The organism is Nostoc sp. C057, from assembly GCF_013393925.1.
GTDB lineage: Bacteria > Cyanobacteriota > Cyanobacteriia > Cyanobacteriales > Nostocaceae > Nostoc > Nostoc muscorum_A.
On sequence record NZ_CP040281.1, the window covers coordinates 1,862,680 to 1,978,022 of the forward strand.

103 protein-coding genes, 1 tRNA gene and 2 pseudogenes (1 of these 106 running past the window's edge) are annotated in these 115,343 nt (G+C 41.8%); 67 read left to right on the forward strand and 39 right to left on the reverse strand.

Translation table 11 applies throughout. The annotated features are described in order from the left end of the window. Nucleotides 1-83: 83 nt before the first annotated feature. Complete coding sequence (locus tag FD724_RS08485; protein ID WP_179072296.1) at nt 84-1,283, forward strand: PLP-dependent aminotransferase family protein; 1,200 nt, start codon at nt 84-86, stop codon at nt 1,281-1,283. Between the two features lie 349 nt (nt 1,284-1,632). Here FD724_RS08485 and larC read toward each other — a convergent pair whose 3' ends face one another. Next, the gene (gene larC, locus FD724_RS08490) at nt 1,633-2,919 is read right to left on the reverse strand and encodes a nickel pincer cofactor biosynthesis protein LarC (protein ID WP_179072297.1); all 1,287 of its coding nucleotides are present in this window, start codon (nt 2,917-2,919) and stop codon (nt 1,633-1,635) included. Between the two features lie 73 nt (nt 2,920-2,992). Between larC and FD724_RS08495 the strand changes: the two genes are divergently transcribed. From FD724_RS08495 to FD724_RS08505, 3 genes are all read left to right on the forward strand, one after another. Further along, nucleotides 2,993-3,652: an L-threonylcarbamoyladenylate synthase gene (locus FD724_RS08495; protein ID WP_179072298.1), complete on the forward strand. Its 660-nt coding sequence runs from the start codon at nt 2,993-2,995 to the stop codon at nt 3,650-3,652. A 396-nt stretch (nt 3,653-4,048) separates the two neighbouring features. Beyond that, nucleotides 4,049-5,266, forward strand: coding sequence for a HetZ-related protein (locus FD724_RS08500; RefSeq protein WP_012407476.1), 1,218 nt, complete (start codon nt 4,049-4,051; stop codon nt 5,264-5,266). A 434-nt stretch (nt 5,267-5,700) separates the two neighbouring features. Beyond that, entirely contained in the window at nt 5,701-6,177 is a 477-nt protein-coding gene (locus FD724_RS08505) for a PD-(D/E)XK nuclease superfamily protein (RefSeq protein ID WP_114082053.1), read from the forward strand. On the opposite strand, the gene FD724_RS08510 is transcribed toward FD724_RS08505, so the two are convergent. Beyond that, nucleotides 6,149-7,006, reverse strand: coding sequence for a DNA adenine methylase (locus FD724_RS08510; RefSeq protein ID WP_179072299.1), 858 nt, complete (start codon nt 7,004-7,006; stop codon nt 6,149-6,151). The two genes, FD724_RS08505 and FD724_RS08510, sit on opposite strands and share 29 nt — an antisense overlap. A 165-nt stretch (nt 7,007-7,171) precedes the next feature. Here FD724_RS08510 and FD724_RS08515 point away from each other — a divergent pair, with 165 nt between their 5' ends. The 3 genes from FD724_RS08515 (at nt 7,172) to FD724_RS08525 (ending at nt 9,158) form a co-directional block, all read left to right on the forward strand. Beyond that, nucleotides 7,172-7,378, forward strand: a complete 207-nt coding sequence (locus tag FD724_RS08515) for a DUF751 family protein (RefSeq protein WP_012407479.1) — start codon at nt 7,172-7,174, stop codon at nt 7,376-7,378. Nucleotides 7,379-7,501: 123 nt separating this feature from the next. Continuing rightward, entirely contained in the window at nt 7,502-7,921 is a 420-nt protein-coding gene (rbfA, locus tag FD724_RS08520; protein ID WP_114082051.1) for a 30S ribosome-binding factor RbfA, read from the forward strand. 1,000 nt (nt 7,922-8,921) lie between these two features. Then, complete coding sequence (locus tag FD724_RS08525) at nt 8,922-9,158, forward strand: DUF4327 family protein (protein ID WP_012407481.1); 237 nt, start codon at nt 8,922-8,924, stop codon at nt 9,156-9,158. A gap of 520 nt (nt 9,159-9,678) precedes the next feature. On the opposite strand, the gene FD724_RS08530 is transcribed toward FD724_RS08525, so the two are convergent. Both FD724_RS08530 and FD724_RS08535 read right to left on the reverse strand, forming a co-directional pair. Further along, nucleotides 9,679-10,032 carry a hypothetical protein gene (locus tag FD724_RS08530; protein ID WP_179072300.1) on the reverse strand — a complete coding sequence of 118 codons (354 nt, stop codon included), beginning with the start codon at nt 10,030-10,032 and terminating at the stop codon, nt 9,679-9,681. A 165-nt stretch (nt 10,033-10,197) separates the two neighbouring features. After that, complete coding sequence (locus FD724_RS08535; protein ID WP_179072301.1) at nt 10,198-10,944, reverse strand: 3-oxoacyl-ACP reductase family protein; 747 nt, start codon at nt 10,942-10,944, stop codon at nt 10,198-10,200. Between the two features lie 614 nt (nt 10,945-11,558). On the opposite strand from FD724_RS08535, the gene FD724_RS08540 reads away from it, so the two are divergent. Continuing rightward, entirely contained in the window at nt 11,559-12,479 is a 921-nt protein-coding gene (locus tag FD724_RS08540; RefSeq protein ID WP_179072302.1) for a cation diffusion facilitator family transporter, read from the forward strand. Here FD724_RS08540 and FD724_RS08545 read toward each other — a convergent pair. The 11 genes from FD724_RS08545 to FD724_RS08595 all read right to left on the reverse strand — a co-directional run bounded on the left by FD724_RS08545 (nt 12,461) and on the right by FD724_RS08595 (nt 22,104). Continuing rightward, entirely contained in the window at nt 12,461-12,856 is a 396-nt protein-coding gene (locus tag FD724_RS08545; RefSeq protein WP_199346206.1) for a zinc ribbon domain-containing protein, read from the reverse strand. The genes FD724_RS08540 and FD724_RS08545 overlap by 19 nt on opposite strands. Nucleotides 12,857-13,042: 186 nt before the next feature. Then, nucleotides 13,043-13,876 carry a bifunctional 2-polyprenyl-6-hydroxyphenol methylase/3-demethylubiquinol 3-O-methyltransferase UbiG gene (locus tag FD724_RS08550; protein WP_179072303.1) on the reverse strand — a complete coding sequence of 278 codons (834 nt, stop codon included), beginning with the start codon at nt 13,874-13,876 and terminating at the stop codon, nt 13,043-13,045. 479 nt (nt 13,877-14,355) lie between these two features. Next, nucleotides 14,356-14,760 carry a response regulator gene (locus FD724_RS08555; RefSeq protein WP_114082046.1) on the reverse strand — a complete coding sequence of 135 codons (405 nt, stop codon included), beginning with the start codon at nt 14,758-14,760 and terminating at the stop codon, nt 14,356-14,358. An 871-nt stretch (nt 14,761-15,631) separates the two neighbouring features. Next, a complete protein-coding gene (gene guaA / locus FD724_RS08560; RefSeq protein WP_114082045.1) occupies nt 15,632-17,254 on the reverse strand; it encodes a glutamine-hydrolyzing GMP synthase in 1,623 nt (540 codons plus the stop codon). A gap of 224 nt (nt 17,255-17,478) precedes the next feature. Further along, entirely contained in the window at nt 17,479-18,591 is a 1,113-nt protein-coding gene (cbiD, locus tag FD724_RS08565) for a cobalt-precorrin-5B (C(1))-methyltransferase CbiD (RefSeq protein WP_179072304.1), read from the reverse strand. A 228-nt stretch (nt 18,592-18,819) separates the two neighbouring features. Beyond that, nucleotides 18,820-19,038 carry a hypothetical protein gene (locus FD724_RS08570; protein WP_179072305.1) on the reverse strand — a complete coding sequence of 73 codons (219 nt, stop codon included), beginning with the start codon at nt 19,036-19,038 and terminating at the stop codon, nt 18,820-18,822. 44 nt (nt 19,039-19,082) lie between these two features. Continuing rightward, nucleotides 19,083-19,940, reverse strand: a complete 858-nt coding sequence (locus tag FD724_RS08575; RefSeq protein ID WP_179072306.1) for a hypothetical protein — start codon at nt 19,938-19,940, stop codon at nt 19,083-19,085. Further along, nucleotides 19,925-20,176: a DUF433 domain-containing protein gene (locus FD724_RS08580; protein WP_179072307.1), complete on the reverse strand. Its 252-nt coding sequence runs from the start codon at nt 20,174-20,176 to the stop codon at nt 19,925-19,927. Before FD724_RS08580 ends, FD724_RS08575 begins: the two co-directional genes overlap by 16 nt. Before the next feature lie 77 nt (nt 20,177-20,253). Then, entirely contained in the window at nt 20,254-20,550 is a 297-nt protein-coding gene (locus FD724_RS08585) for a hypothetical protein (protein WP_179072308.1), read from the reverse strand. Between the two features lie 34 nt (nt 20,551-20,584). Beyond that, nucleotides 20,585-21,181 (reverse strand): DUF3177 family protein, encoded by a 597-nt coding sequence (locus FD724_RS08590; protein ID WP_163929476.1) that lies wholly within the window; start codon nt 21,179-21,181, stop codon nt 20,585-20,587. 677 nt (nt 21,182-21,858) lie between these two features. Continuing rightward, nucleotides 21,859-22,104, reverse strand: a complete 246-nt coding sequence (locus FD724_RS08595; RefSeq protein ID WP_012407493.1) for a Calvin cycle protein CP12 — start codon at nt 22,102-22,104, stop codon at nt 21,859-21,861. Nucleotides 22,105-22,476: 372 nt separating this feature from the next. Here FD724_RS08595 and FD724_RS08600 point away from each other — a divergent pair, with 372 nt between their 5' ends. The 16 genes and pseudogenes from FD724_RS08600 to aroF all read left to right on the forward strand — a co-directional run bounded on the left by FD724_RS08600 (nt 22,477) and on the right by aroF (nt 38,122). Then, a complete protein-coding gene (locus FD724_RS08600) occupies nt 22,477-23,712 on the forward strand; it encodes an FIST N-terminal domain-containing protein (RefSeq protein WP_114082060.1) in 1,236 nt (411 codons plus the stop codon). 503 nt (nt 23,713-24,215) lie between these two features. After that, nucleotides 24,216-25,961 (forward strand): potassium-transporting ATPase subunit KdpA, encoded by a 1,746-nt coding sequence (gene kdpA / locus FD724_RS08605; RefSeq protein ID WP_179072309.1) that lies wholly within the window; start codon nt 24,216-24,218, stop codon nt 25,959-25,961. A gap of 135 nt (nt 25,962-26,096) precedes the next feature. Further along, the gene (gene kdpB / locus FD724_RS08610; protein ID WP_179072310.1) at nt 26,097-28,238 is read left to right on the forward strand and encodes a potassium-transporting ATPase subunit KdpB; all 2,142 of its coding nucleotides are present in this window, start codon (nt 26,097-26,099) and stop codon (nt 28,236-28,238) included. 6 nt (nt 28,239-28,244) lie between these two features. Next, a complete protein-coding gene (locus tag FD724_RS08615) occupies nt 28,245-28,514 on the forward strand; it encodes a potassium-transporting ATPase subunit F (RefSeq protein ID WP_114082064.1) in 270 nt (89 codons plus the stop codon). Continuing rightward, entirely contained in the window at nt 28,514-29,152 is a 639-nt protein-coding gene (kdpC, locus tag FD724_RS08620; protein WP_179072311.1) for a K(+)-transporting ATPase subunit C, read from the forward strand. The genes FD724_RS08615 and kdpC overlap by 1 nt, the downstream gene beginning before the upstream one ends. Before the next feature lie 254 nt (nt 29,153-29,406). After that, nucleotides 29,407-29,772 (forward strand): TrkA C-terminal domain-containing protein, encoded by a 366-nt coding sequence (locus FD724_RS08625; protein ID WP_256874492.1) that lies wholly within the window; start codon nt 29,407-29,409, stop codon nt 29,770-29,772. Between the two features lie 46 nt (nt 29,773-29,818). After that, entirely contained in the window at nt 29,819-30,250 is a 432-nt protein-coding gene (locus FD724_RS08630; protein WP_256874493.1) for a hypothetical protein, read from the forward strand. 102 nt (nt 30,251-30,352) lie between these two features. Further along, nucleotides 30,353-30,751: a hypothetical protein gene (locus FD724_RS08635; protein WP_179072314.1), complete on the forward strand. Its 399-nt coding sequence runs from the start codon at nt 30,353-30,355 to the stop codon at nt 30,749-30,751. Nucleotides 30,752-30,812: 61 nt separating this feature from the next. Then, a pseudogene (locus FD724_RS08640) lies at nt 30,813-31,049 on the forward strand (potassium-transporting ATPase subunit KdpA); the annotation flags it as partial. A gap of 37 nt (nt 31,050-31,086) precedes the next feature. Then, complete coding sequence (locus FD724_RS08645; RefSeq protein WP_179072316.1) at nt 31,087-31,608, forward strand: pentapeptide repeat-containing protein; 522 nt, start codon at nt 31,087-31,089, stop codon at nt 31,606-31,608. 244 nt (nt 31,609-31,852) lie between these two features. Beyond that, on the forward strand, nt 31,853-32,107 hold the full coding sequence (locus tag FD724_RS08650) for a hypothetical protein (protein ID WP_179072317.1): 255 nt from the start codon (nt 31,853-31,855) through the stop codon (nt 32,105-32,107). A gap of 122 nt (nt 32,108-32,229) precedes the next feature. Next, the gene (locus tag FD724_RS08655) at nt 32,230-33,684 is read left to right on the forward strand and encodes a hypothetical protein (RefSeq protein ID WP_179072318.1); all 1,455 of its coding nucleotides are present in this window, start codon (nt 32,230-32,232) and stop codon (nt 33,682-33,684) included. 188 nt (nt 33,685-33,872) lie between these two features. After that, nucleotides 33,873-35,648, forward strand: a complete 1,776-nt coding sequence (locus FD724_RS08660; protein WP_179072319.1) for an iron uptake porin — start codon at nt 33,873-33,875, stop codon at nt 35,646-35,648. Between the two features lie 381 nt (nt 35,649-36,029). After that, the gene (gene rpsO, locus FD724_RS08665; protein ID WP_041565894.1) at nt 36,030-36,299 is read left to right on the forward strand and encodes a 30S ribosomal protein S15; all 270 of its coding nucleotides are present in this window, start codon (nt 36,030-36,032) and stop codon (nt 36,297-36,299) included. Between the two features lie 12 nt (nt 36,300-36,311). Next, nucleotides 36,312-36,782 (forward strand): PAM68 family protein, encoded by a 471-nt coding sequence (locus FD724_RS08670; RefSeq protein ID WP_114082067.1) that lies wholly within the window; start codon nt 36,312-36,314, stop codon nt 36,780-36,782. Nucleotides 36,783-37,063: 281 nt separating this feature from the next. Beyond that, on the forward strand, nt 37,064-38,122 hold the full coding sequence (gene aroF, locus FD724_RS08675; RefSeq protein WP_179072320.1) for a 3-deoxy-7-phosphoheptulonate synthase: 1,059 nt from the start codon (nt 37,064-37,066) through the stop codon (nt 38,120-38,122). A 434-nt stretch (nt 38,123-38,556) separates the two neighbouring features. Here aroF and FD724_RS08680 read toward each other — a convergent pair whose 3' ends face one another. Together FD724_RS08680 and FD724_RS08685 are read right to left on the reverse strand one after the other, a co-directional pair. Next, nucleotides 38,557-38,811 (reverse strand): hypothetical protein, encoded by a 255-nt coding sequence (locus FD724_RS08680; protein ID WP_179072321.1) that lies wholly within the window; start codon nt 38,809-38,811, stop codon nt 38,557-38,559. Nucleotides 38,812-39,090: 279 nt separating this feature from the next. Continuing rightward, the gene (locus FD724_RS08685) at nt 39,091-40,356 is read right to left on the reverse strand and encodes an HhoA/HhoB/HtrA family serine endopeptidase (protein ID WP_179072322.1); all 1,266 of its coding nucleotides are present in this window, start codon (nt 40,354-40,356) and stop codon (nt 39,091-39,093) included. Between the two features lie 249 nt (nt 40,357-40,605). Here FD724_RS08685 and FD724_RS08690 point away from each other — a divergent pair, with 249 nt between their 5' ends. Then, nucleotides 40,606-41,502, forward strand: a complete 897-nt coding sequence (locus FD724_RS08690) for a phosphorylase (protein WP_179075456.1) — start codon at nt 40,606-40,608, stop codon at nt 41,500-41,502. A 41-nt stretch (nt 41,503-41,543) separates the two neighbouring features. Here FD724_RS08690 and FD724_RS08695 read toward each other — a convergent pair whose 3' ends face one another. The 3 genes from FD724_RS08695 to FD724_RS08705 form a co-directional block, all read right to left on the reverse strand. Beyond that, nucleotides 41,544-42,290 (reverse strand): phycoerythrobilin:ferredoxin oxidoreductase, encoded by a 747-nt coding sequence (locus FD724_RS08695; RefSeq protein WP_179072323.1) that lies wholly within the window; start codon nt 42,288-42,290, stop codon nt 41,544-41,546. Between the two features lie 83 nt (nt 42,291-42,373). Continuing rightward, the gene (locus FD724_RS08700) at nt 42,374-43,108 is read right to left on the reverse strand and encodes a 15,16-dihydrobiliverdin:ferredoxin oxidoreductase (protein ID WP_179072324.1); all 735 of its coding nucleotides are present in this window, start codon (nt 43,106-43,108) and stop codon (nt 42,374-42,376) included. Between the two features lie 140 nt (nt 43,109-43,248). Further along, nucleotides 43,249-43,824, reverse strand: coding sequence for a phycobiliprotein lyase (locus FD724_RS08705; RefSeq protein ID WP_179072325.1), 576 nt, complete (start codon nt 43,822-43,824; stop codon nt 43,249-43,251). A 116-nt stretch (nt 43,825-43,940) separates the two neighbouring features. Between FD724_RS08705 and FD724_RS08710 the strand changes: the two genes are divergently transcribed. Then, nucleotides 43,941-44,765, forward strand: coding sequence for a pentapeptide repeat-containing protein (locus tag FD724_RS08710; protein WP_179072326.1), 825 nt, complete (start codon nt 43,941-43,943; stop codon nt 44,763-44,765). A gap of 188 nt (nt 44,766-44,953) precedes the next feature. On the opposite strand, the gene FD724_RS08715 is transcribed toward FD724_RS08710, so the two are convergent. Both FD724_RS08715 and FD724_RS08720 read right to left on the reverse strand, forming a co-directional pair. Beyond that, nucleotides 44,954-45,154: a hypothetical protein gene (locus FD724_RS08715; protein ID WP_179071154.1), complete on the reverse strand. Its 201-nt coding sequence runs from the start codon at nt 45,152-45,154 to the stop codon at nt 44,954-44,956. 146 nt (nt 45,155-45,300) lie between these two features. Continuing rightward, complete coding sequence (locus tag FD724_RS08720; RefSeq protein WP_179072327.1) at nt 45,301-45,963, reverse strand: HEAT repeat domain-containing protein; 663 nt, start codon at nt 45,961-45,963, stop codon at nt 45,301-45,303. Between the two features lie 100 nt (nt 45,964-46,063). On the opposite strand from FD724_RS08720, the gene FD724_RS08725 reads away from it, so the two are divergent. The 6 genes from FD724_RS08725 to FD724_RS08750 all read left to right on the forward strand — a co-directional run bounded on the left by FD724_RS08725 (nt 46,064) and on the right by FD724_RS08750 (nt 51,200). Continuing rightward, on the forward strand, nt 46,064-46,645 hold the full coding sequence (locus tag FD724_RS08725; protein ID WP_179072328.1) for a phycobilisome protein: 582 nt from the start codon (nt 46,064-46,066) through the stop codon (nt 46,643-46,645). A 655-nt stretch (nt 46,646-47,300) separates the two neighbouring features. Further along, the gene (locus tag FD724_RS08730) at nt 47,301-48,059 is read left to right on the forward strand and encodes a phycobilisome rod-core linker polypeptide (RefSeq protein WP_114082078.1); all 759 of its coding nucleotides are present in this window, start codon (nt 47,301-47,303) and stop codon (nt 48,057-48,059) included. Between the two features lie 214 nt (nt 48,060-48,273). Continuing rightward, the gene (locus tag FD724_RS08735) at nt 48,274-48,810 is read left to right on the forward strand and encodes a phycobiliprotein lyase (RefSeq protein WP_114082079.1); all 537 of its coding nucleotides are present in this window, start codon (nt 48,274-48,276) and stop codon (nt 48,808-48,810) included. 58 nt (nt 48,811-48,868) lie between these two features. After that, a complete protein-coding gene (locus FD724_RS08740) occupies nt 48,869-49,498 on the forward strand; it encodes a chromophore lyase CpcT/CpeT (RefSeq protein WP_114082080.1) in 630 nt (209 codons plus the stop codon). Continuing rightward, nucleotides 49,492-49,830 (forward strand): CpeR family transcriptional regulator, encoded by a 339-nt coding sequence (locus FD724_RS08745; RefSeq protein ID WP_114082081.1) that lies wholly within the window; start codon nt 49,492-49,494, stop codon nt 49,828-49,830. Before FD724_RS08740 ends, FD724_RS08745 begins: the two co-directional genes overlap by 7 nt. Nucleotides 49,831-51,038: 1,208 nt before the next feature. Next, nucleotides 51,039-51,200, forward strand: coding sequence for a hypothetical protein (locus tag FD724_RS08750; RefSeq protein ID WP_159402461.1), 162 nt, complete (start codon nt 51,039-51,041; stop codon nt 51,198-51,200). Nucleotides 51,201-51,228: 28 nt separating this feature from the next. Here FD724_RS08750 and FD724_RS08755 read toward each other — a convergent pair whose 3' ends face one another. Further along, entirely contained in the window at nt 51,229-52,884 is a 1,656-nt protein-coding gene (locus FD724_RS08755) for an iron uptake porin (protein ID WP_179072329.1), read from the reverse strand. Nucleotides 52,885-53,270: 386 nt separating this feature from the next. Between FD724_RS08755 and FD724_RS08760 the strand changes: the two genes are divergently transcribed. Continuing rightward, nucleotides 53,271-55,625 carry a hypothetical protein gene (locus FD724_RS08760; RefSeq protein ID WP_179072330.1) on the forward strand — a complete coding sequence of 785 codons (2,355 nt, stop codon included), beginning with the start codon at nt 53,271-53,273 and terminating at the stop codon, nt 55,623-55,625. A gap of 61 nt (nt 55,626-55,686) precedes the next feature. Here FD724_RS08760 and FD724_RS08765 read toward each other — a convergent pair whose 3' ends face one another. Continuing rightward, nucleotides 55,687-55,878 carry a hypothetical protein gene (locus FD724_RS08765; RefSeq protein WP_114082085.1) on the reverse strand — a complete coding sequence of 64 codons (192 nt, stop codon included), beginning with the start codon at nt 55,876-55,878 and terminating at the stop codon, nt 55,687-55,689. 649 nt (nt 55,879-56,527) lie between these two features. On the opposite strand from FD724_RS08765, the gene thrC (FD724_RS08770) reads away from it, so the two are divergent. The 8 genes from thrC (FD724_RS08770) (at nt 56,528) to FD724_RS08805 (ending at nt 61,740) form a co-directional block, all read left to right on the forward strand. Further along, nucleotides 56,528-57,619: a threonine synthase gene (gene thrC / locus FD724_RS08770; protein ID WP_179072331.1), complete on the forward strand. Its 1,092-nt coding sequence runs from the start codon at nt 56,528-56,530 to the stop codon at nt 57,617-57,619. A 338-nt stretch (nt 57,620-57,957) separates the two neighbouring features. Next, nucleotides 57,958-58,551 (forward strand): chromophore lyase CpcT/CpeT, encoded by a 594-nt coding sequence (locus FD724_RS08775; RefSeq protein WP_179072332.1) that lies wholly within the window; start codon nt 57,958-57,960, stop codon nt 58,549-58,551. Nucleotides 58,552-58,846: 295 nt separating this feature from the next. Continuing rightward, nucleotides 58,847-58,917, forward strand: a tRNA-Cys gene (locus tag FD724_RS08780). Between the two features lie 208 nt (nt 58,918-59,125). After that, nucleotides 59,126-59,317 carry a hypothetical protein gene (locus FD724_RS08785; RefSeq protein WP_179072333.1) on the forward strand — a complete coding sequence of 64 codons (192 nt, stop codon included), beginning with the start codon at nt 59,126-59,128 and terminating at the stop codon, nt 59,315-59,317. Nucleotides 59,318-59,418: 101 nt separating this feature from the next. After that, nucleotides 59,419-60,212, forward strand: a protein-coding gene (locus tag FD724_RS08790) for an IS5 family transposase (protein WP_179072334.1) whose coding sequence is annotated in 2 segments (ribosomal slippage) — nt 59,419-59,758 and nt 59,758-60,212 — 795 coding nt in all. Because the reading frame shifts where the segments join, the coding sequence is not laid out codon by codon here. Nucleotides 60,213-60,529: 317 nt separating this feature from the next. Beyond that, a complete protein-coding gene (locus FD724_RS08795; protein WP_179072335.1) occupies nt 60,530-60,808 on the forward strand; it encodes a hypothetical protein in 279 nt (92 codons plus the stop codon). After that, nucleotides 60,805-61,035 (forward strand): hypothetical protein, encoded by a 231-nt coding sequence (locus FD724_RS08800; protein ID WP_179072336.1) that lies wholly within the window; start codon nt 60,805-60,807, stop codon nt 61,033-61,035. The genes FD724_RS08795 and FD724_RS08800 overlap by 4 nt, the downstream gene beginning before the upstream one ends. Nucleotides 61,036-61,176: 141 nt before the next feature. Next, the gene (locus FD724_RS08805) at nt 61,177-61,740 is read left to right on the forward strand and encodes a hypothetical protein (RefSeq protein WP_179072337.1); all 564 of its coding nucleotides are present in this window, start codon (nt 61,177-61,179) and stop codon (nt 61,738-61,740) included. Nucleotides 61,741-61,796: 56 nt separating this feature from the next. Here the strand turns inward: FD724_RS08805 and xerC are convergent, their stop codons facing one another. Next, nucleotides 61,797-62,999 (reverse strand): tyrosine recombinase XerC, encoded by a 1,203-nt coding sequence (gene xerC / locus FD724_RS08810; protein WP_179072338.1) that lies wholly within the window; start codon nt 62,997-62,999, stop codon nt 61,797-61,799. A 423-nt stretch (nt 63,000-63,422) separates the two neighbouring features. Next, entirely contained in the window at nt 63,423-64,484 is a 1,062-nt protein-coding gene (gene hisC / locus FD724_RS08815; RefSeq protein WP_179072339.1) for a histidinol-phosphate transaminase, read from the reverse strand. Between the two features lie 330 nt (nt 64,485-64,814). Between hisC and FD724_RS08820 the strand changes: the two genes are divergently transcribed. The 8 genes from FD724_RS08820 to FD724_RS08855 all read left to right on the forward strand — a co-directional run bounded on the left by FD724_RS08820 (nt 64,815) and on the right by FD724_RS08855 (nt 78,559). Next, nucleotides 64,815-65,393 carry an rRNA large subunit pseudouridine synthase E gene (locus FD724_RS08820; protein ID WP_179072340.1) on the forward strand — a complete coding sequence of 193 codons (579 nt, stop codon included), beginning with the start codon at nt 64,815-64,817 and terminating at the stop codon, nt 65,391-65,393. A gap of 268 nt (nt 65,394-65,661) precedes the next feature. Continuing rightward, nucleotides 65,662-66,819 (forward strand): FMNH2-dependent alkanesulfonate monooxygenase, encoded by a 1,158-nt coding sequence (gene ssuD / locus FD724_RS08825; RefSeq protein WP_179072341.1) that lies wholly within the window; start codon nt 65,662-65,664, stop codon nt 66,817-66,819. Between the two features lie 86 nt (nt 66,820-66,905). Next, nucleotides 66,906-67,472: an NADPH-dependent FMN reductase gene (ssuE, locus tag FD724_RS08830; RefSeq protein WP_179072342.1), complete on the forward strand. Its 567-nt coding sequence runs from the start codon at nt 66,906-66,908 to the stop codon at nt 67,470-67,472. A gap of 1,001 nt (nt 67,473-68,473) precedes the next feature. Then, a complete protein-coding gene (locus FD724_RS08835) occupies nt 68,474-69,787 on the forward strand; it encodes an FAD-binding oxidoreductase (protein ID WP_179072343.1) in 1,314 nt (437 codons plus the stop codon). Nucleotides 69,788-69,849: 62 nt separating this feature from the next. Continuing rightward, on the forward strand, nt 69,850-71,205 hold the full coding sequence (locus tag FD724_RS08840; RefSeq protein ID WP_179072344.1) for a (Fe-S)-binding protein: 1,356 nt from the start codon (nt 69,850-69,852) through the stop codon (nt 71,203-71,205). Nucleotides 71,206-71,688: 483 nt separating this feature from the next. Then, nucleotides 71,689-72,993 carry a P-loop NTPase fold protein gene (locus FD724_RS08845; protein WP_179072345.1) on the forward strand — a complete coding sequence of 435 codons (1,305 nt, stop codon included), beginning with the start codon at nt 71,689-71,691 and terminating at the stop codon, nt 72,991-72,993. Nucleotides 72,994-73,172: 179 nt separating this feature from the next. Then, on the forward strand, nt 73,173-73,544 hold the full coding sequence (locus FD724_RS08850; RefSeq protein ID WP_179072346.1) for a hypothetical protein: 372 nt from the start codon (nt 73,173-73,175) through the stop codon (nt 73,542-73,544). A gap of 89 nt (nt 73,545-73,633) precedes the next feature. Beyond that, nucleotides 73,634-78,559, forward strand: a complete 4,926-nt coding sequence (locus FD724_RS08855; RefSeq protein WP_179072347.1) for a tetratricopeptide repeat protein — start codon at nt 73,634-73,636, stop codon at nt 78,557-78,559. Between the two features lie 139 nt (nt 78,560-78,698). Here FD724_RS08855 and FD724_RS08860 read toward each other — a convergent pair whose 3' ends face one another. Together FD724_RS08860 and thrC (FD724_RS08865) are read right to left on the reverse strand one after the other, a co-directional pair. Next, nucleotides 78,699-78,974 carry a ubiquitin-like small modifier protein 1 gene (locus FD724_RS08860; protein ID WP_114083352.1) on the reverse strand — a complete coding sequence of 92 codons (276 nt, stop codon included), beginning with the start codon at nt 78,972-78,974 and terminating at the stop codon, nt 78,699-78,701. Between the two features lie 80 nt (nt 78,975-79,054). Next, nucleotides 79,055-80,365, reverse strand: a complete 1,311-nt coding sequence (gene thrC / locus FD724_RS08865; RefSeq protein WP_179072348.1) for a threonine synthase — start codon at nt 80,363-80,365, stop codon at nt 79,055-79,057. Between the two features lie 836 nt (nt 80,366-81,201). Between thrC (FD724_RS08865) and FD724_RS08870 the strand changes: the two genes are divergently transcribed. From FD724_RS08870 to FD724_RS08890, 5 genes are all read left to right on the forward strand, one after another. After that, the gene (locus tag FD724_RS08870) at nt 81,202-83,685 is read left to right on the forward strand and encodes a hypothetical protein (protein WP_179072349.1); all 2,484 of its coding nucleotides are present in this window, start codon (nt 81,202-81,204) and stop codon (nt 83,683-83,685) included. Nucleotides 83,686-83,855: 170 nt separating this feature from the next. Continuing rightward, entirely contained in the window at nt 83,856-84,419 is a 564-nt protein-coding gene (locus tag FD724_RS08875) for a DUF11 domain-containing protein (RefSeq protein ID WP_179072350.1), read from the forward strand. Nucleotides 84,420-84,564: 145 nt separating this feature from the next. Continuing rightward, complete coding sequence (locus FD724_RS08880) at nt 84,565-86,115, forward strand: isopeptide-forming domain-containing fimbrial protein (RefSeq protein ID WP_179072351.1); 1,551 nt, start codon at nt 84,565-84,567, stop codon at nt 86,113-86,115. Further along, entirely contained in the window at nt 86,112-90,266 is a 4,155-nt protein-coding gene (locus tag FD724_RS08885) for a TonB-dependent receptor (RefSeq protein WP_179072352.1), read from the forward strand. Before FD724_RS08880 ends, FD724_RS08885 begins: the two co-directional genes overlap by 4 nt. Nucleotides 90,267-90,439: 173 nt before the next feature. Next, entirely contained in the window at nt 90,440-92,848 is a 2,409-nt protein-coding gene (locus FD724_RS08890; RefSeq protein ID WP_179072353.1) for a hypothetical protein, read from the forward strand. 68 nt (nt 92,849-92,916) lie between these two features. On the opposite strand, the gene miaB is transcribed toward FD724_RS08890, so the two are convergent. The 3 genes from miaB to FD724_RS08905 all read right to left on the reverse strand — a co-directional run bounded on the left by miaB (nt 92,917) and on the right by FD724_RS08905 (nt 96,519). Then, complete coding sequence (gene miaB, locus FD724_RS08895) at nt 92,917-94,281, reverse strand: tRNA (N6-isopentenyl adenosine(37)-C2)-methylthiotransferase MiaB (RefSeq protein WP_179072354.1); 1,365 nt, start codon at nt 94,279-94,281, stop codon at nt 92,917-92,919. A gap of 28 nt (nt 94,282-94,309) precedes the next feature. Next, nucleotides 94,310-94,891, reverse strand: a complete 582-nt coding sequence (locus FD724_RS08900; protein ID WP_179072355.1) for a Uma2 family endonuclease — start codon at nt 94,889-94,891, stop codon at nt 94,310-94,312. Nucleotides 94,892-95,022: 131 nt separating this feature from the next. After that, nucleotides 95,023-96,519, reverse strand: a complete 1,497-nt coding sequence (locus tag FD724_RS08905; RefSeq protein WP_179072356.1) for a carotenoid oxygenase family protein — start codon at nt 96,517-96,519, stop codon at nt 95,023-95,025. Between the two features lie 225 nt (nt 96,520-96,744). Between FD724_RS08905 and FD724_RS08910 the strand changes: the two genes are divergently transcribed. Then, a complete protein-coding gene (locus tag FD724_RS08910; RefSeq protein ID WP_179072357.1) occupies nt 96,745-97,200 on the forward strand; it encodes a globin domain-containing protein in 456 nt (151 codons plus the stop codon). A 254-nt stretch (nt 97,201-97,454) separates the two neighbouring features. Here FD724_RS08910 and FD724_RS08915 read toward each other — a convergent pair whose 3' ends face one another. Both FD724_RS08915 and FD724_RS08920 read right to left on the reverse strand, forming a co-directional pair. Continuing rightward, entirely contained in the window at nt 97,455-97,625 is a 171-nt protein-coding gene (locus FD724_RS08915; protein ID WP_256874494.1) for a type II toxin-antitoxin system HicB family antitoxin, read from the reverse strand. A 41-nt stretch (nt 97,626-97,666) separates the two neighbouring features. Next, complete coding sequence (locus FD724_RS08920) at nt 97,667-99,781, reverse strand: NACHT domain-containing NTPase (protein WP_179072358.1); 2,115 nt, start codon at nt 99,779-99,781, stop codon at nt 97,667-97,669. 65 nt (nt 99,782-99,846) lie between these two features. Between FD724_RS08920 and FD724_RS08925 the strand changes: the two genes are divergently transcribed. Beyond that, nucleotides 99,847-100,611: a thioesterase II family protein gene (locus FD724_RS08925; RefSeq protein WP_179072359.1), complete on the forward strand. Its 765-nt coding sequence runs from the start codon at nt 99,847-99,849 to the stop codon at nt 100,609-100,611. Nucleotides 100,612-100,840: 229 nt separating this feature from the next. Here the strand turns inward: FD724_RS08925 and FD724_RS08930 are convergent, their stop codons facing one another. Together FD724_RS08930 and FD724_RS08935 are read right to left on the reverse strand one after the other, a co-directional pair. Next, complete coding sequence (locus tag FD724_RS08930; protein WP_179072360.1) at nt 100,841-101,242, reverse strand: biopolymer transporter ExbD; 402 nt, start codon at nt 101,240-101,242, stop codon at nt 100,841-100,843. Beyond that, nucleotides 101,226-101,879, reverse strand: a complete 654-nt coding sequence (locus FD724_RS08935; protein ID WP_114083339.1) for a MotA/TolQ/ExbB proton channel family protein — start codon at nt 101,877-101,879, stop codon at nt 101,226-101,228. Before FD724_RS08935 ends, FD724_RS08930 begins: the two co-directional genes overlap by 17 nt. A gap of 342 nt (nt 101,880-102,221) precedes the next feature. Between FD724_RS08935 and FD724_RS08940 the strand changes: the two genes are divergently transcribed. The 4 genes from FD724_RS08940 (at nt 102,222) to FD724_RS08950 (ending at nt 106,809) form a co-directional block, all read left to right on the forward strand. Next, nucleotides 102,222-103,700 carry an energy transducer TonB gene (locus tag FD724_RS08940; protein WP_179072361.1) on the forward strand — a complete coding sequence of 493 codons (1,479 nt, stop codon included), beginning with the start codon at nt 102,222-102,224 and terminating at the stop codon, nt 103,698-103,700. Nucleotides 103,701-103,970: 270 nt separating this feature from the next. Further along, the gene (locus FD724_RS08945; RefSeq protein WP_179072362.1) at nt 103,971-104,468 is read left to right on the forward strand and encodes an Hsp20/alpha crystallin family protein; all 498 of its coding nucleotides are present in this window, start codon (nt 103,971-103,973) and stop codon (nt 104,466-104,468) included. A 1,059-nt stretch (nt 104,469-105,527) separates the two neighbouring features. Continuing rightward, nucleotides 105,528-105,773, forward strand: a complete 246-nt coding sequence (locus FD724_RS40720; RefSeq protein WP_114083336.1) for a hypothetical protein — start codon at nt 105,528-105,530, stop codon at nt 105,771-105,773. A 10-nt stretch (nt 105,774-105,783) separates the two neighbouring features. Then, nucleotides 105,784-106,809, forward strand: coding sequence for a hypothetical protein (locus FD724_RS08950; protein WP_179072363.1), 1,026 nt, complete (start codon nt 105,784-105,786; stop codon nt 106,807-106,809). Here the strand turns inward: FD724_RS08950 and FD724_RS08955 are convergent. Then, complete coding sequence (locus FD724_RS08955; protein WP_179072364.1) at nt 106,806-107,102, reverse strand: hypothetical protein; 297 nt, start codon at nt 107,100-107,102, stop codon at nt 106,806-106,808. The two genes, FD724_RS08950 and FD724_RS08955, sit on opposite strands and share 4 nt — an antisense overlap. Continuing rightward, the gene (gene ilvA, locus FD724_RS08960; protein ID WP_179072365.1) at nt 107,062-108,573 is read right to left on the reverse strand and encodes a threonine ammonia-lyase, biosynthetic; all 1,512 of its coding nucleotides are present in this window, start codon (nt 108,571-108,573) and stop codon (nt 107,062-107,064) included. The genes FD724_RS08955 and ilvA overlap by 41 nt, the downstream gene beginning before the upstream one ends. A 398-nt stretch (nt 108,574-108,971) precedes the next feature. Between ilvA and FD724_RS08965 the strand changes: the two genes are divergently transcribed. The 3 genes from FD724_RS08965 (at nt 108,972) to FD724_RS08975 (ending at nt 111,124) form a co-directional block, all read left to right on the forward strand. Next, complete coding sequence (locus tag FD724_RS08965) at nt 108,972-109,274, forward strand: RNA-binding protein (protein ID WP_012407557.1); 303 nt, start codon at nt 108,972-108,974, stop codon at nt 109,272-109,274. 130 nt (nt 109,275-109,404) lie between these two features. Beyond that, nucleotides 109,405-109,908 (forward strand): hypothetical protein, encoded by a 504-nt coding sequence (locus FD724_RS08970; protein ID WP_114083333.1) that lies wholly within the window; start codon nt 109,405-109,407, stop codon nt 109,906-109,908. Nucleotides 109,909-110,143: 235 nt separating this feature from the next. Further along, entirely contained in the window at nt 110,144-111,124 is a 981-nt protein-coding gene (locus FD724_RS08975) for an aldo/keto reductase (RefSeq protein WP_179072366.1), read from the forward strand. 600 nt (nt 111,125-111,724) lie between these two features. On the opposite strand, the gene FD724_RS08980 is transcribed toward FD724_RS08975, so the two are convergent. Continuing rightward, entirely contained in the window at nt 111,725-112,549 is an 825-nt protein-coding gene (locus FD724_RS08980; RefSeq protein ID WP_179072367.1) for an alpha/beta hydrolase, read from the reverse strand. A 149-nt stretch (nt 112,550-112,698) separates the two neighbouring features. Beyond that, nucleotides 112,699-112,965 (reverse strand): Precorrin-3B methylase, encoded by a 267-nt coding sequence (locus FD724_RS08985; protein ID WP_179072368.1) that lies wholly within the window; start codon nt 112,963-112,965, stop codon nt 112,699-112,701. Between the two features lie 214 nt (nt 112,966-113,179). Here FD724_RS08985 and FD724_RS08990 point away from each other — a divergent pair, with 214 nt between their 5' ends. The 4 genes and pseudogenes from FD724_RS08990 to FD724_RS09005 form a co-directional block, all read left to right on the forward strand. After that, a complete protein-coding gene (locus FD724_RS08990) occupies nt 113,180-113,431 on the forward strand; it encodes a hypothetical protein (RefSeq protein ID WP_256874495.1) in 252 nt (83 codons plus the stop codon). A gap of 65 nt (nt 113,432-113,496) precedes the next feature. Beyond that, entirely contained in the window at nt 113,497-114,027 is a 531-nt protein-coding gene (locus FD724_RS08995; RefSeq protein WP_179072369.1) for a hypothetical protein, read from the forward strand. Next, nucleotides 113,960-114,688: a transposase gene (locus tag FD724_RS09000; protein WP_179071338.1), complete on the forward strand. Its 729-nt coding sequence runs from the start codon at nt 113,960-113,962 to the stop codon at nt 114,686-114,688. The genes FD724_RS08995 and FD724_RS09000 overlap by 68 nt, the downstream gene beginning before the upstream one ends. A 27-nt stretch (nt 114,689-114,715) precedes the next feature. Further along, nucleotides 114,716-115,343 (forward strand): annotated as a pseudogene (locus tag FD724_RS09005) (restriction endonuclease subunit R); its annotated part runs 371 nt beyond the window's last position; the annotation flags it as partial.

Sequence of the window (115,343 nt, forward strand, 5' to 3'; positions counted from 1 at the left end):
GATCGGAGGAAGCTTCCAATCTCAGTTTTCGCCAATTACCTTCTTGTGTGTTCTGTACTCTGACTTCCAATTTTTAATTACTTATGGTTTCTACAACCCCTGCTTACCGAATTACTGATTTGTTCGCCGAACGCGCAAAGAACCTTGCACCACCAACTTACGGTACAGAGTTAAGCAAAATCGTCACCGTCAGCTTTGCCTACGGTCTAGCCGATCCAATTCTCTTTCCTCACACTGACTTGGCTGCTGCAAGTGCCGTTGTGCTGGCAGAAGAGGCTCCGATCGCTCTCAATTACGGCCCGCCTTCCGCTCAACTGTATGAGCAAATTATCCTCCGCTTGCAGGCGAAGGGAATTGCTGCCGATCGCGATCGCCTAATCATTGGCTACGGTTCTGGTCAAATTCTCGGCTTGCTACCAGATGTGTTTGTGGAACCTGGTGATGTAGTAATTGTCGAAGGGCCAACCTTCTTGGGAGTAGTTACCAGATTTGTCCACGCTGGCGCACGCATAATTACCATTCCTGTGGATGAGTTAGGGATGGATGTAGATGCGCTAGAAGTAACATTGAACGATTTAAAAAAACAGGGCATCCGACCCCGATTTATTTATACTATTCCCACCTTTCATAATCCCACAGGTGCTACTATGCCGTTATTTCGCCGCCAAAAACTGGTAGCATTAGCGGCTGAGTATGGCGTTCTAATCGTGGAAGACGATGCTTATAGCGATTTGCGCTTTCGAGGAGAAACTATGCCCTCTCTGGCAACTCTCGACCAAGAAGGGTGGGTATTATATGTAAGTACCTTCTCGAAAATTATTGCGCCTGGTATCCGGCTAGGCTGGGCTTGTGGCGATCCAGCGATTATTGAGCGGCTGGCGATGTTCAAAAGTGAGGGGCCTGTGGGGCCATTTGTCAGCCATGTAGTTGCCCGCTATTGTGCTACAGGGAAACTAGACAATCACATTCAAGAGTTAATTGCCTGCTATAAACATAAGTGCAATTTGTTATTAGAAGCGATCGCTCAAGAGTTTCCCAGTGATGTAGTTGCTCTGCGTCCCGATGGCGGCTTTTTCGTTTGGTGTAAATTACCACCAGATATCAGCGCTAAAGCACTTCTGATGGCTGCCAGTGAACACGGCATCAGTTTTCTGCCAGGGACTCGCTGCTACGCCAATGGACAAGGGGATGATGCCATCAGGTTAGCTTTTAGCTTTCAGCCAACACAGAAGATTGTTGAGGGAATCGCTACATTAGGATCGGTATTGCGCGGATTGAGGTAATTCGTAATGACGCTCTCTATGAGATGCTCTTGCTAGCTTGCTTCTCCCAAAAATCGAGATTTGGAATTTGTTAAATATCAACCCAAATCTCAACCGTAAGACACTTTGGATTAATCTCCACACCCACTTGACATTTTAGCGATCACTTTAAGTTGTCACCAATCTAGGCAGTATAAGAACGAGGAGATTAGCCCTTTCAAGGTGGGTAAAAATATTTTTAACCTCTTTTCTCTGTGTTCTCTGCGTCTCTGTGGTAGATAAATTACTTTTAAACCGCAGAGACACAGAGAGCGCAGAGAGAAGAAAAGAGATTTTACAAGTCACCTTGAAAGGGCTAGAACTAGGAGATTTAGTTATTGACCAAATACCAATTTTGTAGCGCCAACCGTTGAATTTCGCGCCAGGGGATATTATGTTTTCTGGCTAATTCTGCACAATCTTCATATTCTGGCTGCACATTGGTTATAACTTTTTCTGGTGATTGTCCATTCCATGCTACTTTGACACGCACTTTGCCATATTCAATTTCCACTTGTTGAATTTCCCGTTGTAAAATGGCGCGTTGCTGAGTTGTTCGCCGAATACCCAAAGTTGTAGTTTCACGGAATATAACCGCTTCACAACTGAGTAAATTTTCTGGATGACAAATCACAGTCAGCAAAATTCCTGGACGGGACTTTTTCATGCCGATCGCTTGGGTAAAAACATCCACTGCACCAGCAGCAAACAAAGCCTCAAAAACATAGCCGATTGCTTGGGGATTTAAATCATCAATTTGGGTTTCTAGTACCGAGATAGTTTCTAAATTTGAGCTAGTATCTTCACAATTGCTGAAATTTGACTGTAAACTTGCGCTTTCGCCCAGCCAGAGGCGTAAAATATTGGGAATTGGTAAATTTATGGTTCCTGCTCCCAATCCTACCTGCTTGATAGCGATCGCGGGTGGTGAACCAAAATCTCTTACCAAAGTAGTAGCGATCGCAGCTCCTGTTGGCGTTACCAGTTCTCTATCAATGCCATTGCTATAAACTGGACAACCCCGCATTTCCCAAAGTTTTAATACTGCTGGTACTGGTACTGCCATTTGACCATGTGCAGCCCGAATAGTACCGCCACCAGTGGGAAACGCCGAGCAGTAAAGTAGGGGCCATCCTTCGTCATTACTCTCAATCCCCAACCAATCTAACCCCAGGCAAGTACCTACAATATCTACGATCGCATCTATAGCACCCACTTCATGAAAATGAACTTTTTCAGGGGAAATTCCATGCACCGCTCCTTCTGCGACTGCTAGCTGTCGGAATACCGCCAAACTCCAAGCTTCTGCCCGTGATGGCAACCCCGCTTTGAGAATCATCTGCTCTATTTCTGGCAGGTGGCGTGTGTGATGGTGATTGTGTTCGTGGTCGTGGTGGTCATGGTGATGGCGATCGTGTACTAAATCCACATGAACTTTAGTCGCCTGCTGACCATTCCGTTGGACAAATTCTGCTCTTAACTGATATTCCTGTTCAATTCCCAATCCATTGAGCTTTTCAATTAAATACTCCACAGGAACACCCAAACTTACCAAAGCACCCAGGCACATATCACCAGAAATTCCTGTCGGACATTGAAGATAAGCAATTTTATTCATAATAAATTAGTCATTAGTCATTAATCATTAGTCATTTGTCATTCTTCCCCAGTCCCCAATCCCCAATCCCTCTATGGCAAAAATTTTCTCAGTTCATCCGGATAATCCTCAAGTTCGCCGAATAGAGGAAATAAAGTCGGCGCTTTCTAGTGGCGCAGTCATGCTTTACCCTACTGATACAGTTTATGCGATCGGTTGTGATTTGAATGCTAAGTCGGCGGTAGAACGAGTGCGGCAAATTAAACAGCTAGCAAATGATAAACCACTGACATTTTTATGTCCCTCGCTTTCAAATGTGGCAACTTATGCCTTCGTAAGTGACACAGCCTATCGGATTATGAAACGCCTGATTCCAGGGCCATACACGTTTTTGCTCCCAGCAACTAAATTAGTACCGCGATTGGTGCAAAGCCCCAAGCGGAAAAGTACTGGAATTAGAGTACCAAACCATACTGTGTGTTTGGAGTTGCTGGCAGCTTTGGGCAATCCGATTATTTCAACTTCAGCACATCTGCCACCAGATGAAGCAGATAACGGCATGATTCGGATACAGCCAGAAACTGTTCAGTCACGGGTAGAGCTATTTGACCGTTTGGACAAGTTGGTAGACATAATTGTAGACACTGGCGAAGAACCTACTTATGAAGTCTCTACCATCTTAGATATGACCGGAGACGAAGCAGCAATTATACGGAGGGGTTTAGGTTGGGAAGCAGCAGCAGCATGGGTATAAGAATGAGACTTCACAGGCACACCTCTCCGTTTCGGAAATTGTGATAAAAGCAACTCCAGTTTTTAAATTGTCATATTTAAACGTGATGTCTATGACGGGCACAGATGCAATAACAGGATGGTGGTAACAGTAGGTACAGCAAGGGATTTGACAACTTTGAGAAAATGGTGGGTACATGAGTACTCGCGTCAATGTGGTGGCTTGTGAAAGAACCGACACATTGGCATAACTGTAACTCTCTCGTATTTCCTACAGTTTTATATATGAGCTTTAGATGTGAGCATTATATGGGGCAAGTCTTAATTGATAAATGCCCAAAGATCCTCCAGCCAAGGCTAGCCTTGATTGCTGTGTCTGCGTTGTAATTACGGTGCAATACTACTCCCTGGAAAAGTCATGAAAGCTAACGTCATCAATCTACCAAACTCTACACCCATTTTTGAAAACCACCTTTCGACCGAAGAATTTTCAGACAGCAGCGAAACCTTGATTGAATTGCTGTGTCAAGAAATGCAAGCACAAGTGAAAGCAGCACCCAGGTGCGTAGAAGCTTTAGCAAACCGCATAGCCGTAGAAGTAGAACGCATTTGCGATAAAAGCTCGCGTATCCAAACATCTGGGCAAATCAAATCCTGGCAGATTACGCTGGGAAGGCATCGGATGCAAAAGTGCTTACGTTACTATCAACTAGGTTCCAAACAAGGGCGGGTGGAATTACATAGTAATTTGGGTGCTATGGTTTACCGCCATGTAACTTTATCTGGCTCGGAGTTGGGCTTTGATGCTCGTTACAGCCTAATTGAAGATTTTTTACAAGCATTTTATATTGAAGCTATCAAAGCTTTCCGCAGAGAAAACGAACTACCTCACGATCACACACCGCGTACTCAGCTGCAATTAGCTGAATATATGGCGTTTACAGAACAGTACGCCAAACGCCGCATCAATTTACCTGGTGGTGCAAATCAGCAATTAATTATCCTGCGGGCCCAAGGTTTTGCTCGTCGTCAGCCGCAAGAGACTACCGTGGATATTGAAATGGCGGTGGAGTCTGCTAAGGGTGAAGAAGCAGAATCTTATCAGCGTAACTCGGCGGTGCAACAGTTGCGATCGCAGATGATTGCCCAAACTAATTTCGATCCATCTGAAGAGTCAGAACGCGATCGCGTCATCACTGAATTGATGAAATATCTGGAGTCTCAAGGTCAATCTGACTGTATGAACTACCTCAGCTTGAAACTTCAAGACCTCTCAGCCCCAGAAATTGACCAAATTCTCGGTTTAACCAGCCGTCAACGCGATTATCTCCAACAACGCTTTAAATACCACGTAGAAAAGTTTGCCAAACAACATCACTGGCAATTAGTACATCAATGGTTAGGCGCGGGTTTAGAGCAAAAGTTGGGTTTATCTTCCCAGCAGTGGGAAATCTTTGTGAATCAACTCACAGAACAACAACAGCAAATATTACAGTTGAAAACTGCAAGACAAACTGACCAAGCGATCGCAAAAACCATCAAATGCACCCCCAAACAGTTACAAAAGCGCTGGACTCAACTGTTAGAACTAGCATGGTCTATCCGCAACGGTCATACTGAAGCACAAACAGGTTGAAGCTAAGGTGAAATAAGCAAAAAACATTATCTAAGCCTATGACTGGGACGAGAAGCGCGAATTTAGCTTATAAAGTAAGTACAAAATCTCATTAATTTGTAGCGAATTCTTTGCGTGCCTCTGCGCTTCCCTCTGCGCCCCTACCCTGCGGGAAGGCAAAGTGCCTATGCGTTTAAATTTCACCCTTCAATTCGCCACAATCTTCCACAAATAACTCTTATCTGAATTTATCTCAATTACTAACTCGTTCCTCATCAAAATTATTAATACATTTGTATTTATTTAGTACAAAAATACCAATAATTTCCGATTTTTTACCCATTAATCCAACCTTGTTTACGTCAGAATAAAAAATTCATATTAAGAAACTGACCCTTTTTTACTACTTCTGTGAAATCCTATAATTAGTAGGACTTTTGGCAGAGGGATTTAGGATGGCTCTGACTCAAGGCGGACGGGCAAATAAGTCTGGGAATATTTTAGAAGGAAATGTTGAAGCAATCTTAAATGGACATAATTATTTCCAAGTAGGGAACTATGTCCCAAAAGAATTTATACTAAATGCTGCTTTATTACCAAAGCGCTATGGAAAAGAAATTTATATTGGAACTGGGATTTATCATACCGATTTGAAGGTTGATTTTTATGTTGTTGGCTCACCTGCAATGCCATCTGGTTTAATTTTCGAGTGCAAATGGCAAGAAAGCCCTGGTTCTGTCGATGAAAAGTTTCCTTACTTGAATATGAACATCCAGCACTATTACCCTGCACCAACTATCGTCATTTTAGGCGGTGAAGGTATGCGAGAAGGTGCCAGCAAATGGCTAAAAACAAGAGTTAATGATAACCATAATTTATTAGCAGTTTATAGCTTAGACAGATTTATTGCTTGGGCAAATAAAAATCTTTAAAAGATGTAATTAACAGTTCGTCAATCATGCCTCTATTTTTTATATTGGAGTTAATTGATCGGGCTGCTTTGATTTTGTAAGCTTCAAAATTGATATCTGTATAAATATTTCTAATAAATTCGCTATCAGAATTACAGACCATAACTTTAACACCACGACTTGCCAACTCTGCACAAGTATCTCTTAAAAGTTCTTGGTCTTTTTTACTAAAACAATTTTGACTATAAGCGGTGAAATAGCTAGTATCACTTATAGGATGATAGGGTGGGTCAAAAAATACAAAGTCATCACTGCTAGTTGCATAATTTAGGACTTCTGTAAAATCTGCTTGTTTAATTTCTGCATGAGAAAGCGCTTCTGATGCCGTTTGCAGTAAAACCTCAGAACAAATATTAGGATTTTCATATCTGCCTAAAGGCACATTGAATTTTCCCTGAGAATTGACTCGATAAAGACCATTAAAACAAGTCTTATTAAGATAAATTAGACGAGCCGCTTTTTCTATATCGGTGCCACCAGAGTTGTTTCTGACACTATAATAATAATCTTTATTATGTCGAATTTTATGCTCTTTCAATAGAGAAATTAATTCTTCAACACGATCTCTAACACAACAATAAGTGTTAATTAATTCGGCGTTAATATCAGTTAAAGTTGCTGTCTTTGGTTGAAGATAGAAAAAAACAGCACCACCACCTAAGAATGGTTCATAGTAATTTTTATAACTTTTGGGAAAATAAGGAATATATTGCTGTATCAACCTACTTTTACCCCCTGCCCACTTCAAAAATGGACGCGGGCTAGTTTCCTTGGGGATTTGAATTACCATTTACTTGCGATTTAACTGAAAATAATCGTGACTAAATAAAGCCAATATAACCGACGAGGCATATTTTATATTAGCTGGCTAATTTTCCGGCTGCATAGATTACAATTGAGTTGATAAAGCATATCAAAACAAACGTAAGTATATAACAAGGCAGTTTAGATTCAGATGTTTGACGGATTTTGGGATAACGTCTTTCGCTACCCCCGCTACTTAATTACTATAGTCTTAGGGCTGTTTTTGAACACCTTTGCGCCATTAGTGCCACTGTTGAAGCGCCCTGTTACCTTAATCGCCCTCTTAGGTTTATTTGTGAGCAGCCTAGTCTTTCTTACTTTCACCCTACGGGCAATGCTGGGCTTGAGTGCAATCTAGACTAGCGCTATATCGGGGCTATGCCCTACAGACGGTTGCTCTTGGCGTTGCTTTCGCTAAGTACTGTCTACCCAAATTGCATCTATTTTTGTCGTACAACCTCTGTCAGGAGGCGAAATTTTTATGGCTACAAATCGCCGGGTTTCCCGCGTTGCAGAACTGATCAAACGGGAAGTTAGCCAAATGCTGCTCAACGGCATTAAGGATGACCGTGTGGGTACAGGAATGGTAAGTGTGACTGATGTTGATGTTTCTGGCGATCTCCAACACGCCAAAATCTACGTCAGTATCTATGGTACAGATGAAGCTAAGGTAGAAACAATGGCAGGCTTAAAGTCAGCCACGGGTTACGTCCGCAGTGAACTTGGGGCGCGGGTACGGCTACGTCGTACACCAGAGGTCATCTTTCTCGAAGATCGTTCCATAGAACGCGGTAACAAGGTACTGGCACTACTAAGCCAACTCAATCACGATCGTCCGCCAGAAAATCTGTTAGCAGTAGAAGACAGCACAGATGAAGATGATGAATCATTTAGTGAATAAGTAACTTAAATAACAATGTAACTTCAGAACAATTAATCTCAGCAAATCCGCCAAACAGTTTACAGACGTGACTAGATCGCGTCTGTTTTAATGTAACCATAACCAACTTCAGCGATCGGTAGTTGCATCTATACGCTTGATGTTTGCCTTGGCTTTCGTCTTGATTCTACTAGGACTTACGCACAACTACACGCGGTAGGGGCAATACTCTGCGGGTACTCCGTTGGAGAATTCGTAGAGTAGCCGCTTCTCTAGAGATGCTTTGCATAGCTTGCTTCGATCTAGGAGTATGCGTCTACATGAATTGCCGCTAAGTGAAAATTATGGTTTTGGCTGTACCCTGTGGGAAGCTAACGCAACGGTGGCTTCAAATCTTAGGGGTTGAATCCCCAACTGATTTGCTCCTCCTGCCTTTACTCCACCCTTCTACAGATGTTGATCAAAAGAAAACTGTGTAATATTAGTGCTGAAAATAACTAAGCAATTGCAATTTTACTTAAGAAATTGTTAACAGATGATAGGGTAAAAGCCTTCGTAGTGTACTTTAGCCGTTATGTTTTGCAACAGTTTATACCGTAGTATCTGACAAATATTCTTGTGTTGTTTACCCTTAGATAAATACCAGCAGTTCTAGATCCGGCTTTAAGGTGATTATTTGATATGTAAGCGATTGCAATATGAATTCTTACCACCCAGCGAATCTTGCCTAAATACAGTAATGGCAAGACTTTCAGACTTGTTGCATAAAAACCATACAACCGCCATAGCAGGTTAAGTTAACTACTCGGAATTTTTTTTGTAAAGCAGATTTTTGATAAATGTCAGGATTCGTTGACTTTCTTAACATTTCTTGAGATAATTTCAGGATATCTAGCGTCAAAATAAAAATAGTTCCGTATAGCAAACTACAAAATACTAGCCACAAGTCTAATTTCTGTAATGTTTGTTCCTAATTATTAACGGGAACACTATCGTAAGTGTTAATTTGTGAGTAAAAACCATGAGTGTGAATACGGTGCCTTCTATCAATTACTACTCTCTCGATTTGATCCAAGACGAAGCACGTCGACTGGTGCAAAAGGGAATGATTAGCCGACAACAGCCAATATATACCCTTTGCCAATACATTCCAGCGAGAGAGTGGGTTTGCGTTGAATGTGAATTAGAGAAATGTGACTTTTTGTTGCGCGATCGCATTGGCGACCTAATTGGTCGTGAACAGTGGGACAACGACTAAATCAATGTTTGATTTCGGGTTTGGGGTTGGGGTTAATTTTCGATGTGTGGATGTCACAGTCAACGAGCCTACGCCCAATTTGGGGGATAATCTCTGGTTTTTAATGAGCATTGCCCCATAAAGAATCTTGCGTTTTTCATTAACACAGAAGCATTGGAGTCTTAATTTATATAAGTTTTCAAGTTAAAGAAGGCATCAGAACCATTTTTTCTGTATATCTGGTGCTACAGCTTGAGTTTAGTATGTAAATTCGGTGAAGCTCCTACATTGATCCGATAGAAGTGTAGGAACTTCACTTTTGACTCGCAATTGACAGCATCGCTTACTTTAGGGAAGCGATCGCTTGCTGTTCAAATGTAGAATCCGTCTGAAAAAGTTTGCTCAGTCGGGCTAACCGACACCAGTTGCGACAATAGAGGAAGCCTCCGCAAGTAACTGGCTCAATTTTCGCAAAATCCCAAATTTGTATAGGATTATTTGTTAAAAAATCTCTAAAAGCAGAGAAAAATTATATAAACGATTATTCGACCTGCTCTAAATATTGATTAATGTCTTCAATAATACGGGTAAGTTCAGCTTCAGTAGTCAGGCGGATATTGACGTTGCGGACAGTGAGCAAAACTTTGGCTGCGAAAGGCGTTGGCCAGATATTAGGATTACAGAAAATTTCTAAAAATACTTCACCCGTATAACGATATTCCATTGGAGGCTGGGGAGTGACTTTACCACCGCCAGGAGTGGGTTTAGCGGCGACAGCTTTCAGGCGCTCCATCAGTTGATCTGTCGCTGTCTTTAATTCTCGTGCTGCTTGGGGTGAAAAACTGAAGGAGATAGAACCTTCAATTAGGTTCAATGTTAGAGGAATTGAAGACATAAGTTTTTATTAAAGCTTATTGATAAGTACTAATCTTACCGGAAGAAGAGACGAAGCCGCCGAGATCGACGGCGGCGAAGCCCAATTTTTTGAGGATGCACCCCCAAGCGCTGATATTGTCGCCACACAGATTTACACGATCGGATTTTCCTTGGTTCTGCTGTATCAGGCTGCAAAGCCACCATCAATCTTCAGGCTTGCACCGGTAATGAAACCAGCTTCTCCACTGGCGAGATAGGAAACCATCTCGGCGACTTCTTCTGTTCGACCATACCGTTGGAGGGCAATCATACTTTTCATAGTGTCGGCAAAGGGCCCTTCCGCCGGATTCATGTCAGTGTCTATCGGGCCGGGTTGAATATTGTTCACCGTGATACCACGAGGGCCGAGATCGCGGGCAAGACCGCGTGTAAAGCTTGCAATTGCACCCTTGGTTAAAGCGTAAACGGAGCCGCCAGCAAAAGGCATTATGTCACTGTTGACGCTGCCAATCATAACGATCCGTCCGCCCTCACCCATGTGGCGGACAGCCTCCTGAGTTGCCACAAAGACACCCTTGATGTTAACCGCGATCAGCCGATCAAAATCATCCATTGAGAATTGATCGATTGGGGCTAAAGTGGCGACCCCTGCATTGTTCACAAGGATGTCAAGACGACCAAAGGCTTTCACTGTCTCGGCAACAGCGTTTTTCACGGCTTCGACATTGGCACTGTCAGCGCGAAGAGCCAGGGCTTTTCCACCAGCCGTTTCGATGGCAAGCACCACCTCGTCGGCTTTTTGCGGCGAGCTAGTGTACGTGAGAGCGACTGCTGCACCATCGTTTGCGAGACGTTTGGCGATCGCTGCTCCCAGACCGCGTGAGCCGCCTGTTACCAATGCCACCTTACCTGTAAGTTTTTTGGTACTCATAATATTCGTGATTGAAACTTGCCGTCTGAGGAAAATTGACCTTTGGAATTATATGGCTTAAGTTCTTACTCAAACTCGTAAGAGGATTAAATTTTTACTTATTACTCTGGCTTGTTAATTTATTTTTAGCGAGGGGAACGCGAAAATTTACCTCTAGGTTTACTAATTCCAAAACCTGTAAATATTTTTCGATTTTGCTGCTCAAATTTTGACTATTTTTTGAATGAAGCACAGGCTTCTTTATCCTTGTAAGGTAGTAAATAAAACTCCTTCACTCGTCAGTTATCCTAAGTAAGTACACACCACTGATGGTCGTCATAATATCTCTGGATACAATTTTGTTTGGAGTAACTAGATGTAGAAATAACAAAATTAATTAAAATATTTCTGGAATTAATGCTAAAAATATGCTGTTATTTATAAAGGCATTACTAATAACTATAAAGCTTGTAGCTGTTGTTAGCTATAAATAATCTCAACAGAATGGTAAAAAAGATAGAGCCTATAGAGAGACTTAATTCTTACTGCGTAAGACTTTGATACATTTTATTTGTGTTTATTTATGTTTTGAGTTCTACATTAGAAGTCATAGAACTTGATGTGATAAATTATCTATGGTTTACGATAACCGCGCCGAAGTACGAAAAGTTTTAATTATTACCCTACTACTCAACCTGTTTGTAATGGGATTGAAAGCACTTGTGGGTTACTGGACAGGTTCGTTGAGTTTGCTAGCTGATGCCTTGCATAGTGTGACAGATAGCGCCAACAACGTTTTAGGATTAATTGCAAGTAAATTTTCTTCTCCACAGCCCGATCGCGAGCATCCCTACGGACACCACAAATTTGAAGCTGTGGGAGCTTTAGGAATTGCCTCATTTTTAGGAATAGCCTGTTTTGAAATTCTGCAAGGGGCAATCGAACGAATTATCAAAGGTGGTGGTGAACCTGTGAGAATATCACCACCGGAGTTGTGGTTATTGCTAATTGTGCTAGGCGTGAATATTTTTGTGGCGTTTTACGAACGCGCTGTTGGTAAGCGGGTAGGTAGCTCAATTCTCATAGCTGACGCTACACATACCATGAGCGATATTTGGGTGACAATCTCTGTAATTGGCGGCTTGATCGGAGTTTGGCTAGGTTATCAATGGATGGATTTGGTGTTAGCTTTTCCTGTCGCCTTGTTGGTATTTTGGAGTGGCTGGTCAGTTTTAAAAGAAAATTTGCCTTGGCTTGTGGATCAAATGGCGATCGCACCAGAAGCAATTCATGCGATCACTACTTCTGTTCCAGGTGTAATTAACTGTCATGATATTGCTTCTCGCGGTGTTCTTGGTCGTCAGGTATTTATTGAAATGCATTTAATCGTAGATGCATCAGACGTAGAAACAGCTCACCACATTACCGAAGAAGTAGAAAGCCGATTAGAAGAAAGGTTCCGTCCAGTGAGGATTTTAATTCACGTAGAGCCACCAGCATATAAGTCTGAGCAAATTAGCTTTGAAACTGGAGTAAACTACCCGCCACTGACCTGAGTACAGGTACAGTGGGGGCTTTTAGAAGCCCTAGAAATATCAAACAAGCTTAGTTGCACGTACTCAGTCTTTTTCCCGACACGCACATCTAGCTTACAAGATAATCCCGAACCACGAGGCTGGTTTACAATTACAGCCCCAATTGCAGAAATATTTTTCGCGCCATTCAAATCAGCGTCACCAATCCACCCACAATGACCACAAACAAACTTCTTCCCACTGCGATACGATTCACCCTTCACAGGATGAATGTGCAAACAGTTGTGGCAAGTTTGGCTTGTATATCTTGGGTCAACAAACAATTCCTCCCGCCACCAATCCGAGTACAGATTTGGTGGGGGACTCCTTGCTATGAAAGTTGAAATAGTTGTGTTCACACAAGTGGAGTTGGAAATCAAATAGAGGGAAAAGAACGAAAAATAATTTTTAAAAGAGTTGATTTTCCATTAAGTTTATTATCAATTAACTGATACTATTGATAATAAACTCAAAACCTTGGCTACTAAGACTTGTATCTTACCAAACAAGGATTTTAGGACTTGTGTGTACACCATAGAGATGAGTTAATAGGTCTTACGGGCTATAACGTACATATTGACTGTTGTATAGTCTTCGAGTCCAGGAATTTTACTCAGAAAGCGAAACAACGGCATCAATTTGGAAGCCCCTTCAAAAGCATTTGTAGTCTCGCTAACAATCACAAATCCGCTTTTATCAAAGGCTTTCAGGAAGTCGCGGCGCTTGAGTTTATTGAGTCCAAGGTCATAGATCGAATGGCACTCGATTCCGGGATGGTACTTATTATAAGCTGCAACAACACGCTCATCGCCAATAATGAGATGCGCCCACGGTAGTCTGATGCGCTTTCCGATTGCGTGATATCCATGATCGCCAAAAGGACTGTAATAAAGTGGGCTAAAACCAGTTATCAGTAAGCCCCCTTCCCGTAGAACTCGTTTTATTGAAAGAAGAACTCGCTCTATGCCCATGATGTGTTCAAAAGTATCTTTGGAAATTACGATATCAACCTGGCCGTCAAGCGTCGTTAGGTTGTCAATATCCAAGTGATGAAACTCTATTCTGTCTGCAATCTCTGGGTAGCGTTCTGCGACGATATTGCGCGCAAATTCGATCCGGCTACTTATGAGGTCAAGACCGATTACCCGCCGCGCTCCGGAAATGGCTGCATCAATGCACAGTGCGCCATATCCACAGCCGATCTCAAGTACAACTTTACCGGAGAAGTCTGGACGACCGCCAAAGCGCCTCCAGTACATATCGGATTTTGTGACTTGTGCCTCAAAGTATTTTAGGGAAAATTCTTCATCTGGTACAGCAAAATTATCTTCAGTAAATTTGTAGTTTGCAGAGGAATCTGTAAAAGTTTCTTGACTCATGAGTTAAACTGTCAAATGACAATACAGGCTACATTAGTTTATACATCACATCAGTAGCAATAGCAATTGATACTGTTATCCTGGTAAGGAACAGTGAGCTTTCGGACAGGAGATAATGCTGAAGCCTTTGACTTAGAGTGTTTATGGAATAAGGTAAGTATTATTGAGATTATTAAAGTGGTAATGTTTATTTGATTAGTGTCACGCAAATTTGCGCTCAAAAATATTCTAATTTTGACTAAAGGCGAAAATTTTACTGACAACAAAATTCGTGTTTCAGTCTTGTTCAAGGCAATAATCGCACCTTTTGGTTTTATTCAAGTAGTGATCGCTCATAAACAAAGGAAAAGAAAACTCATTTGTAGAGTTTAGAATCTTTGTCAAACATAATATCGCTTCAAATCGAGCAGATTCAAAAAATGAGAGAGCGGAAAGTTAACAAGTCAAAATTCAAAATCACGCTCTCTACAAGATTTGTATTAACTCTCATAAGAAGCAACCAATTCTGCGACGATCGCAACTAGTTCTCCGGGATCGACTGGTTTAGGTACATGAGTCTGAAAACCCGCTTCCAAAGCACGGCTACGATACTCGCTATCGCCATAAGCAGTTAAAGCGATCGCAGGGAGTTTTTCCCAAATATCAGGCTTCAGCGCCCGGATCTTGCGGATAAGGGTGTAACCATCTTCACCAGGCATAGCAATATCACAAATTAAGACATCTGGCTGCAACTCAGGTAGTACTTTCAATGCTACCGCCGCCGATGGAACTGCCATAACGGTGGCTCCATCAGCTTCTAACACGGTAGTAATGTAAAAGCGGCTATCGTCATCATCATCAACGACGAGGATGTTTAAGCCAGCAAGGGGGAGAGGAGGTTCCATAACATCTCCATAAATGTTTATCAAATGAAAGTTATTTCTAATGAGCTGCTGGTTTTTTGTCTTTTACCACACCCTTGATAATTTTACTGCGATCGCGCCTATTCTCCTAGACAATAATTCAATTCATCTAGCCACCATCTAATTGATGGTTAATTATTCGCTGGAATTTATAATTCTTGACTGGATAAAATTATATTTGTGTTTAAATTCATTTATATTTAGAAATTCACTTTCACAAATAATTTATTTTACAAATTTATTTTGATAATCGCTGCCTATTTTATTACGAAAAACTTGCGATTTTGCTGGGGCTTTTAAATTTAGCAACTATGACATTTTGCTAAAAATCTAAAAACATCTAGATTGCATAAATTAAATCAAGCTCTTGTAGGGTGGGCATCCTACCCGCCATAACTATTTAACGCGATGTGCAACTTATTCTTAGAACCCCTCTCCAAACCTCTCCCCGAAACGGAGAGAGGCTTTGATTATTGCTCCCCTTCCCTTGTAGGGAAGGGGTTGGGGGTTAGGTTTGAAAGAAAGTTGCACACGGCGCTATTTAAGTTAAATGTAGAGTCAATACTGCTCGATTAAGCATTTTTAACTCGGAATCGGGTTTGGGGAAAAGGTTAAAGGGTAAGGGTTAAAGGTTTTTTCTTTCCCTTTTCCCTTTCCCCTTTTCCCCTTAACCGAGAAGTATTGAAATGTAGAGTAGCTTACCAAAGCTATAGCCAAAAAAATAGACAATGCCAAAACTAAAAACGAGTCAGCTCGGCATTGCCATTTAAAATATGTGAATCTAAATTACTGCAAAGAACCTGAATAATCAGAAAGAGTGATGAGCTTTTAGTTAACTCAACTCAAAACTTAATTACTCCCATTCAATGGTTCCAGGTGGCTTAGAGGTGATGTCATAAACCACACGATTCACCCCTTTTACCTCATTCACAATCCGCGTGGAAATCACTTCCAGGACATCGTAAGGGACTCTGGCCCAATCAGCAGTCATGCCATCTTCACTGGTAACAATTCGCAAGACAATGGGGTAAGCGTAAGTACGTTGATCGCCCATAACGCCAACACTACGGATTGGCAGCAATACAGCAAATGCTTGCCAGAAATCATGATACATACCGCGTTGGTTAATTTCTTGCCGCACAATCAAATCAGCATCGCGCAAAATATTTAACCGCTCTGATGTAACTTCTCCCAAAATGCGAATTGCCAAACCAGGCCCAGGAAAAGGTTGTCGTTGGACAATTTCTTCTGGTAAACCAATGGAACGCCCAACTTTGCGGACTTCATCTTTAAATAATTTCCGCAGTGGTTCCACCAATTTAAATCTTAGGTCTTTCGGCAAACCGCCAACATTGTGATGACTCTTAATTTTTACCGCTACCCGTTCACCAGTTTGGGGATCAACATTGGTGTCAGCAGATTCGATGACATCTGGATAAAGAGTCCCTTGAGCTAAATAGTCAAAATGACCAAGGCGCTTGGAGGTTTCCTCAAATACGTTGATAAATTCGTGTCCGATGCGGCGGCGTTTTTCTTCAGGATCTGTAACACCAGCAACCTTAGCTAAAAAGCGATCGCGCGCATTCACATACTCTACAGGAATGTGAAACTGCTCTTGGAACAGCTTTACCAATCGCTCTGGCTCATACTTTCGCATAAAGCCTTGATCGATAAACACACAAGTTAGTTGCTCGCCAATCGCTTTATACAGCAAGAACGCCAGGGTAGAAGAATCAACTCCCCCAGATAGTGCCAAAAGCACTCGCTTCTCCCCAACTCTGGTGCGAATTTCCCGAATTGCCTCTTCAACAAAAGCCGCAGTTGTCCAAGTGGGTTCGCAATCGCAGATATGGTAGACAAAATTACGAATTAATGCTATGCCACCAAGAGAATGTACTACCTCTGGATGGAATTGAACCCCGTAAAGTTTCCTTTCGTGGTCGGCAATGGCAGCACAGGGGGTATTTTCTGTATGTGCCAGCAATTCAAACCCTGATGGCATTTGGGTAACTGAGTCTCCGTGACTCATCCACATAGTAGTGCCATCTTCGACGTTAGTAAGTAAATCTGTGGGATCATCAATATATAATGATGCTTTGCCGTACTCACCTCGGTCAGCCTTTGCCACTTCACCACCGAGTTGGTTCACCATTAGCTGCATCCCATAGCAAACACCCAAGACGGGTATTCCCAAATTCCAGATTTCTGGGTCACAATGGGGAGCGTTGTCACCATAAACCGAACTCGGCCCACCAGAGAGAATGATTCCCTTGGGATTGAGTTGGCGCAATTGTTCAGAAGTAGTGCGATAGGATAAAACTTCAGAGTATACTTGAGTCTCGCGGATGCGACGGGCAATCAATTCAGAATATTGAGAGCCAAAGTCCAGAATTATAATTAATTGGCGATCAAGTCGCCCAACATTTTCCAATGTTTGGGGCGCTTGTTCTGTCGGTAGAGTCACCACTGTATTCATGATGGAAGTGTTATGTCTGTTAAGGATAGATGCTTTATGGTCTATGGTGATGCTATTATTCAGCCTGCTTAGGCTGATAATGGTATAGAAGCCCTAGACAAACGCGAGGTTATGTGCGTTGGTCTAGTCCCGGAGCTAGAGATGGTATGAAAACGATAAACTTACCCTAGAGTGGTTACTTAAAAGATTATTTATTTGGATTGTTTACGATTATTCATAATAAATTAACATAATTTTCCCATCAACAGACCAGCAGTTTTACTCTTCACGATAATTTTGCGATCGCGATCAAAGAGAATTGAGCCACAGACTGTAACCTCTGTGCCCCTTTCGCTATGGCTTTGGATGTATTCTTGGGAACGAACATCGATAGTTTCTGCGATCGCACTGTAAACTTGATTTACCCAATTACTACCATTTGCAGCATCTAGCGATTTTAGGTATGTTAGGGCAGCTTCGGCGGTAGCACTATTAAATACAGCTTCGATATCTGGTGATTTTAAACCTGCGATCGCACAGTGCGCGGCCAAAATTTCCCGCCGTCCATCAGCCAAGTAGTGATGGGTGTGAAAAATTCCCCCCGCCAGTTTCATCAGCTTACCGTGATAGCCAAATAATAAAATTTCTTTCACGCCTAGCACATCAGCTTCTACTAACATTGGGCCGAGCCAGTTAGCAGTTTTGACCAATTGTTCGGGATTAATCCCTAGTTTACGCGCTAAATCTAGTCCATTCTCGCCGATACAGAATACTAAACTCTCAAAACGATTGGCTTTATTTTGTAATTCCGCTCGAAAAACTGCAAGCTGATCTGGTGTACTTAAGGGTTGAGAAATGCCGGTTGTGCCTAAAAGCGAAAGTCCTTCAACCACACCAAAAGCAGAATTTGAAGTCCGAACAGCTAGCGATCGCCCTTCAGGTAAAATAATCGTCACCGTGATTTTTTCCCCCGGTGCTAGCATTCGTTGCAAGTTTTCTTTTAAAAGCCTTTGAGCATAAGCATAAATAGCAGGTTTGTCATCAGCATTCGCCTGTCTGCCAATCCCTTCCCCACCTTTAATAATTACAGTCTCACCCTGTTCTCGCCACTCCACCAATGCCCAAATCGGTGTATCTTTAGTCAAATCGAGATTATCGCCGGGATCGCTGCGGGTAATTGCTAAAGCTGTATTTTCAGATAATCCTGCTACCTGTTCAATGGGGATTTCGGCGATTTGAGTCGGTTCAATCAAATCTACAGACGCTAGAGTTAGGGATTTGCGATCGTGTAACCAGTGTAAAGCTGCAACAGCAGCAGCACACGCAAAAACCGGGAGTGTGTATCCAGAACGGGACATTTTGTAAATTGAAAAGTCAAAATAATTCTTCAAAATCGAAGACAGTTTTAGACGGCAATTTAGACTTCAACTGTAGCTTACTTGCTTCAAGATAATGGCTCAGTTCATCTGCGGCAGATGACTTTCGCATCCCAACGACTATTAACGACTTGTGAGATGTAGAAGGTAAATGCACGTCGCGAGGCAACTCTTAACAATCTCTTGTCACCTCAATATTTTCGGCAAGAATCAAGTTCCTGCACTAGTATCAAATAATCCTGGGAACTCCTTGCCAAAATCATACTCTTCATTATGAGTTTCACTAATATGCTGTGACACTAAATCTTTGGACGATAATTCTTCTTTATATTTCAGAAACTCGATAAAGGTTTTGACTACATTAACTTGATCCAACGTTAGATTGTGGATATCTGTAATAACAGAATCACGTACTTCATTAATATCCATGCTAATTTCCTTATTCACAACAACTTGTCCTCTAAGTAAAAAGGTCATCCTGAAGTTTGATCTTGTCTACTGTCATCTTGCCTATTTTCACCAGTTTCTATAACCTGCTCAAGACTAAACTCTTTTATTAAATCTAGATACTGCTTTCCATCTTGAGTAATACGGATACATTCAGTTATAGCTTGCTCGTACTCTGGAGCAGTTATCAAAGCTTTAAGCAGTTTAGAGATAGATTTATCTGGATACCTCTCTGCAAATCCAATTGCACAGATGTGCCTTAACTCCCTTGCTAATGAATAAAGGCTAGACTTACCTTTAATTAAATAAGGCACTTTATGCTTATCGTATTCTTCTAATCTCTTTAGATGTTCTAGTTCAAATTTATCAACGACTGTTCTGGTAACAAATTTTAGGGCAAATTTCTGCCTTTCCTGTATTTTTCTAATTTCTTCTTGCTGAATTGATAATATTTCAAGTTGTTCTCTTTGAAGATCAATTTGCTTTTGTTGAAGCTTGTCAAGCTCGTCTTTTTGTTGTTCTTGCTTCGCTTCTATTTTTTGAAATTTCGCTTGGAGTTTAGTACCATCAATTGAGAAATCTTCTAACTTCTCAATTAAACCAGAGTTGAATATCAACAATACAGCAAATAGCAGTATGTGGGAATTTTCAACCTTGTTTATTTTTATTTTTGTAGGTATAAAAATAGAAATTATTAGATAGATTAAACCTATAATGGAAACGGCTTGTGATATCCACCATGTAAGTTTTTTCACATCTCTGTTATGACCATTTTTATGTGTATTCAGATGGTTGCTATTCTCTTCTAAAATAGCCTTTTCAGTTTTCAATTTCTTGATTTGCTCCTTTAAATCAGAACTTATTGAAGTTATTTCCTCTGCCATAAATCGCTCATTTCAGATTGTTGTATAATAAGCTGCTTCTCACGATCGCCAGCAAAAGCAGGACACGCTTTGATGTCTTCGGAAGTTAATTCAGAAAAATCCTCTAGTATTTCTGCTTCAGTCATTCCACCAGCAAGATACTCCAAAATATCATAAACAGTTATTCGCATTCCTCGGATACAGGGTTTACCACTGCGTTTTCCAGGCTCAATCGTAATAATTTCGTGGTAATTCATAAATTAGTCAAGATATTTGTTTAATCTATGAGGGTTGCTTGAGTCAGCCTACCAACTAACTTAAGACAAAATTTTAGTTAGACTCCCACTTCTGATAATAAAGCTTCCATAGCTTCCCAAGAAATTCCTTGTTGAATATAACGGGGTGCTTCAGGATTATAAGGACTGGCTACTCGATCAATATTGAGGATAATTGCCCCATCTGGCAAAACTGGTACATCTGCATCAAATGCTGTGGGGCGCATCAAAGAACTGGAAAAGCCTTTGAAAATAGCAATTGTATCTTCCCCATCGGCAATTTCCACTGTTACAATCAAGACTTCTTTGGGGCGTTTAGCGGTGTATTGTTCTAGCCGCTTACCAATGGAATTCATTTTTTTACAGTAGGGGTATATGACGTAGCGACAGTTACTGTGGTGTGGCTGAACGTCCCTGCTTGCCAAGCTTAATCAGAACAAAATAGCTTAAGTAAACCACATAAATTACTAAACTAGTTATGCCAAGAAAACCTAAAAACTCAGCTTTGCTATTAGCATGAAAATATTCTTTGAATAATAACGGGATCTCAAACCAGACGCGACAATAAGCAGTCTTCATTACACTGGCAGAAAAAGCACAACCCAAAAATGGGATCAACGCTAGTGTACCCAAAATACAATAAACAGTTGTAGCCCAGCGCCAAGAGGTAAAAATAAATTTCAAAACTCCACTGGTTTGATACTCAATTTCATCATTGATATCTACCCAGAACCACAGTGAAATTGGGATTAAAATCTGAGCCATCAATCCAGAGATAAAGCTAACTGGATACTGGGCAATCATTAAGTAAATCGTGATTGCCACCAAGCTTGATACTTTCCAGTATATAGTCAATAAGCGTTGTATAGCTTCTGCTTTTTGCACAAATGCCCAAATTAAAAGAATTAGCGGAATAATTACCAAGAATAATACTGCCAGTCGGTAATCAATCCAGACGAAAGGGCGAAACCAAACGTTATAGTCCATAGTTTTTCTCAAACGATAAATAAAACAATTTAAACTAAGAGCAAGTATCCATAACTGACAAACTTGTAAGCTATTAGCTAGCTAGTAGTCTATCTATATTACAAACAGTTTAATCAAAGCACAAAATCTAGCCTCAAGACTGCGCTCTAACTTCTTGGTGGAAGCAAGTGGCTACCCAACTTATACCATTTCACGCAGTTTCTACTATAAACACGTTTGTAGGGGCATACAGATGTACGCCCCTACAACCAATTTATGCCTTGCAAAGATTTTTGGAAAAATTTTTAAATGGTAAGTTGTTTAATTTACTTTCCTAAATCTATCAATTTGGCAAAAAAACAAGCAACTCAAAGATCCTCAACTTAGATTTTACACTTACCTGTAGTAGCGTCAGGGAGCCTGTTAAAAGACCACTTAGCAGCTATATACTTGATACTCGCGGACAAAATCCCCATTTTTTTGGGTGTAAATGTTTCCTTTTAAGATAAAAAATCTCAAAGCTTAACCTTGATACATCCGTAACTCCAGATATTTCACCATTTTTTTGTCCATTGGAGAAAATAATGAAAGAGGGAGAGTACGGTTTTAGCCGGAAGTAGCGTAAAAGTGCGAAATCTCAGTAAGTAAATCTTGGTTGCTTAGTAACAAACGAACAAAAAATTCACTTGTTTAAATTTCTAGTCGTCATAAACCCGGCATTCAATTGCATCTGGGTTGTCATCACAATACTGTTCTAGAGAATTTTTGGGCTTGCTTTGGCGCTTGTGAGAAGCTTCGGCTTGTAATTCTTCTACTGCATCCCAAGCAGCAGCACATTCTGGTGAACCGCTACCGTTAATGTCACAGACAGTACGCGCTTGTTCTACTTCTTCTTGGATTTTCTCTTGGATGTCGCTTGTTGCTGTTTCTTGGATGTTGGTCATTGCTTTAGTCTCGTTGTGTGTTGTTAATACTAGTATAGAAAAACTTCAGAAATGGCAGATTTTAGCTTGATTACTAACCATTCTAACTATTCAGTTCATAAGTTAGTACTTTAGCCTATTGATTTATAACCAATATAGTAAACTGCCGCATCTATAATGCATTCATCTTTATGTTTTAAGATTTTGTGGGATTAGTACCATAGATAAACAATCATACAATATATTTAGATGCATCTATTAGGGAATGACAACCACAGCTTCTTGGATGGAGGAGACAAAAGGCTGGCACTAATTCTTGTAGGATGCAATTCTTCCCAAAATAAAAATACATCAAAATCTACTAGCACAAAAAGAGAAAGAAGCTCAAAACTCATGGCAGACCAAATGCAGTGGGCAAATGCCCTATCAACCCGTCATTCTCTGGAAGCCGCCGTTACAGATGTGGTGGAACGAGCTGTCTCATCATTAACAGCACCTGCGGATCTAGGACTGGTATTCATTTCGTCTGCTTTTACGAGTGAGTATTCTCGATTGTTACCCTTGTTAGCTGAGAAACTTTCTGTACCAGTGCTAATTGGCTGTAGTGGTGGAGGTGTGATTGGGACGACAGTTAACGGAGAAACCCAAGAACTCGAAGCAGAACCAGCTATTAGCTTGACTTTAGCACATCTTCCAGGGGTGAAGGTTCAAGTTTTTCATGTTGTTGCTGAAGAATTACCTGACTTAGATAGTTCTCCTGATGCTTGGGTTGATTTGATTGGTGTGCCAGCATCACCAACACCCCAGTTTATTTTGCTGTCTAGTTCCTTCGCCTCTGGAATCAACGATTTGTTGCAGGGATTGGATTTTGCTTATCCAGGATCGGTGATCGTGGGGGGACAGGCTAGTGGTGGAGGTATGGGTGGTCGTGTTGCCCTATTTTGTAATGAGACTGACGGCGAGGAATGTCAAAGTCTGTATCGTGAGGGTACTGTTGGGATAGCTTTGACTGGCAATATTGTTTTGGAAACGATTGTAGCCCAAGGATGCCGACCAATTGGCAAACCATTGCAAGTTACAAAAGCCGATCGCAACATCATCTTAGAGTTAGATGAGCAAGTACCGCTAGTAGTATTGCGAGATTTGATTGCTAGTCTTAGCGAACACGAACGAACTTTAGCACAGCACTCTTTGTTTGTTGGTGTGGCGATGGACGAGTTTAAGCTGGCTTTGCAGCAGGGAGACTTTTTAATTCGTGGTATTCTTGGGGTCGATCCAACAGCTGGAGCGATCGCAATTGGCGATCGCGTTCGTCCTGGTCAAAGGCTGCAATTCCACCTCCGCGATGCCCAAGCCTCTGCTGAAGACCTAGAATTACTCCTTCAAAGTTATCAAACCCAACGAGAATCTGAACCCTCTGCCGTCGCTGCCTTAATGTTTGCCTGTCTGGGACGAGGCGAAGGACTCTATGGTAAACCTAATTTCGATTCTGAATTATTTCGCCGCTATCTCAGCGATATTCCTGTAGGTGGCTTTTTCTGTGGTGGTGAAATCGGCCCTGTTGGTGGCAGAACTTTCTTACACGCCTACACTTCCGCATTTGGAATTTGTCGTCAAAATCAGTTATGAGTTATGAATTAAACTCCTCACTCTCTAGTAATACTATCTGATTTGTGAAAATTCGCAGTATCCAAATCCCCAACTTGTTTAAGAAGTTGGGGATTTAACTTTTTACGAATGGTTTAAGCTAATCAGCATTCAAGTTGCATAATCAGGGCGGGCAAGATGCCCACCCCACAAGATATTGAGAAAATTTTCATCTGCAAATTAGAGGTGTTTTAGCTTATGAATGTTTAACATTTAACTGTCCTTCTATATTTGCAGATATATATCGAGATAAACGCTCTGAATACTTGTCTATATAGACAAATATATTTTTTGTATAGGCTAGTTTAAATATTAATTTATACCTTGTATTCTCTAACAAAAAGCTCGATGATTGATTGAGGAAAGACATAGCTATAGGTTGGCTAATAATAATGTCAATATAATTCATTATTTTTTCTGATTCATCGCCCGAAAATATCTGATATTTCTCTGAAATTTATTCATGTCGGAGTTGAAATAATCCAATGCTAGAAGGATTGATTCAAATTGCATTAACGCTACTAATTATAGTAGCAATTACTCCATTTTTTGGGCGCTATATGGCGCGTGTATACCTAGAGCAAAGTACTTTTCTCGACCCAATCTTGAATCCGGTTGAGCGAGTGCTTTATGCTTTAGTCGGTGTTAAATCCAAAGAAAATATGACGGGCTGGCAGTATGGGCGGGCAATCCTGTATAGCAACGTAGTTATGGGGTTGCTGATTTTCTTTATCATCATGAGTCAAGGATGGTTGCCCCTCAATCCCACGGGGATAAAAGCCCCAACTTGGGATACAGCACTGCATACTACCATTTCCTTTATTACTAATACCAACCAACAGCATTATTCTGGTGAAACCTACATGAGCTATGCCAGCCAAATGTGGGGGCTGGGTTATCACATGTTCACCTCTGCTGGCACTGGTTTGGCGGTAGGAATTGCTTTTATTCGGGGATTGACGGGTAGATCGTTAGGCAACTTTTATGTAGACCTAATTCGCTCGATTACCCGAATTTTACTGCCTATTTGTATTGTGGGTGGGATTGTGTTGATAGCTGCTGGCGTTCCAGAAACTCTGGCGGGTGCAGTTGTATTCCCTACCTTAGAAGACCCGAATATTAGTCAAGCGATCGCTCGTGGCCCTGTTGCCCACTTTGAAATTATCAAGCAATTAGGGGAAAACGGCGGCGGCTTTTTTGCTATTAACTCAGCACACCCCTTTGAAAATCCCAGTGGATTTACTAATTTAATTCAGATTGTGGCAATGCTTTCCATTCCCACGTCCCTGATCTATACATATGGTTTGTTTGCCAATAACACCAAACAAGCCTGGTTACTCTACGGTATGGTCGGTGTAATTTTTCTAGGATTCCTGATTGTCACTGCCATTGGGGAATATAACGGCAATCTGGCTGTAAATGCGCTTTTGGGCAGTCAGCAACCGAATTTAGAGGGGAAAGAAGTCCGGTTTGGTTGGGCAGAATCGGTATTATTTGCGGTAAGTACAACCGGAACCATGTGCGGCGCAGTCAACAGTCTCCACGACTCCTTTATGCCCGCCGGCGGTTTTATTTTTCTTTCTAATATGTTCCTGCAAATTATGTGGGGTGGACAGGGTACAGGAACAGCTTACTTATTTGCCTATAGCATCCTGGCGGTATTCGTCACAGGTTTGATGGTGGGACGCACACCAGAATTTTTGGGACGCAAAATTGAAAAGCGTGAAGTCGTACTTGCTAGCTTCTTGATTTTGCTAGTTCACCCGATCGCCATTTTGATGCCAGGGGGAATCGCCTTAGCTTTTCCTGACCAATTGGCAGGAATTAGCAATCCCGGTTTCCACGGCTTTTCTCAGGTGATTTACGAATATGCCTCAGCTGCTGCGAACAACGGTTCTGGTTTTGAAGGTTTAGGCGATTCACAACCTTCTCCTTTTGCGATCGCTACAGGTACAGCAACAACTACAACCGCTTTGTGGTGGAACTTGAGTACTTGCTTCAGTCTACTAGCTGGACGCTATATCCCAATTTTAGGTTTGCTGTTATTAGCAGATAGTATGTCTCGCAAGCAAGCTGTTCCTTACACCACTGGTACATTACGAACTGATACCGGACTATTTACAGGCGTTACCGCAGGCGTAATTTTAATCCTGGGCGCACTCACATTTTTCCCAGTGCTGGCATTAGGCCCCATCGCTGAAGCCTTTTTTATTACCAAAGGTATCGGCTAGAGAGTAGGAGATGAGGTACAACGCCCCATTCCCAATACTTCGACTCCTTTCGACTTCTCTGCGAGACGCTACACGAACGCTCAAGGCAAGTCGCTCAGTACAAGTGCCCAATGCCCCATTCTCAAAATTTAATGTATGCCAATTACTACTGATTCTCCTTCGCCCCGTATTCCATCTGGAACTCGTGACTCGCGTAAGCACACCCCCAAAACAGATATGCGGGGACTTTACCAAAGGGCAATTCGTGAGTCATTTGTCAAACTCGATCCGCGAATTACTGTCAGAAACCCAGTTATGTTTGTTGTTTGGGTAGGGACAATTGTCACCTTTCTTGTTACCCTTAACCCAAATCTGTTTGGCACAGTCCAGGCAGATATCAACCAACAACGTCTGTTAAATGGGTTGATTACCTTCATTCTCTTTTTCACCCTCGTTTTTGCCAACTTTGCCGAAGCCGTAGCTGAAGGACGTGGTAAAGCACAGGCTGATTCACTGCGATCGACGCGATCGGATACGATCGCTAACAAAATCCTCCCTGATGGTTCCATACAACAAGTCAATTCTACGGAACTGCGGCGGGGCGATTTGGTCAAGGTGGTTGCAAATAATATGATTCCCGCCGATGGGGATGTAATTAAAGGCATTGGCTCAGTAGATGAGTCTGCAATTACTGGGGAATCGGCCCCGGTATTGAAGCAACCAGGTACAGATATTGCCAGTTCGGTGACAGGAGGTACACGCCTACTCTCTGATGAGTTGACAATTCGTGTTAGTGCCGATCCTGGTCAAGGCTTTATCGATCGCATGATTGCCCTGGTAGAAGGGGCACAACGCACCAAGACTCCCAACGAGATTGCTTTGACAGTATTGTTGGCAGTGCTAACGCAAGTGTTCTTGATTGTGGTGGCAACTATGCCGCCCTTCGTTGGCTACATCGCTAGTTTTATCACCACGGCCTTTGGCGTTGACGCAGGAAACAGTTTGCGGGCGGGTGCTAGCGTTGCGATTCTTATCTCACTATTAGTAGCTTTGATTCCCACAACTATTGGTGGATTGCTCAGTGCGATCGGTATTGCAGGGATGGACAGGGTTGCCCAATTCAACGTCATTGCTACCTCTGGTCGAGCAGTAGAAGCCTGCGGCGACATCAACACCTTGGTGCTGGATAAGACGGGTACAATCACCTTGGGTAATCGGATGGCTGATGAGTTTATTCCTTTGGATAATCACTCACTAGAAGATGTGGCGCGAGTTTCTCTAGCTGCTAGCTTGTTTGACGATACGCCAGAGGGCAAGTCAATTGTGATCTTGGCAGAAAAGTCCCAGGCTGCGGTAGACTTCAACATCGACAAAGCCGAAGGTGTGGAATTTACCGCCAAAACCCGGATGAGTGGCACGAATTTACCCGATGGCAAACAAATTCGCAAAGGTGCAGTGGATGCCATTAAGGGATTTGTCCGTTCTCGTGGCGGTAACGTTCCTGATGATATAGACGCAGCTTATGAGCGAGTTTCCCGGTTAGGCGGTACACCTTTAGCTGTTTGCCAAGATGACAAAATTTATGGTGTGATCTACCTCAAAGATATTGTCAAACCTGGTCTGCGGGAACGGTTTGACCAACTTCGCCGCATGGGTGTTCGCACCGTTATGCTCACAGGTGACAATCGAATTACCGCTTCGGTAATTGCTGAAGAAGCTGGGGTGGATGATTTTATTGCCGAAGCGACTCCAGAAGACAAAATTGAGGTGATTCGCTCCGAACAATCTCAGGGTAAATTGGTAGCAATGACTGGTGATGGTACTAATGATGCCCCTGCTCTCGCTCAAGCAAATGTGGGTGTGGCAATGAACTCTGGGACGCAAGCTGCCAAAGAAGCTGCTAACATGGTGGACTTGGACTCTGACCCCACAAAGCTAATTGACCTAGTAACCATAGGTAAACAGTTGCTAATTACTCGTGGAGCCTTGACAACATTCTCCATCGCTAATGATATCGCCAAATATTTTGCGATTATTCCGACTATCTTTGCGGCTGCTGGAATCGGCGCACTGAATATTATGGGATTAAAGAGTGCCCAATCTGCGATCGTCTCGGCGCTGATTTACAATGCCTTGATTATTCCGGCACTAATTCCGCTAGCACTCAAAGGGGTAAAGTTTTTACCTTTAACAGCAGATCAACTGCTACGTCGCAACATCTTCATCTATGGCGTTGGTGGCATCATTGCTCCCTTTATTGCCATCAAACTAATAGATATTATCTTACCTTTGTCTTAATTTACTATGAAAACCGTTCATACCCGACGCACTATCTTTGCATCTCAAATAGTTGAAGAAATAACTGAAATCTGGTGTCAATGGCGTAGACAAAAGCTGCCACTGTATTTATTCCTGGCGATGTGTTTCAACCTAGTGGTTGCACCTATGGTCTATGCAGCTACTAGCGAACAACTTTCCCGCAGTCAATCTTGGGGATTGGGATTGTTAGGAATGGTGACGCTAGGACTTTCTATCTATCTATTTTTTGTAATGTTTGTACCGGAGAAATTCTAATGAGTTTTGCACGTGAAGCTAGCAGAGCTGTTCGTTCTACCTTGGTACTCTGGGTAATAGGTGCGATTATTTATCCTTTTGCGATGATTGCCATTGGGCAGATTGTGTTTCCCTTTCAAGCAAATGGTAGCTTACTGAAAAATAGCACAGGCCAAGTTGTGGGTTCTGCTTTGATTGGTCAACCCTTTACTAGCGATCGCTATTTTAACAGTCGTCCCAGTACCACCAGTTACAGCACAGCCGATCCTAAAAAGGATGATGGGGGAGTTTTGAAAACTGGGGTTTCTGGTGCTAGTAACTTGGCTCCCAGTAATCCCGCATTACTCGAACGCATCAAAGGTAAAGATGATCCAGACCCCAGCAAAAAAATTGAAGGTGATTTGACTCGTTTGAAAACAGCAGGTGTGCAGCCGACTGGCGATTTAATCTACACCTCTGGTTCTAGCCTTGACCCCCACATTACCCCCGAAGCTGCGATCGCGCAAATTGCGCGAGTAAGCAAGGCACGAGGATTTCAGCCAAACCAACTAGAAACTTTGATTGCCCAAAACACCGATGGACGCTTTCTCGGCATCTTTGGTGAGCCTGGAGTTAATGTATTGAAGCTGAATTTAGCTTTGGATCAGATTAAGAAATAAAGCTATGGGAAATAGTAGCGACAAGTAATTTTGCATCTCTACTATTCAGAATTATTATCTAACACTCCGATACCCGACAACTTTTAATAAGTCGGGTATCTCATTTTTTATGAGTAATTAAATAAGACTATATCTCTAAATATATGCCTATTTAAAATTATCTAATCCATTTTATATACCTGTAAAATATATCTCTTAAAAAATATTTTATGTGTAAAATATTGCACAATAATATTAGAGTTAAAAAATATTTTGTGTTGAAAAACAAAAAAACTTTAGAACCAAGCTTGTTTGGTATTTTAATCCAAGATAATAGCGTTTACTGCGGTATTCATTTAACTGAAATTCAGTTACCCGATCGATGCGCTTTTTTAGGAATTTTAAGACAGAATCAAGTTCTTTCAGCAACAGATAATCCTACTATTTTCGTAGGGGACTACATTTTAGCTATAGCAACCCATCCGATGATGATTCCTGCTCTCAAAGTCACTCTTAAGAAAATTCATTCTGTTTACTATTCCCTTAACAGTTGCTTACTGGAATCTCGACCAACAGCTAACCAATTTGATAATTTAGATGACTCAGATGTATCATACAATCTTAATTCCACATATTACTAGATAGATGAAAATTTACTTCTTCTCTTATCATGTACCTGACACAAATATGATTAAAGATTTAGGTACTACCATTACAACTCAATTTAAGGGTGAAATTAGCGATATTCACTCTAAAGGCAATCAAATATTTTTGATAGAAACTCTGTTTATGGGTGGGCAAAGAATTAGAGCTAGTCATACTATTCCTACTGAATCAATTGTGATTGTTGAAGCTCCACCCATATTACAAGGAGATTGGTTAACAGCAGGAGTTTCTACACTTTTGGTTACTCAGATGAAGCCAGAAACTACCGCTTGGGGTGCTGTTGTCCTCAACTATTGCAGATTAATCCAGATTCATAAAATTGAAGTTATTACTTCTCCTTGGAGTGGCAATACCAATACAGACACATTTAGCAATCCGGCAGCAAGTGAAAAAAAGTTACAAACAGTCAATACTTCTGATTCATTTTCAATAAAAAAAATTTCCAAAAGCTGAGATAGAGAACAAGCAAAGCATTATTTGATCCCTAGTCTCTTAAGATGTTTAATTTCGATGAACTTTACTGAATCTGAGTCTGACTAACTAAAGATTTTTAATATGCCTAATTCGGGGCTTTTTCAACTTTATATGTCTGCCCAAAAAAGTGTTCATCAGTCTACCCTGATTGAAGCAACCCTGGCAAATACAACACACAACGACACCAAACCACAGGGCGGAGATATTCCTTTTGTAGCAGTGTTTTTGGCTCACATTTCCTTCATGATTGTTTGGGGAATTGTCGTTTATCTCGTTTCATCTGTCTGCAAAGCACTAGAAGATCCCCCAGACAATAGGGTGCAAGAAAAAAACGAAATAGTAAGCATCAAACATGTACAGCAACATCCCTGTAAAAACTGCCAATTTTTTCATAAAAACTCTTATCTAAAGTGTGCAGTCAACCCTGCTATTGCTCTAACTAAAGAAGCGCTCAATTGCTCTGACTACAGTCCTAAATAAGTGAGTCCGTCTATGGCCAAGCTTCCCGATTATGCTCCAAGGTTGTATTCAAATCTTCCTCACCTTATTTACCCTCTGGATGGGGTGGTTTATTCCGATTATTGCTTTGTTGCTGCTAGCAGATAGCTTGTCGTGCAAGCAACCCGTACCGATCTCAATCGCAACCCTAAATACAGATACCCAACTATTTACTAGCGTGACTGCTGCCACCATTTTGATTCTGGGAGCATTAACATTTTTTCCTGTTTTGGTTTTAGGGCCTGTTGCTGAAGCCTTCCAAATCGCCATAAAAAGATAACCTTTAATTCCTCACTTTTAGATTGGAGTTGGTATTTATGAATCTCTTGTTACGACCTTTGATTCCAATGGCATTTTTCCTTACTCCCTCTTTAGTTACCCAAGGCAATGATTTGCTTCGACATCATGTAATTCAACAGCTTCAAGAAACCAGAAAATGTTTTGGCTGTAATTTATCGGGAGTTAATTTTTCCGGGGCAAACTTACAAAAAATCGACTTGAGATCGGCAAATCTTCAGGGAGCAAACCTCAAAAATGCTAATCTTCGATATGCAAATTTAGAGTGGGCAGATATTCGGAATGCAAATCTGCAAGGAGCCGATCTAACTGGAGCGATTCTCAAAAATACATTGCTAGCTGATGCTGATTTACAAAAGGCAAACTTGGAAGCATCTAACCTAGAAGGAGCCGATTTTAGAAATGCCAATCTTAGCAATGCTAATTTAATCAAAGCTTCAGAAAACAACGATGTCCAGGATCGAAATTCTATTACTCTCTGTGAAACAGTATTGCAAAATGGAATGATATCAAATCGCTGTAATCAGCAACCTAATATCTAAATAGATCATGTTTTTTTAAATTATTTGTTCCACAGAAAAAATGAAGTTTAGTTCATTTTCCAGGGCGAACGCACGGGATTTCTGAAACCCTTGCTGGGCAAGGATCTTGATGAAAAAATAGGCTAAATTAAAAAACGCCAAAACCCTTGCTATTAAAGGATTCTTATACTTTAGATGCGTTTGCCCTGGTTCATTTTCTGGGGAGCAACATCACCGTTAATCGGTATTAGTGAGAAGTACATTAATGACAAAACTAAATTCTCAAGATAAAAATAGCTTTCTCTACCCTAGAAGTTACTACTACGGTCAACTTAAGCCGGAGAACCTAGTATTTAATGCTAATCTTCAAGAATTTGCTCAAAAAATTAGCTATATCACTAGTTTAGAAACTAGTGGGAAACTATCTCCAGAAAGAGCTTTTCGTCAAATAGAGACACTCTGGAAACAGTTGGAAGATAGTAAAAATAATCTGGAAATCGGTAGCGATTTATCAGTTTAATTTAGCTGACTGACCGTGATATCTAACAACGGCAATGGATTGATTAGTAGCCTGAAAATGTTTAAACCTCTAAACAGAGTTTGAACTTGTAAAAATTCATTTGAGAACCCTAAACATATTTTATGAAATCAAAAGAGACGATATTTGTTATTCCGACTCATCGCTTGAGAGATGTAGCACAGACCATCGAAAAGTATGATGAGAATTTCCGGGCAAATGGTCATGCCGTAAAAATTATCGTTTTTGATGATTCCAGCATTGCCAACCATGAGAAATATTACCAACTTTTGGAGCAGACTAAGACAGTCAATGATGTGTATTATGTCGGCCCTCAGCAGAAAGAAGAATTTATTACATTTTTAAATGAAAGACTGCGCGATCGCAAGCTAGAATCACTCGTAAAAAACTTATTCCGACCTAGCTACGGCGGGAATCGCAACTTCACCTTAATGTATACCCTTGGTCATTTAATGGTCAGCGCAGATGACGATATGCGACCAGATGCGTTAATTGAAACTAGCCCAGAATCTTTAACAGGCGATGAAATATGTCGAGGAAAATTAATCAAGTCCACCCAACAAGGCGGCTATGTCCATAAATCTTTTGACTTACTCACGGCTTTTAGTGATGTTCTAGGTAAAAGAGCCAGCCAAGTACCAGAAAACTTCGAGGCTGGAGAATTGGTTGTTGATACAGCAATGGATTTAGAAACCAACACAACCAAAGGCTACTTTCGAGAAAATAGCCTCGTATTACAACAGGGAAGAGTCTTGAATAATGCGATCGTCAAGATTGCCCAAACTTTTCGCACAGGAACTAATGATATCGATACACTTGATTTTATTCACATGTATCTTAATGATGAAAATCAAATCAGTCCAAATGACCTGAATGATTTTTATATTCTGACTAATTTTCGACCTGTCATTACCAATAAAAACTGGAGAATGGATTGTGGAGTCGCTGGATATGATAATCAGCTAGGTTTACCACCATTTTTTCCCACTCGGCTTAGATTTGAAGATTATATCTACAGGATTTGGATACAACAAGAGGGTATTGCATCTGCACACGTTGATGCTGTCCAGAACCATATTAGAAATAATTATATGCGTAACCCTCTTGCTAGCGAACTTTTTAATGAGGAAATATGTAGCCTGCTGAAAAAGAAGATTAAGAGCAGTGTTTATCATCTTGATGACCTGGGAATCAAGTTTGATTACTCTGGCGAGGTTACATTGCAAGACTCTGAGGAAATTCTGGAAAAAATTTCTGCTATCCACACTCAGGTAGTGAAAGCCTCAATGTCTGCCCAGAATGAAGAACGCAAGCAGTCACTCCAATTGTTTGCTGAGAACTTATCGAGAGTCTTTTATGGGTTTGAACCGGACTTTTTTCAGCAAAACGTTTCCAGAATTATTGATGATGTAATTAGCCAATTTCACGGTTCTCTAGAAATATGGCCAACCCTAGTTGAAATTTGCTACTTTTACAAAGATAAAAAGGATTTACCGCAAATCAGAGTCAAGAATAAGAAGCTAAAGTCCAGAAATGGCACAAAATTGAGCGATAATTAATCATAAACTCTTAATCTGACAAACGAGGCATAAGCAAGTCTTTACGATTCTTCATCCGTAAAAATTTTGTCAGATATGGCTTAAGTAACAGCAATCTGATAAGATTTCAAATTAAGTAGAATAACTGCTTGTTATCTTTTTCTTTAACCCATTGATTTCGGGTATTTTTTAGGAAAGGAAAATAAAGAATGTCTCATCTATTGTGGAAAACTCTGGTACTAAGTCCAGTAGTTTTGGGAGTGACGGTGTTGGTTTCCGCTAGGGCTATAGCTACTGAAGTAGCAGGCTCCTCTGAAGATATAAAGACAAAAACTGCTCAGACAGAAGCACCAATGTCTTCTGATGCTTCAAAATTTATTCAAACAGAGCAACTAAAAGTTAATCAGCTATTGGTCGCCCAAAAGACTGATGACAATAAGGTTTTAGAAGAGGTTAACCGCTACAGCACCGAGGGTAAGAACCAAAATTCCCTGTCTCAAGTCACATCAGTTTCTCAGTTTTCTGATGTACAGCCGACTGACTGGGCGTTCCAAGCTTTACAATCCCTGGTTGAACGCTACGGTTGTATTGCTGGATACCCAAATTCTACCTATCGTGGCAATCGGGCACTGACTCGTTATGAGTTTGCCGCAGGTTTGAATGCTTGTTTAGATCGGGTTAATGAACTGATTGCAACAGCGACTGCTGACTTGGTAACAAAACAAGATTTGGCTACCCTCCAGCGTTTGCAAGAAGAATTCTCGGCAGAACTAGCAACTTTGCGTGGTCGAGTTGATGCTGTAGAAGCACGGACTGCTGAACTAGAAGCAAATCAGTTTTCTACTACAACCAAGCTTGTAGGTGAAGCTATTTTTGCCGTTAGTGATATTTTTGGCGGCAACACTGGCGATGCTAATAATACTGTTTTCCAAGATAGGGTACGTTTAGACCTGCAAACCAGCTTCACAGGTAAAGACGTTTTACACACCCGTCTTGCAGCTGGTAATTCACTAGCCTTTAGTCAACTGGATAATGCTGGTGTTCCTATCAATACTGCTGAAGGCACACAAACTTTTCAAATCGGTAACACTGGTAGTAATTCTGTCAGTATCGATTGGTTAGCGTATTACGTACCCATAGGCCCAGCTCAAGCGTACTTTGCGGCTACCGGAGGTATTCATAGCGATTATGCTGCCACTAATAATCCTTACTTTGAGGACTTTGATGGTGGTAATGGTGCTTTGTCTACCTTTGCTTCTGAAAGTCCCATCTATCGCATTGGCGGTGGTGCCGGTGCAGCGCTGACTTTACCCTTTGGTAGCGGTGGCAGTTTTTTCAAACCAAGTTCACTGACTATAGGCTACTTGGCATCCAATGCTAATAATCCTGGAGCAAGTCAAGGTTTGTTAGAGGGTAACTATGCCGCTCTTGGACAGTTGAACTTTAGTGTTGGCGATCGCTTGGCGATCGCTGCTACCTACGTTCATGGCTATCATGGTGCTGGAGGCGGAAATTTATTTGATCTAGGCGGCGGTCTGGGTAGTACTAACCGCGTCGTAGGTACTAATCAAGCTAACACCCTAAGTACCCTAAGCGCATCTTCTAGTAATTCTTACGGTATAGAAGCAGCCTTCAGACCCAGCGACAAACTTTCAATTAGTGGCTTCGTTTCTTACCACGATATCTCAGGCTTTGGTGCTGGTGATGATTATGAAGCTTGGAGCTACGGTCTTGGGGTAGCGTTACCTGACTTCGGTAAAAAAGGTAACGTTTTAGGTATTTTTGCTGGAGCAGAACCATATTCGTTTAACCGACCAGGTTTTGTTGGTAATGATATCCCTTATCACTTTGAAGGCTTCTATAAATATCGCGTGTCAGATAACATCTCAATCACTCCTGGTGTCATCTGGTTGACCTCTCCTGGACAAAGCAGCGCTAACGACGATGCAATTATCGGTACTCTGAGAACAACTTTCACCTTTTAAAAGATTTGGTGAACGCAAGTCCAATCTAGGAAAAGGTTAAAGGGCTAGGGGGAAAGATGAATTTAAATCCTTTCCCTCTAACCGAAAAGTTTTGTACTTGGGTTGAAATAACGTTCCTGCTGTCTGGAGTAATAGACAAGTGGAAGAAATGCCAGGACAAATAGTTTACCAATCCACACAAACCTTCAAATATCGAGACGGAAGCTACCATTTAAAATCACCTTATTAGTCTCTATATGAAGATACTGGATGTCTCTTGACTTACTTAGTCTTTTAGAGTGCCAGACATAGCAGCAAAGATGATTCGACATCCAGCTTAAGGGCTGTGATATTATGGGAGACTGCTGCATACATTTAGAAAAACTAGCAATTGAATCAATCATGGCCCTGACGCAACTGCGGAAACAAGAAATCATTTCCAATTACCAAGTTCACGAAACCGACACTGGTTCGGCTGATGTCCAAGTTGCCATGCTAACTGAGCGCATTAACCGCCTCAGCGAACATCTCCAGGCAAATAAAAAAGACCATTCTTCTAGACGGGGACTGTTGAAGCTAATTGGTCAGCGTAAGCGTCTTCTAGCCTACATATCGCAGGAAAGCCGTGAAAAGTATCAAGCTTTGATCGCTCGCCTCGGTATTCGTGGATAGGGACTACCGCTTATGTCTGCTGAAGAATCTGAACGCAGTCGCTTGCCCTTTGAACCAAACAAAAAGCGCCAAAAACCCGCAAAAACTCAAAGTAAACCAGCAGCACAGCCACAAGAATCTGGCAAACAGGCTGATAAAAAACTGACTTACACCAAACAAGAGATGGCTATTCCTCAAGTAGTCAGCCAGAGGATGATCCGACGGGTAGCTGGTTTCTGTGGCGTACCAACAGCTTTGGGCATTAGTGTCCTGGTTGTTAGCTATCTGCTTGCTATCTACTCCGACATCCAACTAGCTCCCATCGCCGTGTTATTGGTGAACATGGGACTATTTGGTTTGGGGGTCTTAGGCATAACTTATGGCGTTCTCTCTGCCTCTTGGGATGAAGAAAGAGTCGGAAGTTTGCTAGGTGTGGGTGAGTTCAACACCAATTGGGGACGAATGGTGGCAGCTTGGCGCGAAACTCGGCAAAAAAACTCATAATTAACGGCGCTCAGGTATTAAGTAACTGCGGTATTGGGTAAAAAAAGAAGTGAATGTTGAAGTTGAAATTTTATAACTTCAACATTGCTAATTAAAATTATATAATCTTTTTATACCTACATCCAGCTACCCAGTAGTAAAACTACTGACTGAGCGCTATAATTTTGTCTATTTATTTTGTAAATAAATTTTGTTTTTAACTATTCGTAATTAGGGCAATAGGCAACAATAAAGTTAGCCCATTTACAGAAAATTTTACTCAATTAATTAGGAAATTTCACATGATTATAGTAATGAAAACTGGTTCCCCAGAAGCGGAAATAAACCGCATTGATGAGGAACTAACTAGCTGGGGGCTAACTCCAGAAAAAATTGTTGGTCAACATAAAGTAGTTATTGGTCTTGTAGGTGAAACTGCTAGCTTAGATCCATTACAAATTCAGGAACTTAGCCCCTGGATTGAGCAGGTGTTACGGGTAGAGCAGCCTTACAAACGAGCCAGTCGCCAATACCGTCACGGTGAAGCTTCGGAAGTAGTAGTTAATACTCCTAATGGAGCAGTGGTATTTGGTGAACATCAGCCTTTGGTAGTCGTTGCCGGCCCCTGCTCAGTAGAAAATGAAGAAATGATTGTAGAGACAGCACGGCGCGTCAAGACGGCTGGAGCAAAATTTTTGCGCGGAGGGGCATATAAACCCCGAACTTCACCTTACGCCTTCCAAGGACACGGCGAGAGTGCTTTAGATTTATTAGCAAAGGCGCGAGAAGTCAGTGGACTAGGTATTATTACAGAAGTGATGGATGCGGCTGACCTGGATAAAATTGTCGAAGTAGCTGACGTGATTCAGGTAGGAGCAAGAAATATGCAGAATTTCTCCTTGCTCAAAAAAGTGGGAGCGCAGCCGAAACCAGTTCTCTTGAAGCGGGGAATGGCGGCTACTATTGAAGATTGGTTGATGGCAGCCGAGTATGTTTTGGCATCTGGCAATCCCAATGTAATTTTGTGTGAAAGGGGAATACGCACCTTTGACCGCCAATATACGCGAAATACGCTGGATTTATCGGTAGTGCCAGTGTTGCGAAAACTGACTCACCTGCCAATTATGATTGACCCCAGCCACGGGGTAGGTTGGTCTGAGTTTGTGCCTTCAATGGCTATGGCTGCGATCGCAGCTGGCACAGATTCTCTGATGATAGAGGTTCATCCCAATCCTGCCAAAGCTTTATCAGACGGCCCCCAATCTGTGACACCAGACCGTTTTGATAAATTAATGCAAGAATTAGCAGTCATTGGTAAGGCGGTAGGACGCTGGCAGCAACCAGCAATAGCTCTAGCTTAAAATTCAGTTGCAACTTCTTGCTGGGCATAAATAAATTAAAAGTTTGTAGTCAGGACTAAAGTCCTGACTACTCTGAAGAGGCGATGAATCGCTCACTACAAACTAAGTTTTTATATGTTTAATTATGCCTATCTAAACCTCGTCTACCTTGAGAACCGTAGTTTTGTAGGTTGGGTGCAGCGATCGCGTAACCCAACATAAATAAGGTGGTAATGTTGGGTTGCGTTTCACTCCACCCAACCTACATAAATATATCTTTTAAAAAACTCTAGGTTTCAACATAAATGAGGTTTATCTACCTATTTATTTTAAATATGAAATAATGCCCCTTTAGAATATTTCTAAAGGGGATTTTTAAACACTAACCAAATCTAATGAAAAAAGAACTATGCAATCAATATTAATGGTCAATATTTTTTGCATTTGTAGGTCTTTTATCTTCTATATACATAGCGAGCCGGTATCCATCGACGGCCACGATTTGTCTGCACCCAACGTCCAGGAACCAGTATTCTTCTTCTCGCTTGAACAGGGGTATAAACCCTAACTGGTGGTGATCTTCTGATTACTCTAACTGGAACTGGTCGCCTAACTGGCCATCTAGCCTGAGCATCGGCTTGGGAAGGAATAAAGGTAACAGCAATTGGTAAAATCAGTGCTGCACTAGCAAGCATTCTTTTAATACTCATTCGCAAACTTTCCTTCTATAAGTTACACATCAAAGGGATTTATTTTTTGCAAAATATTAATCTCATTGACAAATAAATAATAGGGCTGAGAAGAGATATACACTAGTGCAAAAGGTAATTAGTTCAACCGTGACTAATGTCATAGTTGAAGAAGAATTTAGAAGTCAGATTTCCCTTTAGCCGAGCAGTATTGGTGCCCAGCTTATCTTTGCCATCTAAAAAAAAGGGACGGGTATTTTGCCCATCCCAAAAATTCACTTTGACTCAATAGCAAAACTTTTATTGTACTGGTGCGGTGGGGAAAGCACCAGGTTGCACAGCGACGTTAAGATTCTGTCCATTGCGACGTAATTCTAAGCGCAAATCCCCCCCGATTTGGCTATTTTCTACTACCTTTTGGACACTGTTGGCATCTGTGACTGCTTGCCCGCCAAGCTTTTGGATAACATCACCAGCACGTATTCCTGCTTTAGCAGCTGGTGAATTTGGCATAACTTTTACAACTAATACACCTTTATCTTCATCTACACTCAAACCACTATTGGGATCTGAGTTGATATTTTGTTTTAGCTGAGGTGTTAACCCCACCATTTGAATTCCCAGGTAAGGATGTTCTACTTTGCCTGTAGCTATTATTTGACTGGAAATGCGTTGTGCTGTGTTGATGGGAATAGCAAAGCCTAATCCTTGTGCCCCTTGGATTATAGCTGTATTCATGGCAATTACTTGACCACGGGAATTTAGTAGGGGGCCGCCGGAGTTACCGGGGTTAATGGCTGCATCAGTTTGAATATACTCTACTCGCTTATCGGCAGCACCGATTAGATTGCTGCTACGTCCGGTAGCACTGATGATTCCGGTAGTTACTGTATTATCTAGTCCAAGGGGGTTGCCGATCGCGATCGCCCATTCTCCCGGTTGCAGTTGATCTGAGTTCCCTAATGCTACTAACGGCAGATTGTCCGCCTGAATCTTAACAACAGCAACATCAGTTAACTCGTCTTTACCTAATACCTTACCTTTAAAACTACGTCCATCCTTGAGTATTACTGTCACCGTATCAGCACCATCGACTACGTGAGCGTTGGTGAGGATACGACCATCAGCACTAATAATAAAGCCTGAACCAGTACCTCGTTCTACCCGATTCTGTTGTGCTGGCATTTGAGAGCCAAAGAAACGTTGGAAAAATGGATCGTTAAATTCATCTGGTACTTGGGTTTTTACGGTTCGGGAAGAATCAATTCGTACTACAGCCGGCCCGACCTTTTGCACAACTTGGGTAACAAAGTTAGGATCTGTGGCAGCTGATAATGGAGGAGCGGCATTTACTCGACTCACTCCCAAATTAGATGCACTCTCAGACACCTGCTGAGAATGTCCAGCCATGTAGCCACCTGCCAATGTCATACCTGATCCCAGCAGCACCAGCGATAGAGAGGCGGCAGCCTTTTTCCAGGGTGCTTGATTATGGTATTTGGTGTCAGCAGTGTTGGATAAAATGCTATTTGATGGGTGTTCTCCATCACGAGATTGGTTTTGCATTGCTGTCTGGAAAGATATTTAAAGGATATTTAGATGTATTACTAATGTAGATATGATTTGTGACAGTTTTGTTGCAGGGGTATTGCGTTGTTGTGAAAGCTTTGGTATTTTACTAAACCTTATTGGAATATACTCATTCGTAAGGTTACACAGTTGTCATGCTTGTAAACTTAGAGCCAGAGCGGTTTCTAACCAACAGTTTTACGTTAAGTTGACTGCGTGTTTTATACCATGTGTGAAGGAATGAAAATGCCACAGGGGAAAATATTACTGAAACCTGGCACTTTATGGACAAGTGTTAAAGAACGAACTGAACATGCTTTGCAATGTGGGGCGTTACTGTCGATTCCGACAGAATTTGAATTTATCGAACAGGATGGCGTGCGCTTTTTAGTGCGGATTTTGTCGAATCTGAATCGTAAAAAAGCAGCTAAGGAGAAACAGGAAAAACAATCTGCTATCTCTGGTCAAGAGTTTAATCCTTTTTTGCCTTATGAAGAGGATTTATTTGTGGCGGATATCTCTGATACTCATGTATGTATTTTAAATAAATATAATGTTGTCGATCTTCATCTGCTAATTATCACCCGTGCCTTCGAGGAACAGGAAAGTTTGCTGACTCTGGAAGATTTTGCAGCTATGTGGGCGTGTTTAGCTGATTTCGATGGTTTAGCATTTTACAACAGTGGCAAAAGTGCAGGTGCTAGCCAGCGACACAAACACTTACAATTAGTGCCACTACCACTTGTACCTTCAGGGCCGCAGATACCTATTGAACCTCTACTGAGGGCAGTACAATTTCAGAACTCGAACGTAACTTTAGCAAAACTCCCTTTTGTAAACGCTTTTGCGCCGCTAAATCCTGATTGGGTGCGATCGCCATTTACAGCAGCCCAAGCAACATTAGAAGTTTATCGCACTTTGCTAGGGGCTGTGGGTTTAGATGCAAAGGAATTGGGTGCTTACAATCTGCTAGCGACACGAGAATGGATGTTGATCGTACCGCGATCGCAGGAGCATTTTGAGTCTATCTCTGTGAATTCATTAGGATTCGCTGGTACTTTGCTTGTGCGAAACGCAGCAGAAATGGAAATTCTCAAAGCCCAAGGGCCGATGACTATCCTCAAGAATGTTGCTATATCCTAATATTGATTAGTCATTTGCCCAATATTAAATTGGTGAAGCCTCTAGTTGACGACTGTTAATTTTCTCTCTAAATCAAATAAAAAGCCGTGGATATATTCTTCAGTCCATTCGGCACCATAGAAGCGTTTAAACATCCCTCGTGCTGGGTCTTTTTCAGCCCGATATCGTAGGTATCGCAGTTGGGCTTGCTCGATGGCTTCTAAATTTTGGGAATCTGTTACAGCTTCTGCCTGCTCTACAAAATCTAGATAAGCTTTTAAATAGTCTTTAAAAGCGGCAAACACCTGAGTTTCTACTACAGCCGTTTCTTGGGGACGAGTCCACAGAAAAGCGGGAGAGAAAAAAGGCTGTGCTTCTTCTGGGAAATCTCCTCCCCAAGATAGATGCTGTTGATGGGCGTGGAAAATGGGCAGAATTGGTTCAGTATATTTTGTCTGATATGCTAAATCATCCCGAAATAGCGGCTGTATATCCAAAGCAATTAAGTGTCCTCCTGGCAATGTCACCAGATCCGCCCCAAAAAAGGGTAAATCGTAGTTGAGGCGGGGGAAAATCACAAAATTCAGCACTTGCAGCGAATTACCACCCTGGACGTGGGCTGCACGAATTTGGCGCAATTTTGCAGTTTGAAAGGCGTAACTAGTGGTGACAACCTCTTCCTGATTTTTGCCCTTGCCCACAACAGCACTTTTGGACTCAAACCCAGTGGGGATGGGATAGGGTTCTAAATCCAAGCGCGATCGCATGTAGGCGATCGCATAATCGAGAAATGGCTGATAAAGTGTCACGTCGCTTCGCTCCGAATTCAAAATTCAAAATTAAAGAACTTTTGCCTTCTGCCTTCTGCCTCCTGCCTCCTGCCTCCTGCCAATTATCTTTTACTTGCACTAACTGCTAGAGGAACGGCATCTTCAAATAAGAACTCATGAAGAAAACGCTCCGCCCATTCATGACCAAAGTAACTGCTAAACAAACCAGATGCTGGATCTCGGTCTGCACTATATTGGTCATAGTCTTTTTGGGCTTTGACAATCCGTTGGATATCTTCTGGATCTTGAAGCGCTTGGGCATCTGTTAGCATTTGCCAATACAAGTTTAAATAATCTTGAAAAGCTTCAAAGACTCGCGTTGAAACTGTTTCAGCGTCTGTTTTGGCAAACAAGAGGTACTTAGAAAAATACTGGTTGGCATCGTAAAACTTCATTTCTAAGTTTTGCGCCAAATCCGGGTATTTATTATGGAGATATTTTAGCGGAGCTATATATTTGTTTTGATAATCTTCATCCTGGAACAAAGGCTGAAAGTCAAGCACAATTAGATTCTTGACTTTACCAAAGGATAAAAAATCAATCCCTAACAGAGGTAAATCGTAGTTATGGCTAGGATAAATCACGCTGTTAAAAATTTGGGCGCTTTCCCCGGCATCAATATAGGTATAGCGAATTTTCCGCAACTCTTGAGATTGGTAACACCAACTGCGAATAGTTGCAGGGTTTCTGCCGCGATCGCTAACTTTGAATTCTAAACCAGGGGGAATGACCCTACTTTGTAAATCAAAGCGCTGAAATAGCTCTTTTTCTAAAAATTCCAGGAAAGGTTTATACATGGAACATGATTTGTTAACCCTTGCATGAAAATAAGTGATGGCAATCATACACGTCTCATTTATGAGAAACAAAGCAACATTCCTTAATAGGGAATTGGGAATTGGTTATTCTCCTCTACTTCCCCATTCCCCATTCCCCACTAACGCCTAGCATGATTCTGAGCGATCATTTGCTCTAGCAGTTCTTGGGAAACACAGCGACGTTCAGAACAATAAGCCATTAAGTTGACACCGTTCATCATCCGCACGGTACTAACCCTGACACGAAAATCATCAGTAATAAACCAACAACGTTCTTGACCTTGGTTATTGTCATAGTCAGTATCAATCGTCAGCACTCCATCATCGGCAAATCGATACTGGCTGACAACGGGAATGCTCTCAACATAGCCTTGGTTACGGATCAGTTTTCCAGAACGCCTCGTTTCGTCGGGAATATCAACCAAAATGGCAGCATTATCATTAGGTAGCCTGGTGTCTAAGTTAGCCTGCCATGCAAAACTCGCACCGCCTGTTGCTTTAGTAGGGTCTATGCCTTGGTCTTTACAGACTTCTTGGACTTTAGGATCGTCCTTTTCCATGACTTTAATGATCAAATTCGACTGCCCAGACTCATCCGCTGCCGAGTCAAAATGGTGAACGGAGCGTTCCGTAAACCATGTACCCTCACTTTTATGGAAGAAGTCGATCATTGACAAGGGCGGTATTAGATGCATCTGTTTTAAAACCTCTTTTTATCAAATTTTGCCGTTATTGAATACTGAGCAATGAGATGAAGTCCCAATTTCGCTAAAGTGTAGAATAACTCCAAAAGTTATATTTTTATCAACTGATGACAAATAGTGAAATTCAACTTATTACTAGCGAACGCCCTAGTCCAACTCCAGAAATATTAAAAGCCCTCAAAGCCGGGATCCCTCTGGATTGGGTCGATTTGTACCAATTCAATCTCAAGGAAGTTGATTTACAACAAGCTAACTTGAGCAAAGCCAAGCTACTAGGAGCAGACCTCAGTGAGCTAGTCTTGAGTAATGCTGATTTGAGTGGCGCAGATTTGCGAGGCGCTAATCTGCAAGGAGCCGATTTGAGTGGGGCTAATTTGCAGGGAGCCTATTTAAACCGTGCGAACCTCCAACGAGCCAATCTCAGTGGCGCAAATTTGGAAGGAGCTAAACTGCAAGTAGCGCGTTATGATGCACATACGAAATGGCCCCAAGAATATAACTACAAAGCATCGGGAGCAGTAGGGCCGGGTGCTAATCTCAATGGTGCTTTTCTTAACACCGCTTCTTTACGAAACGCAGATTTACAAGGTGTTAATCTGCGTGGAGCCTACCTGAGTGGCGCTGACTTGACAGGAGCAAATTTGCAAGGTGCGGCTTTAAGTGGCGCTGATTTGACCAAAGCTTATTTGACTGGGGCTTGTTTGCGGAATGCTCGATTGACTGGAGCCGATTTGCGGGATGCAGACCTGCGAGCAACTGACCTCTGTGATGCAGAGATGGAGCATCTTCAAAGTATCGCTGGTGCAGATTTTACTTTAGCCCAAGGACTTACAGAAGCAACTAAAGCTATGCTTAAAAGCCGTCCATATTCAGAACTTGACGTTTGGAACGCCTACACTCGCATAACAACTCGTGAGAGTTTGAGTGCTTGATCGTGGCAATTTTAGATTTTAGATTTGGGATATCAATATCAAGTTCGCTTAATTACTTGATAATTCAAAACTCTCCGCGCCAGCCGTCATTACAAGTACTTATCCGAACATAGTATGAGTGCAAGAAGCGCTCTTTGTGCGCTAAACAAATCTAAAATCCAAAATTTTTTTGTTGTTCTGTAGTGACTTTACAACAGTTGCCAGTTCTTTTTTAAGAGCGCTAAAAACGTAGCGTATCCTTCAGAAAAACCCGGTGGATCGGGTAAAGCATATTGGGGAAATTCTTTATACGATCGCCAGGCTTCCGAAGCTTTATGCCGCAAATGTAAAGCAGATTCTGAGGAACCTGGTGGTCGCCAAGTCATTTGACCAGTTTGTATATCAGTCACAAATGCCTCCTCATCTCGAAAAAGTTGATCTTTTCTTCCAGATTTTGGCAGATTACCCGGATATTTTGGTCAAATTTAAGGTAAAAAAACATCTTGCCTATTGTTGAAATAAATCTTATCACAAGATTCGGCACAAACCCACATCGCTATTGTGGCAACAAGTCTTCTAAAGCAGCTCCGACAACTCGGTGATCCTCATCCTGTCTAAGTTGGTTCAGGGCTACTTTTGCTTCCGGCTCGTCAAAGCGTTTGAGGGCATAGCTAACTCGCACGCGCATCCGCCAAGATTCATCATTCACTAACGTTAGTATTTGAGATAGTGCCGCAGTATGTTGGCTAGAATCAGCTAGTAAACCGAGTCCATCAACAGAGGATTCCTGAACTGTGAAATCTTCATCTTTTAAACCTTGAACGCAGATATCAAATAGCTCTTCAGGACAATTCATTTCAGCGATCGCAGCTAAAATGCTCCGCTTAACTAGCCAGTGGTCATCTTGATAAAATGCCATAACTAGATGAGAAACTGCGACTCTACCAAATAGCGACAAAGAATTGGCCGCCTCAGCTCGCACGTTGGGGGTATCGTCAAATTTCATAATTTGCATCAAAGCAGCAAAAGATTCTGCTGATTGTTGATTACCCAAACCCCTGGCTACAAAAGAACGCACCAAAAATTCTGAGTCATGAAGTTTACTTGCTAACAGAGGAACTGCAACTTCTGATTCATAATCATTGAGGGCTGCGATCGCCTTCAAACGATGGTGAAAATCTGGGTTCTTCAGTTCAGTTTGGATTTGATCGATTTCCATAGGTGCATTTGGTAGAGCTATCTTTACTTTATTTTACAGATGTCAAAAAATAGCGATCGCATTTGGGAAGATTTAACGCAATACCCTAAACTCTTAACCAATGACTCAATTAAGCGAAACCGTCAAAGAATTAATCGCCAAAGCTAGAATTATCAGCTTTGCTGAGTGGGAACAGTCTCATTCCAAAGCAGCGATCGCCATATTCCAAGCTGCGGATGATGCTTTCCGTTATCTGAGCGACGAAGATTTATTACAGATTCAAACCAAGTCATCCGATAATTCTGAGTTGATTCCTGTTGCTGTGTTGTTACGCGATCGCGCCGCCGAAATTGTTGATGAAGCTAGAGAGCAGGTTTTGACAACCTATCCTGAAATTATCCAGCCTGGAGGTGGTCTTTATCCGCCTGAACGCGCCCAAGCTTGCTGGCGAGATTTTTGGCATTTTCTCCGTTGTATTACTTATGGCATAGCAGGTGGACACGCTGACTATACAAATCCCACAGGACTGCACTATATGAACTTACTCTATCAGGAATTACAAGTTCCATTAGATGCAATGCTCTTAGGTTTAAAAAGCATTAAAGCTGCTAGTTTGAAACGCTGCCCAGCCAATCAGCAAGAAATTCTTAATCCCTATTTTGACCATTTAATCACCCAACTGGCTACTTTTCAAATTCAGTAAGGTAAGTGAGCGTGAATAATTCAAGTTTTGTAGTCACGGCTAGAGTTGCTTACTAAGAGCCAATTTAATTGAATTTACATTACGTAATATAGTTTGATTTATTCTTGCCCACTTACCAAGATTAACTTTAATAAATCAGCACTATAAATACTCTTGCTCAAGGGAAAACAACAATACAATCGCCCGTATCCCAATCTCAAATCAAATTCTAAAAACAAGCTTAAATTTATCTAAAGTATTATCTAACTTAACAAAATTTAATAAATATGGTTTCGGCATCGTATCAGAATGTGTAAAGGTATTTAATGATGTAAAAACTTAAATAATTAAAACTAATAAGGATTTAAAGTCTCTATGATCTTTCCTTTGTCACAAAGATGTAAAGTTTTTTAACATCTGCTGAATTCCTTCTCATAAAATCTAGTTGTTAACTGGGAGATATAAATAGCTTTTAGACCAGCATCATGATTAGGATTTGCTCAATTCTGCCGTCAGTTGTCATATACAAAGATATCTAACGCACTTTAAAAAAATAAAGTTTTACAAATGCTAGTCAGTAGCAAAAATAACTGACAACTGAGGTGAAATTCCACGCCCATAAGGGGTAGGATGCTCAAAAATTTCATTTAATTTACGTTTTTAGGGAGATATTTCAATGTCACTGTGGGCTATTGATTCACCTAATGTTGAACTGCGTCCGAACACCAGCGAAAGTGAATTACAAACACTGATTCGGGCGGTTTACAAACAGGTTTTGGGGAATGCTCACTTGCTAGAAAGTGAGCGCCTAGCTACTGCTGAATCGCAATTGCGCGATCGCAAAATCAGCGTCCGCGAATTCGTCAACACTGTTGCGAAATCAGAACTCTATCAATCTCTGTTTTTCAGTTCTTCTTCCCAATATCGGTTCATTGAACTAAACTTCAAACACTTGCTAGGTCGTCCTCCTGCCGATCAAGCAGAAATTGCCGAACACGTCCGCATCTACAACGAACAGGGCTACGATGCTGAAATCGAATCCTATATCGATAGCGAAGAGTATCAGCGAAATTTTGGCGAGAATATTGTTCCTTATCCTCGCAGCACTAGCTCCCAAATAGGAATTAAGAATGTTACCTTTAACCGCACCTTTACCTTATTGAGAGGAGTAGCAAGCAGCGATAGCGATCGCAAAGCTAAACTGATCAGGGATATAGGTGCAAATTTACCCACATCCATCAAGGCTCCTGCTGCTGGTTCTAGTGTGAGCAGCACCAGCAAACGCTTCTTGATTAAGGCAGTCAAAGGTTCAAATAATCTCCGTACTCGTCTGGGCAACCTTGAATATGTAGTTAACTACAACCAACTGTCTGGGCAAGTGCAAAACATTCATAGAACGGGCGGCAAAATCATCAGTATTACTGAAGTTGCTTAAGTAGATGAATGGGGAGTCAGGAGTGGGAGGAGGATAATAACTTCTAATTCTCTACTCCTAACTCCCTACTCAGTAAAGGCTAAATGCCCCGATACCCCTAACAGCACTCCCAAGTGCAGTTGTAATCAAGGAAGCTAGTATATAGGCTGGGAGAATAACTATTTAGCCAAGATATTCCTTGGATTGTAAGCTACTTTTTAAAATCACTTTTCTAATGGAAATTACTGAATTCTTTGAACTTTCAATTGGGCGATGGCGATCGCAACGTAGCGGTCATCATTTAGCATTCGCTCACTTTGAACAAGTGCTGTCTAACATTGACATTGAGTCTCTATCCACCGACGATCCGGCGGTATTAGCAATTTGTCAATTGTATGACACCGACCCCGGCAGCATCACTCACCCCTTTCGGATGACTTGGAAAGGTGAATCAGACTGGGACGATAAACCAATCTCTGGTAGTACCGTGCTGGTACCAATTCCAGATATAGAAAATCCTTCTAGGGGAAAACTCTTACGCGAGCAAGGATACGCTGAGACAATCCCAGCAGTGGGTAAATACCATTTGAGTGAAGATGGGATTTTTACCTTGCTGACGGAGTATGAACATGCTGCTGCTGAAGAGCGAATTTGGTTTGCTACACCAAATCTGCGATTTCGGGTAGCGACAATTAAAACCAGTGATGGTAAAGGTGTGACAACAGCTTCCTTTTCTTCAGAGATTCGCTCTTTGTCTAGTTCAACCAGTTAGTAATATCAGGTTAAAACATAAAAGGAATCATCTAGTTTTGTCACTACCGAGGTTGAATATGACAATAGCACCCAGTGAATCTAGCACCAACGCTAGTGATTTGCTCACCTTAGCCTGTTGGATGGCAGGAGATTTTAGCAACTACAAGCAATCTTTTGCAAATCCCCAACTTTACGCCCACATTCACATTTTTTTCCGTCCTTTACCGATTGAATTTTTTTCTGCCATCGGTTTTTATTCAGAACAAGCGTATGACCACGATTTATGGACACCCTACCGCCAGGGAGTACATAGACTGGTAGATTGTGGCGATCGCATTTATATCGAAAATTACAGCTTGAAAGACCAGATGCTTTATGCAGGTGCGGCTCGTGAATTAGATATCCTCAAAACCATCACCCCAGATTGCATCGAACGGCGTTATAACTGTTCGATGGTTTTCCAACGAGACGGTGAAATGTTTCGGGGTAGCGTGGAACCGGGTAATCAATGTCTGATTAACCGCAATGGCTGCCAGACATATCTAGTCAGCGACGTAGAAATAACCGAGCATACTTGGATAAGTCTAGATAAAGGTATGGATATTGAAACCCACAAGCAGATATGGGGATCAACTGCCGGGCCTTTGCGATTTGAAAAACGGGAAAGTTTTGCTGATGAATTACTTGCAGTGAGAGCATTATGTTGATTCAGCTTGAATCTGTTAAATATAAAATGTTACCTCCACAGGCTGAAAAAAAGATGCGCTGTTGGATTCGTAGCCGCCACTTGATTTGTTCCGGTAACTTTTTTATATTCGAGACATTAGAATATACGACCATTGAAAGATTCTCTCAATGTGTCGCTTCTTTAGGAGGAACAGTAATATCCGTTGACCCCATTAATAAAATCTGGATGGGCGATCATCGCCAAGTAATTTTATATCAAGCTAAAGCTAGTTTACATACTCCTCATCACACTTTGAAACAATACTGGATAAAATACGGTGGTTTCTACACTAGATTTGATGAGCGTGCTTAGAGTGACTTTCCTACGGAAATCCTTCTGACATTTGAATTTTAAATACTCCCCAAGGGGATTGACGGCTAATTGTTAATGTTTAATTGCTAATTATTTACTATGATTAGCTGTTACTTGTTAACAGTTAGCCGTCTAAGTTTGTTATAAATACGTACTGTACAAAAGAATCCAATACTGCATAGGTTTTGCCTATCAAATAAATTTTTATTAAGCTAAAAATATTTTAATTTGCATCCTCAAAAAAAATGAATCTCTTGTGGGGTGGGCATCTTGCCCGCCCTGGTTGTGCAAATTAAATACGCGACAGCTTAATCATTCTTTGACGGTAAATAAACCTGCTCTGTAGGGGCAATTCATGAATTGCTCCTACAATATGTATTTTAAGTAGTCTATGCAAAAAATTATACAAATATAGATAAATCGAAATTCTCTCTAATTGATGGTGCAATGTTTACAATGTGCTACGCCTACGCAGGCTTTTTTATGTCCTAAAGCACCACACCTTATGCAATATTAATTAACGACAACAAGAAAAAACTAAATCTTTTATTACAAACCATCACTAAATCCTTTGAGTAACTATTAATTTTTCATGAGAGTAAAATCTATAACCGATAAATACATTTAAGTACAGAGAAAATAATATTCGTGTTTGATTGATAAGTATTTGGCAATTTGGCAGCTACTGATTAGAGTATTTTGATATATTGCAGAAATTACCAAGATGTTTTTACTTTTTATACAGAAGACGGGCATTAGCCCGTCTTTTTTGTTGTTAATTGTTTGGCATTTTGACATTAAATTATAATTAAGCTGTGATATATTAGCTAGAATGCAAATGATTGAAACATTAAGAATAAGCTCAACTAGCATTCTTTTTGTTCATATTATTTGTTTGTCTTACAACCTATTAAGTTTTATTTGTGCTGTTTTTTGCATATTCCAAGGTGTATTGCCACTTTCAAGCTATTTAGACGGGATAATTTATCCCGTCTTTTATTTTGTTTACTAGTTGGAAAAATTGCTTTTATGCAAGTTTTAGATATAAAAATATTTTGAGTTTTTTTACTATCTTTAATATCTAAATTAATCTGCCATAGCTTCTAACATTTGGCAGATTAATTTTCTATTTGAGGTATTCAATGATACTAGGAAAATATCCTATCAGGTTTGAGGATATTTGCACACATCCTATAGGAAGATGCCCTATGAATATAATAATGAGTAAATTAATTCGGGATGTTGTTATGCACTGGATTTATATAGAGGTTTGGCTCACCGCCAAACCTTTTTTTATATCTCCAGAACTCACACAAAAATCGCCAAAAAATTTAATTTATCAGATGGCTCTCTCGTCTTATATGCTGTAAGCTCTATAATGTTTGTCTGCAAGCAAAATTAAAAACTAAAAGTACTCCGCAGAATGCCGATGGTAACTGAGTCACTATCTGGTGTATTACCAGGCTGCAAGAGATGAATTATTCCTGGTGTAATGCTAATATTATCAGTTAGCTGAAAACGATAAAATGCCTCAATTTGAGTCGTAGTTCCTGGTTGTCCACCTGCACGTCCTAAACCGGTATTAATAAAATCAGGGACATTATTACCCACAGGTAGGTCGCTACTAGTTATTTTAGGAGGTTGACCGACATAAATTCCCCCCAAATTTCCTTTAGCAAATAAATCAGGGAAATTCATAAACACCATATAATTCGTCGTTTCTACATTTCCCGATTGACCCGGAATGTAAGATTTAGTATAACCACCCCACGCACCTGCGCTAATACGAGGTGAAATTTGCCAAGTGACAGTCGCACCCACAGCATTAGTTTGCAAAGGTGCTGATTTTCCGGTAGTGGTATTAACTGTAGTTAAGCATTCATCACCAACAAAGGTTAGCAAACAACCATCCGAAGAATAATTGTTGACATAATACAAGCTTAAATCTAGAGTGTCAGTTGGTGTTAGCAGCAATTGCACACCAGTAGTAGTGGTTCCATCGAATAAACCGCTACTGTTACCGGGATTACCTGGTTTATAACTAGTATAAATTGCTTGCAAACTAGCGCGTTTAGCAAATTGCCAATCAATAGCTATACCACCGTGACCGTATCCCATATTTAAAATTGGGTTTCTTTGGGCAAAATAAGACAACGGCCCTGTTGCAGCACTTTCTACCCGATTGGGGCCTCGGAAAGCAGCAGGCATACTTACGCCTTCTGTTCCCACCATTATTGCTAATTTATCCGTCACCAGCCAATGAAAATTGAGGTCACTTAGAATCAAGCTATCTGTAGGAAATTCGTAGCCAAGTAAAACATCATTCCGGGAAACACTATTGGTAAATCTAGGCGAAGTTTTTCCTTTACCATCTATAAGACCTGTAAACAAGTAACTACTAGGAGTGATTTGACTAGTCAAATATAGTTGCGCTAAGGATATAACATTAATGTTTGTCCCGCCATCATCTGTATCTTTTTGTCCATCTCTAGGATTGACATCACCACGATTGCTAGTCCGTCCTTGAATACCAACTATTAGTAGTCCACTGAGTTTGGTTGTTGTTGAGAATTGGTTGGCTTCAAGTTCGCCAGTTCTGGCTTCTAAACTATCGACACGACCCCGCAGAGTTGCTAATTCAGGGGCAAATTCTGATTGCAATTTTTGTAATGTTGCTAAATCTTCGCGGGTAACTAAATCGCTGGTGGCTGTAGTGATTAATTCGTTGACTCTATCCAAACAAGCATTCACCCCGGCGGCGAATTCATACCGAGTTAAGGTGCGATTACCGCGATAGCTACTATCTGGATACCCTGCTATACAACCATAGCGTTCCACCAAAGACTGTAATGCTTGGAATGCCCAATCATTGGGTTGTACGTCTTTGAGTTGAGAAACCGATGTAACTTGCGCCATCGGATTTATGGGGGAGAGGGGAGGAGAATTTAAATCTATACTCTCCTGCGCCTGAGTAGCTTCTGTATTGATGTACTCTTGTGCTGATGCTTTTTGGGCAACTCCATTTACTCCCGCAATGAGTAACCATGCGAGCATCCAGGTTTTGCGATGACTGCGGCTAATAAGTATACCTTTCAACTTTTTACACTCTGCTCACATACTTAAGTGAAGAGTGTATGCGCTATTGTCTAGCGTTCACATGGGAAAATTTACGTATTTTGTCCAAAATTAGACTTAATCTTTCTGGGCAACTTCTGAAAGGACGAGTATAACAGGGTATTGGGTATTGGAGACTAGGTACTAGGAACTAGGAAAGAGTTTTCTCAACGAAGAGGCAGGGGGAAATGACCCCAACCGAGAGCCGTGAAGTAGAGCGGAACATGGGTCTGAATACCCCTTTCTGAATTGTCCCCCCTGCTCCCTGCTCCCTTTCCCCTTGCCTCTTTTTCAATCCCCAATCCCCAGTCTCCAATCTCCAATCTATGGCAAATCGTCCACGCAAGCTGACACCAAAAGCCTCTAAACAAAATAAACCTCATACAGGTGTGATGAAACGCATCGCTAAAAAACCCCAGAAAAAGCTCAAAGGGGGAAGGTGGTTGTCGTCAACGCTAGCGATCGCAATTCTGTTAAGTAGTGCTAGTCTAATTATGGTTTTCGCCTGGGTTAGCGTTCTCTTCATCTTTAATCCAGACCAGGTAAGCTGGCTAAATAAAATTTTACCTGTATGGGCACAAATCCCCCTTGGGAACCACGAACGCCCCAAAACTATCAAACAAATTCAACTCGATTTGAGTCAAAACAACCAAATATTTGGCGAAACTCTGCCTTTACGTCAAGATGCCAAAGACTCTTTTTTACTGCCAGTTTTGCAACAGCGTCCTAATTGTCAATCTGATTGTAAAAAACTTGTGGAACTCAGGGTTTACGAGCTATCAAAAGAGTTAGAGTTTAAATCTCAGTCCGAAAATTACTACTATTTAGCCACTCAATTACCTATAACTGGGCCAGAGGAATCCTCTGTGATTTCACCCTCACTTGATGAGACATCAGAACCCCAAGATATCAGTGTTCCCCTACCTTTAACTAAAGTGCAACGCTTTGACGGTGGGACACCATCACCAGGGGTTTGGTTTAATTTGCGGGGTCAACGCCAACCAGGAACTGGTGCTTATGGTCAAGTTGTATACTACAATCCACAACGCACCAATTTACTACAAATGTTGTCTTGGACAAGTCCCAACGGACAATTACCCAGATGGCAGCAGGTAACTGGTGATGGTACAAAAGAGTTAGTTGTCGATCAAACTATAGGTTTAGAACCGCACTTACAGGTTTACCAAGTCAAGCCTGTGAGGTTATTCCTCAAACCAATTGAATTGGAGGCGATTACCCTCAAATCAGCAGCCCTCAAAGATTCTGCATACCAAAACGCCCTGTCAATTGCCCGTAGTGGACTATGGACACCAGCCTTTGAATGGTTGAAATTCATCAAGAAACAGCGCAAAGGAGTTTTTCCAGAGGTGGCGCAAGCGCAAATGGACTTGATTCGCTTGCATTCCCAACTTACTAAAACCCAAGCCGAGAAAAAATGGGCAAGTCCTAGCCAAGAAGTGCTAGCAAACTTGATTGATGGTCGCTGGGGGAAAGCATTACAGGTGTTTGAAGCGTCGCCACATAATACTCAAGAAATTACTACTCTACTTAAAGCTGATAAAAAACGGTTGTGGAATCGCACAGCCGCCGCGTTGCGGGTGAACCCAAATAGACTAGATGTGCAAGCTTGGTTCGCTTTGATTTTGGCAGTTCAGCAGGGAGAAGAACACGCTAATTCCTGGTTAAAGACGCAACCAAAAATTACAAAAGATAATCTTGTCTATATTCAAGGTCTGTTAGCAAAACTCAATAGTGAGGCTGCAAAGTCGCAAATATCCTCTACTCACCCTAGTCAGATTATTGGTACTGTGCAACCAATTACTCAAGTTACTAGCAGCGAGTGGCTGCAACCAAATTCCTCAGCAGACTTGAAACTCACTGATAATCAAGTTTGGTATCAGGTAGAGGTGAGTGCATTTAATGACGGTAAAAGCTGGCTAAATTCCCCCTTTGAGAATTTGAACCCACCTAAAACTTCCGCCGCCAAATTTTTATGGAAAACTTTAGGAATCATTTCTGACCCGGAAATCCAGATTATAGTCTGGTTGCCAAATGGAGAACAAAAAATTACTATAGCCGCTATCAAAGCAGTGCAACTACAGGGTAAAGTTTTGCGCCTATTGGCTGCGGGCCCAAAAATTCCAGAGAATCAAAACGATGTTCTCCAACCCAAACCTCTAGCTTTGACTAATGCAGCACTGGAATGGGTACAACCATCTCCCATCACTCTACAAGAACTGCATCAACAAAATCCCCAAGGGGTGAAGGTAATATTATCGAGTGTCTGGCAATCTTTACAGCAATCTGGCGAAGTTGCGGCTGGTGCTATTCCTACCTTTGAGCAGATGCAGGGGAAGTTGGGTGATTGGCCCGTTCAAGTGATTGATTTAACAAATAATGCTCAACCAGAAATAATACTGACTATCTCAGCAGCAGCAATAGCATCCTTGAATCAGTCTTCACCTGAAATCCAGGCGGAAAACATAGAAGAACGCCGCGACCGGACTATAATTTTGTCTGACAGCAATCAAGTCATTTACAGTGATTTTACCAAAAATGACTTACAAAGACTCTCTGCGATCGCCAAGCTTTCAGACGTGCAATCTTTAGCTTTATTAGTTGAAAATGCTCATAACTACAGTCTGAGGCGCTGGTCAGAGAAAAATCAGCGCTTTGAATAGCACGCCCCCTAATCAAATTTAAATTAAAGAGGCACTGGCGACCGCTATTTCCAAAATTGACTTATTCTTTTTGGTTAGTTTCGGCTAGACGTTGGTTCTTCAAGTTTTCCAACTGCTGCAACAGAGAGTCTACTTCTGCTTGTAAATGCATCAATTTCGCTTGCTGATCGTCTTGATAATAAGATTTGGTTAGCTTACTGACCCAGTTAGCCTGGGACTCGCGATCGGAAACACTAGATAAACAAGTAGGCATCGCTAATTAAATCCACAATTTAACTCACACCATTAGAAATATTATAATAATGCTCTTTTAAGCTTTATTAAAATATTGTATATTTTTCATCAATTACTCTAATGGGTTTTAGGTTCAATCATAAGAGACGGCGAGCATAATGGCTGTGTTCCAAACAGAACAGCGCCCTAAGTGTGCAAAGCTTCCGCCCACCTGACGGTACTTAGCAATACTTAAATTGATAGCCTGTCAATTATGGTTGTATTAATTATTATCGCCCTTTTTAGGGAATTTACGCACGAATTATATGTAGACTACATCAAGAATTCTGCGAGATTATGAAAATTGAGGACTGATACAGCAGAGATTCCCCCAATCGCCTTAAAAATATACCTTTTTAATATCCACTCTTTTTGGCAGTAGTCTTGGGCAAGGACTCGTCCAAGGCTACTGCCAAGGAGAGACAGCACATTGCCTATTTAACTGGTATTCTAAATAAAAATGGCAAGTGAAACACCTGCACCACAAAAAATAATATTCTATAAGTAATATTCTTTTGGAATTAAAGGGCTGGGACAGGGCAAAGAAAAATTCACTTTCTTCCTCTTCCGCTTCCATCTGCCACTTTCTCTAAATATCGAATCCTTAACATTAAGAAATTTTAAATCCTGTGACTTTGAGCCTTTCTGTTGCTAAATCTCATCGCCAACCCTGGCCCGGACTGATAGAAGCCTATCGCCAATACTTGCCTGTCAGTGAAACAACCCCGGTCGTCACTCTTTTGGAAGGCAATACACCTCTAATACCAGTGCCAGCGATCGCAGAACGTATTGGCAGACAAGTACGGGTTTTTGTAAAATATGATGGTCTGAATCCTACCGGCAGCTTCAAAGACCGGGGGATGACTATGGCAATTTCCAAAGCCAAGGAAGCAGGAGCAAAAGCAGTAATTTGTGCCAGCACGGGTAACACTTCAGCCGCCGCCGCCGCTTATGCAAGGCGTGGAGGCATGAATGCCTTTGTATTAATTCCCGACGGTTATGTAGCACTGGGCAAGTTAGCCCAAGCATTACTGTATGGTGCAGAAGTATTGGCAATTAAAGGGAATTTTGACCAAGCGCTAGAAATTGTCCGCGAAATGGCCGAAAGCTATCCAGTCACTTTGGTAAATTCCGTCAATCCCTACCGCCTAGAAGGGCAAAAAACTGGAGCCTTTGAAATCGTCGATGCGCTGGGTGATGCCCCAGACTGGCTGTGTATCCCCGTAGGCAATGCGGGAAATATCACAGCATATTGGATGGGCTTTTGTCAATATCATCAAGATGGAAAGTGCGATCGCTTACCCCGAATGATGGGATTCCAAGCCGCAGGTGCAGCCCCATTAGTACACGGTCAGCCCGTGGCGCATCCCGAAACCCTAGCGACAGCAATTCGCATTGGCAACCCTGCTAGCTGGGAATTAGCGATCGCAGCCCAAACCGCAAGTCAGGGAAATTTCCATGCCGTTACCGATGCAGAAATTCTCGATGCTTATCGACTTTTAGCATCATCAGAAGGTATCTTCTGCGAACCTGCTAGCGCCGCTTCTGTAGCCGGATTATTGCAGGTAAAAGACCAAATTCCTACAGGAGCGACTGTGGTTTGTGTCCTCACAGGCAATGGTCTAAAAGACCCAGATACAGCCATTAAACACAATCACAGCCAATTTAAACAGGGGATTGCAGCAGAATTGGGCGCAGTCGCCGAGGCAATGGGATTTTAAGTAACCTGGAAATACCAGCGATCGTAATATCTAATTGAAAAATTGCGTAGGCAAATCCCACCGGAGGTATCGCAGCCAATATTTTCAGTATGGCGAGTGTCAAAATAATCCCAAATTGCCAAATGATTGCGATAGATGAATTCAGACTAAGCAAGATGCAGCAAGGCAATGCCCAATCAAAAATCTAAAATTTAAAATCCAAAATGGTATAATCCTAAAGAATTTTTAATCAACTGGTTGATCATTTTAATAATCACCAACAAAGAAAAAAAATACAAGCCCCTAAATAAATTTAGGGGGATTATTAATTTTGAATTTTGAATTTGGAGCGAAGCAACGTGACTCATTCTACTGATATTGCTACCTTAGCCCGATGGATGTCAGCTGACTTTAGTAATCAAGAACAAGCTTTTGAAAATCCGCCTTTTTATGCCCACATTCGTGTGTGTATCCGTCCCCTTCCCTTGGAATTGTTCTCAGGGGTAAGTTTGTTTCTCGAACAAGCTTATGATTTTATGCTCAATCAACCCTACCGGATGCGGGTAATGAAGTTGATTCCCGCAGAAAACCACATTGCAATTGAACACTACACCGTTAAAGAAGAACAAAAATTTTATGGTGCATCTCGTGAACCCGAACGCCTCAAAGAGTTGTCTGTTGACCAACTGGAAAAAATGTCAGGCTGCAACATGATTGTAGAGTGGACAGGTAATAGCTTTAAAGGCAGGGTTGAACCTGGTAAAGGCTGCATTGTGGTTCGCGACGGCAAAAATACTTATTTAGATAACGAATTTGAGATTGACGCTAAAGAATTTTTCAGCCTCGACCGGGGAAGGGATTTAGACACTGATGAGCGTCTGTGGGGTTCCATCGCCGGCCCCTTTCACTTTGTCCGATGGGCTAATTTTGCCGATGAAGTCAAAGCTAATTAACGCGCTAGATGCTCAAAGTGAGTGAGCCGTTTGTGGTAGATATTGATGAACGTCGCAGGAATCACGGGTTAAGTGCTAAATTATCACTGCGTCATTATGACAGAAGTTTGGATTAGCGATCGCTAATCCAGATATAACAAGAACCTGGATGCCGATGCAAGACTAAAAGAATACCAAAAACATCCAGTTAACCCACTATCTCTACCTCACAATCTTGTGCTACTATTGTCAAACTGATGCTATTGCCTCCTTAAGATATCAAGTGGTAGACAAAAAGGCTTTATAGTGTTGATGTGGCGGCATAGCCAAGTGGTAAGGCAGAGGTCTGCAAAACCTCCACCCCCGGTTCAAATCCGGGTGCCGCCTTAAGGCTTTCAGCCTTTTAGGACTTCCAGAAACAAACAAACTGCGGTAAATGATATTCAAACTGATATTCAAATGCGCGGTTTAGGGGTTAACTTGACTATCTCTAGGTATAACTAGACATCCAAGAGATATCTAATGGCATCCCTTAAGTTACCTGTTACCCTGTCCTATGATCTCTATCAGAAGCTCCAATCGCTTGCATCGGCTAATGGCATCTCTATGGCGGCCCAAGTCAGATACCTCATCAGTCAAGCCAGTAACCCTCAAGGAACTACAGGTGGATATTCAAGCTGTCAAGGCAACCCAGTTGAGAACAGAGGCAACCCTTGAGCGCTTAGACCGCGACTTGGCAGCTAACACCGCAGTGCTAAGGAAGTTAGTTGAGCATCTGACTAAGTAGAGGTAAGAGGCTATTTATAAAGTAAATCTAAAAGCCAGGAGAAAGGAGTTATGATAACGATAAAATACTTCATGTGCAGTGTATTTACATAGATAGTCGGTATGGCGCGAAAGTCTTACCCCACAGATTTAACTGATATAGAGTGGGAAATCTTGGCTCCCTTGATTCCACCAGCTAAAGAAGGAGGGCATCCACGCACAACAGATATGCGTGAAATATGCAATGCCATCTATTATCATTTGAAAACTGGATGTCAATGGAATATGCTTCCGGGGGACTTCCCGCCAAGCTCAACGGTATACAGCTATTACCGTAAATGGCAACGCAAGGGAGTTTGGGAAAAATTAAACCATACACTGCGCGATCAAGTTCGCATAAAATTAGGTAGGTCAACACAACCAAGTGCGATCGCAGCAGATAGTCAGTCGGTAAAAACGACTGAAAAAAGGGGGATGTGTACGGCTTTGATGGTGGCAAGTTAGTCAAAGGAAGAAAACGCCAAACAATCGTTGATAGCCTTGGGCTATTGCTCAAAGTGATTGTGAGCGAAGGCAATGCTCCTGAAAGAGTGCTTGCAGCGTATGCCTTGATGGAACTGGTGGAAGAACGCCCAGAATTATTGGAAAAAGTTGAAGTCATGTGGGTTGACTCGGGGTATGACGGCGATAAGTTTGCGCTGGCTGTTTGGTTGATGATTCAAGCTCATGTTGAGGTCATGCGCCGTACTAATAAAGAATTTGAAGTTTTACCCAAGCGTTGGGTAGTAGAAAGAACATTCGGTTGGTTTAACCAGTACCATCGTTTGAGTAAAGATTACGAACGCCTGACTGAAATGAGTGAAGCTGCCATATATGCCGTTATGACTCGTATTATGTTACGTCGTCTAGCCGTCTAAAGATTTACTTTATAAATGGTCTCTAACTGTAACTTTTATAAAAACCCTATTTTTTAACTAAATATTCTTCAGTAAGTCATTTACCCTCTGGTTATCCTTCCAGGGGGCTTTTGTTTGGGCATCGGTCATTGGGTATTGGGCATTAGGGTAACTAGCTTGCGCTGGCGATGATGCTTTATGGCTTCCTATTAAAGTCTTAGGATTCTCATTAGTCTGACAGAGGCGATTTCAGATTTCCAAGGGTAGTATCGCCCCCTGTTAACTACCAGAGCCACCCGGTAGCCCCTAGGCTAACCACTAATGTCTCAGCCGATGGGTTGACCACTGATGCCAGACAAGAAAGGTTGTTAGCGATCGCTCTAGAGGCTGCTGATTCACTGGCTGCACAGTTTAATGCTGATAACAATCTAAGGGTAGCCAGGATGCTTAAGGAAATGGGGGAATGGGCCAGCCAGCTAGTTAAAGACAGGATGGCTAGGGAGGTAATCCCTGACCCTGTTGTAAGTGTAAGTATCAACATCGGTTCTCTAGAAGCCCAGCTTGGATTACCTGAGACTCATTTTCCAGAAACTAACCACACAAAGGAAAACCAATGATTAACCGCAACCAAGTATTTACCAAGTTTGATTTGAATGCTGACCAAAGGGATATATTCGATCGGTTGACCCTAGCACAGCAAAGGCGATTAATCAAAGTCCTTGAGACTAAACAGAGGACAGGTAAGCGCCGGGTTATCAAAGCTTCAGGCAACCCAAGACGCGCCAAGGTTTTACAAGATGATTCCCAAGACATTATTAACCAGTACCAAGACCACCTGCATTAAACCAATCAATCGAAATGTTTCGATACATCTGATAAATATTTCGATTTAAGCCCAAGACCTACCAGAATAGCCAAAGCTCCCCCAGGTATTACCAGTACCCAAGGGAGCTATTAAAACAACTTATCGACTTTAACAAATACTATGAACAGTATTCCCCATAATGGGGGAAAGCGCCATAGTAATTATTTTACCGACCCTATTGAGGTTCGGCTAGCCTGTGGTAACTCATGGGAGTATAGCCTAACTGAGTATCTTAACACTCAAGGGTTAGACCGGGTTTACCAGTTAGACCAGTACATGACATACCGATCGGTCTATGGAAGTTATAGACTTGACCCGGATAACTGGCGATCGCGGATTCAGTCTAAGCTAGCCCAAGACTTATACCCCAAGTACCAAAGGGACATCAGAGTTATCCACAGAGGTAAAGGTTACAACATTGAAGTAAAGTCCAAATCAGGCATCTTTGAAAATCATAACTTACTGGTAGGCGGTATTGCAAGCCGATGGGAGCGATATAGGTTCCCAGTTCACTTTGTAGTTGCCATCGATCGCAACACAGGGGAAGCCAGGGTAACTGAGGCGGATAGGCTAACTAGAGAGACAAGCTGGTTAAGGATAAAATCTAAAGAGCTATCCTATGGAGTGCCCAGGCATTTATTTAGACCTTTGGACACCTGGCTAGACTTCCTAAAATCCCAGTAACTAACAACAAAACCCTTGGAATAGTCCGGGGGTTATTCAGGGGGTTAACCCGATCATCAGAGTTCTGGGAGGGTTAAGGGTACTGTGTTACCCGCATAATGCTTCAGAATAATCTCTGGGCTATTTCCTACCAACTTTGCCACTGTGGAAACTGTTAACCCCTCAGCCAGCATTAATGTAATGAAAGTATGCCGGGTATTATATGGGCACCGATAGCGCTCTATTTTACCCTCATCTAATAACCCCTGAATAACCCCATTGTAGTTTTTATTACTTGTTCTGCCACCTTTCCAGACCTGAGTAGAAAATCTAGTATTGCTGATGATTCCCCCGGTAGGGCTGGTAAATACTGATTGTTCTGAGTTGGGGTTTATGGGCCTAATGGACAGTAATAACTCTCTGACTTGGCTATTACAAGGGAACTTCCTAGCCTTGCCTGTTTTAGTCCCCTTCCTGATATTTAGCTGGCTATCATAGGATTCAGAAAATGTAATCTGGGTACAATCGGAGTTAATATGTTGCCATTGAAGCGCGATCGCTTCCCCTGTTCTACATCCAGTCCAGAACATGAACTTAACAAAGGGTGCATAGTGGGGCCGGGTATCCTCAAATGCTTTGATAATGGTATTCATTTCTGCCCTACTAAAAGGGTCAATGGCATCTGAATCATGCTTAGGTAGCTTGATGTCTTCTGACATTCCGGCGAATGGATTATCCTTTGCCAGACCGGAGCCAACAGCCCATTTACAGCAAGCGGCTAGGTATGTTAGTACCCGCTTGGCTGCATTAGGGGTTAGTTGGGTTAGCAGATAATCTCTGATAGCGATCGCCTGACTCAAGTCTTTAGTAGGTAATGCCTTGATGTGGTTAGTATACTTTCTAGCATAATCGCGCCGATATGTGGTTGAGGCTAGCTGAGGCTTCATATAAGCACAGTATTGCTCCCATAGCCCCATGATGTCTGTCTGTGGTGTATTAGGCTTAACTATGGTTAACTGAGGTTTCCTGTAGCTATCTAGTTTCTCTCTGTAGCGCTCAAGGGTTGGGTCAAGCTGCCCAGTGATTATCTCTTCCTCTATCCAGTTGGCTACTGAATCAACCCTCCTCTTATTAATCTCATTAGCATCCAGCCCAGTACTAATGATGGCTTGTTTCCCTGGGGGAGTTACTGACCTGGGCAACCGGAGCCTAAACTTTCCTCTGAACTCCTCAACCCCTACATTACCCCTGGCTGTCCTAACTGTCTTGGCTGTTCCCATTTGAATATCACTAACCTCTACTTCCCTACAATGATATTCAAAATGATATTCAAAGTCAATGGTGTTTGGTTGGATTATTGACCACAAAAGCGCTTGAGTGTCCAAAGGGTGCGAAGCTACCGGTCTGCAAAACCTCCACCCCCGGTTCAAATCCGGGTGCCGCCTTCAAAAAAATATAAGCATTACAGGGCTTTGAAGCCCTTTTCTAATGGTAGTTGTAGAGCTTGTTTCAAGAGCCTTCCAATATTTTTGGGGTAATTTTGGGTAGTTTGGGTAAAGAACTGGGGTAAAACTGGGGTAGAAATGTAAGGTAGAGGTTTCTCTTGGACTTTGGACAAAAAAAGGTAATTGAGAATATACCGATGTATCCGTAGTCTTGCTAACTTTACTATATATCAATGATTTAGATGCGTTTCCCCTGCCCTAATTCCCAGGCCCCAACAAATAAATCAACGCTTCTACTAGAATGTGATTTTGTTCATCTGTGCCAACAGTAATGCGTAATTTATCATCTAGCCCAGGCTGCTTGAAGTAACGGATTAAAATTCCCTGTTCTTTCAGTTTCTGATAGAGATATTCCGCGTTTCTTTGTGGAGGCTGTACCAGCAAAAAGTTAGTTTGGGAATCCCAGATATGAAAACCTAATTGTTTCAAGTCTATTGATAGCTGATTCCGTGATGCTTTAATCTTTGCCACACAAGCATTTTTATAAGCTTGATCGGTAATGGCAGCCGTGCCAATTGCACAAGCGATCGCATCAATGTTATAGCTATCCTTCACTTTAAACAATCCCTGCAACAGTTTAGGATTCGCCACTCCAAATCCCAATCGCAGTCCAGCCAACGAGTAGCCCTTAGAAAGGGTACGAATTATGATGACATTTTCGTATTCCTTTACCAAAGCCAACGCATTCTCTTCGGTAAAATCTATGTATGCTTCGTCAATCACCAAAACTCCAGATAACTGGCTGGCTAATTGGCGCAGTTCGTTAGTTGCTACCAGATGCCCCGATGGACTATTCGGCGACGCAATGAATGTGACAGAACCATTGACAGCAACCAGTTCTTCCAAAGGTAAACTGTAGTCCTCGCTGTAGGAAACTTCAATAATTTCCGCAGCCTGCATTTCTGCTAATGTACGATATAGCACATAAGTTGGCATCGGATAAACTACCTTCTTTCCAGGTTCTGCACAGGCTCGAATTACTACGCTCAACAATTCGTCACTGCCATTGCCTACAATAATCCAATCGCTAGGAACTCCTAAAACTTTACTTGCGGCTTCTCGAAATTCCCCGCCGAAAGGTTCTGGATATCGCCGCAACCACTCCCCCTCAATATTTTGCAGTACAGCTAGTGCCGCAGGGGAAGGAGGATAGGGGTTCTCGTTGCTGTTGAGTTTAATTATCTGTGTACCGCGTTGAGGCTGCTCACCGGGAACATAGCTAGCCATTGCATCAACATTGGAGCGAAAGTAATTAGTCATAGGGCATTGGTTGTGTATCTTAAGCAAATTTCAACCCACAATTTCTGACGATATCGTTTTTTGTCGTTTACATCAAAAAATACGGCTTTAAGGCTTACATACTATACAGAGTTATGCTGTGAATCAACGTAAATAAGTCATTTCAAGTGTTTATTAATCATTAATTGATGATAAATAGACCCACGTCGTAGGGGCAATTCATGAATTGTCCCTACGGGGAAAGTATTTGAACGCTTATTTCCCCTCAAAAATGTTTAGATATCGTTAGAAAATAGAACCAGAGGGCAAAGGAGCAAGAAAAGAATAACAATATCCAATGACAAATGACAAATGACAAATCATCACCGATATATTATTTTTTACAAACCCTATGGCGTTCTCAGCCAATTTACAAAAGATACTCCCACACATAGCACCCTGAAAGATTATATAGATGTACCTGATGTCTATCCTGTAGGACGCTTAGACTGGGATAGTGAAGGATTACTGCTGTTAACGAATGATGGAAAATTGCAACATCGCCTTGCCCATCCGCGTTTTGGTCATAAACGTACTTACTGGGTACAAGTAGAGCGAATTCCAGATGAAGATGCGATCAAAAGGTTGCAAACAGGCGTAAAAATTCAAGATTACCGCACTCAACCAGCACAAGTTAGGCTCTTATCAAAAGAGCCAGAGCTACCTGAACGCATCCCGCCAATTAGATTTCGCAAAAATGTACCGACAGCTTGGCTGGAAATGACTTTGACAGAGGGAAAAAACCGTCAAGTCCGGCGCATGACTGCGGCTGTTGGGTTTCCGACTTTGCGACTGGTCAGAGTCAGCATAGCCCACCTACGATTAGATGACTTACAATTGGGTCAATGGCGCGACCTCACCACATCTGAACTCCAATTTATTTCTGTTTAGAGACGACAGGAAGAGGGCTAAGGAGCAAGGGGAGATCAGGGAATGAGAGGGAAAAGGGGGCAAGGAAAATAACCATACTCAATTCCCGATTTCCAATCTTTGCGATCGCTATCTTATTGAACACAGCTTAATATACATTGGTTTGATAGGAATACCGGAGTTTCTAAAAAAACTTCTTGCGTGCTTAAGTAGAATATGTGATACTCTACATCTATAAAGAAAGCACGGTAGTTCTATCGTTTTACCGTAGTTTAAAAGGACAGGATTCATGCAGCTACTATGGTTCATCCCAACCCACGGCGACGGACGTTACCTTGCAACTGCTACAGGTGGAAGGGCAGTAAGCTTTCCCTATCTGCGGCAGATTGCCCAAGCGGTGGATGACCTTGGTTATACAGGGGCATTGCTGCCCACGGGACGTTCTTGCGAAGATGCTTGGATTGTAGCGTCAACACTGGTATCGCTGACACGGCAGATGCGTTTTTTGGTGGCGATTCGTCCCGGCTTGGTATCGCCTGGAGTAGCGGCGCGGATGGCGGCAACTTTTGATCGTCTCTCTGGAGGACGCTTGCTGATTAATGTCGTGACAGGAGGCGATCCCGTAGAGTTGGCGGGAGATGGCTTGCATTTGGATCACGATCAGCGCTATGAATTAACAGATGAATTTTTGACAGTATGGCGAGCGATCGCTAGTGGAGAACAAGCCAATCTTCAGGGCGATTATCTCAATATTCAAGATGGTAAGCTGCTGTTTCCACCTGTTCAGAAGCCATATCCACCGTTGTGGTTTGGCGGTTCCTCTCCTGTTGCTCAAAAAATTGCTGCCAAGCACGTAGATGTCTACCTGACTTGGGGCGAACCACCGGCGCAAGTAGCCGAGAAGATTTCATTAGTTCGCAGACTTGCAGAAATAGAAGGCCGGACTTTGCGGTTTGGGATTCGTTTACATGTGATTGTGCGCGAAACCGAGAGTGCAGCTTGGGATGCAGCCAATGATTTAATTAAATATGTCGATGACGAAGCGATCGCTAAAGCCCAAAAAGCTTATGCCCGGATGGATTCAGTTGGACAACAACGGATGACTCAATTACACCACGGTAATCGTGAGGCTTTAGAGATTAGTCCGAACCTCTGGGCAGGAGTTGGTTTGGTGCGGGGTGGTGCGGGAACAGCCTTAGTAGGCGATCCTCAAACCGTAGCGGCCAGAATGTTGGAATATGCAGATTTGGGTATTGAGTCCTTTATTCTCTCTGGTTATCCCCATCTAGAAGAAGCTTATCGAGTCGCAGAACTTCTATTTCCCCATTTGCCCTTAGAAAATCTGCCAGTAGTAGAGAAGCAACACGTCTTGAGTCCATTTGGTGAGATTGTGGCAAATGAAGATTTCCCTAAGCAGCATAAAGAGAAAGCCACATCCATATCCTAGTAAAGTTTAGGGTATTGGTTATTCCCAATTCCCAATTCCCAATTCCCCATTCTCTATTCCCATTTGATACATAGGAGTTTAATTGAATGACAAATATTTTAGCGATCGCAGGTAGTCCAACTCATCCATCTAGAACTTATGGTTTGGTCGAATACACCGCCAAAATTTTACAACAAGAAGGCTTGCATGTAGACATTATTTCAGTTCGGGATTTACCTGCTGAAGATTTAGTTTTTGGACGATACGATAGCCCTGCTTTAGAACAGCCAAAAGCTTTATTAGCAAAGGCAGATGGTGTAATTATTGCCACCCCAATCTACAAGGCTGCTTACACAGGAGTGCTGAAGACATTTCTAGATTTGCTCCCACAAAAATCATTGACAGGTAAACCCGTATTACCAATTGCCCTTGGTGGAACGATCGCTCATTTATTGGCAATTGAATATGCTCTGAAACCTGTATTATCTGAATTAGGAGCGCGGCATATCTTAGCTACTGTTTATGCAGTAGACAAACAAATTCAACGGCAAGCTGATAACAGTGTCATCTTAGATGAAGAAATTGACCAAAGGCTCAAAGATGTCCTCAAAGAATTTGTTAAAGCTGTAGCTTATGATGCCGCCGCGCCTCAAGAATTGGTTCATGCCAATTAAATAATCAAGTTTATACCTCCGTTTACTTGTAGCGGATGGGTAATTTCTCCCCATCTGCTACCTTTTTTAAAAGTTAATCAAATTAGCATAAAATTCCATTCAAATAAAAACCGGACTGTCTAACTACTTTGCTTTTAAGTTTAAAAAATAATTTTTACAACTAATTTATGATTTCTATAGATATCAAAATTGTCTCCTAACTCTACCCGTAGTAGATTAGTTAAATTAACTATCTACTACTTTTTCTTTTGAGATTTTAAAATTGTCATCAGGATATAAGAAAGTTTGCCGATAATATAAGTTGGATAAAGCTAATACTTTACCAACCAAAGCGCGATCGCTCTTAATACAAGAACATCATAACTTTATTTAACGTTAGTTCGATAAACCTCTCCCTGCCTTGAATTAAAGTTCAAGCCTATCCCTCTCCGAGTCGGAGAGGGACGGTTTTGCGTAATAAAACCAGGGAGAGGTCTTTTTATTAAGGTTAATTAAATGGACACTATCTAAACACAACCAGGGTAAAAACGATCGCCTTTTTGATGTACTTAAATATATTCATGGTTTCATTCCACCTGAAATTCTAGTTTTAGAATGGATTGTCTAATCTTTCGGTTCCGCTTTATTGAATCAACGAGAAAAAAGCAAACTTAACCATTAAGTAGAGTGCGAAGAACTTATGTATTTATATCAACTTAATGGTTAAGGAAAATTAAAGTAATTTTCTATAAATATACTCTTACTCTTTTAATGAAAATGCAAGGACAGTTAAGACTGTTTAGACAATTAAGTAAACATTTAATACAATTTAAATATTTTATTAGGTTGGTAATATCGGTAAATCATTCGTTACAAGCGTTGTTGATCGCAAATGAGTAGCGTTTGGTTCGTGTTGGCGCATCCCAACCTAGGCATCTACAGCCACCGTATATTAATGGCAATACGCTTTTTTGGTCAGGTTAACCAGTAAATTAGAGGTAGAGCGTAAAAAAATAAACTCAATGAAAGCGATATCTAACGACAAGCCGCAAGGCGTGTGCGCTACTGATTTTGCATCTATTATCGGCGAAGAAAATGCTGTTTGCCTTTGGGAAAATATCAAAATAGGCCAGCAAAAACGTATACAACAGGCTGTAACTTCTGGCAAACCTCCCACTTGTATCGTCTATCCTCGTACCCAACAGCAACTAGCCGCAGTCATCGCCAAAGCTCACAGTCACAACTGGCGTGTCCTACCCTGTGGTAGTGGCAGTAAACTTAGCTGGGGTGGTTTAGTTAAGGGCGTTGATGTCGTAGTTAGCACAGAACGCGTCAATCAACTGATTGAACACGCTGTTGGCGATTTGACTGTCACAGTAGAAGCTGGAATGAAGTTCTCGGATCTCCAGGCACTTTTGGCAAAATCGCGGCAATTTCTCGCCCTTGACCCCACAGCACCGGAGTCAGCAACCATTGGCGGTATTGTTGCCACAGGTGATACAGGTTCTCTGCGGCAACGTTATGGTAGTGTGCGCGACCAGTTACTAGGTGTTACCTTTGTCCGTGCTGATGGAGAAATCGCTAAAGCTGGGGGAAGAGTAGTTAAAAATGTTGCCGGATATGACTTGATGAAATTGCTTACTGGGTCTTATGGCACATTAGGTTTGATTAGTCAACTGACTTTCCGTGTGTATCCGCTATCAGAAGCATCGGGGACGGTGGTACTAACTGGTAGTGCTGAGGCTGTATCCCAAGCGGCTGATATTCTTCGAGGTTCGGCATTAACACCAGTTCAGGCTGATTTGCTATCAACTAAATTGGTGTCTAGCTTAGGTTTGGGTCAAGGATTGGGATTAATTGCCCGTTTTCAGAGTATTAGTGAGAGTGTTAAAGAACAGTCAAACCGAGTTTTGGAAGTAGGTCAAAAGTTAGGTTTAAATGGGGCAATTTTTGCCGATGCTGATGAGGCTAGTCTATGGCAGAGATTGCAAGAACGAATACATTTTTCTGCCAGAGAATCTGTAATTACCTGCAAAATAGGAGTGTTGCCTACTGCTGCTGTAGATATTTTGACTCAGGTGGAGTTGGGTTTAATTCATATAAGTAGTGGTTTAGGTTTGTTACAATTAGAGGATGAAAATCAAGTTTTGCAGGTGCGCGATTCCACCCAACTGAATAGAGGTTTTTTAACAATTCTGGAAGCACCAGTGGCGGTTAAAGAACAAATAGATGTTTGGGGTTATACGGGGAATGCTTTGCCGTTGATGCGCCGTATTAAGGAACAGTTTGATAGTAAGAATATTTTAAGTCCTGGTCGGTTTGTGGGTGGAATTTAAGTTTAAGAAAACGAACCGCAGAGGCACAGAGAAAGCTGAGGTAGAGAGGGGAAGGTAGAAATATGCAAGTTTCAGAAAATGCTGTTAACAATACGGCTAGTTTAAAGAATTTAAAGGGGTTTGATGAGAGTCATCCGCCTGACCCAAAGTTAATTGATAGTTGTGTACATTGTGGATTTTGTCTTTCGACTTGTCCAAGTTATCGAGTGCTTGGCAAGGAGATGGATTCACCTAGAGGACGCATCTATTTAATGGATGCAATTAATGAGGGTGAGATTGCTCTCAATACGGCAACTGTAGAACATTTTGATTCGTGTTTGGGATGTCTTGCTTGTGTGAGTACTTGTCCTTCTGGTGTGCAGTATGACAAATTGATTTCTGCAACTCGCCACCAAGTTGAACGAAATTATCCCCGCAGTTTGCCAGACCAATTTTTTCGTCAACTGATATTTTCTCTGTTTCCCTATCCCAATCTTTTACGAGTTTTATTAGTTCCGTTGTTAGTTTATCAAAAGCTGGGGTTTGCTAAATTCTTTCGCGCTACAGGTTTACTCAATAAAATATCGCCCCGTTTGGCAGCAATGGAATCAATTCTGCCAGAAATTACCCTCAAATCTTTTCAAGATAATCTGCCTAGTGTGATTCCTGCTAAAGGTGAGAAGCGCTATCGAGTCGGGGTAATTTTGGGTTGTGTGCAACGGCTGTTTTTCTCCCCCGTGAATGAAGCAACGGTGCGGGTTTTAACAGCGAATGGTTGTGAAGTTGTGATTCCCAAATCTCAAGGTTGTTGTGCAGCACTTCCCGAACACCAAGGACAAACAGAACAGGCGAAAGCTTTAGCAAGGCAGATGATTGATAGTTTCGCTAACACTGATGTCGATTTTGTAATTATCAATGCTGCTGGTTGTGGTCATACTTTAAAAGAATACGGTCATATTTTAGAAGATGACCTCGAATATCGGGAAAAGGCAAAGGATTTTGCAGCTAAAGTTAAAGATGCTCAAGAGTTTTTGGCAACTGTTGGTATAACAGCAAAATTATCGCCACTCACTGATAAACCCTTGAATTTAGTTTATCAAGATGCCTGTCATTTATTGCATGGTCAAAAGATTAGCGTCCAACCGCGTCAGGTATTACGACAAATTCCAGGGGTGAAGTTGAGAGAACCAGTAGATGCGGCTTTATGTTGTGGCAGTGCTGGGGTTTATAATATGCTGCAACCGGAAGTTGCTGAAGAATTGGGTCAGCAAAAAGTACAGAATTTGTTGAATACTGGTGCTGAGTTAATTGCTTCTGCTAATCCGGGGTGTACTTTGCAAATTACAAAGCATTTGCAGTTACAAGGTAAGAATATTTCAGTCATTCACCCGATGGAGTTGTTAGATTATTCGATTCGAGGTGAAAAGTTGAAATTATAGACATTTGCTTTTGTCATCTTTTGGTAAAGCCAGAAAATTACAGGTAGAGGCGAACAACTGTGCGCCTCTACTATTTGGATATTTTTTTAACGTGAGTTCGAATGGTAATATCACAATACAGCATTTCTTTCTTCTCTCAGTGCCCTCTGCGCCTCTGTGGTAGCCTGCGGCAAGCCGAAGCGTCTACGTTAAAAAAATTGACTTTGACAAAGAGTTTTAGCCTTAACTGAACCGTATTGGGTCATATCATGTCCACCCAAAAGACCTCTCCCTAGTTTTACTACGCAAAACCTGTCCCTCTCCGAGTCGGAGAGGGACAGACTTGAACGCAAGTTCAAGGCAGGGAGAGGTCTGTCGAACTCACGTTTTTTATGGAAGTCCTTAATCAGTCGCCTTGAAGAAGTTTTTTCCGAAATAGCCGCTTTATCGTCTGTATAATCACTGAAATGGCAAGAGTATCAGGCTAATTTCGGGTGATTTGTGATGAAACTAGATTTAGTCAGGTTTTTTCAAGCTTGCAACCCCAGTAAAACTCTGGTTGTGAGCAAACCGGAGGATAGACAATATTATATTGATTTCTCTAAAGTTCGTGGTGCCAAGATTATTGAAGAACTTGGGCGAACTATCACCCGCCTTGCACCAGAACAACCTACCTGTCAATTATTTACCGGACATATTGGCTGTGGCAAATCCACTGAGTTACTGCGACTAAAAGCAGAGTTAGAGCAGCAGGGATTTCATGTGGTTTATTTCGAGTCTAGCCAAAGCCTCGATATGGCTGATATTGATGTTACAGATATTTTACTAGCAGTAGCTCGTGAGGTGAGTCAAAGTTTAGAAGCAATAAAAATCAACCTTAAACCAGGATACTTTAAAAATCTATTTACCGAAATTTCTGAGTTTTTGCAAACGCCGCTAGACATTGGGGTGGAGGCTGAATTATCTGTAGGTATTGCCAAAATTACTGCCAAAACTAAAGATAGTCCCAAACTCCGCGGCCAGTTACGGCAATATTTAGAACCACGCACCAATGGCATTTTAGAATCAATTAACAAAGAATTGCTCAAGCCTGCTATAGAAAAACTCAAGCAGCAAGGTAAACAAGGACTGGTGGTAATTATAGATAATCTCGACAGAGTGGATAATTCTTTGAAGCCTTCGGGTTATTACCAGCCAGAATATCTCTTTGTAGAACGTGGTGAACAGTTAAACCAGCTAAATTGTCATGTTGTTTATACCATTCCCCTAGTGTTGATTTTTTCCAACGCTTTAGGAAGGTTAACAAATCGCTTTGGGGTAGACCCCAAGGTTTTGCCGATGGTTCCTGTGCAATTGCAAGATGGTTCGCAATTTTCACAAGGACTCACGCTACTGCAACAGATGGTTATGACGAGGGCTTTTCCTGGCGTTAGTTGGGAACAAAGTCAGAATTTAATTACCGAGGTTTTTGATAGTCCTGATACTTTAGAGCGACTTTGCCGAGTTAGCGGTGGTCATTTGCGTAATTTGCTGATGTTATTATTTCGCTGTCTTCAGCAAGAAGACCCACCTCTGTCGCGGGAATGTGTGGATAGGGTGATAAAACAACGCCGCAATGAGCTAACTTTGGCAATTACGCCCGATGAATGGGAATTACTACGTGAGGTGACACAAGAGAAAAGCTTGAGAGGTCATGAAAGATACGAACTTTTGCTCCGCAGTATGTTTGTATTTGAATACCGGAATGAGGATGGTTCTTGGTTTGATGTCAATCCGATTTTGGCTGAAGCCAAGGAATTTAGTTTATGAATCGGGGTATTAATGTGCGTAGCGCTACGCGACAATACACCCTACTGGCGTGGCAAGGCTAAAATGTTACAAAAAAATTGTAGGTTGGGTGGAGGCTTTGCGTAACACAACATATCTCAGAATGTTGGGTTGCGCTCCGCTTCACCCAACCTACGGCTAATGCACTTATCAGGTATTTTGTGAAATTGTATAACGTTAAGCATCTTAGTCGTGACGGGAGCGATATCAGTCGTGACGGGAGCGATATCAATCGTGACGGGAGCAATGTCAATCGTGACGGGAGCGATATCAGTCGTGACGGGAGCGATATCAATCGTGACGGGAGCAATGTCAATCGTGACGGGAGCAATGTCAATCGTGACGGGAGCAATGTCAATCGTGACGGGAGCAATGTCAATCGTGACGGGAGCAATGTCAATCGTGACGGGAGCAATGTCAATCGTGACGGGAGCAATGTCAATCGTGACGGGAGCGATATCAGTCGTGACGGGAGCGATATCAATCGTCACGGGAGCGATGTCAATTGTAACGGGAGCAGCTACAGCTTTTAAAATTAGCAGAAATTATTCTCTTGTCTACTGCCCTCTACTTAGATGATGTAATTATACAAACAGTTATTATAAGGTAAATTATTTATGTTATGAGTAATCAGCAAGAGCCAGAAAATCTAGCCTTTGACAATGAGCGTTCATTGCAAACTTTGGTGCGAGCAATTAACCTTTCTCAGGGAGAATTTTCACTGACTTTGCTGCGCTGTAACTATGCAGCTTTCCGTCAAGATATAGTACAACGTCTACACCAACTATCTCCTGTTAAAATCCGTGAAATCACCTTACCCGTGTCAGTGAAAACTCTTTACACGTCTATAGGTGAAAAATTGGGAGATGAACAGCCATCAGCGTTAATGGTTTTTGGTTTGGAATCGGTTAAAGATATTGATACAGTTCTAACTTCAGCTAACCAAGTACGGGAGGAGTTTAGAAAAAACTTCCCGTTCCCAGTCATGTTACTGGTTAATGACCAAGTTCTGCAAAAGCTGATCAGATTAGCGACAGATTTTGAGAATTGGGCGACAATAATTCATTTTGCGATCGCAACTGCTGATTTAGTTCAATTTATCAAACAAACTGCTGAATCAGTTTTTGCTCAAGTTTTAGATGCTGGCGCAGGAAAATTTCTCGATAATTCCGCAATCAACTTGGCAATCGGTTCGCCGCACCGCGTAGAACTTGAGTTAGCACAAGCTGAACTGCAAAAGCGGGGTGTGAAGTTAGACGCAGAACTAGAAGCCAGTTTAGAATTTGTTCTGGGTCGAGATGCGGTTTCGATGGAACAGTCACGCCAGCATTATGAACGCAGTCTTGCACTTTTGCAACAGAGTTCTAAACTAGAACAGCAAGGCTGTGTACTGTACAATTTAGGGTTATGGTGGCGTACCTACGCCGTGCAGCATTTAACAGAACAACAAAATGCTTGCTCGAACGCTAAAAATTATTATTACAAATGTCTTGAAATATTTGAGCAGGCGAATCGTCCTGACTTGGTAGCAAAATTTATCAACGCTTTGGGAGAAGTACTACAAAAGCTTCAGCAGTGGGATGAATTAGAGGCAGTTGCTCAAAAAGCTTTAACTCTATATCAAACTTATCCTGATTGGTTTAGAAAAGCAAGAGCTTATGGATTTATCGCTGAAGTAGCACTTTCTCAGTCTGCTTGGAATAAAGCTAAACAAGCTGCCGAAAAAGCGCTTTCTATTGTAGCTAGTAACCAATCCATCCAATCGAAAGCTAATTTAGAATTGGTGCTATATTATCATCAAGGTTGGTATTTATTTGCACTAGCCAGAGCGCTACAGCACCTTAATAAGGTGGAAGATGCTTTAACTACCCTAGAAGCTGCAAGAAGAGAAACTAAACCTCAATACGATCCAGAGCTTTACATTCGGATTTTGGAGAGGTTACAAAGTATTTATTATCAACAAGGTCAATATCTTGCAGCTTTTCAGATTAAGCAAGAGCTAATTAAAATTGAACATCAATATGGTTTTCGTGCTTTTATTGGGGCAGCTTATTTAATTCCTCGGCATGAGGTAATTAACCCGGCACTAGTGCAAGGAGAAAATCTCATAAAAGTTGCTCAAGAAATTGCTGTTTCTGGTCGGCAACAAGATGTCAATCGGTTGATGAAACGAATGAGCCGGACTGACCATAAATTGACTGTATTTCATGGTCAGTCAGGAGTAGGTAAAAGTTCAATTTTGAACGGGGGACTAGTACCAACATTGCAACTACAATCAATAGATGCACGTGATGTATTACCTATTGTCATGCGAGTTTATACAGATTGGATGGCGATATTGGCAAAATGTTTAGCAGATAATGGTACATCTAGTAATTCAATAGAGTTTATCTGTGAAAGTTTGCGGAAAAAATCCGAGCGGAAGTTAACAGTTTTAATTTTTGACCAGTTTGAAGAATTTTTCTTTGTTTATACAGATCAAAGTAAAAGACAGCCATTTTATAAGTTCTTGCAACTTTGTTTGGATATTCCTTTTGTTAAGGTCATTCTCTGTTTGAGAGAAGATTATTTGCATTATTTATTAGAATGCGATCGCCTGTTAAATTTTAGAGCAATTAATAACAATATTTTAGATAAGGATATTCGTTATTATTTAGGAAATTTCTCTTCAAAAGATGCCAAAGCTGTTGTACAAAGTCTGACTGAACAAACCCAATTTTACTTAGAGCCTGAGTTAATCGCTCAATTAGTAGAAGATTTATCAGACGAACTTGGCGAGGTACGCCCAATTGAGTTACAAATCGTCGGTTCGCAACTTCAAACAGATAAAATTACAACTTTAGAACAATATCTTCAGTCAGGAACAAAAGAAAAACTAGTTGAGCGATTTTTAGAAGAAGTTATTAAAGACTGTGGTTCTGAAAACGAACTCTGTGCCAGAGTAGTTTTATATTTACTAACAGACGAGAAAGGTACTCGTCCCTTCAAAACTTCTGACAATTTAGCGGAAGATTTAAAAACAGCAGATATTGTCTCAGAAAAAGAAAAACTAAATCTAGTTTTAGAGATTTTAGTTGGTTCGGGGCTGGTGTTAAATATTCCTGAAGACCCTGCTAACCTATATCAGTTGGTTCATGACTATCTAGTATCTTTTATCCGGCAGTCACAACAAGCAAGAAAATTAGAAGAACAGAAAAAGGAAAAGGAACAACGGCAACACGCTGAAGCAGAACTAAATCGTGTTCTTAAGCGACAACGCAATGACGCAAAACAACAACGAAATTTTGCGATCGCAGGAGTCACTATAATGTCAATTCTGGCAGTTATAGCTGTAGGATTGGGAGTGCGGGCAGAATCTGAAAGGCAAAAGACAGAACAAGCTGAGACAATTGCGATTAGTAAAGCTTCAGAAGCCCTTTTTGCCTCAAATCAAAGGTTTGAAGCACTTAAACAAGCCATTAAAGCAGGTAAAAAACTCCAAGCTACAGACTGGGGAAAAACCGATTCTGAAATTCGTACCCAAGTTATAGCGGCATTACAACAATCAGTTTACTGGATAGTAGAGCGCGATCGCTTGGAAGGACACAAGGCTCTAATCTGGGGTGTAACTTTCTCACATAATGGTAAGTTGATTGCCTCAACTAGTTATGACCATACTATAAAACTCTGGAATCTAGATGGTAGCGTGTACAAGACGCTCGAAGGACATAAAGATAAAGTCTTAGGTTTGAGTTTCTCACCTGACGATCAAACAATTGTCTCAGGCGATTTCCAGGGCATCATAAAATTTTGGAAGCGGGACGGCACTTTATTAAAAACCCTACCAGCATCTCAAGATAGAGTAAATAGTGGCGAAAATAAGGGAGTTTATAGTATCGATTTCTCACCAGATGGTAAGACAATTGCTACAGGAAGTCGAGACAGTACACTTAAACTCTGGAAGCCAGATGGCACTTTATTAAAAACGATTAAAGCGCATCAAGATGGAGTCAATAGTGTGGCTTTCTCCCCCGACGGTACTATGATTGCTACTGGTGGCCGGGACAAAACTGTGAAACTCTGGACATCCAATGGTAAGCTTTTGCACACTACAGAAGGCTATGACGACTTTGTTTGGGATGTTGCTTGGTCAAGCGATAGCCAGACAATTGCGGCGGCGGCTGGTGGTGCTGCTGCGACTGGTAACGACAACAGAGTAAAACTCTGGAATCGAGACGGCACTCCTTTAAAAAATTTTAAAGCACATAAAGATGGAATCAATAGTGTGGCTTTCTCACCCGACGGTAAGATGATTGCTACAGCTAGTGACGACAAGACTGTAAAGCTTTGGAAGCCTGACGGTACTTTACTCACAACTTTATCAGGACATAGCAATGGAGTTTATGCTGTCAGGTTTTCACCTGACTGTAAAATCCTAATTTCTGCCAGTGCTGACGGTACGATGAAACTTTGGCAAGTTGGTAATACCAGTTGCTTACACAACGCCCAAATTCCTACTTCTCCTAGCGCTGACAGCACAATGAAGATTCAGTATGGTAGTGGTGTGGTAAGTATTCTCAACGGTCATAGCGATCGCGTTAATCAGGTAGATTTCTCACCTGATGACAAAATAATTGCCTCAGCCAGCCGTGACAAGACAGTGAAACTTTGGAAGCGCGATGGTACTTTAGACAAAACTCTTGAGGGGCATAGCGATAACGTTAGTTTCTCACCTGATGGTCAGACAATTGCTACCGCTAGTGATGATAACACAGTGGAACTCTGGAACCGTGACGGTAAATTACTGAGAACCCTTTTTCCAAAAAGCGATAAGATATTAGACTTGAATTTCTCACCCAACGGTCAGTTTATCGCCTTGGGTAGTATGGACAACAAAGTAATAATATCGCGGCTTGATGGCATCAAACCTCAGATTCTCAACAAGCATCAGGACTGGGTAAGGGCTGTAGCTTGGTCGCCAAACGGTCAGATGCTTGCCTCAGCTAGTGATGACAACACGGTAAAACTTTGGAAGCAAAACAATAAGGGCGAGTTTCACATCTACAAGACTCTCGCAGGGAAAAACGGCCATAACAGTTGGGTTTTGAGCGTTAAGTTCTCACCTAGTGGCGATATGATTGCCACTAGTAGTAATGACAAGACGGTAATACTTTGGAAGCAGGACGACAAGGGCGAGTTTCGCTGGTACAAAAAATTGCAGGGGCATACCGATCAGGTGAATAGCGTGAATTTTTCACCTGACGGTAAGATGATTGCAACAGCTAGTGATGATAAAACTGTAAAACTTTGGACACGCGACGGTCATTTAGTGAGAACTCTAACTGGGCACAGCGATCATTTATTAAGCGCGAATTTCTCAGCCGATGGTAAAACTCTGGCTTTGGGCAGTGCTGATGGGGCTATAATTCTCTGGAATTTGGATGAGCTAAATCATCTCAAGAATCTAGATAGCTTACTGGAGCGTGGTTGTGATTGGCTGTATGACTATCTAAAGAATAACCCGAATGTCAGTAAGAGCGATCGCCATCTCTGCGACGATATCAAGTAAGAGTTAAGCATTGGTACTCTCTCAAATTATCTCAGGCGATCGCTAAGTTTTTAACTGATTCCCAGTCTCAGACCGGGAATCAGTTAATTTATCAAAGGTTTATTTGGTAAGTCTCTTACTTTATTTGATGTTCTCTGTATTAACCACCAGCAACAGCAGGGACAATACTTACTTCATCGCCATCTTTTAGGGCTGTGTTAATACCATCTAAATAGCGGATATCTTCACTATCAACGTAAAAATTTACAAACCGACGTAGCTTGCCTTCGTCATCGCACAACCGGGATTTAATCCCAGGAAAGCTTTGTTCTAAAGAATCCAACAATTCAGCAATGGTGCTACCGTTGGATTCTAGGGTAGCTTGATTATTAGTCAAATTCTGAAGAGTCGTAGGAACTAAAACTGTTACAGCCATAAAAGTACAAAGTGAAGAGTTAGGAATACAGTTAAGAGTTAGGAGTCATGAATAAAAAACTCATAACTCCTAACTGCTAACTAAACGAGAACTTGTTGCCATTCCAAGCGATCGAGAGTACGCGATCGCTCTAGGGCGCGTTCAAAACTATCCAGTTTAGCATCAATAGTCAAGGGTTCACCAACATAGCCTTGGATTGCTTCTTGGGTTTTCAGACCATTGCCGGTGATGTAAATCACGGTAGTTTCATCTGGATCAATTTTGCCAGCTTCTACCAGTTTTTTCAGCACGGCCACGGTTGTACCACCAGCCGTTTCTGTGAAGATGCCTTCTGTTTCTGCCAGCAACTTGATGCCATCAATAATTTCTGCATCATTGACTGATTCAATGTTACCACCAGTTTTCTGAGCTAACTCTACAGCATAAATACCGTCTGCTGGATTACCGATGGCTAGCGATTTCGCAATTGTATTTGGTTTAACTGGTTTAATAAAGTCGCGTCCTTCTTTAAAGGCTTGAGCAATGGGTGAACAACCTTCTGCTTGAGCGCCACTGAAACGGACTTTCTTGTCTTCTACTAAACCAACTTCGATAAATTCTTGGAAACCCTTATAAATTTTTGTAAACAGCGAACCAGATGCCAAAGGAGCAACAACATGATCGGGTAGTTCCCAGCCTAGTTGTTCAGCAACTTCAAAACCTAGCGTCTTGGAACCTTCAGAGTAATAAGGGCGCAGATTAATATTGACAAAACCCCAGCCATGTGTATTGGCAACTTCCGAACAGAGACGGTTTACTTGATCGTAGTTACCCTTGACGGCCATCAGCGTTGGGCTGTAGATCAGGCTACCGATAATTTTACCGGCTTCTAAATCTGCGGGGATGAACACACAGCAGTCTAAACCGGCATGAGCTGCGATCGCAGCTGTAGAATTTGCCAAGTTACCAGTGCTAGCGCAAGAAACGGTAGTGAAACCCAACTCTCGTGCCCTTGATAGAGCAACTGATACTACCCGATCCTTAAAGCTAAGGGTGGGCATATTAACCGCATCATTTTTTATATAAAGCTTATTTAGACCCAGGCGACGGGCAAGACGGTGAGAACGAACCAAGGGAGTCATCCCCGTTCCCACATCAATAACATTGTCAGTTGCAACAGGCAAAAAGGGACGGTAGCGCCAAATTGAATTGGGCCCGGCTTGAATTGTTTCACGAGTGACATTCAGACGGAGAGCGTTGTAGTCATACTTGACTTCTAAAGGCCCAAAACATAACTCACAAACATTACTGGCTTTGAGTTCATATTCGGCACCACACTCTTTACACTTTAAAGCTTGAAAGTAGGCAGTGCTGGTTTGGGTTTGGGTTTGGGTTTTGATTGCCTGAGTCATAAACTAGCTTTCCCTGTTTGTCTGTCACTGTCGCCTGATAGTAACACGAGTAAAAATACCAGTCAAACATACCCGACCTTTTTAGTCGGGTATCCCTAGTATTGAAAAAAATAATTACTGTAAAATTTTTATATACGTAATTGTCAAGCTTAGTATTTATATTTAGACTTACTTGGTCTGAAATCAGATAATAGTTTCCGCTACTCAGTGTAAACGCTGGTCATGGATATGATTAAATTGCATCAAATTTATGAGCTATTTGCATTTCATTAAATTAAGATCGCTTTACTTGGTGATCGAGATCACTGACTTAATTTTTTATTTCATTAGACAAATAACTACACACAGTATCATGTATGCATAGCAGCAAATATTCAAAAGAGCTTTGATATATAGCTTGTAGGATATTTTGCTTCTATTTCAAACACTACAATTTCTATCTGTGTTGCCAAAATAAAGTTAATTTTTCAGTTTTTATGCGTTCACTCATCGCTAAACAAGTTACTTGTTTATACGGAAGTTTTTTTTTGGTATAAAAGCTACATTGCTATTTACATCGAAAGATTCAGCAGAACACACTAGTAAATTACCTATATTTGCGATTGCTAACCTTGATAATCAACAGTGAGCGTAAAACAAGCAGGCAATAACTTTTCTGCCTATTGCCTAAATCTAGTAGTTTTTCAGGAGTCACTAGTAAATTAACTTTTCATATATGCAGCGCCCAAAACCTTAAGGCTTTGGGCAAATTAGTCGGTAATTCTTTAAGGAATTGCCGAACTTTATCCTGTCTCAAAACCCAAGATACAAGTTCAGCAAATAAACAAACTACTTTCATGGTAAACCGAAAAAAATCTGTCAACAAGCAGCGCCAATGCTATCAATCTCTAGTAGCAACAGCATTATTAACTAGCAGCCTTTTCCAATTTATTGCACCTGTACTAGCTGACGGGACAGCTGGTGGTCAATCTATCAGTAACACAGCGACTGCTACTTACGAAGATCCCAACGCACCAGGAACAACTATAAATGCCACTTCTAATACTGTAACCGTCACTGTGGCAGAAGTTGCTGGGATCACCGTCACTGCCTCTGGTGTTACAGATAACAATGGTGGTGCTGTTGGAGTTAACGACTTACTAACTTACACCTACACCCTAACAAACGTAGGTAACGACCCCACCAAATTCCATATTCCCAACCAAGCAACAACAACCGGGCCTGGTACAGTTTCTGGTGTACTTCCTGCTGATAAAAATGGGGTAACACCAGCTAGTGGCACACTGCAATATAGTACTGACGGTGGTACAACTTGGACAAACGTAACAGCTGGTGGTGTAGATACAGCCTCAATTCCGGTTAGCGGTACTGTGTTGGTGCGTGTGCCAGTGACTGTACAAACTGGCGCTCAATCCGGTGACGTAATTAAAGTTACCCTTGGTAATACTCCTGGAGATGCCCAAAACCAACTGCGTAATCCCGATGGTGGTGACGTTTACACTGTAGATAACGCTGATAACCCAGTAGTTACTGGGGAAGTTATTGGCGCACCAGTTAACGGTACACGAGAATCTAGTATTACCCAGCAAATTCAAGTGGGTAACACTGTTAAAACTGTTGCTCTAGCCACAATACTCAAGACTCGGACGGCTTACAGCGCTGGTGATGCCTCCGTACTCAATGATGATTTGCTGACTTATGGTTTAAGCTTGCGAGTTGAGAGCAATGACGTAACCAATCGGGGGCTAACACCCGCAGCTTTAGCTGGTACAAGTATCAATGTAGATGGTAGTCTTGTTCCTCGCATCTTAGTTTCTGATGCACTTCCAGCATCCACAACTCTTAATGGAACTCCAACTGCTCCTTCAGGGTGGATAGTGGTTTACGCTGGCGAAGATCCTGCAACTATAAATGCTGATCAGGCTCTGTGGAAAACTGACAAAACTCAAGTAACAGGCGGTGTAGTTAGACGGGTTGGTTTTATTAACAATCCTAGCTCTATCTCTTCAGTTGCCACTGGCACAACTGTTACAGGCTTTACGGTGCAAGTAAAGACCACTGGAATCGCAGTAACAACACCGACAAATATTAACAACATCGCTCAAGTGTTCGGTAAAACTGCTGGCGATCCAAATAGCCCCCTACTCTTCGACGATTCAGGCGATCAAAACCCAGATAACATCAACCCCTCTACTGGAGCCTTTCCTACTACACCTGACGCTGGCTATTATCCTACTACTCCCACCAATATTGATACGGGCAATAACAACCAAGGTACTAATTCTGTTACAGGAAATGTCAACCTTTATACTGTTTCAGTCGCCCAGGCGAACTCAGTTTTAAACGGGCCGAATAATGCACCGGATGCTACTGGGCCATCGGGTTTAACCAACGATGACTTCACCAATAAATCTTCCTTTGTTCCTCCTAACACATCACCGGGTAGTACACTTGATCCGCAATCAGTTGGTTTCACTAACACAATTAAGAACAACGGTACTAGCCCTAACGACATCACAATAGTGCCAACCGCACCAGCAACATTTACAGATTTGCCAAATAATACAAAGGTGACTGTTAGCTATAATAGTCAATCTGCTGTTTATACCTACAATAGTGCTACTGGTGTTTTTACCATAGCAAACGGTAATACACCAATTAAAATCCTTGCTGTTCCTGCTGGTGGCATTGTTAATTATGGTGTAGAAGTTGACTTACCACCTGGTACGCAACTATCGACTGATATTGGTAAGGGATTCCCAGTACCCATTACAGCCTTTATTGACACTAATAATAATGGTGTAGTTGATCCTCTTGAAGTCAACAACATCTCCATCGATCGCGTCTACACTGGCTTCTTAAAACTGTTGAAAATGTCACGAGTTCTACAAGGAAGTGGCCCAGCAGTGCAAGGGACTGATGGCACATTCAGTATCACTCCGAAGAACCCTGCACCAGGAAACATTATTGAGTACCAAATTCAATACACAAATATTTCTGATGTTCAATCTGGAACTGGTAACGTGATTTTGAACGCTGACAAAGTTGTGATTACTGAAGATGGTACAGCAGGGGGCAACAACTGGGCGCTAGACAACGACAATAACACTCAAATTGATACTAGCAACATTGTTGGTTCAGCAAAGGATTCTGGGGCTTCAACTATCCAGTTCTTCAATGGTAATCCAGCTACTAACTCTAGCATCGACCAAACCGGAACCACGCTAAACAGTGATGTCACAAAGTATGTAAATACTGCCACTGGACAGATTGCACCTGGTGTTCAAAGAACATTTATCTTCCAACGCAAGGTTAACTAGATAGTTTGATTTCACCCCTCTTTATTTGCAAAGAGGGGTGTATAGCACATCTGTATTTGTAGCTGCTGCTTTAATCCTAAAGTGCCAACTAAAAAATGATTGTTCCCCAGCGAAAACAGGGAAAGATAAATCAGCAATCGGTATTATGAAAGTTTTTTGAGGTTATTGATATGAAGCGTTTTTCTTTTGCAAGTTTAGGAGCGATCGCACTTATTGCTACAGTGCCATTTGTTAGCCAAGTGCCAGGAATCGCTTCTCTATGGCATTCTACCAGTGCTGTTGCCCAAAATGTCAAAACTCAAGGGCAAATACAATTGCGCTTAGAAGCTGAGAAGCAAGTGATAGCACAGGATCAGCAGGGTAAGCAAAGCAAGACATGGCAACCTTTAAAAGGTCAAGCTGTGGTGCAACCAGGAGATGTGCTGCGATATACATTAAGTGGCGAAAATAAGAGCGATCGCCCCGTAAAGAATTTGATTCTCAATCAACCCATTCCTAAAGGAATGGTATACATACTGAAATCTGCGATCGCCACTAATGAGACTAAAGTAACCTACAGCATTGATGGCGGACGCAGCTTTGTCGAAAATCCCACTGTTAAAGTTACTCTTCCTGGCGGGAAAGTGGAAACAAAACCAGCACCAGCGAATGTTTACACCCACATCCGTTTGCAAGTGCCATCAGTTCCGGCCAAGAAAACGGTTAAAGCTATTTATCAAGTCCAAGTTCGCTGATTCGTTATGCCTGATATCACACGCCTGTAGCGACTTTTTGGGGAGTCAAGAGCGAAAAACAACGTGCTTTATAAGGAGAATCGGAGGGATCTTCGATAGATAAACAAGTGCTTTTATTAACAAAAAAAGTGGCATTCCAGAGGAGATGTGTTCAGTGAGCCGTCCTCAAAAGAAAAAACAAATTACTTATAGGAGTAGCTGGTATCAAAGGTTAACAGCTACTGTTCTTCTGGGGAGTTTTTTGCAAACTACTATATCTATACCAGCGATCGCACAACAGACTAACAATCTGGGTGCGTCTTTGCCATTAATAAATCAAGCTACTTATACTTATACAGACTCTGCTAATAATCAAAAATATGATGGAACTTCTAGTCAGCTTAATGTTAGTCCTAGCCCATTAGTCGATCCATTAGGGCGGATATTAGGTTGCGCTGGTACTATTTTGCCTGACTATACAGGTTTTTCAGTTGGCGTATACGAATCTAACCCTAGCGACCCAACGGGTACAGAATTAGGCGGTTTGCTTTCTTTGACTCGAACAGAGTTACCCGATATTCCTAATAACAACGTTCCTGGCGGTAAGTCGCCAAATACCGAGAATAGTAACCCCTACTTCGTTACGAATAACCCTGCGGGTGTCTACAATTTCCTACTTGATCCGAATAAGGGTCAAACTGATCCAGGTAGAACTTATATTTTCGTAGTTAATCCACCGCCAAATTCTATCTACAAGCAACGGCGGATCAAGATTGAAATCGTTGGTACCACTGGCACACAAGGTAATAATATTGTGCGATATATCGCTAGTTCTCTGGATGGCCAACCAATCAGCCTTACAGGTGAAACTAGGGTAGAGCAAACAGTTGTCTTAGTTCCGAATGCAGAAGTAGTAGGACTGGACTTATTAGCCTTTGAATTCAGTACAAATCTGTGCCAAGCCAATCAGTTGCAGATTGTCAAAACAGGCGATCGCGCCACGGCTGAACCTGGAGATACGGTAATCTACCGGATCTCGGTAAAAAACCTTGCTGATGCTGGTTTGAATAATATATTTGTCACCGACAACTTACCTTTAGGATTCCAGTTTTTACCTAAATCTGTGCGGGGTGAGTTAGATGGTCAAGCAATTACTATCACCTCAGAACGCAATGGAAACACGGTGACATTCCGCACAAATATAACAGTTCCTACGGGAAAAACTTTGAATATTGCTTACGCGGCTCAACTAACAGCCGATGCTGTGCGTGGTAACGGTCGAAATAGTGCGATCGTGAATGCTCAACGAGCCGATAACCGTTTTAGCACCAAGGATGGCCCAGCAACGCACCAATTAAAAATTCGTCCAGGAATCGTTTCTGATTGTGGCACGATTATCGGTCGCGTGTTTATTGATAAAAACTTTGATGGTGAACAACAACCTGGTGAGCCTGGAGTGCCCAATGCAGTGATTTTTCTGGAGGACGGAAACCGCATTACTACAGATCCGAATGGTTTGTTCTCCTTAGCTAATGTCTTACCAGGAAGTCATACAGGCGTACTAGACCTCAGCAGTGTACCGGGTTACACCCTAGCTCCCAACCAAAAATTCCGTGAACGGAATAGCCAATCTCGCTTAGTGCGTTTAGAACCTGGTGGCTTGGTACGTATGAATTTCGCTGTCACCCCCGCCTTCCAGGAGCCAGTCAAAAAATGAAACCCAGACTGCACCATACAACTATTTTCAACCTGAAGATGATGGGGGTGATGCCAGTAGCTCTCAGCCTCGTTTTGTATCCTGCCATAGTTAAGGCAGAATCTACAAATGAAAATCTTTTTTTCCCTGATTCGCCTTCACAAGCAGACAAAGGTGTCGAAGATCCTGAATTTTCAAGGGATCTAGAAAACCTCTCTTTTAAGACGGGAGAGGCTTTGAATTCTCCCCCCTCCTTACAAGCTACGGTGTACACACAAGTTATCGAATTACCCCACCCTAACCCTCCCCTTGGAAAGGGGAGGGAACTAGATTTTCTTTCCCCCCTTTCCAAGGGGGGATTAAGGGGGGTAAAACCCGGATCTCAAAGTAACTCCGATTTGCGTGTACATGGTAGATCCTTACAAGAGAAGGGGGCTAGAGGTTTTGTTTTTCCAAATAAGGTGAAAAACCAGGATGAGGATCAAGCGGATCGGAATAAAGTTGCTGAAAAAAGTATGGATTCAAGTCCTCCCCATATTTTGGGAAGTTCTGACAATCAACTTCTACCTCTTGAACTTTCTTCAACTAATACTTCAATTCCAGATGTTCAACCAAGTGAAACGGAAATACAAGGATTTCAACCAGCAACTTCTGTTGATTTACCCAGAGACTTAGGTAAACTAGCAGTCATCAAGAATGAAGGACGCAAAGACACAAAAATAGAGCTTCAAACTTCTCCAACGGAAATACAAGCATTTCAACCAGCAACTTCTGTTGATTTGCCCAGAGGCTTACGCAAAATAGCTGGAGTAACTGAGGAAAATCAGAAAATTCCCCCCACTTCCCCCATCTCCACAGGAATAAAATTCCTGATGCCAACGGCTAACAACATTGTGGATGTTCCTGCTACCACAGTGATTGTGCAATTCCCTGTTGGAAGCACAGTAGAATTACGGTCTAATGGTGTATTAGTAGATCCTTCCTCAATTGGACGAACAGAAAGCGATGCCAATACTAATTTAGTAACGCAGACATGGTATGGTGTCTCGTTAAAAGAAGGTAATAACATCATCTCTGCACAAGTAGTAGGAGGGACAGAACCTCCTGTAACGGTGCAAGTCGTAGTCCGGGGAGCGCCACAGCAACTAACCTTAGAAACTGTTGAGTCTCGTATCCCGGCGGATGGACGTTCTACAGCTACAATCAGGGGTCAACTGATCGATGCAACTGGTAATCGCTCTAATCGTGATGCTGTTATCACTTTGATACCGACTGCTGGAGAGTTTGTTGGCAAAGACTTCAAACCCGATGAACCCGGATTTCAAGTAGAGGCGAAAGCGGGGCAATTTACGGCTAAGTTGCGATCGCAACTCAAAGCCGAAACTGTCACAATTCGCGCCATAGCTAATAATTTAGAAGCCTTTACTCAACTACAATTTGAAACCTCACTCCGTCCGAGTTTGGTTACTGGCGTAATAGATTTACGTTTGGGCGCTAGAGGTACAGATTATTACGGAAGTTTTCGTGATTTTCTCCCGCCTGACAAAGATAACAGAACGCAGTTAGATTTCCACTCGGCGATATTTGCCACTGGTGCGATCGGAGAATGGTTGTTTACAGGCGCATACAACAGTTCTCGTAACCTCAATGAAGATTGCAACTGCGATAATCGCCTGTTTAGAACTTACCAATCCAGCGAGCAAAATTATCCTGTTTACGGCGATAGCTCGCAAGTTGATGTCGTTGCTCCTTCCATTGACAGCCTATATGTGCGTTTGGAGCGTTCAACTGGTATCCCCGGAGCCGATCCTGATTATGCCATGTGGGGTGACTACAACACAGAAGAGTTTGCGCGGCGATCGCAGCAGTTTACTTCTATCACCCGACAACTTCACGGTTTTAAAGCTAACTACAACTTAGGGAACCTACAAGTTACAGGTTTGTATGGCAACCACTTAGAAGCTTTTCAACGAGATACCATTGCTCCCGATGGCACTAGCGGTTATTACTTCCTCTCTCGCAGAATACTACAACCAGGTAGTGAAAATGTCTTTATTGAGTTAGAAGAACTCAATCGTCCTGGAACTGTACTAGAACGGAAACAGCTTAACCGTGGCCCAGACTATGAAATCGACTACGATCGCGGTACTTTATTATTCCGCGAACCCATCCTTCGTACCGATATCGATCAAACCGGACAAGTATTGGTACGCCGGATTGTTGTTAGCTATCAATATGACAGCGAAGATTCTGATAGCAACATCTATGCTGGTCGTTTGCAATATAACCTTTCCCGCAAACTTAACCAGGAAAGTTGGATAGGAGCAACTTATGTCCAAGAAAATCAGGGAGTACGTGACTTTCAACTCTACGGTGCAGATGCGCTGATTTCTTTGGGTAATCAAGGTAGGTTAATTGCAGAATATGCCCATTCCACTAATGATTCTGATGTTGTAGGAAAGGTTAGTGGTGAAGCATATCGGTTGGAAGCTGAGGGGCAAATTACTAACGGAATTCAAGGTCGTGCCTATTATCGCTTTGCCGATACAGGTTTTGCCAATAATGCCACTATCAGCTTTGTCCCAGGGCAAACCCGTTATGGAGCGCAGGTTACAGCTAAACTCTCTTCAACCACTAACGTCAGAGCGCAGTACGATCATGAAGACAATTTTGGCATTGCTCCCCAACCTTTAGATACCTTTGAAGAACTGTTTGCACCCCGCAATGAGTCCATACCTGGTAGTAAAGTTGATAATTCCTTAACGACAATTTCCGCCGGGATTCAACAACGACTGGGTAGTACCACTATTGATGTGGATTGGATTCATCGTCATCGTGAAGACCGCATCCCCGACAGCGCCCTCAGTGGTACTTCTGATCAATTGCGATCGCGTTTTACAGTTCCTATTGCTAAAAATCTGACTTTCCAAGCCCAAAATGAAATCAGTTTATCTTCCCAAAAAGATAGTGTTTACCCAGACCGTACTATCTTCGGGCTAAATTGGGCAGCAATTCCTGGTGTAAATATCAGTCTGGCCCAACAGTTTTACACTAGTGGTCAATATTCGGGTAATTCCATCACCAGCTTGAGTGTGAACGGTGAACACAAACTTGGTTCGGATACTACCTTGACTGGTCGTTACTCAATTTTGGGTGGTGCGAATGAAATGACTACCCAAGGGGCAATTGGTCTAAATAACCGTTGGACTATTGCTTCGGGATTGCGGCTGAATGTTGCTTACGAACACGTATTTGGTAACTTCTTCGGACGGACTGCGGCGGGTCAACAATATGCTCAACCCTTCGCCTTTGGTCAATCAGCATCTGCGATCGGATTTGATGGTGGCGATAGCTATAGCGTGGGGCTGGAATACTCTGATAATCCGCAGTTTCAAGCCAGTGCCCGTTACGAACATCGTTCTTCTTCTGGTGGTAGCAATACAGTAATTACCGCAGGTGCTGCGGGTAAAATTTCTCCGGCTCTCACAGCGTTGGTACGTTATCAACAAGCTGGTTCTTCCAATCAAAAGCTTTCAGGACTGGGGGATACGGCTACTTTAAAGTTGGGACTAGCTTATCGCGACCCCAATAGCGATAAATTTAATGCCTTATTGCGTTATGAATATCGTAAAAATCCATCAACTATCCCTGACACCATCCTCTTAGGTAGTGGTACGGGTTCCGAAGACCATACTTTTGCTTTGGAAACTATTTATGCTCCTAACTGGCAATGGGAATTCTACGGTAAGTATGCTCTGCGTAGCAGCACTTCTTACATAGCCAGCGATTTAGCTGGTACTAGCACAGTAAATCTGGCCCAATTACGCGCTACCTATCGTTTGGGATATAGCTGGGATTTGGTGGGTGAGGCTCGTGTAATTAGTCAGTCTAGCTACAGCGAAACAGGCTTTGTTGTAGAAACAGGCTATTATCTCACGCCTAACCTGCGTGTTTCTGCTGGATATGTATTTGGTAAAGTTGATGACCGGGATTTCTCAGGAACACGTTCCGCAGGTGGCGCATATTTGGGTGTCAGCGTCAAACTCAACGAACTATTTGATGGCTTTGGACAGCAAAAACCAGTGCCACGTCAGCCACAAGAATCTGCAATGAATACTTTGGTTGGTAAACTCAAGGCTGCAACGAAGGGGATACAAAAGCGTGAAATATAAAACAACTATTTAATAAAAACACTACCACTATCAATCTGAATACAAATGGTAGATTATTTACGATTTCGGGAAAGCTAGAGACTGAAGATTTGTTTGAGAATAATCAGTCTTCATTGATGATTATGGTTCAGGTAATCAGTATTTTTTAAAGGTTATTTTATGGTGATTTACTAATGAAGAATTTATGGCAAAATCTTAATATTTTTAGCTGGGGACTTCTCGGTGCGACATTAGTACTTCAACCTACAGTAGCGAAAGCTCAATATATCCAGCGATCGTTCATAAATCCCAGTTTTGAGCAACCTGTTTTTAGTAATAGTTGTTACATTCAAGTGGATGAAAGTCAGATCCCCGGGTGGACAACAACCCATAGTACCAAGCAAGGGACAGCTTCTTGTGCAACTACTGGCTTCACTACATTAGGTCACATCATTGAAATTTGGACAAAAGGATTTAGTAGTGTTAACACAGCAACTGGTGCAGGAAATCAATTTGCTGAGTTAAATGCTGAAGAAGCTTCTGAATTATATCAGAATCTATGTCTATATCAAAATGAAACAATTACGTTCTCTCTTCTACACCGTGGGCGGTCAAGCGCAACTGTTGCTGATGTAGCCAATTTTTTAATTGGACTATATACCGATCCAACAGCAACTGTTTTTGGCAAATTTTCAACAACTAACAATGGGACAGTTACGGCACAACCTGTCGCACAGAATGGTGCAACTATTCCTACTGTAACTAACAATAATGCTGGAAATGGCTGGGTGCGATACACTGGCACTGTTCCTTACACTGGGGCTTCAGCAAATAAACCTGTAGGGTTTGCGGCCGTTTCTACGGGGGGTGGGAACAATACTATAGGTAATTTCCTTGATGACGTGCAATTTGCTGGTAAACCGGTGCTTGAGTTCACGGCGAGTTCAGGTGGTGCAGCAGAATCGGAAACTACCCCTACTACTAACCCACCTAAACTTAGGATTGTTGGTTTAGTGCCAACTGGGGGGATAAGTGTTTCAATTTCAGTCTCTGGTACAGCCGTATTGGGTACAGACTACAACACAATATCAAACGCATCCACCTTTAATATCAGTATTCCTGCGGGCAACTACGACGGCAGTGATGCTACTAGTGTCTTTACCATTCCTTTTACTGTTATTAACAATAACGTTCCTCAAGGTGTGAGGACAATCGTATTCACCATACAACCTTCATCTAGTTTTTTCGCCAGTTCAACAACAACTTGTGGCGGTTCCCCAACGATCGCTTCTAGCTACACAATCTATGATGATGATTTCGTTAGTGGCAAGGTTTGGGATGATGCTGATAATAGCGCCAACAATACTTTTATTAATATCAATACTGGTTCGGAAACTGGCACTAATACAGGTGGATTATTAAATGCTATTCTCGTAGATTCTAACAATAAGGTCTTAAAAACAACACCTGTCGCTGCAGATGGTACTTATACTTTTCTCGATGTTCCCTTGAATCAAAGCAACGTTAAAATTATTTTAAGTACAACTGCTGGCACTGTAGGTAATACTGCCCCTGCGCCATCCCTCCCATCTAACTGGGTCAACACTAGTCCACTCACGACAGCTACTTTTAATACTGCTACAAACATCTCTAGTAAGGACTTTGGAATTGAGCAGTTGCCCGATACTAATAATGTCAATGGAACTACAACAACAAATCCAGGGGGAACCAATACTGTACAAGTTCCAACACTATCTGGCACCGACCCGGAAGATGGGAACCTTGGTTCTGGCAACAGTTTCAAGATTGTTAGTCTGCCAACTAATGGGACGCTGTACTACAACGGTGTAGCCGTGACAGCGAATCAAGTGATTACTAATTATGATCCGACGAAACTAACAGTAGATCCAAATATAGATGGTGCTACAACTATCACTTTTACAGTAGCCGCAATAGACAAAGCAGGTAAGGAAGATCCCACACCGGCTACGGTAACTATGCCATTAACTGCGTTATCAGCTAGCAAACCTCAGTTAATTTTAGTCAAACGCATCACCCGGATTAACAGCCAGAATTTAACTAGCATTGTAGATGGTCGCAGCGACGTTTCTCCTAATGCTGCCAACTACGTAGCATCTCCTCGTGACACTGATGATGATAGCAGTAACACATGGCCCACTAATTACTTACGCGGATTGATTAACGCTGGGATAGTCAAACCAGGAGATGAGTTAGAATACACTATCTACTTACTTTCCAATGGTCTAGGTAATGCAACTAGTGTCCAAATTTGTGATTTAGTTCCTGTCAATACTACTTTTATTCCCACTGCCTTTAATGGTCTGACTCCTAATGATGGTGGTTTACCAGGAGCAGATCAAGGTATTGCTCTTGCGCTTGGTTCTAGCACTCCTACGGTTTATCTAACCAATGCACTGGATGGCGATCGCGGACGCTTTTATGCTGCTAATGAGACAGTCCCATCATACTGCGGTACTAACATCAATGGAGCGGTGGTGGTAAATATTACGCGAAGTCCAGATTTACCCAATCTCGTCAAAGATTTTTATGGTTTTGTCCGCTTCCGCGCTAAGGTGAAATAGCTTTGAGAAAGAAAAAGGTTAAATATGAGGTTCCTTTTCCCCTTAACCTTTTCCCTTTAACCCTCTTTTCATACTGGTATGGCTTGTCTCACTTCAACTGGTTCACCCGTTAGGCTAAAAGGGCGAACTTCGGTAATTTTTACCTTCACTAACTGTCCTTTCAATTCTTTGATATCGCCACTGAAGAATGTCAGACGATTACCATCAGTGCGTCCCATCACCTGGGTTTGATCTTTGGGATTTTGGTCTTCTACTAAAACTTCTTCGATGCGTCCAAAGTAACGTTGCGATCGCTCGGCTACTTTCAAGTTTCCTAGATGATTGAGCCGTTGGAGGCGATCGCTTTTAACTTCTTCACTTAGCTGATTGTCCCACAAAGCAGCAGGTGTCCCTGGACGCGGTGAATATGCTGCTGTATTCAACATATCAAAGCCAATATCTTCCACCAGTTTCAAAGTATTTTCAAACTGTGCTTCTGTCTCCCCAGGGAAACCAACAATCGCATCAGCACTAATGGAAGCATCTGGCATGTACCGCCGAATGGTATCGATGATGCGGCGATATTTTTCATGGGTATAACCCCGCGCCATCGCCTTCAAAAGTTCATTATCTCCAGATTGAAAGGGAATGTGGAAGTGTTTGCAGACTTTGGGTAACTCAGCGCAAGCCTTAATTAATCTCTCTGTAAAATAACGGGGATGGCTAGTAGCAAATCTTAATCTTTCAATCCCCGGCACATCATGGACGTAATAAAGTAAATCTGTGAAGTTGTGCAGATGGCGACCTTCTGGTGTTGTTCCTGGTAAATCTCTACCGTAAGCGTCAATATTTTGACCAAGTAAAGTAATTTCCGTGTAACCTTGCCGTCCTAATTCTTCCATTTCAGCCCGGATCGCTGACGGCGTGCGAGATTGTTCGACACCGCGCACATTGGGAACTACGCAATACGTGCAGCGTTCGTTACAGCCGTAAATTACATTTACCCAAGCTGTGACTTTACTATCGCGTCGCGGTTGGGTGATATCTTCAATAATATGAACAGACTCAGTTGCGACAACTTGGTTGCCGTCAAACACCGACTCCAGCAAATCTTTAAGACGGTTGGCGTGTTGTGGCCCCATTACCAAGTCTAATTCTGGAACTCGCCGCAATAGCGCTTCACCTTCTTGCTGGGCAACACAACCAGCAACTATTAGGGTTAAATCAGGTTTTTCATGTTTGCGCTTCGCTTGTCTGCCAAGGTAAGAATATACCTTTTGCTCGGCATTATCCCGAATTGTGCAGGTATTGTAGAGAATTACATCTGCATTATTCGGATCTTCTGACCATTCAAAGCCCATATCTTCCAAAACGCCAGCCATGCGCTCTGAGTCAGCTTTATTCATCTGACAGCCGAAGGTAGTGATGTGGTAGTGGCGTTTAGAAGTGGTCATGTTGCTTAGTTAACCAGTTAGAGTGAGGTTATTCTTTAGCCTCAAAGTCAACTTTATCATAAATATCTGATAGAGGGATTTGAAATTGAATAGAGGATAGTGTTAAGATAGTACTCTCTTCTTCATACTCTGAGAAAATCCATTTATTTTCGTCAGTTTTAGAATACTGTTCTACATGATTTTTGTATTGATCGATCAGAACATATTCCTGAAAACTGGGAATGGTACGATAAGCCGCAAATTTTTCATCTAGGTCATAGCTTCTGGTAGATTTGGATAACACTTCACAAATCACTAAGGGATTAGTAATTGTATCTGTACGTCCCTCAGAAAATTCTAATGAACCTGCAACAACCATTACATCAGGATATGTATGAATTCGCTTTTTGGCAATCCATAGACGTTGATCGGCGACGAATACTCGATAAGGTTGCCGCTTCAAAGCAAAATTGAGGGTTGCACTCACATTACCAGCTATTTGATTGTGATTTGGTGTTCCACCTGTGATGGGTATAATTTGACCATCGATATATTCATGACGATACTCGGAAATGACTTCTAGCTCTAGGTATTCTGTGGGAGAATAGTCGCGTTTTTCTTGTAGTTGCATAGGGCAATATTTTTGATTTTGCATTGACCAGATGCGATTAAGTCCGATCAATGCTATTCGTTTTTACTGTAGCGTTGTTTTTTAACGCAGAGGAACGCTAAGGGAAACGCAGAGGTAAAGCGGAGGGGTTATTAGGCTGGGTTCCAAGTGCCGTGGAAGCTGTGGGGGATGACGCTGGGTAATCCTAGTTTGCAAACGGGTTCGGCATCCAGGCGATCGCTATCAAATACCCAAACTTCGCTAGTATGAGAATTACCATCGTAGACAACGGTTAGTACCCAACTTTGTGCAGGGTTTTGGGTATTTTGGGCGGGGATGGGTTCTGAAGGATAACGGTTTTCTCCTAAGTCTGCTTCGGTGAGGGTTTCGGTATTGTGATCAAAACGAGCGATCGCATTTGGTACTTCTTGGCTAATATCTGTTTCGGAACGGAATGTTGACATATATGTATACCGAGAAGCTTGTCCTACGTTTTGCTGTGGTACATTCGGGAATTCACAATGTCTGTTTAATAGTTGCTGAATTGACGTAACTTTGCCAGTTTGAGGATGCAGATGAACTCGCGTTAGTGTACTTTTAGCTGGGGTGTGAGTCTCACCTGTAGCTACTTCCTTGAGGTATTGGTTAGTTTGAAAATCTTCATAACGGGCAATATCTACAATCACTGAACCGCTAGCATCTACATAACCGTTACCAAAATGCCATTGAAACCAAGGTTCGGTTTCTCCACGACTCACTACAGATAGGGTTTCTCGATCAATAACTAAAATCTGAGTTCCTAATTTAGGTTGCCACTCTAGCGAATCACTATAGTTGTTTATCCCTATTAGCACGGGTAAAATATTCAATCGCACTGGCGGAAGGAAAAATACAAGATACTGTCCTGCTAAAACAAAATCATGCATCACTGGTATACCGTCTAATTGGTATGCGGCTTGTTGGATAATCCGGCCAGTCGAATCGCTTTTGTAAATATTCAGCGTCGCCTTTTGTCCAGGGCTGATGCCAAAGTTAAAAATCTCACCTGTTTGCTCGTCACGCTTATAATGTGCGGAATAGTTTAATCCTTTAGTTAACCCCCCTAAATCATCTTCGCCCCAAGTTTCTAAAGTTTGTAAATCAAGTGCGTGGGGTTTACCACCTTCCCACAGTGCCAAAAGTTTATCTGGAAGTGCTAGCACCGAAGTGTTGGCAGCATTTTTGAGGGGCTTTTGCCATTGATTCCAAATTGGCCCTGGTGCAGTCATGCCATAATTGCCGTAGAGTAGTTTACCTGCTGCGGCTTCTTCTTGATAGCCAGAGGTTTGCACGTAGCGATAAACCCCAGTTGCACCTGCATCGTTAAAATTTACAGCCAGAATTGCCCCATCTCCATCAAACCAGTGTCCCATGTGAAGTCCACCACGTTCTAGGCGTGCGGGGCCATTGCGGTAAAGTGTGCCACGCAAGCCATCTGGGATTTTGCCAGAGATAATTGGCAGTTGAGTAGAGGGAAATTCTTTTGCTGGTTCTGCGTTAGCGTTCGCGCAGCGTTCCGCAGGAAAGCTCACCGTTTGCGTAGCCTCTCGTAAAGAAGGTATCGCACCTGCCCACGCTTTTTTAGTTGAATTTGGAGTAATAGTATGCATATTAAATTAGTATCTGATAAATAATCAATCTATACAACTGCATTCTACATTTTCATCATGAATTAGTTCTATATTCATGCGTTACGCTAAAGCTGTAAATCTTCCTGCTGGCTGACTCTTGACTTCTGAATTTTGGCTCCTGCTATATATGAGCTAGCTCATAGTAACTGCTAGAAATAAACAGTAAATTCAAATCAATCAAGATTCTAAGTGGTTGAAAAAACTATGGTTAGCCAACAAACAATAGATATCGTCAAATCTACAGCACCTGTTTTAAAAAAGAACGGTCAGCAAATCACAACTCGGATGTATGAAATTATGTTTCAAAACCATCCAGAAGTCAAAGAACAATTTAGTATGGCGGCTCAAGCAGATGGTTCTCAGCCTGCGAGATTAGCAACAGCAGTTTATAGCTATGCTAATCAAATTGATAATTTACCTGCTTTAAAGTCGATGGTAGAAAAAATTGCCCATCGTCATGTGCAGACTCATGTTACACCAGAGCAATATCCTATTGTCGGAGAAAGTTTACTGCAAGCCATGAAAGATGTTTTGGGAGAAGCTGCTACAGACGAAGTGATGGCGGCTTGGACTGAAGCTTATCAGGCATTGTCTGAAGTGTTCATTCACAGAGAACATGACATATATGATGAAGAGAGAAAACAACTTGTGCATTCTTAAGGACAGAACTTAGCGTCATAACTACAGCTTGAGGGTTTGTTACAACAACTTCAACGTTTATAACTACAGCTTGAGGGTTTGTTACAACAACTTCAGCGTTTATAACTACAGTTTAAGCATTCATAACAGCAGCTTAAGTTGTATTAACAACGGCTTCAATTTTACTTATAACAACTGGAGTTGTAGTAACTACAGCTTGAGCGTTTGTTACAACAACTTAAATTCTGCTAATGAAAGTTTTTAGCGTAGCGACTTCAGCAAGTGAGAACTCTTTTAAATATAGTTTCGATCGCTTCTTCTATCGTCTCTCCTTGGCTGGCGGTTCCCACTTTTGGACATTCAGCTACATAAACATCCTCTTCCCAGTGCAAGATTGCTGTAAAGGTTCGAGTTTTTGTATCCTTAGCCTGTTGTAATGAACTCATGGAGCGTTTATCTGGCTATCTTTTCATTTTTCTATTGTTGCTTAACTACTTGGAACCAACAACATCCGCGCCTCAATTGCTTCCCAGGTTTGGGGTGACACCCGCACTGCTGCTTGTTTGCACTGGATGATGAGATGATTGGCGTAGAGATAATTTTCTAGTGCTTTCGCTTCTTCCTCAGATAAATCGATCATTTTTGTGGTGAGATTGAAAGCATTAAGTAAGGCTTGTTGGAGACATTCACCAAATGGCTGATGGACTTGTTTTAATTGTTTATCATCAGGAATTTTAGCTTTCAGTTCTTCCATCTGGTCAATCAGCACAGTAAGATTAATATTTTTGAATATTTTTAATTTTTCAAGTTCATTAATGTATTGGATAGCATAGGCGATCGCATCAGCATTGGTCTTGGCATTAGTGTAATTGATTGCGTAGGCCATGGCATAGGTCATGACGTAGAAGTTAGCGTTAGCGTAGCCGATAGCGTAGCCATCTGCAATAGTATAAGCATTGGCGATAGTTTTGCCGATAATTTTGCCTATAGTCATGGTAATGACGTTGGCGTTAGCGATCGCAACTGCACGTTTACCGACAGGTTTAAAATCCCCTGCTGATCCAACTGTTACCTGTTCAGCCCAGTTTAATAAAGCTTGTAACTTCGGTGTATTAATATATTTTTGTGCTTCTTTTTCCATCAACAATAGCAAATCATCTGCACCACCACGCATTAACCCGGCTACTAACAAAAACACCTCTTTCCAGCGTTTATCTATTAGGTGTTCAGTAACTAATTTCTCAACTTGGCGATGGTCATCAATATATTGTGCTGTTAAATATTCCTGTAGCGTTAGATGAGAGAACGAAAAGACATCCTCGGCTCGTTCTACTAAAATTCCTTGTTGAACAGCGATCGCATTCAGCACTGATTCCCCATCTAAATGCTGAGGTGCATTCAAATTACTTGCTAAAAATGTTTTAATTTGCTGAACAATATCACGCCCAGAAAAGAATAGCCTGTCAGACTCAAAACCTGTATAAGCAATCTCTGATAGTAATAACTCTTCTAATTCTGTATGCAATCCTTGATAAATCTCATCTCTGAGAATTCGCTTTTCTGATGCCCACTCTTCTAGCAATATCCGCAGTGCCTTCCGGTAAAGAACACTACGATTATTTGGAAAACTTTGGGAACGGTCATAAACTAAACACAGAAATGTCAACAATAAAGGTGTGTGTGCCAACTCTTTTGCAGCTTCATGTTCTAGTTTTTGCAGTAACTCCCAGCATTTCTCGCCTGTCTTCTCCTGCTTATCTACATCTGAATGAAACCAGTTATAAATAAATTGCTGAATTTGGGTATCATCAAAGTCTGCCATTGATACATCGCTAAAGCGACGAAAAGCGCTGCGATAAGCTGCCGTTCGACAGGAGGCAATGAAACGATTTTGATCATATTTGTCAACAAAATTTTGAATTTGGCTAATTGCCTCAGTCAAGTTTTTTGTTGGTACTTCATCCAAACCATCCAGCAAAATTAGTAACTTACCTTCTTCTAAAGCTTTGGCTGCAAATTCATCAGGTGATGGAAAGCCGCAAATACGAAACTCTTCAGCAATGAACGTTTCAATATTAATATTGCTAGATGCAAACCTTTTCAATTCAATAAAAACTGGAATGCAAGCGTGTTTAAACCCTCCTTTTTTACCTTTGAGCGCTTCTAGTCCCATCTTCCGCACAAATGTAGACTTTCCAGCACCAGGCCCACCAAGTACCATCAGATATTGCTTATCGTTAGCAACTTTTATTCCTTTTTGTTTGCACTTATCTTGAGATTGAAACCTTCTGACTTTAGCTTGACGATAGAAATTTTCTAAATTCTCAATAGATTCAAAACTCTGAATAGTATCATCATCTAAAAACTGCACTGCTGTATAGAGCGATTCCAGCTTGACAGGTTCACGCATTCCTAATACTTTGAGAATGCCATGCCGTTCTTCATAGTTCTTTTCATATTGCTTTGATGCAGCAAAAATTAACTTTTTGGTTTTTTCATCCAGAGTTTTGCCCAATACTCCTAAAGCTTGGCCACCGCTTTGAAAAACCATCGCGGCGACACCGCTAACGGCTGATATCGCCCAAGGTTCCATTCCTGTCATAAGATTATCAGTTAATATACTTAAAAATTAAAGCAGAGTTGTGTTATCCAACTCTAAGCTCTATTATGACAACTACACCAAGCTTCAATTCCTGGGTTATCTGCCCCCAACCAAATCCGCAAGCAAACTTGCGTTTATTCTGTTTCCCCTATGCTGGTGGTAGTGCGGCAATTTTTCGCACTTGGCCTAATAATCTACCGAGTAATGTCGAAGTCTGTGCTGTGGAATATCCGGGACGGGGAAGACAGATTAAGTCTGCACCCTTAACGCGATTAGAACCTCTTGTGGAAGCGATCGCTCCAGTTCTGTTACCATACTTAGACAAACCATTCGCTTTCTTCGGTCATAGTATGGGCGGATTAGTTAGCTTTGAGTTAACCCGTCTACTTCGCTCTCAGTATAATCTTACTCCCTTTCACCTCTTCATCTCTGCTCGTCGCGCTCCGCAATTGCCACCCATAAAACCACCCCTGCATATCCTATCAGACCATGATTTGCAAAACGAGCTACGCAGTCTTAATGGTACACCCAAAGCGGTGTTAGAAAGCGAGGAACTAATGCAGATATTTCTCCCGATTTTGCGGGCAGATTTTGCAGTTTTAGAAACTTATATTTACACTCCAAAACAGGCACTAGAGTGTCCTATTACTGCTTTTGGTGGTTTGCAAGACCAAGATGTTAGTCATGAAGCTTTGCAAGCATGGCGAGAACAGACCATCGCTGCTTTCTCATTACATGAGTTGAACGGCGACCACTTTTTCATCCATTCACACCAAGAATTATTACTTAAACTTATATATCAAGAATTGCAGATGCGTAACGGTAGCTGATAAGCTAACGCGCCTACATATTGCAATATTTTCCGTGTAGACCGTCATTAGTCATTAGTCATTTGTGTTTACCAAGGACAAAAGACAATTGACAAAGGACAACTTCACCAGTTGATGTGCAATCTTATTTGCGTAACAGCTTATTAGTTATTAGACAAAAAGGAGTTAGGAGTCAGAAAATCGAATTTTCCTGACTCTCTGAACTTGTGATGTACAATATTTCTACTTTTTACTTTTGGGTAGCGATCGCTAACTTTGCTCCTTCAACTTTACGAACCCGATCCATCACCGCTACTACTCGACCATAATCAACTTTCTCATCAGCATTAATAATCACCAACACATCTCGATTAGAACCAACTAAAGCGCGTATTTGCTCTGTCACATCATCAACTGCAATTGGTTTCCGGTTCAGACTTATCTGTTCTTTGTCATCTACCGTAATGGTAATTTTAGTGGGAACTTGCTGTTGTTTCGCTGTGCTAGCCTTCGGTAAATTTACTGGTAAACCTTCTGAGCGGGTTAAAAACAGAGTTGACATGATAAAAAATGTCAAAATTGCAAAAATCACATCAATCATCGGCACGATGTTGATCTGTAATGGAAGTTCTGGCTCATCTGGTAGACGCATACGTTTTTTCTCCTCGTTCATAACGACGGCGGTAGAGTAATTCTAACTGTCCCCCATACTCCTGAATTAGTGCAATTTGCCTTTGGTACAATCCCCGGAAGGTATTAGCAAACAAGAGTGTAAAAATAGCAACGATCAATCCTGATGCGGTTGATACTAAAGCTTCACTAATCCCAGATGTAACGCCAGTTGTTTTAGTACCTCCCACATCACCAAGGTTTAGGGAGGCAAAGGAGGCAATCAATCCTAACACAGTACCGAGAAGACCTAATAATGGTGCTAGCCCGATAATTGTCTCAAAAATGTTTTGGAAACGTTTGAGTACAGGTATCTCAGCCTGAGCTTCGCTTTCTAATGCCAAACGAAATTCCTCTGGATTTGGCTCTTCCAATTCTAAAGCCGCAAGAAAAATCCGTGCCAATGGTAAATCTGCGTTTTTCTGAAGTTTATCCATTGCACCGACAACATTATCAAGACGGTAGAGATTCAAAACCTCTCGCACCACGCGGTTTTGACGCTGATTAATCCGTACCCAAAACCTGATCCGCTCGATGATCAGTGCCACACCCAATACCGAAAACGCCAACAGGGGCCACATGACCACACCGCCTGCTGCAAACAAATTCTGAATTCCCATGTAGTGCCTCTATAACATCATCCACAATACAAAATCAGACTACCAGAATCTAGATCAAAGCTGAAACTTTTTCTCAATAAAATATAAAATATAATGATAACTTTTTCAAATATAGGCATCATGATTTTTATTTAATTGTTCGTTTGCTTTACATAAAAAAATTTAATTGGATTGAAACAAAAATTAATTTTGTTCAAATACCATGATATTGGAGGTTTTAAAAGATGTTTTTGCTAGTGAAGGGTTCCGTAAGGCGATCGCAATTAATTTTAATTTTTGACTTGATATTTGTAACCTTGCATTCTAAGATGGCTAAATTAGTGAGAATAGGTAGCAATAGCTATGAGTTTTTCTGGCATTACTGTCGAGCAACGTTCCAAAGAAGTTGAGGCTCTCAAGTCTTTTCTGACTTACAGTCTGATAGGTTCACTGGCGCTGCATATCGGCGTACTGTCATCAGGCATAGGTAATTATTTGACGAGAGTGCCTAAAGAAGAAGATGAAGCGATAGAGTTAGCGATCGTGGATTCTCCGGCCGCGGAACCAGAAAAACCACTTGAAAAAATTCCAGAAGAACCTAAAAAAGAACCTGAAGTTGTTCAAAAACAATCTATAGAAACTCCACAAGTACAAAAACCAGTACAAGAATTGATTGAAAGATCGACAATTCAGCCAGTTCAACAACAACCGCAACAAACTATTCAAAACCCACAGCCAGTTCAACAACAACCAAAACAAACTACTCAAAACCCACAGCCAGTAAATAGGGAAATTGCTCCCAAACCAGAAATCCCTGTGACAACTGTTGCTCCTCAGAGTGGTGGTGGAGGTGGCGGTTCGGGTATTGGTTTAGGCTCAGGTAGCGGTATTGCTGTAGGTACAAGCAGTGGTAGTGGCGCTGGTGGAGGAACTGGCACTGGCTCTGGTGGTGGCATTGGCAGTGGTACTGGTACTGGTGTTGGCTCAGGAATTGGCTCTGGCGCTGGTAGTGGTGTTGGCTCAGGTAATGGTAGTGGTATTGGCTCAGGTACTGGTAATCAAACAGGAAATCGTCCGCCAGTAGCAACAGCGCCAACACCACCAACACCTCCAAAAATTAACAGTTCAGGTAATGGTAATGGTCGTGCAGCCTGCCGCGAATGTAATGCCAAATATCCAGAAGCAGCAAGGCGGCGAGGAGTTGAAGGCAGAGTAGAAGTAGCTGTTGATACTGATGCACAAGGCAATGTTACCAATGTTCGGGTTGCTCGCTCCAGTGGAAACCGCGATTTGGATGAAGAAACTGTAAGACAGGCGCGTGACTGGAAATTAAAACCCGCAGAAGGTGGTAGACAAGGGGTATCAATAGCCACTGAATTTGCCATACAAGGTTCACGGCGATCGCGCCAAGTTCAAGAACGAAAAAGACAAAGAGAAGCAGAAGAGAGAACCCAACAGACAACGGCTGCTAACTCCACAGAAGAAGCTCCAAAACGTAGGCGCAGAGAGTTGACACCACCTTCATCTAATGAAGTTAGAACCACAAGACCAGCAATATCTGGATTTAGTAGACGATTGGAACCTCAAACAGGGGAAAGTACTCCTACCAACTCATCATCTGGAGCTAGCACAACTCGGACTCAAGGAAGTGCAAGAGAATCTCTACGCCGTATCCGTACTGAACGAGCGGGTAGCAATTCATCACAAAAGCCACAACCAACCGCAAATAGGCGGCGGCGAAGAGATAACGCTAACCAGAACAAGTTGCGGGACTCGTTGCGCCGTTTACGCCAACAACCTCAATCGCAACCTGCTGCACCGCCTGCTACAAGTCAGGAGTAGAGATGTAAAAGTGTTACGTCTCTAGAAGGATGTAGAATTTCCTGATTTTTTGTGAGCATTTCAACAGGTACGGTTATTGCGATCGCACATTGCTATAAAACCGAACCTGCTCAACTTGAAGGTTGATTTAGTCTAATAACTAGGAAGCTTGAGATTTGGCTTCATGCAATTTAAGATTGCTTAACAACCCATTTTATCAGCTGTTCGTAAGCTAAGAAGCTTGAAATTGAGCCTCCTAAGACTAAATAGTTCATCTTAGAGGTGATAGTTATGGCACTGATGCGTTGGAACCCATTCCGGGATAGTGAACGTTTAGAACCATTTCGGGATACTGAATCTTGGGAACCATTCCGAGAAATCGACACCTTGCAGAGGCAAATGAATCGTTTATTTGACAGATTGATGCCAACTACTAATGGTGGTGAGAGGTCTGGATTTATATTTAGTCCTGCTGCTGAACTAGAAGAAACTGATGATGCAATTCGCTTGAAACTAGAAGTACCTGGTTTAGAAGCAAAAGATATCAATGTAGAAGCAACTCCCGAATCAATTTCGATTACCGGTGAGCGTAAAACTGAAACCAAGAGTGAAGAAAACGGTATTACTCGGTCTGAGTTCCGTTATGGGAAATTTCAGAGGGTAATCCCGTTACCCTCCCAAATTCAAAATGACAAAGTGCAAGCTGAGTACAAAAATGGTATTCTCCAGTTAACTTTGCCGAAAGCGGAATCAGAAAAACACAAAGCCGTCAAAGTCAATCTTGGTTAATTCAATTCAACATTCGGGAGTCTTGGACTTTCTCTTATATTTTGATTAGCTGTGAGAACCGCCTTCTAAAAAATGGGAGGTGGTTCTTCTTTATACATAAATTGCTTTGCTACTCGTCACCCATCTACTATGGGGAAGAGGGCTTAAAAGTGGTCTACTTTATATAATTGGCAATTATACACACTGGTAATAACTTGATTTTTCCATCAATAAAAGTAGAAGCGAATAATCTTGCACTCCCCTATGCTCAATTTCCCTGATGAAGTCGATGAAAATCGTTTCTGCATCCAGATGAATCAAAATCAGGGACTGAAGGATACTCTGGTAAGATTTAATTCACAGTCTATTCAAGCACCTCGAAAAGGTCTTTAAGAAACTATTGTCGAAGTGTAATCTTATCCAGCGAAACTAGTAGTCTGCCAACCCAAAAATGCAGGGCAAACGCATCTAAAGTATAAGAATCCTTTAATAGCAAGGGTTTTGGCGTTTTTTAATTTAGCCTATTTTTTCATCAAGATCCTTGCCCAGCAAGGGTTTCAGAAATCCCGTGCGTTCGCCCTGCCCAAAAATGCGCTTGTGAGGTCTGGGTAAAGGGTAAGGGATTTAAAACCTTTCCCCCTTACCCCTTACCCTTTACCCCGCTTTCGTCACGAAAGCGAACTACTAGCTTATGCTTGCCTTTTCTTGGCAAGATTATTCCGATATGTACTTTTCAATTTACAAAACTGGCATGATTGAGAGAGATTGTGCTTTAGTTGAAGACTACCCATTTGTATCGAAAGTGCATCACGTCAGGCAACAGCAGCTAGTTATAGGCAGTGGGAATTGTATTCACAATCAAGCATCATAGAAATGGTGGTAGTTTTTGCTCATCATCAACTATATGCTGAGATGATAGTCAATGGCTAACTCTCAAGTTGCTCATCTGTACTTTATGTTCAATGTCAAATTCACTGATTTGAATAAAACTTCTACATAAACACACACTGATGCAGTTTGATTTGCTTGAATAGCTATATTGATAGGACATTGATCCGAAGGCAATTCACAATCCTGATTATGGCAAGTAAATTCATTGATGTTAGAGAATACACTGTCAGGGCGCACAAAAGACAGATTCATACTCGTGTTTTCCAGTTTGTCTGTAAAGAGTGTAACGATCTGACAAAACGCGAGACGTTCGGGCCTCGACCTTTATATTGTGAGAGATGTCGCCCTCCCCAAGCACCTAAGAAATCTCAGCCAACATCTCAGAAAGCAAAACCCAGACCAATGTCTTACAAAAGTGACATCGATTTAAATTGATTGAAGCCTTATGACTCAAAATGGACAATTAGAACCACCTCCGGGCACTTTTCTCTCTCCATTGTTGGAATTACGAGACTATTATGCTCGCCTCACGGAAGAGTATGAACGCCTTTTTGTGCAGGCGCGATCGCAACTCGATCATGTAGAAGCGTTGTTGTCTAACTGGTCTTTTTCTGATCCCAACAAGCAGATATCAAGACTGACGGCGGCTGATGAAACCTCAAATGTTTCCCAAGAAGGCTCTCTGCGGTTTTTATCGCCTCTTGATGACATGGACGAAATCAACTTGGTGGAGTCTCTACAGTCAGAACCCACAGACTCGGATAAGGTTGAGATCGATAATTCCTTTTCTGCTGCTGTTGATACAAAAGAGAGAAAACTTCCAACTACATCGCCAGATGCAAAGATAGCCTCAGAGAACAACGATAGTTCAACGAGGGTGGCAGAAATCCCTATGCTACCCCAGTACAATCACGCTATCTCCCGAATGGAAGCCATTAAACAGCTATTGCAAGAGCAGATAGGCACTGTCTGTCATATCGATTTTATCGTGCGATCGCTTTATGGAGAGTTAGATTCCAATTTATTCAAAGTAGTTAAAGGTAGGGTTCAATCTTCCCTCACCCAAGGTAGAGAAAGGAATTACTGGGTAACTATTCCCGATGAGCCAGGTTGTTATACTCTGGATTTAAATTTGGTAGCCCCAAGTAAACGCAATGGTGCTTCTAGAAACAAAAATAAGAAGCCTTTTGTACCCCCGCCAAAAGCAGTACCGATGCTCAAAACCTTTGAGGGTCAATTCTTAATTGATGCTCTCACCTCTCTGTTTGAAGAAAATCCAGGTAAAGTTTTCAGCGTTGCTGAAGTCATCGCCGGAATTTATGGAGAACTAGATTCTCAGCAAATTAGAGAGATTAAAAATAAGGTGTTGAATGAATTATCTAGAGGCTATCGGACAGGCAGATTCTCTAGGGTTCCTAACGAAATCGGCTTCTATACTTGGGACTCCAATCTGATATCGAAGGCTCGTTAAATTGGCATAGGGATTAGGTGACAGGTAACAGGTGACAGGTGATAGGGAATAATCTGTAACCCTGTACCTGGATTTCTCACAAGTGAGAAATCAAGGAGTGTGGGAGGTGTGGGAGGTGTGGGAGGTGTGGGAGGATGGGGAAGAAATCTGACCCCGCACACTCCCCACACTCCTCTGCCTACAGTATCGTGAGAAATCCGGGTGTACCCTGTAACCTGTACCCTATTCCCTTCTTCACTCCCCAATCCCCTGCTATCCCAAAAACAGCTTGTATGCCGGATTCTTGTTTTCATCCCAATAGCGATAGCCCAGGTTATCTAGAAAAGCTTGCCACTCCTCCATCTCGTGGGGAGGAACCTGGATACCAACGACGATTCGACCGTAGTCTGCGCCGTTGTTGCGGTAGTGAAAAAGACTAATATTCCAGTCGGGACTCATGGAAGTCACAAACTTCATCAATGCACCGGGACGTTCGGGAAACTCAAAACGGTAAAGTAATTCATTATGAGCTAGGGGAGAGTGCCCACCCACCATGTGCCGCAGATGTAATTTAGTTAGTTCATCGTCTGTTAAATCAAGAGTTTCAAATCCTTGAGCTTCAAAGGTTTCTACCATCTTTGCAGCATCAGCACGGTTTTGAATTTGCACACCTACAAAAATATGGGCTGTTTTTTCATCAGCAATGCGATAATTAAACTCTGTAAGATTACGGTTGCCAATAGATTCACAAAACTGGCGAATACTTCCCCGTTCTTCAGGAATTGTGACTGCAAAGATTGCTTCCCGACGTTCGCCTAACTGGGCCCGTTCTGCCACAAAGCGGAGACGATCAAAATTCATGTTTGCACCACAGGCTACGGCAATTAGAGTTTGTCCCTCAATTTGTTCTCGTTCTGCGTAGGCTTTGGCAGCTGCGATCGCTAATGCACCGGCTGGCTCTAAAATTGATCGCGTATCCTCAAATACGTCTTTAATCGCAGCACAAGTATCATCAGTATCCACCAGAATGATTTCATCTACATACTGCTGACATAAACGGAAGGTTTCTTCACCTACTTCTCGCACCGCCACACCATCAGCAAATAACCCTACTTGGGACAAACGCACCCGATGTCCGGCTTTGAGCGATTGAGACATCGCATCAGCGTCTACTGGTTCAACGCCAATAATCTTGATTTCGGGACGCAATCTTTTCACATAAGCCCCAATCCCCGAAATCAATCCGCCACCTCCAATTGCGACAAAAATTGCATGGATGGGTTGCTGATATTGTCGTAAAATTTCCATCCCAATGGTTCCCTGTCCAGCAATTACATGAGGGTCGTCAAAGGGATGAATAAAGGTCAAACCTTTTTCCACTTCTAATTCACGGGCATAGCTATAAGCATCGTCGTAGGTGTTTCCATGTAACACGACAGCTCCGCCCCTCATTCTCACTGCGTCCACCTTGACTTGAGGTGTGGTTATTGGCATGACGATAATTGCTTTGGTTCCCAAGCGATTGGCTGCAAGGGCAACTCCTTGAGCATGGTTGCCCGCAGACGCTGCAATTACACCCTGTGCCAAGATATCTGGTGGTAGTTGCACCATTTTGTTATAAGCACCCCGAAGTTTAAAGGAAAATACTGACTGCATATCCTCACGTTTCAACAGGAGTTGATTATTCAACCGCGCAGACAAATTTGGTGCATACTCCAGTGGTGTTTCCTGGGCAACATCATATACACGGGCAGTCAGGATTTGGATAAGGTAGTCGCAATACATGGGTGTCAAGGTGTTAGCAAATGCCGGATGAAAACTAATTTTACGTTACAAGCGATCGCACTGGTTTTATTTAATTCCATCTTTTGTAATTTTGATGGGATAAAATTTCAATATTACTAATCCTTTGGGAAGAGAAATAAGTATCAGTAATTGATTTTTTTTAATGGCTTAAAATTTAGTGCGATCGCTGGTAGGTTCATTTTAAAAGAGTTTCGCCAACCGTCCAGATATTTAGCTCAACAAATAAGTATAATGTTGCTTATGAACATAAGTTTTCAATTTATGATAAAGTATCGATAGAAGATTAAATTCGGCTGTGTAGTTTGTTTTTATAGATACTTGTATTACAGACCTCTCCGCATCTAAATCTCTGCACCCTCTGATTCTGGAGATATTGTATGTCAATTTACGTTGGTAATCTATCTTATGAGGTTAAAGAAGAGGACCTCCGCCACGTTTTTGCAGAATACGGAACGGTAAAAAATGTTCAATTGCCTATCGACCGAGAAACAGGTCGGATGAGAGGTTTCGGCTTTGTAGAAATGGAATCAGACGCACAAGAAACAGCAGCAATTGAAGCCCTTGATAATGCTGAGTGGATGGGTAGGAGCTTAAAAGTGAATAAAGCTAAACCCAAGACTGATGGAGGTTCTTCTGGCGGTAGAAGGGGTGGTGATGGTGGTTCCTCTCGCCGCTATTAAGGTCTAAAGCTAAGAATTTAGCTCTAAAGTCTTGAGGGCAGACAAGGCCGTCTGCCTTTTTTTGTGCTTCTGTTGATTTTTGTTAGCCTAGTTTTCCGTAGGTATCGTTTTTGTAACAGGTGTAGCAGCCATGAACCCAGAAGCTAAACATATTGTTAGCGAACTAAGGCATAAGTTCTACTCTAACTTCGCTGCTTCTATGAATATGCCGGTGATCGTAACTGGTACATCTTATAGTAGTAATTCCCCGATCGCATCTTGGATGGATCGTAGGGAAAGACTGAACTATGTAAATGTATACGCTTATACCGCACCTGATGAATTTGTCCCATTCCGTCCGTTCATTCTTCGACTGGCTATAAACAAGAGTGCTGGGAGAGTGGCGACGTTCAGAAAAGGACAAGTCTGCCGAGGTCTTAATTTGATGTGGGACTTTGAATTAACTGTGCTACCAAAAGAAATCTTAGACTTTCTTCCCTGGATAGTTAATTTAGTGGAGGCTCATGACAAAGGTTCGTCCTTATTGCTACAATCACCACCTCATTCATTTGAATTAGAAGTGCCAGAGGTTGGGTTTTTTAATAATGCTTGGACTCAGAAAGCTAGGCTTCTTGCAAATTCGACAATATCTTAATACTTAGTGATTAAGTTGCTAGTTAAAAGCAACTAAAAATATATATTATCTAATACAAAAGTAGCGAACCTACTTTGGTGAATGTCCAAAATATTTGTCAACTTTTAAAACAAAATAGACAAGGTTGCACGACTGCTAGAAGATTCTCGTCATTTATCAGCTAATCCTGCTACTTGTGCGTTAATACCTGCAATATATGCCTGATAATTAATAAGGCAATCTACAGAGAGCAAACATGCAGACTCTCCAAAAACTCTCCCTTCCAAGCATGGGCTGCGGGACTTGGGCCTGGGGCAACCAACTACTTTGGGGATATGACGAAAGTATGGATGACCAGTTGCAAGCGGTGTTTAACCTTTGCGTAAACAACGGTGTGACTTTATTTGATACGGGTGATTCTTACGGAACTGGGAGATTGAATGGTCGAAGTGAGTTACTTCTGGGACGATTCAACCGAGAATATATAGGTTCAAACAAAGAAAATATTTGTATTGCGACTAAGCTTGCTGCTTACCCGTGGAGATGGACACGTCAATCAATGGTAAAGGCTTGCAAGTCATCTGCCCAACGCCTAGGAAAAAACGTAGATTTAGTACAGATGCACTGGTCAACAGCAAATTACGCCCCTTGGCAAGAGGTAGGGCTGTTAGATGGTCTTGCGGATTTATATGAGCAAGGACTGGTTAAGGGAGTAGGACTGTCCAATTATGGGCCTAAACAGCTTAAGCAAGTGCAGAAAAAGTTTGCTGAACGAGGTGTTCCTATTACTACTCTGCAAGTTCAATACTCTTTGTTGTCTACATATCCTGTCACCCAATTAGGTCTTAAAGACCTTTGTGATGAGTTGGGAATTAAACTGATTGCCTACAGCCCTCTAGCTTTGGGACTGCTGACAGGAAAATACTCTGAGCAAGGCCCTTTGCCTAAAGGTATTCGAGGTCTGCTGTTTAGGCAGATATTACCAGGAATGCGCTCGCTTTTGGGATGTTTGCAAGAGGTGTCACAATCCAGAAACAAAACCATGTCACAGGTAGCAATTAATTGGTGCATCTGTAAAGAAACCATTCCCATCCCTGGAGCAAAGAGCGTAGAACAGGCAAGAGAGAATATTGGTGCTTTAGGTTGGCAATTAAACGTCAGCGAGATTGCAGAGTTAGATAAGGCGGCGGCGAATGTAGGCAAGAAAATGGTACAAAATATCTTTCAAACTAAGTGAAATTTCAACGTTAATTGATTTAATTTTGCAAAAACCTGGTTTAAGTTTGAAAATAAAAATACTTGAATTTTATATAAATCCAGACATAAATTCCTTAATTATGTCTAATGAATTAGTAACATTAATTACTATTTTAATAGTATAATACATTATCTTTTAAAAGTTATATTATCAAGAATAGATACATATAGCAGTTCAGTTAAGCCGTGGGTTTTGAGACGCGATAAATCGCCGTCTCTACAAGTGTTTTGGTTTTATCTGAACTGTATTGCTCTATAATTAAAATCCCGTAGAATATATTTTCAGATAACATTTTTTAAAGACTTAAATCAATGAGTTATGTCCTAAAGTTTGCTCTGAAGAACTTGAATTTTAAAGTGTACTAGGAAAGAATGAATATTGAGTCTAACATCTTGTAGACACTCTTGGTGACAACTTAACCTTATCCAATGTCCACAGTCCGCGAAAGCGGACTTTTTTATGCAAGCTAAAGTTGTAATCGATTATTTAAGTAAATAAGCAATGAGTAGTAAGGGTTTCAAATTTTATGATGACGAGAGTGATTAAGGAGGGTTAAAGGAGAATAGAATGAGAGGATAATTACTGATTTGTTTTTACAAGAGTAGTAAACTCTTGCAAAGCTTTCTGATACTTTTTTTCACCTACCCAGAATAAATCATTATGATTGGCCTCTTCAACCCACAAATAAAGCTTTGGCGATATTGCAGCATTAAACAACTTTTCTCCATGAGCAAAAGGAATGACATCATCTGCTTTGCCATGAATCACTAGTATCGGACATTTTAGTTTTTTGATATTGTCCAGATTGGGAAATTTGTCAAAAGGTAAAATCTTAAAAGGTACTATTACTTGAAAAGCTGAAATAAACGAACTTTCAAGAATTAAACCAGCTATCGGTTTTCGCATTGCTAGGTTTACCGCAGAACCACCGCCAACTGAACGCCCCAAAACTATAATTCTTTCAGGTGGTGTTTTTAAATTTTCGGTCAAATAATTGTAAGCGCTATTAATATCTTCGTATGCGTGGCTTTCTGTTGCCTTTCCTTGACTCGTACCATAACCACGATAATCATAAGCAAAGACACTAAAACCCCATGCGTGTAATTTTTCTAGTATCTGTTTAATATCTCCTAAATCTTCAGAATTACCATGAACATAAAGAATAGTGTAATTAGCTTGATTGTTTAATAAGTATGTAGCTGAGATATTTGTATTTTCTCCACTTTTTAACTTAATAATTTCTGGATTATCCTGATAACTAGAAGGACGAGATAGAAAAATCATACTATCTGCCCGAAAATATACATATACAGCAAAAAATATATAAATAAACATGAAAGATTTAAGCAGTCTTTGCCAAGTTAAATCACCAATTAGCAATTTTATAATTTGCTGTTTTTCCATTAGTTTTTATTTTTATTTCCCTTCAGCCTAACCATCAATGATTTGTTTATAGAACTTACGCAAAACTACACGCTGTAGAGGCAATACTCTTCGATTTCTCCAACAGAGTACCCGCAGAGTATTGCCCCTATTTAAAAACCCAGTGAAAACTATTTTGATTTTCGTGCCGATTTGGGCGGTGTTCGGTGTGCGCCAAAGTACTTCTCACTGCGATAGCGCAACCACACCCGCAACACTTGCGGAATCTGCTCTTTTTGTTCTTTATTCAGTGTATTGTAAAGGGCTAATGCGCGATCGCGTTCACCCCGACAAGCAGCGTTATTGTGAGCATCCCAATAGCTGCGGGCTACCCGAATCCGCCGACACACTTCTTTAATCAGTTCTTCTCCTGTGAGTGGAGCGTCCTGCTTTGCCATACTCAGATGCGATAAATTTCTAATGCCATTGCACTTGTGTACAGGTTATGAGTGTTACAGGCTGGTACTTATTTGGGAATACTCTGAATTAGGAGTGATAAGGAAGGCGATCGCGCTAACACTTTTAATTCAAATGTACTATATCACCTTATAACCACTCCTATCTTACAAAAAAGACGTATCAATACTCACTAATCTACCAGGACTAACTAAGATGGGATTTACTGAAGATATTGTCAAGCTGTCTGAACAAGTGCGTAAGCGATTTGACCAAGTTGTTGGCGAAGAAGCTACTAAGATGGCGTTGATTGTTCCTTTTTTAAGCGCTCTTGGCTACGATGTCTATGATCCTAGCGAAGTCATGCCGGAATACGTAGCAGACTTTGCTACTAGAAGAGCAGGACAGTTTGAAAAAGTAGATTACGCCTTAGGGGCTTGCAAGAAAATAAAATACCAGTCATTCTAGAAGAATAGGAGGCGCGGATCTGCCCGCGTTTGCTCTGAATTTCTAGAATTGGAATCACAGGGTTCATGCTTACCGACACCATAAAATCTACCTTCAAAGATGCAGCCAAGAAACTAACTGGCAGCTGTAAAAGAGACTTCATGGCAAAAGTTACTGAAGATTACTTCGATAGTTCAGCACGCATTGCAGAAACAGTTTTAGGATGGAATCGCTCCTGTGTACAACTTGGCTTGCATGAACGGCGGACAGGGATAGTCTGTGTGGATAACTATCATGCAAGGGGACGACATAATAGTGTTGAGATTCTGCCCAATTTAGAAGCAGATATTTGTTCTTTGGTAGATGCTCAAGCCCAAGCTCCAAAATTTCAATCGACCTTTCTATATGCTCGTATCAGTGCCAGAGCGGTACGAGAAGCATTAATCAGTGAAATAGGTTATGACCACAGTCAATTGCCGTCTCGTCAAACTCTGGGGAAGATTCTTAATAGCTTGGGGTATCGCCTAAAAAAACACAAAAACAAAGCCCTTGAAAAAGATTCCGCAAACAGATGCCATTTTCGACAATGTGTTTCAGGAAAATCAGGCATCGGATGAGAATCCCAAATCGTTGCGAGTCTCTATCGATACTAAAGCCAAGGTGAAGATTGGCAATCTTTCCAGAGGTGGTAAAGCTCGGACACTGGAAGCAAAAGCTGCGGATGACCACGATACACAGTGGGAGGCAGTCTTAGTTCCTTTTGGCATTCTCAACACACACAGTGAAAAGCTTACGATTTACTTAGGTCAGTCGGCTGAAACCAGTGATTTTATTGTCGATTGTTTAACTGCTTGGTGGTATGAGAATCAACACGATTACCAAGATTATGATGAATGGGTGATTGACCTTGATGGTGGTGCAGCAACTCGCAGTAACCGCACACAGTTTATCAAACGTATGGTTGAACTGTCTCAAGCAATTAATTTAAGAATCCGACTGATTTACTATCCTCCGTACCATAGCAAGTACAATCCCATAGAGAGGTGTTGGGCAGCCCTAGAGAACTATTGGAATGGCGCAATTCTGGATTCGATTGAAGTTGCCATCAAGTGGGCTTCCAATATGACTTGGAAAGGGATTGCACCCATTGTTCACCGTGTTGAAGCAACCTATGAAAAAGGAATCAAGGTTCTCTCACAAGAGTTAGAACACTACCAAACCTTCTGGCAACCTTCCGAAACTCTACCTAAATGGGATATCACAATTTTCCCCGTTTAATTGGTATCTTATTTTCTTGCAAATCCCTTAGCTATTAACGGTACTAAAGTTATGCTCGTAGAGGCAAAAGCCCGTGGTCAAAAAGCTGAGGCACATGATGGGCAACTGAGCAAATATTTTAATGCACTTCTGACAACAAAAGTAGCTATTGTAACTAATGGGATTGAGTACCGTTTCTTTACAGACTTGCGTGATAAAAATGTCATGGACAAGGAGCCATTTTTTACTTTTAACATCCTTGAATATGATTCCAAAGATATTGATAACCTCAAATTTTTTCATCGTGATAATTTTGAGGTTGCAGCTATTACCAACCATGCTGAAGAAATGGTTTATGTAAAAGGCATGACTCAGCTTCTAGGAAATCTTTTACGTTCTCCTTCTGAAGAATTTGTTCGCTTTTTAGTGGCTGAACTCGGTACTGTTGCTCCTAGTTATGAAATTCAAGGTCGAATTACTGGTAAAGTTATTGATAAATTCAGACCAATTGTTAAAAAGTCAATTCAGGGAAGTTTAGTAGAGTTAATGACTCGCTCACTTAGCCAAGAAATAACTCCGCCTGTTGAAATTGAAGTAGAACAAGAGATTGAAGAAGAGGAAAAACAACAAGAATATCAAGAATCGAAAATAGTAACAACGGCTGAAGAAATCGAAG

What these genes read in the sequence shown, in the direction of transcription:
- FD724_RS08485 (WP_179072296.1), top strand. Translation starts at nt 84, where the DNA reads ATGGTTTCTACAACCCCTGCTTACCGAATTACTGATTTGTTCGCCGAA.
- larC (WP_179072297.1), bottom strand. Translation starts at nt 2,919, where the DNA reads ATGAATAAAATTGCTTATCTTCAATGTCCGACAGGAATTTCTGGTGAT.
- FD724_RS08495 (WP_179072298.1), top strand. Translation starts at nt 2,993, where the DNA reads ATGGCAAAAATTTTCTCAGTTCATCCGGATAATCCTCAAGTTCGCCGA.
- FD724_RS08500 (WP_012407476.1), top strand. Translation starts at nt 4,049, where the DNA reads ATGAAAGCTAACGTCATCAATCTACCAAACTCTACACCCATTTTTGAA.
- FD724_RS08505 (WP_114082053.1), top strand. Translation starts at nt 5,701, where the DNA reads ATGGCTCTGACTCAAGGCGGACGGGCAAATAAGTCTGGGAATATTTTA.
- FD724_RS08510 (WP_179072299.1), bottom strand. Translation starts at nt 7,006, where the DNA reads ATGGTAATTCAAATCCCCAAGGAAACTAGCCCGCGTCCATTTTTGAAG.
- FD724_RS08515 (WP_012407479.1), top strand. Translation starts at nt 7,172, where the DNA reads ATGTTTGACGGATTTTGGGATAACGTCTTTCGCTACCCCCGCTACTTA.
- rbfA (WP_114082051.1), top strand. Translation starts at nt 7,502, where the DNA reads ATGGCTACAAATCGCCGGGTTTCCCGCGTTGCAGAACTGATCAAACGG.
- FD724_RS08525 (WP_012407481.1), top strand. Translation starts at nt 8,922, where the DNA reads ATGAGTGTGAATACGGTGCCTTCTATCAATTACTACTCTCTCGATTTG.
- FD724_RS08530 (WP_179072300.1), bottom strand. Translation starts at nt 10,032, where the DNA reads ATGTCTTCAATTCCTCTAACATTGAACCTAATTGAAGGTTCTATCTCC.
- FD724_RS08535 (WP_179072301.1), bottom strand. Translation starts at nt 10,944, where the DNA reads ATGAGTACCAAAAAACTTACAGGTAAGGTGGCATTGGTAACAGGCGGC.
- FD724_RS08540 (WP_179072302.1), top strand. Translation starts at nt 11,559, where the DNA reads ATGGTTTACGATAACCGCGCCGAAGTACGAAAAGTTTTAATTATTACC.
- FD724_RS08550 (WP_179072303.1), bottom strand. Translation starts at nt 13,876, where the DNA reads ATGAGTCAAGAAACTTTTACAGATTCCTCTGCAAACTACAAATTTACT.
- FD724_RS08555 (WP_114082046.1), bottom strand. Translation starts at nt 14,760, where the DNA reads ATGGAACCTCCTCTCCCCCTTGCTGGCTTAAACATCCTCGTCGTTGAT.
- guaA (WP_114082045.1), bottom strand. Translation starts at nt 17,254, where the DNA reads ATGAATACAGTGGTGACTCTACCGACAGAACAAGCGCCCCAAACATTG.
- cbiD (WP_179072304.1), bottom strand. Translation starts at nt 18,591, where the DNA reads ATGTCCCGTTCTGGATACACACTCCCGGTTTTTGCGTGTGCTGCTGCT.
- FD724_RS08570 (WP_179072305.1), bottom strand. Translation starts at nt 19,038, where the DNA reads ATGGATATTAATGAAGTACGTGATTCTGTTATTACAGATATCCACAAT.
- FD724_RS08575 (WP_179072306.1), bottom strand. Translation starts at nt 19,940, where the DNA reads ATGGCAGAGGAAATAACTTCAATAAGTTCTGATTTAAAGGAGCAAATC.
- FD724_RS08580 (WP_179072307.1), bottom strand. Translation starts at nt 20,176, where the DNA reads ATGAATTACCACGAAATTATTACGATTGAGCCTGGAAAACGCAGTGGT.
- FD724_RS08585 (WP_179072308.1), bottom strand. Translation starts at nt 20,550, where the DNA reads ATGAATTCCATTGGTAAGCGGCTAGAACAATACACCGCTAAACGCCCC.
- FD724_RS08590 (WP_163929476.1), bottom strand. Translation starts at nt 21,181, where the DNA reads ATGGACTATAACGTTTGGTTTCGCCCTTTCGTCTGGATTGATTACCGA.
- FD724_RS08595 (WP_012407493.1), bottom strand. Translation starts at nt 22,104, where the DNA reads ATGACCAACATCCAAGAAACAGCAACAAGCGACATCCAAGAGAAAATC.
- FD724_RS08600 (WP_114082060.1), top strand. Translation starts at nt 22,477, where the DNA reads ATGGCAGACCAAATGCAGTGGGCAAATGCCCTATCAACCCGTCATTCT.
- kdpA (WP_179072309.1), top strand. Translation starts at nt 24,216, where the DNA reads ATGCTAGAAGGATTGATTCAAATTGCATTAACGCTACTAATTATAGTA.
- kdpB (WP_179072310.1), top strand. Translation starts at nt 26,097, where the DNA reads ATGCCAATTACTACTGATTCTCCTTCGCCCCGTATTCCATCTGGAACT.
- FD724_RS08615 (WP_114082064.1), top strand. Translation starts at nt 28,245, where the DNA reads ATGAAAACCGTTCATACCCGACGCACTATCTTTGCATCTCAAATAGTT.
- kdpC (WP_179072311.1), top strand. Translation starts at nt 28,514, where the DNA reads ATGAGTTTTGCACGTGAAGCTAGCAGAGCTGTTCGTTCTACCTTGGTA.
- FD724_RS08630 (WP_256874493.1), top strand. Translation starts at nt 29,819, where the DNA reads ATGATTAAAGATTTAGGTACTACCATTACAACTCAATTTAAGGGTGAA.
- FD724_RS08635 (WP_179072314.1), top strand. Translation starts at nt 30,353, where the DNA reads ATGCCTAATTCGGGGCTTTTTCAACTTTATATGTCTGCCCAAAAAAGT.
- FD724_RS08645 (WP_179072316.1), top strand. Translation starts at nt 31,087, where the DNA reads ATGAATCTCTTGTTACGACCTTTGATTCCAATGGCATTTTTCCTTACT.
- FD724_RS08650 (WP_179072317.1), top strand. Translation starts at nt 31,853, where the DNA reads ATGACAAAACTAAATTCTCAAGATAAAAATAGCTTTCTCTACCCTAGA.
- FD724_RS08655 (WP_179072318.1), top strand. Translation starts at nt 32,230, where the DNA reads ATGAAATCAAAAGAGACGATATTTGTTATTCCGACTCATCGCTTGAGA.
- FD724_RS08660 (WP_179072319.1), top strand. Translation starts at nt 33,873, where the DNA reads ATGTCTCATCTATTGTGGAAAACTCTGGTACTAAGTCCAGTAGTTTTG.
- rpsO (WP_041565894.1), top strand. Translation starts at nt 36,030, where the DNA reads ATGGCCCTGACGCAACTGCGGAAACAAGAAATCATTTCCAATTACCAA.
- FD724_RS08670 (WP_114082067.1), top strand. Translation starts at nt 36,312, where the DNA reads ATGTCTGCTGAAGAATCTGAACGCAGTCGCTTGCCCTTTGAACCAAAC.
- aroF (WP_179072320.1), top strand. Translation starts at nt 37,064, where the DNA reads ATGATTATAGTAATGAAAACTGGTTCCCCAGAAGCGGAAATAAACCGC.
- FD724_RS08680 (WP_179072321.1), bottom strand. Translation starts at nt 38,811, where the DNA reads ATGAGTATTAAAAGAATGCTTGCTAGTGCAGCACTGATTTTACCAATT.
- FD724_RS08685 (WP_179072322.1), bottom strand. Translation starts at nt 40,356, where the DNA reads ATGCAAAACCAATCTCGTGATGGAGAACACCCATCAAATAGCATTTTA.
- FD724_RS08690 (WP_179075456.1), top strand. Translation starts at nt 40,606, where the DNA reads ATGCCACAGGGGAAAATATTACTGAAACCTGGCACTTTATGGACAAGT.
- FD724_RS08700 (WP_179072324.1), bottom strand. Translation starts at nt 43,108, where the DNA reads ATGTATAAACCTTTCCTGGAATTTTTAGAAAAAGAGCTATTTCAGCGC.
- FD724_RS08705 (WP_179072325.1), bottom strand. Translation starts at nt 43,824, where the DNA reads ATGCATCTAATACCGCCCTTGTCAATGATCGACTTCTTCCATAAAAGT.
- FD724_RS08710 (WP_179072326.1), top strand. Translation starts at nt 43,941, where the DNA reads ATGACAAATAGTGAAATTCAACTTATTACTAGCGAACGCCCTAGTCCA.
- FD724_RS08720 (WP_179072327.1), bottom strand. Translation starts at nt 45,963, where the DNA reads ATGGAAATCGATCAAATCCAAACTGAACTGAAGAACCCAGATTTTCAC.
- FD724_RS08725 (WP_179072328.1), top strand. Translation starts at nt 46,064, where the DNA reads ATGACTCAATTAAGCGAAACCGTCAAAGAATTAATCGCCAAAGCTAGA.
- FD724_RS08730 (WP_114082078.1), top strand. Translation starts at nt 47,301, where the DNA reads ATGTCACTGTGGGCTATTGATTCACCTAATGTTGAACTGCGTCCGAAC.
- FD724_RS08735 (WP_114082079.1), top strand. Translation starts at nt 48,274, where the DNA reads ATGGAAATTACTGAATTCTTTGAACTTTCAATTGGGCGATGGCGATCG.
- FD724_RS08740 (WP_114082080.1), top strand. Translation starts at nt 48,869, where the DNA reads ATGACAATAGCACCCAGTGAATCTAGCACCAACGCTAGTGATTTGCTC.
- FD724_RS08745 (WP_114082081.1), top strand. Translation starts at nt 49,492, where the DNA reads ATGTTGATTCAGCTTGAATCTGTTAAATATAAAATGTTACCTCCACAG.
- FD724_RS08750 (WP_159402461.1), top strand. Translation starts at nt 51,039, where the DNA reads ATGAATATAATAATGAGTAAATTAATTCGGGATGTTGTTATGCACTGG.
- FD724_RS08755 (WP_179072329.1), bottom strand. Translation starts at nt 52,884, where the DNA reads ATGCTCGCATGGTTACTCATTGCGGGAGTAAATGGAGTTGCCCAAAAA.
- FD724_RS08760 (WP_179072330.1), top strand. Translation starts at nt 53,271, where the DNA reads ATGGCAAATCGTCCACGCAAGCTGACACCAAAAGCCTCTAAACAAAAT.
- FD724_RS08765 (WP_114082085.1), bottom strand. Translation starts at nt 55,878, where the DNA reads ATGCCTACTTGTTTATCTAGTGTTTCCGATCGCGAGTCCCAGGCTAAC.
- FD724_RS08785 (WP_179072333.1), top strand. Translation starts at nt 59,126, where the DNA reads ATGGCATCTCTATGGCGGCCCAAGTCAGATACCTCATCAGTCAAGCCA.
- FD724_RS08800 (WP_179072336.1), top strand. Translation starts at nt 60,805, where the DNA reads ATGATTAACCGCAACCAAGTATTTACCAAGTTTGATTTGAATGCTGAC.
- FD724_RS08805 (WP_179072337.1), top strand. Translation starts at nt 61,177, where the DNA reads ATGAACAGTATTCCCCATAATGGGGGAAAGCGCCATAGTAATTATTTT.
- xerC (WP_179072338.1), bottom strand. Translation starts at nt 62,999, where the DNA reads ATGGGAACAGCCAAGACAGTTAGGACAGCCAGGGGTAATGTAGGGGTT.
- hisC (WP_179072339.1), bottom strand. Translation starts at nt 64,484, where the DNA reads ATGACTAATTACTTTCGCTCCAATGTTGATGCAATGGCTAGCTATGTT.
- FD724_RS08820 (WP_179072340.1), top strand. Translation starts at nt 64,815, where the DNA reads ATGACAAATCATCACCGATATATTATTTTTTACAAACCCTATGGCGTT.
- ssuD (WP_179072341.1), top strand. Translation starts at nt 65,662, where the DNA reads ATGCAGCTACTATGGTTCATCCCAACCCACGGCGACGGACGTTACCTT.
- ssuE (WP_179072342.1), top strand. Translation starts at nt 66,906, where the DNA reads ATGACAAATATTTTAGCGATCGCAGGTAGTCCAACTCATCCATCTAGA.
- FD724_RS08835 (WP_179072343.1), top strand. Translation starts at nt 68,474, where the DNA reads ATGAAAGCGATATCTAACGACAAGCCGCAAGGCGTGTGCGCTACTGAT.
- FD724_RS08840 (WP_179072344.1), top strand. Translation starts at nt 69,850, where the DNA reads ATGCAAGTTTCAGAAAATGCTGTTAACAATACGGCTAGTTTAAAGAAT.
- FD724_RS08845 (WP_179072345.1), top strand. Translation starts at nt 71,689, where the DNA reads ATGAAACTAGATTTAGTCAGGTTTTTTCAAGCTTGCAACCCCAGTAAA.
- FD724_RS08855 (WP_179072347.1), top strand. Translation starts at nt 73,634, where the DNA reads ATGAGTAATCAGCAAGAGCCAGAAAATCTAGCCTTTGACAATGAGCGT.
- FD724_RS08860 (WP_114083352.1), bottom strand. Translation starts at nt 78,974, where the DNA reads ATGGCTGTAACAGTTTTAGTTCCTACGACTCTTCAGAATTTGACTAAT.
- thrC (WP_179072348.1), bottom strand. Translation starts at nt 80,365, where the DNA reads ATGACTCAGGCAATCAAAACCCAAACCCAAACCCAAACCAGCACTGCC.
- FD724_RS08870 (WP_179072349.1), top strand. Translation starts at nt 81,202, where the DNA reads ATGGTAAACCGAAAAAAATCTGTCAACAAGCAGCGCCAATGCTATCAA.
- FD724_RS08875 (WP_179072350.1), top strand. Translation starts at nt 83,856, where the DNA reads ATGAAGCGTTTTTCTTTTGCAAGTTTAGGAGCGATCGCACTTATTGCT.
- FD724_RS08880 (WP_179072351.1), top strand. Translation starts at nt 84,565, where the DNA reads ATGTGTTCAGTGAGCCGTCCTCAAAAGAAAAAACAAATTACTTATAGG.
- FD724_RS08885 (WP_179072352.1), top strand. Translation starts at nt 86,112, where the DNA reads ATGAAACCCAGACTGCACCATACAACTATTTTCAACCTGAAGATGATG.
- FD724_RS08890 (WP_179072353.1), top strand. Translation starts at nt 90,440, where the DNA reads ATGAAGAATTTATGGCAAAATCTTAATATTTTTAGCTGGGGACTTCTC.
- miaB (WP_179072354.1), bottom strand. Translation starts at nt 94,281, where the DNA reads ATGACCACTTCTAAACGCCACTACCACATCACTACCTTCGGCTGTCAG.
- FD724_RS08900 (WP_179072355.1), bottom strand. Translation starts at nt 94,891, where the DNA reads ATGCAACTACAAGAAAAACGCGACTATTCTCCCACAGAATACCTAGAG.
- FD724_RS08905 (WP_179072356.1), bottom strand. Translation starts at nt 96,519, where the DNA reads ATGCATACTATTACTCCAAATTCAACTAAAAAAGCGTGGGCAGGTGCG.
- FD724_RS08910 (WP_179072357.1), top strand. Translation starts at nt 96,745, where the DNA reads ATGGTTAGCCAACAAACAATAGATATCGTCAAATCTACAGCACCTGTT.
- FD724_RS08915 (WP_256874494.1), bottom strand. Translation starts at nt 97,625, where the DNA reads ATGAGTTCATTACAACAGGCTAAGGATACAAAAACTCGAACCTTTACA.
- FD724_RS08920 (WP_179072358.1), bottom strand. Translation starts at nt 99,781, where the DNA reads ATGACAGGAATGGAACCTTGGGCGATATCAGCCGTTAGCGGTGTCGCC.
- FD724_RS08925 (WP_179072359.1), top strand. Translation starts at nt 99,847, where the DNA reads ATGACAACTACACCAAGCTTCAATTCCTGGGTTATCTGCCCCCAACCA.
- FD724_RS08930 (WP_179072360.1), bottom strand. Translation starts at nt 101,242, where the DNA reads ATGCGTCTACCAGATGAGCCAGAACTTCCATTACAGATCAACATCGTG.
- FD724_RS08935 (WP_114083339.1), bottom strand. Translation starts at nt 101,879, where the DNA reads ATGGGAATTCAGAATTTGTTTGCAGCAGGCGGTGTGGTCATGTGGCCC.
- FD724_RS08940 (WP_179072361.1), top strand. Translation starts at nt 102,222, where the DNA reads ATGAGTTTTTCTGGCATTACTGTCGAGCAACGTTCCAAAGAAGTTGAG.
- FD724_RS08945 (WP_179072362.1), top strand. Translation starts at nt 103,971, where the DNA reads ATGGCACTGATGCGTTGGAACCCATTCCGGGATAGTGAACGTTTAGAA.
- FD724_RS40720 (WP_114083336.1), top strand. Translation starts at nt 105,528, where the DNA reads ATGGCAAGTAAATTCATTGATGTTAGAGAATACACTGTCAGGGCGCAC.
- FD724_RS08950 (WP_179072363.1), top strand. Translation starts at nt 105,784, where the DNA reads ATGACTCAAAATGGACAATTAGAACCACCTCCGGGCACTTTTCTCTCT.
- FD724_RS08955 (WP_179072364.1), bottom strand. Translation starts at nt 107,102, where the DNA reads ATGAAAACAAGAATCCGGCATACAAGCTGTTTTTGGGATAGCAGGGGA.
- ilvA (WP_179072365.1), bottom strand. Translation starts at nt 108,573, where the DNA reads ATGTATTGCGACTACCTTATCCAAATCCTGACTGCCCGTGTATATGAT.
- FD724_RS08965 (WP_012407557.1), top strand. Translation starts at nt 108,972, where the DNA reads ATGTCAATTTACGTTGGTAATCTATCTTATGAGGTTAAAGAAGAGGAC.
- FD724_RS08970 (WP_114083333.1), top strand. Translation starts at nt 109,405, where the DNA reads ATGAACCCAGAAGCTAAACATATTGTTAGCGAACTAAGGCATAAGTTC.
- FD724_RS08975 (WP_179072366.1), top strand. Translation starts at nt 110,144, where the DNA reads ATGCAGACTCTCCAAAAACTCTCCCTTCCAAGCATGGGCTGCGGGACT.
- FD724_RS08980 (WP_179072367.1), bottom strand. Translation starts at nt 112,549, where the DNA reads ATGGAAAAACAGCAAATTATAAAATTGCTAATTGGTGATTTAACTTGG.
- FD724_RS08985 (WP_179072368.1), bottom strand. Translation starts at nt 112,965, where the DNA reads ATGGCAAAGCAGGACGCTCCACTCACAGGAGAAGAACTGATTAAAGAA.
- FD724_RS08990 (WP_256874495.1), top strand. Translation starts at nt 113,180, where the DNA reads ATGGGATTTACTGAAGATATTGTCAAGCTGTCTGAACAAGTGCGTAAG.
- FD724_RS08995 (WP_179072369.1), top strand. Translation starts at nt 113,497, where the DNA reads ATGCTTACCGACACCATAAAATCTACCTTCAAAGATGCAGCCAAGAAA.